Here is a 108,752-nt window from a genome sequence, read left to right as displayed (position 1 = left end):
CCATCGGCCCAATCCTCAACCGTTTGTTGAATCAGGCCGTTAGTACAGGCAAAAGGGTTCGCAGCGAAACCAACCTCGGTTCCGGTGCCGTTTCGATCAGTTCAGCTGCCGTTGAACTCGCTCAGCTCAAGGTGGGCCAGGAACAGGGCGTTGATGACTTGGTCTCCCTCTCCCAGGAGAAGGTGGCTGTGGTGGGGGCTGGTCGGATGGCTCGCTTGCTGTTGCAACACCTGCAATCAAAAGGGGCACGCAGCATCACGGTGGTCAACCGCACGGTGGCCAAAGCCGAAGTGCTCGCCAAAGATTTCCCTGATTTGGTGATCACCTGCTGCGGGCTGGACCAGCTCGATGCGCAGTTGGCCAGCAACACGCTGCTGTTCACCAGCACCGGCGCTGATGAGCCGATCATCGACCGCCAGCGCTTGGACGCGATTACCCGTCAGGCGCGTTTGATGCTTGTCGACATTGGTGTTCCCCGCAACATCAGCTCCGATGCAGCTGATGTCTCTGGGACCTTGAGTTACGACGTTGACGATCTGCAAGAGGTCGTGGAGCGCAATGTGGCCGCGCGGCAGCAATTGGCTCAACAGGCTGAGGTGCTGCTCGATGAAGACCGCCAAGCCTTCCTGGATTGGTGGGATGGCCTGGAAGCTGTGCCCACCATTAACCGCATGCGGCAGCAGTTTGAAGAGATCCGTAAGCAGGAGTTGCTCAAAGCGCTCAGCCGCATGGGATCCGATTTCTCACAGCGCGAGAAGCAGGTGGTGGAAGCGCTCACCAAGGGCTTGATCAACAAGATCTTGCACGTTCCGACAACGGCCTTGCGGGCGCCACAGCCACGCCAACAGCGGCTTGATTCGATGGCAGCCGCACAACGCCTCTTTGATCTGCCTGGCGACGACGCAGATCGAGATCGCAGCGACGCAAAATAACTCGGTGGATCTGGCGTCAACCCCTTGATCAATTGGGTCCCTGGGCCCAAAGTGGCCGCGCTGCCAGGGGTTGATGAAACGGGTTCTCGCAATCATTCTCGGTGGCGGTGCGGGTACGCGGCTCTATCCGCTGACCAAAATGCGGGCCAAACCAGCCGTGCCGCTGGCGGGTAAGTACCGCCTCATCGACATCCCCGTTAGCAACTGCATCAACAGCGGGATCAACAAGATCTATGTGCTGACGCAGTTCAACAGCGCATCACTGAATCGCCACATCGCTCAAACCTTCAACCTCTCCTCGGGGTTTGATCAAGGGTTTGTTGAAGTTCTGGCGGCCCAGCAGACCCCAGATAGCCCCAGTTGGTTTGAAGGAACAGCCGATGCTGTTCGTAAATACGAATGGCTGCTGCAGGAGTGGGACATCGACGAAGTGCTGATCCTTTCGGGTGACCAGCTCTACCGGATGGACTATGCCCATTTTGTGGCTCAGCACCGCGCCAGCGGCGCTGACCTCACCGTGGCCGCCCTCCCGGTTGATCGCGAGCAAGCCCAGAGCTTTGGCTTGATGCACACCGGTGCAGAAGCCTCCATCACCAAGTTCCGCGAAAAGCCCAAAGGCGAGGCACTTGATGAGATGTCCTGCGATACCGCCAGCATGGGCTTGAGCGCTGAGGAAGCCCAGCGCCGGCCATTCCTGGCCTCCATGGGCATCTACGTGTTCAAGCGGGACGTGCTCTTCCGCTTACTGGCTGAAAACCCCGGTGCCACTGACTTCGGTAAGGAGATCATCCCCAAGGCACTCGACGATGGCTTCAAACTCCGCTCCTATCTCTTCGACGATTACTGGGAAGACATCGGAACCATCCGTGCTTTCTATGAAGCGAATCTGGCGCTGACCACCCAGCCGCGTCCGCCCTTCTCTTTCTACGACAAGCGTTTCCCGATCTACACACGTCACCGCTACCTGCCCCCCTCCAAGCTTCAAGACGCGCAGGTCACCGACTCCATTGTTGGTGAGGGGTCCATCTTGAAGGCTTGCAGCATTCACCACTGCGTCTTGGGTGTGCGTAGCCGGATTGAAGACGAGGTTGCCCTGCAAGACACCCTGGTGATGGGCAACGACTTCTATGAGTCCGGCGAAGAGCGGGCCATCCTGCGGGAACGTGGTGGCATCCCCATGGGTGTGGGCCGCGGAACCACGGTGAAAAAGGCCATCCTCGATAAGAACGTCCGCATCGGCAGCAACGTCAGCATCATCAACAAAGACAACGTTGAGGAAGCCGACCGCGCTGAGCAGGGCTTCTACATCCGTGGCGGGATTGTGGTGATCACCAAAAACGCTTCGATTCCCGACGGGATGGTGATCTGAATCAGTGCCTTAGTAGGCCCTTAAGCCAGGCGTGGCCACACTTGCTGTGACTGGTTCCACGCGGGGCACTATGGGCAAGGGGCATTTCGGCCTGATCGGGCTTGGTGTGATGGGGGAAAACCTTGTGCTCAACGCTGAGCGCAATGGTTTTTCGAGCGTGGTTTACAACCGCACCCGGCAAAAGACCGATGAATTCATGGCTGGCCGTGGCGCCGGCAAACAGATTCAGCCGGCCTATTCCTTGCAGGAGTTTGTCGACAAGCTCGAAAGGCCCCGCCGCATCTTGATGATGGTGAAGGCCGGTGGTGCCGTGGATGCTGTCATCGATCAAATCTCGCCGTATCTGGAAGCCGGCGACCTGCTGATTGACGGCGGCAACTCGGAGTACAAAGACACCGAACGCCGCGTCGCCAAACTCGAAAGCCAGAGCTTCGGCTTCATTGGCATGGGCGTCTCAGGCGGCGCCAAGGGTGCTCTGGAAGGTCCCAGCATGATGCCGGGAGGGACCAAGGCGTCTTACGACGCCATTGAAAGCCTGGTGACCAAGATGGCCGCCCAGGTGGAAGACGGCCCCTGTGTCACCTACATCGGTCCTGGCGGTTCTGGCCATTTCGTCAAGACCGTCCACAACGGCATTGAGTACGGCATTGAGCAAATCCTGGCTGAGGCCTATGACCTGATGAAGCGGGTCAAGGGCATGAACGGCGATCAGATCGCTGACGTTTTTAAGGCCTGGAACGCGACCGAAGAGCTCAACTCCTACCTGGTGGAGATCACCGAGGTGTGCCTGCGCACCAAAGATCCCGATGACGGCACCGACCTGGTTGAAAAAATCATGGATCAGGCCGGCCAGAAGGGCACTGGTCTCTGGACCGTGGTGACAGCCCTAGAGATGGGGGCCTCGGTGCCCACCATTTATGCCGCTCTCAATGGGCGGGTGATGAGTTCGATGAAGCCCCAACGCCAGAAGGCCGAATCGATTTTGAAAGGTCCCGCCGTTGCCGATGCCGACCTGGGCACACCATCCGATGCCATGGGCCCGATCATGGATGCGGTGGTGCTCTCGTGTATCGCCAGCTATGCCCAAGGCATGGAGCTGCTGCGCATTGCTTCAGCCGACAACAACTACAACCTGCACATGCCCGCGATCGCTCAGATCTGGAAGGGCGGTTGCATCATTCGCGCCAAGCTGCTGAAGCGCATCCAAGATGCCTTCAACGCTGATCCTCAGCTGCCCAATTTGATGACCGATCCCTGGTTTGCTGATCAGGTGAACCGTCGTTTGCCTGGCCTCGCCAAAGTGGTGGCGGCTTCAGCGGCCAATGGCATTCCTGTGCCCACCTTCAGCAGCACCCTCGATTACATCAACAGCTACCGCACCGGCCGCTTGCCACAGAACTTGGTCCAGGCGATGCGTGACTGCTTCGGTTCGCACACCTACCAACGTGTCGATCGCGATGGCACCTTCCACACTGAGTGGCTGCAGTGAGCCAGTACGAGCTGATCCAGTTGGCGGATCGCGGCAGTTTGGCCAAGCGGGCTGCCGAGACGATCGCCCAGGTCATTGACCTCACCTTGGCGGAACGGGACCGTGTTCAAATCGCCCTCTCCGGTGGTTCCACACCGGAAGCCACCTATCACTTGCTGGGCCAAGAACATTTGGCCTGGGACCGGGTTGATCTGTTGATGGGCGATGAGCGCTATGTGCCCGCCGACGACGCGCTCAGCAACGCACGCATGGTGCGCGGCAGCTTGATGGCCGAAGGCCCTGGTCAACATGCTTGCTTTCACCCGGTGCCCACCGATGGAGCCGATGTGACCGCCGATGTGGCGCGTTTCAACAGTTCGTTAGAGCAGATCTGCGGCAGCAGTCCTCCGGAATTTGATTTAATCCTCTTGGGTCTTGGCGACGACGGCCATACGGCCTCCCTGTTCCCAGGCACAGCAGCCACGCAGGTTCGCGATCGCTGGGTCACGGTGGGGGAAGGCAAGGGCATTCCGCGCATCACCCTCACACCACCGGTTCTCTGCGCAGCGCGCCAGGTGGTGTTTTTGGTGGCTGGCGAGGGAAAGCAGCAAGCGTTGGGCCGGCTGCTTGACCCTGCCGAAGATCCAGGGCGAACACCAGCCAAACTGGTGCAGACCCAAGCGAAGATAACGGTTCTGGCTGATGCTGCGGCCTGTGGCGCTCTGGCCTGAACTGTTGACGATCTTGATTGCTGCTGGTGATGGCTTTAGTGGCTGGGCCAGCTTGAACGACACGATCATGGGCGGCCGCAGCAGCGGCGAGTGTGTCGTCAATTCCGATGGTTTGCTGATGCAGGCCGAGGTTGTGGCCGAAGGTGGCGGCTTTGTGAGTTGCCGTTCCCCGGTCTGGCAACCACCCCTCGATTTGTCATCGGCAACGGCTTTGCGTTTGCGGCTGCAAGGCGATGGACGGCGCTACAAACTCGCTGTTGCTGTTTCTGATTTGGCCGGACGCCTTGGAGATCTGGTCCCTGGCGGCCTGAGGTGGGTGGAAGATTTTGATACGCAGCCCAGTGGCATCAGCGAGGTGGTGATCCCCTTTTCTGATCTCAAACCCGTCGTCAGGGCCAAGCCCGTGGGTTTTCCCCTGCGATTTGAAGCTGCCAAGGTGTCGCGTTTGCAGATCCTCCACTCCCGCTTTGCCGACGATGGGGAGAGCAACCCTGGTTTCCGGGCCGGTCCATTGCGGCTTCAGGTGCTCTCGATCGAAGCGATCCAGTAATGGCCAAGGACTGGCTACCGGCCTGCATCAGCGATCCTGAAGGCTGCGAGCTCTTGACCCAAAGCATCTGCCGCGCAGCCGATCTCAGCAGGCCCCCTTATCGGCATGCTTTTTTGCCCTCTGAACAACTGGGTGACAGTTGGATTGGCCGTTTGGAAGTTAGAAGTCAAGATGGTCAACGCCAACCCGCTCTGGATCTCGAGCTGGAGATCTATGGCGCAGCGGCTGATCCGTCGCTGCAGTTGAGCTGGTGTGAGGACGAGGAGCGGCCCCTGCTGTGGCAGGGCCGCCATCCGGTGTGGATGGACGGCACCTCCGGACAAGCCTGCCCCAGGCCTGACGACGGCATTCCATTGGAAACCCTGGCGCGTCGCTTGCGCGCCGAACTGGTTCAGGGTTGATCAGTCACAGCGCCCTTGCTGCTGCTGCTCACCAAACGGGCGTATTTACCCAAAACACCGGTGCGGTAACGCGGTTCTGGTTTGACCCAAGCTTGCTTGCGCCGTTCCAATTCAGCGGCATCCACATTGAGCTGCAGCAATTGTTGTTGGGCATCCACGGTGATGGAATCGCCCTCTTGCACCAGGCCGATCATGCCGCCTACTGCTGCTTCTGGGGCCACATGCCCAACCACCAGGCCGTAGGTGCCGCCGCTGAAGCGACCGTCGGTGATCAACGCCACCTTGTCGCCGAGCCCTTCACCAACGATGGCGGCGGTGGGCGCCAACATCTCCCGCATTCCCGGGCCGCCAACGGGGCCTTCATTGCGCACCACCACCACATCGCCTGCATGGACCTGGTTCGCCAAGATCGCCTGCAGGCACTGCTCTTCGCTTTCAAACACCCTGGCTGGGCCTGTGAGCACTGGTGTTTTGACACCACTGATCTTGGCGACAGCCCCTTCACTGGCGAGGTTGCCTTTCAACACAGCCAGGTGCCCTTTGGCATAGAGGGGATTGCTCAGGGGCCGGATCACCTCCTGATCAGCCGGCGGTTCTGAGGGAACATCAGCCAGAACCTCTCGCAAGGTTTTGCCCTCCACGGTGCGGCAATCGCCATGGAGCAACCCACCATCGAGCAGAAGTTTCATGACTTGCGGAATGCCACCAGCGTTATGCAGGTCGACCGTGACAAAGCGTCCGCTTGGTTTGAGATCGCAGATCACAGGCACCCGTTGCCGAATCGTTTCGAAGTCGTCGATTGACAGTGGTACGCCGGCGGTGCGTGCAATCGCGAGCAAGTGCAACACCGCATTGGTGGAGCCACCCACGGCCATGATCACGCTGATGGCGTTTTCAAACGCTTCGCGGGTCAGCAGATCCAACGGACGAATGTTGGCAGCAATGGCCTCCACCAACACCTCAGCCGAGCGAGCAGCGCTCTCGGCTTTCTCGGGATCTTCCGCCGCCATGGTGGAGCTGAACGGCAAGCTCAACCCCATCGTTTCGATGGCCGCACTCATCGTGTTGGCCGTGAACATGCCACCACAGCTGCCAGCTCCTGGGCAAGCGTTCTTTTCAACAGCGGTGAGCTGGGCTTCATCGATCTTGCCGCTGCTCAACTGACCAACCGCTTCAAAGGCGCTGACCACGGTGAGGTCGCAGCCGCCCAATTTGCCGGGCTTGATGGTGCCGCCATAGACGAAGACACCTGGGATGTTCATCCGCGCCATCGCCAACATGGCGGCGGGCATGTTTTTGTCGCAGCCGCCGATGGCCAACACGCCATCCATGCTTTGACCGTTGCAGGCGGTCTCGATGGCATCGGCAATCACTTCGCGGCTCACCAGGGAGTACTTCATCCCCTCGGTGCCCATGGAGATGCCATCACTGACGGTGATGGTGCCGAAGAGTTGCGGCATCCCCCCGGCTGCTTGTGTGGCTGCTTCGGCGCGCAGGGCTAGGTCGTTGAGCCCCACATTGCAGGGCGTGATGGTGCTGTAACCGTTGGCAATCCCGATGATCGGTTTGCTGAAGTCACCATCTCCGAAACCAACAGCGCGCAACATGGCGCGGTTGGGACTGCGCTGAACACCTTTCGTGATGGCGCTGGATCGGAGGGGGGCCATGGGTCCGTGCGGTTTGCACGATCCTCTCAGTTGCTGCTCTCAGGAGCCATGCTCTCCAGCTGACGGCGCACATCCTCGATCGCCAGGTTGAGGCGGTTCACCTTTTGCTCGAGATTTTCTGGTGAGCCTTGAGCTGACGAGCCGTTGGTTGGAGCGCCGTTGAGGCCAAGACGCTTGAACTGATCTCCAAGGGCCTGGCGACGCTCAGCGCGGGACAACAGCCACCAGGTCAGACCTGCAGCGCCAACCGCCGCACCGGTGAGCGCGCTGAGAAGAAGCGATGCGGAGCTGCTGTTTTGTTCAGCCATGCTCAAAACGTTGTCCCTATCAGGCTAGGAAGTCCTCCGACTCTGTGCCGTAAAGACGATCGCCCGCATCGCCTAGTCCAGGCACGATGTAGTTCCGTTCATCGAGTTCGGCATCAATGCAACCGGTGTAGAGGGTGAGGTCCTGAAATTCCTCAGCCAGGCTTTTGAGCCCTGGTGAGGAGGCCAGAGCGGTGATCACCCGCAGACGCGATCCATGCACCCCAAGCTCCTTGAGTTGGCGGAGCACCATCGCCAAGCTGCCACCAGTGGCGACCATCGGATCGAACACCATCACGCCCACCCGCTCGCCAATGCGCTTGGGCATGCGGTCGAGATAGCTGCTGGCCTGCGCCGTTGCCTCATCACGCACCACACCCATATGGGCAACCCGCGCATGGGGCAGAACGTCTTGCCCGCCAGCCCAGAGTCCCAAACCAGCGCGCAGGATTGGGATGGCGAGCACCGGGGTTGTGGGGTCCATCACTTGGCCTTCACAACTGGCTAAAGGCGTTTCAACCGTGATGTTGCGCTGGGGCAACCAATCGCGGGCCGCCTCATAGGTGAGCCAGCGGCCCAGCTCTTTCATCGCTGTTGCGAACAACGGCGAGGGGGTTTGCTTGTCGCGCAGCACTGTGAGCCAGTGGGCCACCAAGGGATGGGGGGGCACCACCACACGAAAGGAGGATGGCATTTCACCTAGCTTGTGCGCCAAGCCTACGGGGATTCATGCGGCGCTTTTTGCTGTCGGCCACCGCGATGTTGTTGGTGTTGCTCTTGCAGTGGCCTGGAGCCGCTGCTGCCATCACAGCTCCAGAGCTGCGAGGGGCGAAGTCGATGCAAGACCTCTCCAGTGACATGCACGGCCGAAACCTTCAGCAGAAGGAGTTTCTGAAGATGGATTTGGAGGGAACGGATTTTTCCGATAGCGACCTACGCGGCACGGTGTTCAACACCACGCAATTGCAGGATTCCAATTTCTCCGGGGCCGATCTGCGTGATGTGGTGGCCTTCTCCAGCCGTTTTGACCGGGCTGACCTGAGCCAGGCCAGGCTCGATAACGGCATGTTGCTGCAAAGCAAATTCACCGACGCCACGATCGACGGTGCTGATTTCACCAATGCCGTGCTCGATCTACCGCAGATCAAGCAGCTCTGTGCCAGAGCCACTGGAGTCAACGAACGTTCCGGTCTCTCCACAGCTGACAGCTTGGGCTGTGGCTAGGGGACGGCGATGGTAATTTCAGGATCCGGTTTCCCTTGGGATCAGCTCGGGAAGGAAAGGGGGAAAGTCCGGTGTGAATCCGGCGCTGTCCCGCAGCTGTGAACCCCAAGGGGTGAGTCAGAACGCCCGCCGGAACCTCCCCACTTCCCCGGCGCGGACCGGATCTTCTGGATGATTGATTCCCTGCTTGGGTTCCTACCAACGGTGTTGGCGCACCATCCATTCGGAATGGAGGAGATCAGCCTCTCTCCTCTTCAAGGTTTCCTCAGTGGTGTGGGTCATCCCTTGTTGGGCCCCGACCATCTTTTGTTTTTGGCAGCTTTGATGCTGGTGGGTTGGGATCAACCCCGCCGCTGGATTCCAACCCTGCTCGCCGTTGGTTTGCTCGGCGCGGCCTTAGCTCAGGTTGTGGTGATCCCTGAGGCCTTGGTTCTGCCCACCGAAGCGCTGGTGTCACTGTCTCTGGTGGTGGAAGGCTTGGTCATCCTTGGCACCCTTTCCACCGGTTGGTTGTACCCCGCCTTTGCGCTGCATGGCGTGATGCTTGGGGGAACCATCGTTGGCGCCGAGCCCACGCCCCTGGTGGCTTATTTCATCGGTCTCTTTGTGGCTCAAGCTGTGATGCTTTTGTTGGTGCGCCGCTTCTCTGATCCGGTGGTTCGCCTGATCGGTGATCAGGGCCTGCGCTTGGCCGCTGGGATCTGGATTGGCATTGGCTGTGCCTTCAGCTGGTCGTTGCTGGTGGCCTGAGCGTGGCGTCCACAACCCGTTTACCGGTGACGGTGGTCACCGGGTTCCTTGGTGCTGGCAAAACCACGGTTTTGCGTGAACTCTTGCGGCAATCGCAGCAACGGCTGGCTGTGCTGGTTAATGAGTTTGGCGAGGTTGGCATTGATGGACAGCTGCTTAAAAGCTGTCAGGTGTGCGATGAGGACGAGTCGGTCTCTGCTCCAACCATCGTGGAATTGGCCAATGGCTGCCTCTGTTGCACCGTTCAAGACGACTTTCTTCCCACGATGGAAGCGGTGCTTGAGCAAGCCGATCAGCTCGATGGGATCGTGATTGAGACCAGTGGGTTGGCTTTGCCGGAGCCCCTGCTACAGGCCTTCCAATGGCCGGAAATTCGCCATCGCACCCGCGTCAGCGGGGTGGTGACGGTGGTGGATGGCGAAGCCTTGGCTCGCGGCGAGGTTGTGGCCGATGTGAATCTGCTGGAGCAGCAACGGGCTGATGACCCCAGCCTGGATCACGACGACAGCATTGATGAGCTGTTTGACGAGCAGCTGGAACAAGCTGATCTTGTGCTGATTAGCCGGGCCGATCGGCTCTCTGATGAGCAGCAGCGCTTGGCGGCCCAGCAGCTTGAGTCGCGTGCCCACTTCCCTGGCGTGATGAGCCTGCCGATCAGCCACGGCCGGGTGGATCCGGAGTTGTTACTTGGTTTGAGTCGTCATGAGGCGGCGGACCCTGAGCCCGAATCCCATGATGATCATCACCACCACCACGATCACCACCACCCAGAGCTGCTCTCCGCCAGCCTGCAGCTAAAGGGTCGTTGGCAGCAGGAGGGTCTTGAGAGCGTTTTGACAGGCGCCATTGAAACCATGGGTTTGTTGCGGCTTAAGGGACGGATTCCCATTGCCGGCAAAGTGTTGCCGCTGCAGGTGCAAGCCGTTGGCCGGCGACTGGATTGTTGGTTTGAAGCGGACCAAGCCAGCAGCGACCAGCTCAACCTGGTGTTGATTGGCCGTTCACCCGATCAGAGCCGCTTGGCGGCGCAACTCGCTTCCCTGCAGGCTTAATCGAGGGGCAAGGGCCCACGGGCACAGAGCTCTCCCCAGCACAACACCCCTGGCTCCTGCCAGCGCGCTTGCGCCGGAACCCACTGGCCCCCAGCTTCGCGAATTTGCATGGAACCACTGCCGTCGTGGCTGATTTGCCAGTGCTCATTAGGCAAGCGCAGATCCCAGCGGCGGCCTGGATCGATCCAGTCCAAGGAACACTGCTGCCAAGCTCCATCTTTGCCACGACATTCCTGGGCGAGGCCAGGCACGGCCATGCCAATGGTCAGTAGCAGCAGCAGGGCCTTGGCCAACGGGGCGTGGGGGCGTTTTTTTCACCATGCCCATCAAAAAAAGATTTGGCAGCAGCAACTGCGAAGATCGTTGCGATTGCTTGTTCGCTTTGCCCCGTTATCAAGCTCGTGTCGAAGTGCAGCTGCGTCCTTCGGTTCTCGATCCAGCTGGTGAAGCCACCCGATCGGCTGCGGCCCGTTTAGGCGTGGAAGGACTCCAAAGCTTGCGCATTGGTAAGGCCATCGTTCTCAGCCTCGAAGCGCCTGATGCCAAACAAGCGGAAGCGCAGGTGGGAGTTCTCTGTGATCGCTTGCTGGCCAACCCTGTGACGGAAAACTGGAGCATCAGCCTGGAGGAACTCCAAGCGTGACCGTCGGCATTGTTGTTTTCCCAGGGTCCAACTGTGATCGGGACATGGCCTGGGCCCTGAGCGGAATCCTCGATCTGCCCTGCCGGTTTCTTTGGCATGACACCACCAGCCTGGAAGACATCCAGGCGGTGGTGCTCCCCGGTGGTTTCAGCTACGGCGATTACCTGCGCTGTGGTGCTTTGGCGAGCCTGTCTCCACTCCTTCATGCCGTCCACGCTTTTGCCGCCGATGGCGGTCCTGTGTTGGGCATTTGCAATGGGTTTCAGGTGCTCACGGAGATGGGCCTGTTGCCGGGCGCCCTCACGCGCAACCAAAACCTCCATTTCATCTGTGAGCCCTGTGAGTTGGTCGTGAGCCCCGGCTCCTGCCATCTCCTGAAGGGCTATGGGGACCAGGAGCGTGTGCAATTTCCAATTGCCCACGGTGAAGGCCGCTACCAATGCCAGGCCGACACCTTGAGCGAGCTGGAGCAGCATGGTCAGCTGGTGCTGCGCTACGGGCACAACCCCAATGGCTCCATCCTTGATGTAGCCGGCGTTTGCAACCGCCGTGGCAATGTTCTTGGATTGATGCCCCACCCTGAGCGAGCGACCGATCCCCTGCTGGGGGGCATCGATGGTCAACGGTTGCTGCAGTCTCTGCTGGGATGAAGCTCAACCGTCGCCAGATTTTGGCCAGTCTCGGTTTTGGGGCTGCGCTCACCGCAACAGGCTTGCCGACACCTGTGCAATCGAGCCCGTCGGCTTGGCCTGCGCCATTGCGCTTGGGTGATCGCTTGATCGGCGTGGCTCCTGGCACCTGGGTTGATCCCGACACCTTGCAGGGGGATCGTGGATGGCAGCGGCTCTATCAAGACTGGGGGTTGGATCTCGTCATCCCTAAGCAGAGCTTGGGGCAATGGACCTATTTCTCAGCCAGCGACCCAGATCGCGCAGCCCTGTTGCAGCAAGCCTGGCGTGATCCTGGAGCTGACGGTGTTGTTTGCATTGCCGGGGGCTGGGGAGCGGCCCGCAGCCTCGAGGCTGGCTTTGACCCTGGTCCAACGCCACGTTGGTGCGTGGGGTTTTCCGATAACTGTGCCCTGCTTCTTGCCCAGTTAGCAGCAGGCGGACGGGGCGGAATTCATGGCTGGAAAGACGAACGGGTGCGCCAGCTGTTGATGGGAGAGGCCGTCGGGCCGCTCACCGGGCAACCGTTGCGTGATGGTGTTGCGGAGGGAGAGCTTGTGGTCACCAACCTCACCGTTGGTACCCACCTGATTGGAACCCCTTGGATGCCATCACTGGATGGCACGATCCTTGTGCTGGAGGACGTTGGAGAAGCGCCCTACCGAATCGACCGGATGCTCACCCAGTGGCGCACCGCCGGTTTATTGCAGAACCTCGCTGGCATCGGCTTGGGACACTTCCGTTGGATTCCTGAGGATGTGCTTCCCGGCGATTTGAGCTTGGCGGACGTCTTGGAAGACCGCTTGGGTGATCTTGGTATTCCGATTGTCCAGGGCCTGCCAGTGGGTCATGGACGACCAAATAAAGCCCTCCCGCTAGGCAGGAGGGCTCGTTTGGACGCTGAAGCTGGAACCCTGTCGCTGCTCAGTTGACAGCAGCGAAGAAGTCCTTGCTTCCGACCGGATCAGGGTTCATGGTGCGCTCACCAGGCGTCCAGTTGGCGGGGCAGACCTCGTCGGGGTTGGCCTCAACGTGCTGGAAGGCCTGAAGCACACGCAGGGTTTCCTCCACGTTGCGGCCCACCGGCAGGTTGTTGACGGTGGCGTGCTGGACCACACCCTCGGGATTGATGATGAACAAACCGCGTAGGGCAACGCCTTCGGCTTCATCGAGGACGTTGTAGGCGCTAGCAATCTCCTTTTTGAGGTCAGCAACCAGTGGGTAGGCAATGTCGCCAAGACCACCTTGCTTGCGCTCAGTTTGGATCCAGGCCAGGTGACTGAACTGGCTGTCGACGGAGACACCCAGCACTTCGGTGTTCAGTGCTTTGAAGGCGTCGTAGCGATCGGAGAACGCTGTGATCTCCGTTGGGCAGACAAAGGTGAAATCGAGGGGGTAAAAGAACAGCACCACGTACTTGCCGCGGTACTGGGATAGGGAGATGTCCTTGAACTCTTGGTCAACCACTGCGGTGGCGGTGAAATCGGGGGCCTGCAGGCCAACGCGGAAGACGCCGGTGGTCATGGAGAAAGGCAGAGAATTAACAGCTGCTTAAGCGGATTCATTCCGTTTAAGCATCCCTAAGCTATCACAATTGCCCCGCTCCTGCGGCTTAGTCTGGGTAGGAATTGCTGTGGGTTTTTGGCCTGGGATCAAGCGCTCATGCGCAAGTACAACAACACCGGTCACTTCCGGCTTCTGAATCAACTCCGCAATGAGCTGAAGAAGGATCCCATTGTTCGGTCCAAGCCAACCTCAAACCAAGAGCAGCAGGCGCGTAACTCCAAGACTGTGGAGGTTCGTCCGCAGAGCGTGGCTTATCAAAATCGCAACGCACCTGCACGTCGCAGTGAGCCCCGCGACAATGCGGTGGGAAGCAGCTTCCGTGATCGGCTCAACGCGATCGAAATGCGCTGAAACTGAGGTTGATTGAGAACAAGGCAATGGCTCGGGGGAGACTTGAACTCCCGACCCCAGCGTTATGAATGCTGTGCTCTAACCAGCTGAGCTACCGAGCCTTGAGCGAATGAGTGTACGGGATCGTCAGCCCCGACGGCTCAGGTGACTGACAGGGTTCACGGCTCCAAGGCCGGGCTTGATGATTTCAAAATGCAGGTGAGGACCAGTGCTTCTGCCGGTGCTTCCCATCCGTGCGATCGCGGTTCCCTGGCGAACGCTTTGGCCCTTCTTCACCAGCAAGGCGCTGTTGTGGGCATAGCGGGTTTTGCTGCCATCGGTGTGGGCCAACTCAACCAGGTAGCCGTAGCCGCCTGAACTCCAACCGGAGAACACAACCTTGCCATCGGCGGCCGCAATGATGGGGGTGCCGACGCTGTTGGCGACATCAATGCCGCGGTGCATGCGGCCCCAGCGCCAGCCATAGCCAGAGGTGAGCGTGCCTTTCGCAGGCCAAATGAAACCGGAGAGCTGTGGCCGGCGCAGCTGCCCGAAATCAGGGAGTTCAGGCCAACTCAAGCCGCCGCTCATGCCAGGCACGATGGCGAGGGTTTGGCGGGCGTGGACTGGGGGCAGGGTCGACTGGCTCACCAGCTTTCCAAGCCGCTTCATCTTGGCCGCCAGGTTGTCATCGGCGAAGGAATCGGGTTTGGCGTCTTGGGCCGAATTGGCGTCGAGAGAGGCCACTAAAAACAGTGATGACTCAAGTGACTCAGGCAGGGCGACCCACTGCTGAGCTTCAAAATTGTCGAGGGCGCTGAGACCATTGAGCTGGGCCAAACGAATTGGCTCCATCTCCACTTGCTCAGCGAGATCCATCACACTGACTTTCTCCAAGGTCTTCACCCAAAGGGTGGAGACAGAGGCCGGAGCTGCAGCCACCAGGGGGGGCAGCTCGGGAATCACCAGATCATCGCTTCGACTTGGAAAACCAGCAGCCATGGCCAACACCACGGGTGAGCTGCAGGTGCCCAGAACGAAAAGGGTGCTTGGCTTCACGCAAAAAATGACTGAGAACCAATCCCCTCAGGCGGGATCGGGCGTAAATTACCTGTCCGTAGGTAAATGATCAAGGGTGAGGTGGGATGAAATCCACCGATCATTAGATAAACAGATGCTTTAACCGTTTATTAATTGGCGACGAGATTCAAATAGCACAACCGCTGCAGCCACAGACAAATTCAGGCTTCTCACCGCTGAACACGTCATCGGAATCAGAAGGAGGTCATCGCAATTGGCTTGGACTTCAGGGGCTAATCCTTTGGTTTCACAACCGAAAATCAGCCAGTCGTCTGCTCGATAATCAATCTCCAGGTAGGAGCGGCTGGCATGGCGGCTGAAACCCAACAAGCGTCCTGAATGATGCTGATGGTGCTTCAAAAAAACTCCCCAGCTGGAGTGTTGCACCAAGGGAACGTGGGGCCAGTAATCCAAACCAGCACGCTTCAACTGGCGATCATTGATCTCAAAGCCCAAGGGTTCCACCAGGTGGAGGGGGGTCTCTGTGGACGCGCAGGTGCGGGCGATATTGCCGGTATTGGGCGGAATCTCAGGCTCCACCAAAACGATCTGAGGCATGACTCAGGGTGCGGGATTGAGGCGTTGTGCGAGCTGATGGAGAGGCAAGGCGCGTCCAGCTGCCACGAGCCAACTTTCCGAGCAGAGTTGCTCACACTGCCGGGTCAGGCTTCCATTGCGATCGCGAAAGCGTCCGCCGATGGCGGTTGTCGGAACCACGCCCCAGCCCACTTCCTCAGCCACCAACACCACAGGGGTTGATCGTTTTTCGAGAGCCATCAGAAAGGCAGCCTGCAACTCCAGCCAGCACTCCTCCTCGAGCTCAAGGGCTGAGGCCACAAGTCCACCGAGGGAGTCCAATAAAACGAAGTCCTCCTGGCAGTCGCTGCCCTGCTGGAACAGCTGGCTCACTGCTGAAATGGAAGAAGCTTCCTTCAAACGCCAATGCTCTGGGCGCCGCTGGCGGTGACGGCTCAGGCGCTGTTGCCAGGCAGCGTCATCGGGGAGTGTGGGTCCGGTGGCGAGATAGGTGATTGCGGCTGCACCAGCCATCTCGCGGATGCGCTGTTCCGCCCATTCACTTTTGCCGCCGCGCGATGGACCGGTGATCAACAGGTGATTAGCCACCACCATTCATGCCGCGCAGGGTTGTCACAGAGGACGGCGACACGCGGTTGAGGTAGCGGAAGATCCAGTACTTGAAGATCGTCGCCAGGATCACCGGGAAGGTGGCGATGAACAGATCAATGAATTGCTCTTCAGCTGGAATCCCCAGGTGAGAAGAGATTCCCTGCAGGAGCACAGTCCAACCCTCTGGGCTGTGGAAACCAACGAAAATGTCGGTGAACAGGATGATCACAAATGCCTTGGCGTTATCGCTGAGGCCGTAGACAACCTCGTCAAAAAAGCCGCGCAGCACACGGATTTCATCGCGGCCAAACAGGCAAACCAACACAAAGCCGATGGTGGCCACCACATCGGCGAGCACGTTTTTGATCGCTGTGGTGCTCTCGGAGTCCGCCTCATCTTTCAGCTCGGCTGCTTTGAGCGTGAGCTTTTGGCGCAGCTCTTCCACCGATGGGCTGTCTTCTCCCTCCAGTAGGGCTGCAAATTCGATCTCAGCTTTGTATTCCCGCAGGCTGGCCACCGCAGATTGCTGCAGCCGTGGCTTGGTGTAACTGAGGAAAGGAATATCAGGGGCAATGCGATCCACCAAGGGTGAGATCACATAGGTGCGCGAAATCTGCTGCAACAGCAGTGGCACCAAAATCATCAACAGCAGGATCCGCAGCGACACCAACGTGGAATCACGCCGGCGCCGGAAACCAGCCACCACATTGGCTTCGGCTTCTGGATCCAATTGATTGCGAACCCGATCAAACACCCCAAGCAGACTGCGGGGTAGAGGGTCCGGGCGTTGAAACAGGGTTTGACCGTCTTTGCTGCGATAGCGCCGCACCACCGACTCAATCAGCTGCAGCTGCCGCAGTTCCTGGCTGTCGAGCTGGGCGCGCTGGCGCTCAATCGATGAGAGCAGGGCACGGCAAATCTCCAGTGCCGAGCGAAAGCGGCGAAAGATCTGCGTTTGGGTTGCTTGCGGCAAACCCAAATTGACATCGGTGCGAACAGGGCGGTCGTTGAAATATTCGAGCTCTAAGCCTTGGATCATCAGAGCAGCCTCATAGGCCTGCTCCAAATCGCTACTCAAATCCAGTCCTTCGGCCTTGGCAAAGGTGCCAAGCCAGTCATTCAGTCCCATGCCGTCGAACTGGGCGTCAGCCCATGATGCCGAGGTTCAGCGAGAGAACACCCACCAAGTGGCCATCGGCACAAGCGTTCCCAAAACCAACAGCACGGCCACCCAAATCAAGGCATTGCTCTCTTCGGTCTCTTCCTTGGTTGGGACATTGCTCACAACGGCCACTTGCTCAATCAGTTCGGGAGGACCGGGATCTTCTTGACCAGCTAAGACCGTTTCCAGTCGGGAGAGGGCATCAATCGTGGCCTGGCGGTAACGGCCACCATCGCGCAGGGCTACCGACATCGTTTCATCGGCTGTGCTCTCAAGCAGCGCATTGGGCAAACGCTGCAACAGGGTGGGGTCGGCAGCAATACGAGCTGCGTTTGCGCCTGAATCAATCGCGATCAACAGATCACTGTCATCGTCGGAACCGTGCCAGCGGCTGAGCAGCTCAGAGGCAAACGAATCAAGGTCAACGTTGTAGTCGAGACGCTTAACCGTCACCAAATTCGCGTTGATGTGATCGCTCTCAAAGTTGGCTAAGCGTGCACCCAATTCACCAGTGGAGGCCCGGCTCAGCACATCAGCTGAATCCAACACGTGGCCCTCGGGTGCGGCGGCTGGAAAGTCTGCGGGAGCAACAGCCAAAGCCGGCAAGGCAGGCAGCGCCAAGCTGACGAGCATAAGCAATAGCGGCAAAAGACGAGCCATGACCCCCAGGCAATCGCTGCCCAGTCTGCCCTTCATTCGCCCGCCATGGCCAAAGCGTCACGGTGCAAGATGTCCATCACCGTGATGATCTGCTGGCTCATTGTCTCGGGTAGGGCCAAATGGCCGGCGAGCTGATCAATGAATTTGAGTTCTTCAGGCTCAATGATTCGATCGGCGCGGACCAATTGAATCGCCACCGCCAAAGCGGTTTCACGCTGCACCTGATTCAGGCAGGGGGCTGCTTTGGCGACCAAGGCTTCGGTGCCCTCGCTCCTCCAGAGCTCCAGCAGATCGTCAAACAACCCCGCCATGGTGGCTTCATCCATGCCCACATAGGGGGTTCGAAACTCCAACTCAATCCGCAGGCTTCGGGCCTCATCGCGACCCACCACCCCATCACTGGCCACAGCAGCCAGACAAATTGCAGCGAAAGCCTGTTCCGGGGTCATCGCATCAGCGGGAGTTGCCCCTATTTCAGCCAAAGCGCGGTGGAATGGCAGCCTTGCAGCAAAGCCATGAGGTCCATGCCATCACAAGCCCGCGTGGTTCTTGGCTGTGGTGTCGTTGGCTTGCTGCTCGTTGTTATCAACTCCCTGCTGATCCCCGTTGATTTGGGCAGCGCACTGCCGATCTTTCAACGCGCATCGGTGCTCGCTGGTGTGATGGCTGTTGGACTGATGTTGGTGGCGGTGTTGTGGACCCGGGCCAATCCCACCACCCGCGAACGCGTCAGCTTGGAAGGACCCCAGGGCTTTGAGCTCAATGAAGGGTTGCCTGAAGGCATTCGGCTGGAGCTGGCCTGGGCCAGCCATCAATTGCTCAAAGCAACTCCAGCAGCGAGTGTGTTGCTCGTTTGGGATCAGAACGAATTGATGCGGCGCGGTGTGTTGACCTCCAAGCCATTTGAGCCGGGGCCCATCGTCCAACGGGCCCGAGAGCAACAGCAAACCGTTGGCCTGGTCAATTTGACCTTGTATCCAGGCCGCAGCGAATTTGCTTACTTCCCTGAGAACACTCCAGCGGTTGTGGTCGAACCCCTAGGCGCCAGGGGATGGCTTTTGGTGGCGGGCTGGTCTGTGCGTTGTTTCAGCCGCAGCGATGAGATCTGGATCAAAGGCGTGGCTGAAAAGCTCAGAACTGCACTGGAGCAGCTTGATTGCGATCCGATGGCTCAGCTGAATCAGGCTGATCAAACTCGAGCCTCGTCTGCACCCGAGAACCAGGAGCTGTGAAGCGAATCTGCCCATCCTCACCCGTGAAGCCCTGCATGACTTCCGCTCGCGTGAGTTGATTGAGTTGTTCACGCCGCAGCTCAACGGAACCTCGGGCCATCAATTCACCGGTGTCCCAATTCCAACGGCACTGTTTGGCGTTTAACGATTGATCAGGCTGTTGCAGCTGGCAATCGCTCGTGAGCAAGAGTTCCTTGCGCTGATCCCACAGCTCAAATCCGCCACCACTGGCTGTGAGCTTTTTGAAGGTTCCCTGAGCCGGTGCGCTTGAGCTCAGGCGGTTGTCTTGGGTCCACCAACGGGTTTTACCGGCTCGCAATGTCAAGCCTTCGGCGGCTTCATCGACTGTGACGGGAGCCTCAAAGTCAATCCAGTTCTCGGTTGTATTGCCGGTCAATGCGGAGGCCGACAACAACCGTTGCCGGTTGGCCTCGGGCCGCTGCACTCCTTTGACAGGACCTGCCACGGTCAAAGCGCCAGATTTGAGATTCCAGTCAGCTTCTGGGCTACGCAACAGCAAAGTTGCTGGCTCACGGTGCGATTGACCTTTGTTCCAGCGTCTCAAGACCAAGTTGTCGCGCAACTGAAGTTGTTCGAGTTTGGAATCGAACTGAGCGTGCTTTGCGGTGAGCAGTTGCTGTGGATCCTCAGCCTTGGGAGAACCTTGCAAGACCAAAAGATCGTCATTGGGTGTCCATACAGCACGGTTGCCTGTGATCACCAACCCACTGCCATCCAAGGCCCGAAGGTGAACGCCATCAATCAGTTCGACTTGCTCGCCATCGCGGATTAATAACCCTTTGGGTGCACTCAGCCGATAGGCGGGCTCCCCTTTTCGATAAAGCACCCCCACTGGAGCGGTCACAACCGCTTGGCGGTTGTCGAGTTGATATCGGCTGCGGGGGCTGCGTAACTCCCAAAGGGGCTCACCAGCCTCATCGTTTTGCCGAAGTGTGAGGCTACGGAACTGAAACGGTTTCGCTGGCTCTGGACTTTGCGACACACCGACGCATCCATGCAACAGCAAACAGAGCAGCCCCGCTCCCGCGCCTAGAGCAAAGACCTTCAAATTGGCTCCTCCAGCTCCAAGCGTTGCAGCAGCGGGGATGGTGCATCCAATGGGCCTGGCGTGAGCTGCCCCCAATTCAAAAGCTCGTTCCAATCCCCTGAGGGTGCATTGAGCTGCTGCAAGAGCCGTTCACTGAACTCGGGCAAGAGCGGTTGCAGCACAACACCCACCACGCGGCTGGCTTCCAACACCGCATACAAGTCAGCGGCCACTTGATCGCGGTTGGCTGGATCTTTGATGGCCTTCCAAGGAGCTTGATCACTGAGGTAACCGTTGGCGGCAATGGCCAACTGCAGCGCCTGTTCGGCCACAGCATGGAACCTGAGCTCTTGGTAGTAGCTCGCCACATCAGCCACCGCGGCTTGTGCGGCTTGCTTGAGGGGATGGTTGCTGGGGAGCTCTTGAGGCAGTGATGGAACACCCTCAAACCATTTACGCGCCATCGAGATGGAGCGATTCACCAGATTGCCGATGGTGTTGGCCAGATCGTTGTTGACCAGATCCAAGAGGCGCTGCTGCTGGATATCGCCATCGTCGCCAAATTGGATGTCGCGCAGCAGGTACCAGCGCACAGCATCGCGGCCGCAGAGCTGAAGCAAACGGGTAGGGTCAATGGAATTCCCCATGGACTTGCCCATTTTTTGACCTTCCCGGGTGAGGAAGCCATGGCCAAAAACCCCTGTTGGCAAATCAATCCCAGCGGATAAACACATGGCGGGCCAATACACAGCGTGGAAGCGCAAGATGTCTTTGCCAATAACGTGCAATTGGGCTGGCCAGCCATTACTGAGGGCTTGATCCAGCGTGGCTGGCTGATCAGGCTCTAGAAGGGCTGTGATGTAGCCCAACAGGGCGTCAAACCAGACGTAGAAGGTGTGCCCGTCATGACCAGGGACAGGCAGACCCCAGCTCACGTTGCGCCGGGAAATGGAGAAATCTCGAAGGCCGTTGGCAACAAAATTTTCAACTTCTTTGCGCCGGCTGGCTGGGCGAATGAAGCCCTCGGTTGCAATGAGCTTTTCAATGGCGTTTTGGTAACGACTCAGCCGGAAGAACAGGTTGGCCTCATCACGCCATCCCAAGGGTTTCTGGTGAATCGGGCAGTGGGGTGATTGGGCCTCTTTCGGATCATCTTTGTATTCTTCACAGGCAACGCAATACCAGCCTTGTTGCCGGCCTTCAATAATGTCGCCGTTGGCTTCGACTCGGGCGAAGAACTGCTCAACAATCGATTGGTGGCGGGGATCTGTGGTGCGTATGAAACGATCATTGCTGATCTGCCACTGCGACCACACCGATGCAAAGGTGCTGCTGATTTGGTCGCAATGTTGCTGAGGATCAATCCCCGCTGATTCAGCGGTTCGTTGAATCTTTTGACCGTGTTCATCGCATCCCGTGATGAACACCACATTCTCGCCGCTAAGTCGCTTAAAACGGGCCAGAGTATCGACTGCCAACGTGGTGTAAACACTGCCGATGTGGGGCTTGTCGTTGACGTAATAAAGAGGAGTGGTGAGTGTGCTTGTCATCAACGCGATCTTACTGAGGCTGCGCCCGTCAGCATGATGATCTCAGTTCAGTGCAGCGATGGCTTTTCAGCAGGGCCACGTCCCCGTTCTGGTCATAGGTGGCGGCATTGGTGGCTGTGGCGCCGCGCTCCAATGCGCCCGCTCTGGCGTTGAAACACTTCTGGTGACACCCGGCCCCTGGACCGGCGGAATGATCACCAGTGGTGGTGTGTCGGCCCCCGATGGCAATGAGCTGAGTGCCTGGCAGAGCGGACTTTGGGGTGCCTTGCTGCGTCAGTTGCGTCTTGAACTACCCGACGGGCTCGATCACAACTGGGTCAGTTGCTTTGGGTTCCGCCCGCAACAAGCTGAATCGATCCTGCAGCGCTGGATCCGTGAAGCTCGCCGCCTGAGCTGGTGGTCGGGCGTTGAAGTGTTGAGCCTGGAGCGCAATGGTGATCAGCTGAGCAAGGCCGTTCTGCAGCGCAATGGGGAACCGATCACCATCAGTTTCGATGTGCTCGTTGATGGCAGCGAGCTCGGCGACAGCTTGGCGTTGGCAGACATTCCCCACCGTTTGGGTTGGGATTCCCAGCAGCAGTGGGGTGAGCCCAGCGCCCCCTCAGCTGAGGCACTGAAGGCTCCTTTTTTTGAGCGCGAACCGGTGCAATCACCCACCTGGGTGATCCATGGACAGTGGCAAGGGCCTTGGACTCCACCAGAGCAGCCGGTCGAGCCCTTCAGCGCACTCTTCAAAGGCTGCGCTGATCGTTTTTCACTGCCCCAACTGCTGAGTTATGGCCGACTCCCAGGCCAGCAATTGATGCTGAATTGGCCCTTGCACGGCAACGACTGGCCTGTTGATCCAGGGGCGGTGTTCAGCGGGGATGCCCAGCGCCAGCGAGAGCAGCTCACAGGCCTGCGTCAGCACAGCGAGGCTTTCCTGGCTCAACTGCAAGCCGCTTGTGGCCCGCAGCTGCAGCCTGCATCAGCCTTTGCTGGAGAGGCCTTGGCCTTTCAGCCCTACTGGCGTGAGGGGCGCCGCTTGATAGGGGCCACCACGGTGATTGAGCAGGACTTGCTGCCGCACTCCCCCAATGCTGAACACCAACAACAAGCGATCGCCATTGGGAACTACGCCAATGACCACCACTACGGCGAACGTGAGTGGCCCTTGGCGGATAAATCCATGGCCTGGGGTGGGCGCCGCAGCGGAACGCCATTTGTGATCCCCTTTGGTGCGCTGTACACCCCTGAGATCAGCAATTTGTTGATGGCTGATAAATCCATCAGCGTGAGCCACATGGCCAATGGGGCGACCCGGATGGGCCCATTGCTGCTCTTGGTTGGACAAGCCGCTGGTCAAGCGGCCGCGCTCTGCGTGCAGCAGCGCCTTGCTGTGGCTGAGCTGCCGGTGTCCGAGCTGCAGCGGCAGCTGCTGAATGATCCGGTGGCCCCCTCGGGTGTTGTTCCGTGCCCTGAGATGCCGTGGCATCAGCCCGACTGGGCTCAGCTGCAGCTGGATCGGCTCGATGGAGAGTCCACTCAGCATCAACCCGCCACGGCTCCACACGAACCAGCCAGCCAGCAGCAACGGTTGTTGATTCAGATTGACGGTGAGCGTTGGTGGGGCGATACCGAATCTGGGCAGCGCCTATCCCTGATCACCCTCGAGCCGCAGGTGCAGCAGGTCCTGCCTGATCAACACGGACGCTGGCTGGATCTGGAGGGTTCTGCCAATCCCTTTGGACCCTGGTGGCGGGTTAACCGGCTATGCCCTTAAGACGCAGCAGGTCGCTGGCGGGATCAACCCGCTCCAGCTGGATGAAGAGCTGATCGCCAAGCCCCAGTCCGGCTTCAATTTGGGCCGGCAACTCCATGGCCCAGGCCTCCAACCGCACCAGAGCGATGCCGTTGTCTTCCCGCAGCCAGCTCAGCAGGGTCGCTGGCTGCGGCCATTGCGGGATAGGTCCGGCCAGCCATTCCAACAGGGCCATGCGTTGGTCTTGCCGTGCAATCAAACTCGCCTCCCGTTGACCTTGATCCAAGCGCTGCAGTAGCGCGCCGATGGCTTCAGCGTCGAGCGGTTCGCCCTCAAGGTGTCCACTGAATTGCAACCACTGGCGGTGAGCCAATAAATCGCCGTAGCGGCGGATCGGGGACGTCCACTGCAGGTACATCGGCAGACCCAGTGAGCCATGGGGCTCAGCTTTGCTTTGCAAGCGGCTGCGGCTCAGCCCCCGTCGCTGCTGGGCCCAACGCACTGGGCCTTGGGGCCATTGGTTGGCCTCTGCATTGTCCTGACTGGATCCGGCTTGCACCCGAAAGGGCATCGCTAACTCGTGTTGGCTCGACCATTCGGCCATGGCTGCACCAGCGAGAATCATGGCTTCGCTGACGCAGGAGCGGGCTAGGCCGGGTTCGGTGATCTCGAGCGCGAGTTCAGCCGCGCCGTAGCGGAACAAACGACCTTCGGCCTGCTCCATCAGCAGCGCTCCCTGTTGTTCGCGCCAGGCTGTGCGGCGTTTGAGGAGCTCCGCCAATTCCGCCAGATCAGGATCCTCAGGCGGAGCCAGCTCGATTAAGTCATCGGCATCCTCATAGGTGAGCCCATAGGAGACCTTCACCCAACTGCGGCAAGGTTCGACCGCGGTGATGGCGCCGTCGGCATCGAGCAGGACGCCCACACTCAAGGCGCCGCAGCGGCGCATGGGCCGCAAGCTCATGCAGTCACGCGCCACGGCCATCGGGAACATCGGCATGGCCCCGCCACTGAGATAAAGCGTTGAGCCCCGGCGCTGGGCCTCAAGATCCAGACGATCTCCCGGCTCCAGCCATTGATGGGGATCAGCGATGTGGACCCAAATCCAGAGGTCTCCGTCGCGGCGCTCCAATCCAATGGCGTCATCCACCTCTTGGGTGGAGGCACTGTCGATGCTGAAACAGCTCAGATGGGTCAGATCTCTGCGCTGTGGATCGATCTGGGCTGTTGGCAACTCCACCTCGGAGTTGCTCTCCCATGCTGATCCCAGCAACCGCAAGGGCTGCCCTGGTTGCAGCAAACCCAGGTCCACCAACACCTGCTGCAACACCTGGGCTGAACCGTCGTATCCAGCCCGTTGCAAGGCTTGGTGGAGTTCAGGGGCCAGGCTCACCTCCTCTGGCTTCTCAGCGCCAGCGAGTTGCTTGAGCCCCCGCAAAAGCTCCTGGGCCGGCTTCGAACCCACGAGGGCCGTGATTGGTCTGCGGGCTGCTATCGCATCGAGCAGCCCTTGCCGGCCTGCTTGCTCGAGTTGTTGGGATCGGCGGCTGCGGCGCAGTTGCCGCAGCTCTGAGCTGCTGCGGGCTGTGGCCAACCCCGCTTTCCAACGCCACAAATCTTGCGGGCCCTGTAAGGACAGCCACAGAGCCGCCAGCTGTTGTGGTGTGGGGTCGTTGCGCAGCAGTTGACCCAAAGACGCCAGCGAGTAGCTCTGAGCCGGTGATTGCTGTTGCTGCGACTCCATCCAGGCCAGGGCCAGTTCAGTGGAGCTGCTGCTGGTGGCGGACAGGGCATGGGCCAGGTCGCTGCTGCTGCTGGCACTGAGGGGAACGATCAGTTCAACCTGCTTCAGCGGCACAGGGCGCTGCTGCTGGCCACTAGCGGCGGCATAACGCAACGAAGCCCTGCCGTTGGACAGGGCTTCGAGGAGAGCCAGGCGGGGTTGTTTGCGGTCGTCGCAAACACCCACCAGATCACCTGGCTGGATGGCGGGTTTCGAACTCAGCCTTCTGGATTCACGAAGGGCAGAAGCGCGACGATGCGGGCGCGCTTGACGGAGTTGGTCAGGTCACGCTGCTGTCTGGCGGTGAGGCCAGTCATGCGACGGGGCAGAAGCTTGCCGCGCTCAGTGATGAATTTCTTCAGCAGATCGGTGTCCTTGTAATCAATCGGATCACCGGGCTTGATCGGAGACAGCCGCTTTTTAAAGAAGGAGGGAGGCATGGGATTGGAGAGTCAGTGGAAGTGGGATAACGAGCGTGAGATCACTTGATCTCTTTGTGGACCGTCATCTTGTTGTCGTGGGGACAGAACTTCTTGATCTCCAGCCGTTCTGTGGTGTTGCGGCGGTTTTTCTCAGTGGTGTAGCGGGACACTCCCTGAGACCGCTTATCAGTGTTGGACCGGCATTCGGTGCACTCGAGAGTGACCACAATCCGGACGCCCTTGTTTTTGGCCATGGAAGGACGTGCGCTGCTTGAGCGGAGCGGTGTGACAATCCGCCACCATAACTGAGTGGCTCCCGCTCATCGGTAGGATCCGCCCGCTTCCAGCTGGATTTCATGCGCGTATCGCTGCAGTGGCTTCGGGACTTGGTTCCCTTCCGCAGTGACGTCGACAGCCTGGCTGAACAGCTTTCAATGGCTGGCTTTGAAGTGGAGGAGCAGGAGGACTTAGCAGCCCGTGCGGCTGGTGTGGTGGTGGGTCAAGTGCTCAGCAAAAACCCCCACCCCGATGCCAACAAGCTGAATGTCTGTTTGGTCTCGATTGGCGGCGGCAGCGAGCCCCTACAAATCGTTTGCGGTGCAGCCAATGTGCGTGAGGGCATGGCCGTTGCTGTCGCCACCGTTGGGAGCCATTTGCCGGCTGTGGACCTCACCATCAAACCCGCCAAACTCCGCGGCGTTGACAGCTGCGGGATGCTCTGCTCGCTCTCCGAGCTGGGCTTGGAAACCAATTCCGAGGGCTTGGTTGACCTCGAGGTTGTGGCTGGCGAGCAGGGTTCACCGCTACCACAACTTGGTGAACCAGTGGGCCCCTTGTTGGGCTTAACCGATCACATCCTCGAGTTGGCCATCACCGCCAATCGACCCGATGGCATGTCAATGCTGGGAATTGCCCGTGAGGTGGCGGCCCTGGAAGACCTCAGCGTTCAGGAGCCTCCATCTGCTGAGCTAGAGCCAGCGGTCCAGTTGGAAACAGCTCCTTTCGGTGATCACGCCCTGCTGTTCAGCCTCACAGCACTTGAGGGGATCAGCAATGGGCCATCCCCCAAGTGGCTTCGGCAGCGTTTGGAAGCTGCCGGCCAACGCAGCATCAACACCGTGGTGGACATCACCAATTTGGTGATGCTGGAAACCGGCCAACCCCTTCACGCCTACGACCGCGACCGGCTCGCAGACCTTGGCCCAGAGGGATTCGGCTTGCGAGCAGCCAGCAGCGATGAGTCCATCGAGCTGCTCGACGGACAAACCCTCAAGCTGCGCGCAGACAATCTCTTGGTCAGCCATGGCGGCCAAGCCGTTGCACTGGCTGGCGTGATGGGAGGCCAAAGCAGCGCTGTCACCGAGTCCACGCAGAGGATTTGGCTCGAGGCCGCCGTCTTCCCACAAAATCTCGTGCGCCGCAGCAGCCGCATCGCCGGGCTGCGCACCGAGTCCAGCGCCCGCTTTGAACGAGGTGTACCCCAAGCCTTGACGCTCGAAGCCAGCAACCGCGCTGTTGCCCTGCTTCAGGAGCTTTGTCAGGCCAAGGTCACCGGCCGTTGGCAGGCGAGCCCTGTGGCCAGCGCCACCGAACCGCTGGTTCTGCGGCGTGAAGCACTCGATCGGCTCTTAGGCCCCTTGGGCAGTGGTGAATGGATTGAGGATTCCAAGGTGGGCGCCCTGCTGGAGCGTTTGGGCTGTTCTTTGCAATCGCACCACGACGACGACGATCAGATCAGCCATTGGAGTGTTCAGATCCCACCGTCGCGGCAACTGGATTTGCAACGGGAAGTGGATCTGATCGAGGAGATCGCCCGTTTGGTGGGTTACGACAACTTCGGCTCCCACCTGCCTGATCCTGTGGAGCCTGGCGGTCTAACGGCTGAGCAGGAGTTGCTCAGGCGGTTGCGCTCCAACCTGCGCGCAGCAGGCCTGCAGGAGATCAGCCACCTGTCGCTGGTGGCCAGTGAAGAACCGAGCAATCCAGCGCAGGTGGCGATTAGCAATCCATTGCTGACCGATTACGGCTGCCTGAGGACCACTGTCGTTCCGGCTTTGCTTGAGGCTGCTGCGCGCAATCTTCAAGCCAGCCAGGCGGGCTTCTGGGGTTTTGAAATCGGCAAGGTGTTTGCCCGTGATGGCGACGTGTTCAGCGAAGAGGAGCGGCTCTGTGGTGTTCTGGCCGGTGAGCGACGTCAGGGCCTGTGGAGCACGAGCGGTCAGCCTTCCCCTTTGAGCTATCACCAGGGTCGCGGCCTCTTGGCACGCGCCATGGCCCAATTGGGCTTGAGCTTGCAAGACCGCCGCTTAGAGGATGACGAGCGGCTGCATCCAGGGCGCAGCGCCACCCTCGTGCTCGAAGGCAAGGTGATTGGCGTCTTTGGAGAGCTGCATCCGCGCCTGGCCGAGCAGCAGGATCTGCCCGCTGGAACATTGATCTTTGATCTAGCCCTGCAGCCAGTGCTCACCGCGGCCAGCCGCACGAACCGCTACTGCCCAGCGTTTAAGTCTTTTGCGACGGTGCCAGCGAGCGAACGCGATCTGGCCTTTGTTGTCGAGGACACGCAGGATGTGGCCAGCGTGCTGCAAACGATTCGCAAGGCTGGCGGCCAACTGCTCGAGCACGTGGATTTGCTCGATCGCTACAGCGGATCACCAATCCCAGAAGGCTCTTGCAGCCTGGCTGTGCGTCTGCGCTTCCGTGACCCCAAAGCAACCCTGCGCGATGAGCAGGTCGATCCACTGCTCAACAAGGTTCGTCAAAGCTTGGAAAAAAGTTTCAAAGCTGAGCTGCGCTGCTAGTCAGGATTGCCATCGCCTCGATGTGGGTGGTTTGCGGGAAGAAATCAAACGGCACCACCTTCGTCAGCTCAAAACGCTGGTCGGCGCAGAGGAGCGCTAGGTCGCGGGCCAAGGTGGCTGGATTGCAGCTGACATAGGCCATGCGTGCTGGTGGTTGCTCCCTGATCGCCTCACACACCCGGGCATCCAATCCCTTGCGCGGTGGATCGAGGAGAAGCACATCGGTAAAAGGCAGGAATTCCTGCAGCCGGCGCTCGACAGAACCGGCATGGAAGTCCGTGTCTTCCAGTCCATTGAGCAGGGCATTGCATTGAGCCCGCTCAATGCTTTCGCGGCTTTGCTCAATGCCAATCAGACGAACACCCTCTTGGATTAACGGGAGTCCAAGGGTGCCCACACCGCAATAGGCATCGACCAACACCTCCCCGGATTGGAGTTGCAGCTCGCTACGCAACGCATCCACCAGCGCTTCCGCTTGCTGGTGGTGCACTTGAAAAAAAGTGCCTAAACCGATTTGGAAGCGGCGTCCTGCAAAGCTTTCCATCAACCAGGGCCGACCAGCCAGAAGCCGTTCTTTTGGGCCGAGCAGGGTGTTGCCTGGTTTGGGTTGCACGTTCAGCACAACACCCACCAGTTCGGGCCAGCGCTGCATCCACTGCTCAGCCAACTCCTGTGCCCCTTGGAACTGATCGTCTCGAACGACCACCCCAAGCAACAGTTCACCGCTGGAGACTCCGGCTCGCAGAACCAACTGACGCAACAAGCCCTTTTGGGTGTCCTCGTTGTAGATCGGCCAGACGGCGGCTTGAAGATCTGCTTTGAGCGGCTCGATCAAGGCATCCAGCCTGGGGTCGAGAACGGGGCAGTGGTTCATGTTCACCACCTGGTGACTGCCGCGTTGAAAAAAACCAGCTTTTAAGGCGTTATCCCGCTCCTGCACCGGGATGATGGCGCGGTTGCGATAGCCCAACACCGCCTGGGTTGAGCGGATGGGCTCCACCAAACATTCCAAACGTCCCACACGGCGCAGGGTGTTTTGCAGCTGCTGCTGTTTCCACTGGCTCTGGGCCTGGTCATGCCAATGCAACAGGCTGCAGCCACCGCATTTGCCAGCAAGGATGCAGACGGGATCACGCCGATCAGGGCTCGAGCACGTGAGCTCGCTGATCTCGGCGTGAAGCTTGCCCCGACCTTGCCCTGTGATTCGAACCGTGGCGGTTTCTGCCGGCAGAGCACCTGAAACAAAGACCAACTTGCCGTCGTGTTGAGCAAGGCCGGTCCCGTCGAGGGCGAGATCTTTGATCTCCAGCGTCAGCTGGTTGGGATGGCTGGCATCAACAGGCATCCCTTGACGCTACCGCTGGGCATTACAGCTCGCGTGGTTTCTGCTGTTCGGCAGCCAGAGGCGAGTTGAGCTCAGTAAAGTGGCGGCGGCCAAGGTGTTGCGATGAGCGTTGTAAAGGATCTAATCCTTCAAGCTGACGACGAGCTCCGTTATCCAACGAGCGGTGAGCTTCGCTCGATGGCGGCCTTCTTGAACGACGGCGATCGCCGTGTTCGGGTGGCCCGTGTGCTGACTGAGAACGAGCGCAAGATCGTTGATGAATCAGCCAAGCAACTCTTCACCCGCAAGCCCGACTATGTGGCGCCCGGCGGCAATGCCTATGGCCAAAAGCAACGGGCCCAATGCCTGCGGGATTTCAGCTGGTATTTGCGGCTGGTGACCTACGGCGGTTTGGCCGGCAGCACCAGCTTTATCGAAAGCACAGGTCTGATCGGCGCCCGCGAGATGTACAACAGCCTTGGCGTGCCGATGCCGGGAATGGTGGAAGCGATGCGCTGCCTCAAGCAGGCTTCCATTGCTTTGCTCTCCCCTGATGACGCCCAATTCATTTCGCCGTTCTTTGATTATTTGATTCAAGGGATGCAGACCAGCACCTGATCAGGCGTCTCACCTCGGACTTGTCTCAAGTCCTGCGTAGAGACTCGAATGAACCAGTCAATACATTTAATTCATGCGGTGTTGCTTCGCCTCGTCATCACTTGTCGGTTGCCTCGCCTCGGAGCACTTTTATTCGTCTTGCTAATCCTGTTTGATTCTCAAGCCTGGTCTCAATCTTTGAACAGATTGCGTTGAACGAGATTAGTTACTTTTGGTCGGCGATCCCCATCTTCCTGGCGGATTTTTTGGTGGGCGATTTAGCCGCTGAGCTGGGCTAATTTCGCTGTGCTGGCTGTATCAAATGAGAACCACTTCAGGCCTCACTTCAAGTCTTGACTCAGACTCATAATTCACGTCACTCAGGCCTCCATCCCGCTTGCGTCACTGTGTCAAACACAGATACGCTCCAAATCATCAGGGATGGCAAAATCACTGGCAGGACTGGATTTCGGCTTTCTTCGTTCTGGCCTGTCCAATGGCATTGGACAGGCGATTTGGCCATCGCGTGACCGGGCCCGATCAAGTGGCTGATTCTGAGCATTTTTGTTTGAGGCTTGCATCCATTGCCTCACGGGCAACGCAGCCGAAAACTCCGAAAAAACAGGTTTTTTAGCTTTCCCAAATATTCTGTTTGTTTGTATCAGTTGTGGCTTGTCCTGAGACCCATTAGTGGTCTTGCTTGAGACTTTTGAGTTACTCATTGAGTCGCACGCGCGAGGGTTGGCGGGCGGCAATCCTCAGGGGGGAATTTTTCAGCTCGATGTTCTAAGGCAAGACAAGACCTAAGACTCACTAAGAGTCTTAGTTGGTACGCACGTAACGCTGTTTGAGCAGTTGATAAGCCTCATTTAACCGGCGCATGTCCTCTGCTGATCCACCGGCATCGGGATGGCAAGCCAGAGCCTTTTGGCGGTAGGCCTCACGGATGTCCGACAAGCTGAGCTTGAAGCCAGGCGCAGTGGACAACCCCAACAACTTCAATGAGCCCTGGGTGCTCATCGTGCTCTGTAGATCCAAAAATGGTGAGCCACGACGCCGGCGCCGCAACCGTTGGGTCATCCGACCCACCAGCGATGGCACGCGCATTGGAAGCGATGCTGCGCCAAAGGGATCTTCCAGCACTCCAGCAGCCACAACGACCCGATCAACGCTGGCTTCTCGGATCTCCCAACTGGGACAGAAACCGAGCATCACCTGTTGAACGGCGTTCCAAGTGAAGCTTTGGCCTTCTGAGGCATCTGCACTGGGCCAGATGTCTTGACCGAGCCAGTTCATGGCTGCTTCGAGAACAGCGGCCGATGGCTCACTGCCATACAGCGACATCCATTGGTTTTGAACAGCTGAAATGGATGCGCTGAGCTGCTGGTCGTCCATCACTTCAAAACGCTCGCCACTGGCTTGTGCCTCGCTCACAACCGGTTCTTTGAGGCTCCGCTTGAGCTTGGTTGTGCGCCGCGAGACGAACCCGGGCAAATTGATCCCTGTGCTGCGTTCCTCTGGTTCCGGTTCTGGGGTCTCATTGGTGGAGGACACCAACACGATGGCCCCCTGCAGATGATCCTCTGGTTGGGGGTCTTGCTCTGATTCAACATCGTGCTCCGCTGGCAGATCTTGCAGCAGATCGTCCAACAAACGCTGAATGGCCGCGCCGCGGCTGCGGAGCGACCATTGCTTGCGCAAAGCGTCGAGGCGTTCAATCGTGTCCTCGCGCAATTCAAGGCTGACCCTGCGGCCCTTGTCGTTTAACGGTTCAGCCAATGGCGCATCAACTGATAGGGACGAGCTGGATCAAGCATCGCCGGAGCAGGGTTTGGCCAGCCGCCATAGGGGAGCAGACGTGGAGCTGTCTTTTGCAGAACGGCTCCAGCACCCAAGCGCTGTTGTTGTGGGATGGGCGGTGGCGGTGCCACCGGCATCAGCGCTGGCTGAGCTGGCTGCTGAGCCACTTGCATCATGGTCTGCTTTTGTCGCAGGGCCAGCAACTGTTGCTCAGGCACAACACTGAGCAGGTGGCCTGGGGTGGCATCAGCGGGATACACCATGCTGATGCGCAGATTGTGTGGCTGGCCTTCCCGTAATTGCAGCGCCTTCAGTTCCAGGCTTTGGCCAGAGCGCATCCCGACATGCAGCTCTTCTGTTTCTTGGCCGTCGGTGATGGCAATCGTGCCGCGGAAGGCCGTGAATTGACGCCCCGCGATGCTGGGGTGGCTGAGCATCAGGCGATGGTTGCCACTGCCGATCAGGTTGAGATCGACGTCATAGCGAACGCCGTAGGTCCCCACGTTGTCGAGCGATGAATCGCGCATGCGTGTGGCCAGACGGTTCACCTGGTTCTCGCCAGTGCCGAAGTGGTGCCGCGAGGTGGTTGTGAACGGCACATGCAGGGGGCTGGTCCTGAGGTCATGGCTGATGGCAGCGCTGTAGGCATCACCAATGGCAACGCCACCAACCCGTGAAAACACTTCGCCGTTGTTGATCTTGGCGACTTTGTCGAGGTAGATGCGACCACCAGCGAGCTGTTGGCCATCCAAGACCGCAAAGAGATCAGCATCGGATTTGGGATCTTCCGCTGCCACCACAGCCATTTGGAACGGTCCTGAGCTGGTTCCTTTGAGTAGCGCGTTGGCAATGCCTCGTGCCGGCAGGTTGGTGCTGAACAAGATGATCCGGCTTCTGGCGGGAATGGTGATCTGCTCGGGCAGCTTGCGATCCAACTTGCCGCGCAACATTTGCACCGATGTGGCGTCGCCAGGACCCGCATTCCAGGGCCGATAACCCTGCACCTTGACGCCCATCAGGCCGTCGACTTTGTAAGGCGCTTCAAAGCTGTTTTTGACTGAGCCTTGGCTCATCTGCAGGGTGACGGGTGCATCACCGTTGTTGATGGCGATGGTGGCGATGGTCAGCGTGCCCCGTTGGCGAGCACCACCAAGGCGACTGGCATCGGAGGGGTAGTACTTGTGATGGGCGTGAATACCGAAGTCGCCGTTGAAGGTGTAGGTGGCATGCCTCAGCATCTGCCCGTTTTCAGCCCTGGCTTGACCTCCTGTGGTGGAAACCAGGATGCCTGGACCGGTGACCTGCTCCGGCTGGTTGGAATGCAACACCGGCACGCTGTTGAACTCCCCGCGAAGCGGAGTGGCCCGCTGCCCTGCCATCAACGCCACATCGGCCCACGCCGCTGGGGCGGCACCCAGAACAGCCAGAACAGCAGCAAAAGCAACAGGACGCATGGGACGCATGGGGCTTACTGCTCTCACAGTGCGTCTCAGTTGCGACCAGGATGAAAGGTCAACAGATTTTCTTTTGATCAGCGAGTAATCAATAGCAGTGGCGGCCTTGTGTTGTGGGTGGCGCACAGCAACAAGGCGACATCAACGACAGCGACTCTGCCTTCGCTACAACAGGCAGGACGGCACGAGTTCCCCATGTTTCCGCTTCCTGGTTGCTGCTGGTCTGAACCTGGTGACAGCTCCTATGCCAAGTACCAACAGCGCAAGCTCCACATGCTCAGGGGTTGGCGTGATGCTGTTGAACGCCAACTAGCCGCCGCTAACGCTGCGATCGCGACGCTGGAACAGCAGATTGAGCGGGATGCGGCCAGCTAAACGCTGACCTGATCCAACAACGCATCTCCGCCACAGTTGGCCAACCAACTCATGTCCGACGCATCGGTGGCGAGCATGTAGCCGGCAAAGCCGAGGGCATTCACGCTGAATCCTGCGTGGCTCTCTTTTCGGCGGCGCACCATCACCATCCACTTGTCGCAAAGCAGCAGGTTGTAGGGGTGCTTGGGGCGTTGATCGCTCGTGGCTGTTCCGATCCCAAGCGCAGCCGCTAGCTCTTGATAACAAGCCAATAGATCTTCGGCGTTGCAGGCTGGCTTGAGTTGTCGTGCCGCGACGGCGTGTTGCCAAGCCCATCGAGGGGATCCCCCTTGGGCCAAAGCCTCAAATTCCGCATCCAATGGACACGGCGGCTGGCCGACGTCTCGGGGTAGCAATTGCAAGTGTCGGTGCGGCTGACTGGCTCCAGCAGCCGCTGAACTGTTGAAAAACCAAAAGCCAGCCTGCTGCTTCCACACTGCCGAAAGCGCTTGCCAGTCCTTGGCTTGCAACCAATCAACCTGCGCCTGCCATTGCTTGGTGATCAACAACAGATGCCCGGCTTGGACCGGATATTTATTCAGCAACACCACATGCTCTGGCTGGCAAGCCACCTCCAAACGCGGATCCCACGGTCGAAAAGGGTTCGGTTTCGGGCCGGCCTTGGTGAGGTGTTTAGGCGTGGCACTGATCAGGCGCCTCAGTTGGAAGCGCTCATCGGCTCCAGAGATCAATTCCGTCTTTAACGGGATCAACGCCCCGGATTGCAACGCAGAGCGTTGAACCGCCAAAGACCGATTGGGCAGGTCGTGCATGGCAGCTCTCACGAGCGTTGCAACCTCGCCAGGCTCGCACCGGGGTAGTACTTAGAGAGAATTTGCGTGAATTGGTAACCCTTGTCCGCCAAGCTTCGGGCTCCCTGTTGGCTCATGCTGGCCCCCAGATGGCCATGGGCTTCCACGGTGAGTTGCCGGTCAGCGGCATAGAGGCTTTCCACAATGCCGCCCTCAAAACTCAGAATCAGCCCTTGCGTGTCAGCCGCCGCCGCGCGGCTGCTCTTGCTTTCTGTGCCCAGTCCCCCATAGGCCTGCCAGCGCGTGGTGGCCCCAAGATTCCAGGCCTGGCTGGCTGGTCTGGCCAGGTGAGCCATGGCGTAAGAACGGGCTGCAACCGCCTGCGCCCTTAAGGCTTCAGCTGGCCAGTGGCTGGGCATCTCAGCGCCCACCACCGAGCTGATGTAATCCTCTAAGGGCACATGGTTTACCACCAAGAGCTTGTTGCCCTGGCAGAGCACCTGCACACCGCCGCGGTAACGCTGTTGATTCAGGCCAACAGGCTCGCCAGCAACCGCCTGGAACCAACGCCCAGATCCCAAGGGCTGTGGAGCCCCGGTGAGTTGACCGCCTCGGCAGTTCAGCGTCTCGGAGCGCTCTCCATGGTGAATCGACACCGGACCTGGATCGTGATGGAGCATCACACGAATGGCTAACGCAGGCTGGGCTCCCAAGGGGGGAACGGCCAACTCCTGAGCAGCGGCCGAGGCTCCCGCCGCTGCTGACTGATGGCTGCTCTGCTGATCGAGGAGTTCATCCACCAACGACTTCGACAAAGCCTGTGAATTGGGCTGCTGGTCCTGAACGATCCAAGCCAAGATCGCCCCACCCATCAGCAGTGGAAGCCCCAACAGCAACACCACAGGCCCCGACGCACTCAGTTGGGATGCAAAGCGAGCCATGGCTCCGCAGATGGATGGGCTGGTTCGCTGCGCAAGTCGCCGTCCCAAAGGATGACCCCATCGCCGGTTAGGCGGATCATGCCGCTGCTGAGTGGTTCACAACAGAGTCCACCGGGACGGTGTGATGGCTGCCATCCACGCACCGAGCTTTGACGGAGCTGTTCACACCACCAGGGGGCCACCAAGGCATGGGCCGATCCCGTCACAGGGTCTTCCCGCAGTCCAAGACCTGGAGCAAAGAAACGCAGCTGGTAATCGCTAGGCCCGCTACATCGCTGCATCAGCACCCAAGCTTTTTCAAGGGAACTGGCCCAGCAGGGATCATCGGGATTGAGCTGCTTGAGATCTGCTGTGGGCTCCAGCAACAGCACCCCGTAGCCAAGATCAGAGGTCCACTGCTGCAGCGGCTGGAATGGCGCCATCCATGGGTCCTTCCCGCGTGGCTTCAAACCATCGCTGGGCAAATCAATCGCTGCCGAGATTGGACTCTGCAGTTCAATTCGCAGCGGGCCACTTCGGGTCTGTAGCTGTTGGGGTGAATGGATCGGCAGCTGCTTCCAGTGATGCAACGCCAAGGTGGCCGCCAAGGTGGCATGGCCGCATAGATCCACTTCACAGCTCGGCGTGAACCAGCGCAGATACCACTGACCCCCATGCCGCCACAGAAAGGCGGTCTCGGATTGATTGAACGCGGCAGCCATTTGCTGCATCCAATGCCGATCGGCTGGTTGCTCAAGCCACACCACCGTCGCGCCATTTCCGCCTAGGGGCTCGGCGCTGAACGCATCAACAGCAACCACGGGCAATGTCATTCGCAGCGCAGCTCGCGCTGCATCAGTTGCTGAAGAGCTTGAGCGGGAGAGAGCGCGCCCTGAAGCAGCAATGCCACGCTCTCGGTGATTGGCAGGGACCATTGCTTTTGCCGCCCCAGCGAAGCAATGGCTTCACAGGTGGGAACCCCCTCAACGGTGGCTCCGACCCTTTCAAGGGCCTGCTGCCGGTCCAAGCCATCGGCCATACAGAGTCCGAACCGGTAATTGCGGCTCAGCGGGCTCGTCGCGGTCGCCAGGAGATCACCAATGCCAGCTAGGCCGTACAAGGTGTCCTGACGGCCTCCCAGGCCGTGGAGCACCGTGGCCATTTCGGCCAAGGCACGGGTCAACAAGGATGCGCGGGCATTGGCGCCCAGCTGGAGGCCATCACAGATGCCAGCAGCCACCGCCATCACATTTTTCAGAGCACCGGCCAATTCAGTCCCAAGTGGGTCGTTGTTGCGATACAGGCGAAATTGCTCTGTGCTGAGCTGCTGCTGCAGTGTCCTGAGCAACCCCTCGTCATGGCCAGCCAGCACGCTGGCCGCTGGCAGTCCCTGTTGCAGCTCACTGGCCAAATTGGGGCCACTAAGGACCACAACAGGCCACAGGGGGCAAGCCGCCTTCCACAGGGCACTCGCTGTTTGACCGCTGCTTGGGTCCAGGCCCTTGGAGCAACTCACGATCGGTCTGGCTGACCAGCCCTTGATCTGTTGCGCCATGCCACTGACACCGACCAGGGCGGTGGCTCCCACCAAAACCTCAGAGGCTGCAAGAGCTTGCAGAGCTTGTGGGCCGTGCTCACGCCGCCAAATCTGAACGCGATGGCCGCCATGGCTCAGCAGTCCGGCCAAGGTGCTTCCCCAAGCACCTCCTCCAAGCACACCAATCGTCAGGGCCACGCACTCAGGACGATGTGATGGCCATCATGCGACAGCGCATCGGAGTTCCCATGCCCGTTCCAGCCCGCCTGCAGGAGCTTGATGGTTCGGCTTTGGTTGTTGGACAGGGGGGCATTGGCTCAGCCATCAGCGAGCTACTGAACCAGGAGTGCCCACGACTCACGGTGTTGCCCCTCGGCCGACGCAGTCAGCCGCGCCTGGATCTCTGCCGCGACGAGGATCTTGAAGAGCTCAGTGGTTGGCTGCAGCAGCAACCGCCGCTGCGGATAGTCATCAACACCGCTGGTTGGTTGCATGAGGGCGGCCGTGGCCCTGAAAAACGGTTGCAAGCCATCCAGCGCAGTGGTTTGGAACAAGCGTTCAACATCAATGCCTTTGCTCCGATCCTGCTGGCTAAGGCCGTCGCCCCAGCCCTGGGCCATGGCCAGCCGTGTTGGTTTGCCTCCCTCTCAGCCCGCGTCGGCAGCATCGGCGATAACCACCTCGGCGGTTGGTATGGCTACAGAGCGGCCAAAGCCGCCCAAAATCAATTGCTGCGCACGTTGGCCTTGGAGTGGAAGCGGCGTTTGCCGCTGGCTTGCGTGAGCCTTTTGCACCCAGGGACCACGGCAACCGAGCTCTCAGCACCGTTTCGCTCGGCGGTGCCGGCTGAAAAGTTGTTCAGTCCCCAACGGGCAGCGGGACATCTGTTGGATGTGTTGGCGCAGCAAACACCAGAGGATTCAGGGCGCTTCCTGGCTTGGGATGGAAGCGTCATCCCCTGGTAAGGCGAGCTCCTTGAGCAACTCCAGCGGGATCACCTCCAGGGCCGATTGCTCGCATCGCTCGAGGATCACAGGCGGAGCCATGCCGTCGGCGTAGGCCTGCAACCAGCGAGCCGCACAAATACACCAATGGTCCCCAGGCTTCAGCCCCGGGAAATCAAATTGGGGCATCGGCGTGCTGAGGTCGTTGCCTTGGGCCTTGCTGTAGCTCAAGAACGAGTCGTTCACCTGGCAACACACCGTGTGTTGGCCCACATCAGCCGCGTCAGTTCGGCAAAAGCCATCGCGGTACCAACCGGTCATGGGTTGGCAGCCACATCGCTGCAAAGGCCCTCCCAGAACGTGTTTTGGAGCATTTGGGTTGGAGTTCACAGGCCACAAACTGCTATCAAAAGCTTGACGGATTCGGGGGGGTAGGCGCTATGGGTCATGGGGGCCACGTTGTGGCTGTCTGTTTCGACCATCGACACCTGCTGAACTGATGAGCTGGGATTTCACCGAAGATGCGGCCTTCCACGCTCTAGTTGATGCCTTTGCAGAGAGTGGCGAGAGCTCCGCGATGGAGTTTCTGGCGAACGGAGAAGGCGCCTTCCACTTCCAGGATTTGACCCAGAACGCCGCCGGAGAGGGGGAAGATCTCAGCGACTCCTCCGCCCTCGATGCGTTTCAACAAAGCGTGATCGACGCCCTGGAAGGGCGCGTCAGCGAATAAATCAGCTCAGCTGTAGAAGAACGCGATCTCCTTGGCCTTCAGACCATCCCAGCCAGCGTCAATGAGGCGTTGGTTCAAGGTCTCTTGATCAAAGTGCTTGGCCCCGGTTTTGACGATCCGGTTGCGCATTGATTTTTTGACGCCGCTGCGGGCTCGCTTGCTCTCAAGCTCCATCACCTCGCGGTAGAGGTCCAACATCGGCCCGGGAATCGGTGTTCCATCGAGGTCCAGGCCAGCGGCAATGGCGTCATCAACGCCGCCAGGTCCAGCAATCGCCATTGTTTCAGCGCAGCAAGCGCTCAGGCTCTCACAATCAAGCGCTGAAATAGCGCGCCTGGCTGTGCAGGGCCACCAGGGCGGTTGTGCTCTGTTCTGGCTCCAATTGATCGCTGTCATCCATGGACAGGCCAATGCGATCAGCCTCAAGCCAATCCAGCTGAGGCCTTGAATCGGCGACGTTGGGACAGGCGGGGTAGCCAAAGGAATACCGGCTGCCTCGGTAGCGCTGGGCCAACACATCCCGCAGGGCTTCAGGCTCATCGGCAGCGAAGCCAAGCTCAGCGCGAATGCGCGCGTGGGTCCACTCAGCAAGGGCTTCAGCCATCTGCACACCCAAGCCGTGGAAATAGAGGTAATCGCTGTAGCGATCTGATTGGAAGAGCTCCTTGGCAAAAGCACTGGCCTTCTCACCCATGGTCACCGCTTGCATGGGCAACACATCGGTGGGTTCGCCATTGCTGCTGAGATCCCGATAAAAATCAGCGATGCAGTAGGTGTTGCCAGAGCGTTGGCGTGGCAACTCAAAGCGTCCCAGCTCACGCATGGTGTCGTTGGGATCGAACACCACAACGGCGTTGCCATCGCGTCCGCAGGGGAAATACCCATAGGCCACACGCGGCGTCAGAAGCTTTTCGCTGCGGGCCCGTTGCAACCACTCCTGCAACACCGGCTCAGCCTTATCGCGGAGTTGTTGCTCATACTCCTCGCGGCTTTGGTCCTTGCTTTTGCGCATTTGCCACTGGCCTGCAAACAGCGCGTTGCGATCGAGGTAGCCAAACACTTCCTCCAGATCGATGTCCTGCTCGCTGAGCACCTTGGTCCCCCAGAAGGGAGGCTCTAGTGCCGGTTCTTCTGGCACAGCAGCGGATCGCTCAAGGCTCACAGGCAGTGATGGCTTCTCCTTGGTGGGCTCGCTGGCTGCGCCATCCGAGCTTGCTGAATCGCTATGGGCATCGCCGTTGAGCCCCAGACCCTCGGGAACGGCTCCAAGGAAGCCCTCGGTGTCACTCCACTCACCACCTTTTTTCGCATCCACCAGCGCGTCCATAAAGCGCAGATCAGCGAACGCATCACGGCCATAGATGACTTGGCCGTTGTAAACCTCACGGCAGTCCTTCTGCACAAAGCGTGGCGTTAAGGCTGCTCCGCCAAGGATCACAGGGACCGAGATGCCGGCGTCGTTGAAGGCCTGCAGGTTGTCCTTCATGAAGGCCGTCGATTTCACCAGCAGACCGCTCATGGCAATGCAATCAGCCTGATGGGTTTGCTGGGCCTCGATGATGGCATCAACAGACTGTTTGATGCCGAGGTTGACCACCTCATAGCCGTTATTGGTGAGGATGATGTCAACCAGATTTTTGCCAATGTCATGCACGTCGCCTTTCACCGTGGCGATCAAGAATTTGGCCTTGCCTGAACTTTCCCCTTCTGTTTTCTCCATATGGGGCTCGAGATAAGCCACAGCGCTTTTCATGGTTTCGGCGCTTTGCAGCACAAACGGAAGTTGCATTTGGCCCGAACCAAACAACTCCCCCACCACCTTCATGCCATCGAGCAAAAAGGTGTTGACGATCTGAAGGGGTTTGTAGTTCTGCAGGCCTTCATCCAAGGCCGGCTCTAAGCCAATTCGTTCACCATCAATGATGTGTTGTTTGAGCCGTTCCTCGACCGGCAAGTCAGCCAATGAGGGGCCGGAGGATCGTGCCTCTTTGGTGCTCACCCCTTCGAACATCGTGGTGAGTTCGGTGAGGGGGTCGTAAATGCAAACCGAGCCCTCAAAACGACGGTTGTCGTTGATCAGATCCCGGCAAACCTGTTGATGCTCATCGCTGATCTTCATCAGCGGCAGGATTTTGGCTGGGCTCACGATGGCGGCGTCCATCCCGGCTTCACAGCAGTCATGCAGGAACACGGAGTTCAAGGTGATCCGTGCAGCCGGTGAGAGACCAAAGCTGATATTGCTCACGCCGAGGACAACGTGAACTCCAGGCAAGTCGGTGATGATGCGCCGAATCGCTTCAATGGTTTCGCAGCCATTGCGCCGGTCTTCTTCGATGCCGGTTGAAATCGGTAACGCCAGGGGGTCGTAAAAGATTTCATGGGCCGGGATTCCGAACTCCACGGCATCTCGATAAGCGCGTTGGGCAATGGCGAACTTGCGATCGGCGGTTCGTGCCATTCCCTCTTCATCGATGGTGCCCACCACCACACCAGCGCCATAGGTCCGAGCCAGCTCCAGCACTTTGAAGAAGCGCTCGTCGCCGTCTTCGTAGTTGGTGGAATTCAGCAGGCACTTACCACCAGCCACCTTCAGCCCGGCCTCCATCTTTTGCCATTCGGTGGAGTCGAGCATCAACGGCAGGTTGACGTTGGTGACTAAACGGCTCACCAAGTCGTGCATATCTTTCTCGCCATCACGGCCGACATAGTCGACGTTGACATCGAGCACGTGGGCATTCTCTTTGACCTGGCCCCTGGCAACAGCCACCAGGCCATCCCAGTCTTCGCTGTTCAGCAGCTCGCGCACCTTCTTGGAGCCACTGGCGTTGAGCCGCTCACCAATGATCAAAAAGGAGTTGTCCTGGTGATAAGGCGTCGTGCCATAAATCGAGGCCGCCGATGCCTCAGCACCCATTAAGGGGCGTTGGTGTTGGGCCTGGGGCGTGCGCACCGGCCGTTCTGCTGGGGTCATCTCCTGGGCCAACTCAGCCAGGGCAGCGATGTGGGCTGGCGTGGTGCCGCAACAGCCACCAATGACCTGAACCCCGAGGTCTTCGATGAAGTGGTGCATCGCCATCTTCATTTCCACCGGGGTTAGCCGGTAGTGGGCCACACCCCCAACGTTTTCCGGCAAACCGGCATTGGGGATGCAACTCACCACAAAGGGAGCATGCGCGCTGAGGTAGCGCACGTGCTCTTTCATTTGCTCCGGGCCCGTGGCGCAATTGAGACCCAACACATCAATCGGGAAGGGTTCGAGGATCGCCACCACAGCCGCGATGTCGGAGCCCACCAACATCGTGCCGGTGGTTTCCATCGTGACGCTGACCATCACCGGCCGCCGCTCGCCAGCGGCAGCAAACGCCTGCTCAAGGCCAGCTAAGGCTGCCTTGATTTGCAGGGGGTCTTGGCAGGTTTCGATGATGAACAGGTCAACATTGCCGGCCAGCAAGCCGCGGGCCTGTTCGGCAAAGGAATCGCGCATCGCATCGAATCCCACATGCCCCAGCGTTGGCAGCTTCGTGGTGGGGCCCATGGAACCGGCCACAAAGCGCGGCTTCTCTGGGGTGCTGTAGCGATCGGCCATCTCACGGGCCAGTTGAGCCGCTTTGACATTGAGCTCGTAGGTCTGGTCCTGCAGGTCGTATTCGGCTAACACCAACGAGGTGGCCCCGAAGGTGTCGGTTTCAATCACATCGCAACCGGCCTCAAGGAACTGCCGGTGCACCTCTTGCACGGCATCCGGCCTGGTCACCACCAGGTTTTCGTTGCAGCCCTCCAGGGCAGCGCCACCGAAATCATCGGGGCCAAGATCCATCTGTTGGAGCGAGGTTCCCGTGGCCCCATCGAAGACGAGAACTGGCCGCTCCGGAGCGTGCAGTCTCTCCAGAAAGCGGTGCATCACTTGATCCGAATCCGCGTCACCCAGTGCTCAAAGTTAGGGTCTCGCCCCTCGGTAATGGCGGTGATGCGCTCGCGCAAGGCATCCATGACAGGCCGATCAGAGGACAGGTCGGTGCATTCCACGCGCCGCACCGGGGTGACCTTGGCGGCGGTGCCGGTCAGGAAAACCTCCTCGGCAACAAATAATTCGCTCTTGTCGATCGGCCGTTCCACCACGGTGTAGCCCATGTGGCGAGCCAGCTCGATCACGCTGCCACGGGTGATTCCCTCCAAGATGTCCTGGTCGACGCCAGGGGTGTAGAGCACCCCATCGCGAACGATGAACAGGTTCATGCCGCTGGCTTCGCTCACCTTGCCGCGGCTGTTCAGAAGCAGCGCCTCATCAAATCCACTCTTGACTGCCTCTGTCTTGGCCAGGGAGCTGGTGATGTAAGCCCCACTGATCTTGCCCCTCAGGGGGAGAGAGCGGTCCTCCTGGCGTGTCCAGGAGCTGATCCGGCAGCTGACGCCCTCCGGAGAGAGGTAGTCCCCCAGTTCCAGGCCATAGATCAGAAAATCGGTCTCGATGTCGTGCAGCCGCGGGGCGATACCGAGATCGGAGGTGTAAACGAATGGGCGCAGGTAGATCGGACAGCTGGGCTGGTTGGCCTTCAGGAAAGCCTCCACCGCCTCCAAAACAGTGGACGCGGGCAAATCAGTGAGCAGCAAGCGTGCGCTCTGGCTCAGGCGCTTGGCATGGCGATCAGCCCGGAACAGCAGGATCTCGCCGGGATCTTGAGGATTTGGCAGGGCCCGCATGCCGCCAAAGGCACCGGTGCCGTAGTGCAAGGCATGGGTCGCCACCGACAGCGTGGCTTCAGCAAATGGCACGCAGCGTCCGCCGAACCAGGCGTAGGGCAGGAAGCGATGCATGGAGCGACACAGACCTGGGCAGATCTTCTCACCTCCTCTGCTGAGCGAGAATCAAGCCATGCACAGATTGGCAGCACTGCCAGGGGATCCCGGCGAGGGGGATGCGGTCCTGGTTGAGCAGGAATCCCTGCCGGCTCTGGTGCTAAGTCACGCCGATAGCGATCTCAGCCTGATTGCTCAGCGGCTCTCAGCCGCTGGTGATCCCGCCTGGATGCGGGGCTTGAACCTGGCGGCGTTGAGCCATCCAGCCGCCATCGATCACTACATCCGCAGTTCGCTGGCATCCACCCGCTTGGTGGTTGTGCGGTTGCTTGGTGGCCGGGGTCATTGGAGCTACGGCCTGGAGCAACTGCGTGAATGGGCCGCCCAATCACCGCAGCGCGCTCTGTTGGTGCTCGGCGGCACCGCCGATGGTGCCGAGGAATTGGCTGACCTCAGCAGTGAACCTGCCACCACCGCCCTGGCGTTAGCCAGCTGCTTGCGCCATGGAGGTCCAGACAACATTGATGCGGTGCTCCTTTGGTGTCAGCGCTGGTTGGCCGGGGCTGCACCCAGTGCCCCTGAGCCGCAGCCGCAACCCGACCCGCTCTGTTTCGACTGGCAAACCGATGACGGTCCAACGGTGGGGGTGGTGGCCTACAGGGCCCTGTGGAGCAGTGGCGACACGGCGATGCTCCAGGAAATCGCCGCCTGTCTACGTCGAGCTGGTCTTTGCCCGCGAATCCTGTTGGTGAGTGGTTTACGGGACCCGGCTCTGCAGCAGGCCGTCCGTGATCACTTCTGCCAGGCCGCTGTAGAGGCGGTGATCTGTTGCACGGGGTTTGCCTCGGTGCAAGCGGACCGGGCCGGTGATGGGGCCCCCCTGTGGCAACAGCTCGGCGTTACCGTGATTCAGTTGTTGATCAGCTCCGGCAGTCAGCAGCGCTGGCAAAGCAGCTCCGTGGGCCTGAGCCCATTGGATTTGGCGATGCAGGTGGCGTTGCCCGAGCTCGATGGCCGTTTAATGGCCCGCATTGGTGGCTTCAAGGAGCTGGCAAAGAGAGACGACGCCCTGCAATGCGCCATCCAGCGCTATCAACCCGACCCTGCCGGTGTGGCCTGGAGTGTTGAGCTCATCAAGCGTTGGATCGCCTTGCGGCATACGCCCGAGCCCAACAAGCGCATTGCCCTGGTGTTGGCCAACTACCCCACGCGTAATGCCCGCTTAGCCAATGGCGTGGGGCTCGATACACCGGCCAGTGCCGTAGCGATCTTGCTGTGGTTGCAGCAGGAGGGTTACTGGCTCGGGGAGGACCCAATCCCTGCCACAAGTGCGGAGTTGATCGCTGAGCTCAGCTCTGGCCGAACCCCTGATCCTGAAACGTGGCACCACCCCGCTAGCGAGCACCTGATGCTGGCGGACTACGACGCGATCTGGAGCCGCTTTGCGCCAGAAGCGCGGCAAGCCGTGCTGGAGCGTTGGGGCGATCCCACCACCGACCCAACATTGGATGGCGACCGCTTTCCGCTTTCGGCGAAGCGCTACGGCAACGTCACCGTGATCCTGCAGCCCTCGCGGGGCTATGACCGCGACCCGAGCCTGAATTATCACGCCCCTGATCTTGCGCCGACGCACGCCTACCTGGCCCACTACATCTGGATTCAACGGCACTTCGACGCCCATGCCGTGATCCATTTGGGTAAACACGGCAACCTTGAGTGGTTACCTGGCAAGGGGATGGGCCAAAGCCCGGCCTGTTTCCCCCAGTTGTGCCTGGGGCCGATGCCCCATCTCTACCCCTTCATCGTCAACGACCCTGGTGAAGGTTCCCAAGCCAAACGGCGGAGTCAGGCCTTAATCCTCGATCACCTCACTCCACCGCTGGGACGTGCTGGGCTGCATGGGCCCTTGGCCGAACTGGAAGGGCTCGTTGATGAGTATTGGGAGGCCATCCAGCTGGGCAGTGAACGCCGCAAATTGCTGCGGCAACGCCTTGAGCAGAGCCTTCGCGAGCTCAACCTCAACCCATCGGAGGCCAGCTTTGAAGAACGCCTCGATAGCGTTGATGGCTATCTCTGCGAACTCAAAGAAGCGCAGATTCGCACTGGTCTGCACATCTATGGCAGTCAGCCCGAACAACCCCAGCTCGATGAATTGGTCGTGGCCATTGCCCGTTGTCCTGGGCCCGGGCGGCTGGGCCTAACGCGAGCCCTCGCTGAGGACCTGGCCTTGGAGTGTGATCCCTGGACGGATCAGGAATCGATTGCTCTCTCTGCGGCAGATCAGGAGCGCTTGGTTGCCCTGCAACCCAACCGCGCCACGCCGAGGCAAGTTGGTGATGCGGTGGAGGTGCTGGAGCAGCTAGCGCTGCAGTGTTTGCAGGGCAGTGCGGCATATCCAGGTGAGCAAACGCGGCAGGCGTTTCACCACATCCAGCGGGTGATTCAACCGGCGCTGATGGCCTGCAGCAGCAGCGAACGGCGCAACTTGTTGGCCGGATTGCGGGGCGAACGGGTGGAGGCCGGGCCCTCAGGGGCCCCGACACGCGGCCGCGCTGACGTGTTGCCCACGGGCCGCAATTTCTATGCGGTTGACCTACGTGGTGTGCCCACCGAAACAGCCTGGGATCTGGGCTACCGCAGTGCCGATGCGCTGTTGCAACAGCACCTGCAACAGGAGGGTGAGCATCTCAAGCATTTGGCCATCTCCATTTGGGGGACCAGCACCATGCGAACCGGTGGTGACGATGTGGCTCAAGTGCTCGCCTTGATGGGTGTGCGACCCCGCTGGGATGGCCCCAGCCGGCGCATGGTCGGGCTGGAGTTGATTCCCGAATCCGCCCTCTGTCGCCCAAGGGTGGAGGTGACGGTGAGGATCTCGGGCTTCTTCCGTGATGCCTTTCCGCAGCTGATTGGCTGGCTCAATCAGGCCGATCAGTTGGTACGCGCTCAGCAAGGCGATCCCAGTCAGCGGATGTGTGCCATCTATGGCTCAGCGCCTGGCGCCTATGGCGCTGGACTGCAAGGCCTCATCGATTCCGGCCAATGGGATGAGCGATCGGATCTGGCCGAGGCCTTTTTGAACTGGAGTCAATGGGATTACGGCAAAGCCGGTGAACCCCTCAAAGACCGCAGAGGGCTGGAAGATCGCCTGCGCCAGGTTGAGCTGATCCTGCACAACCAGGACAACCGCGAGCATGACCTGCTCGATTCCGATGACTACTACCAGTTTCAAGGGGGCCTGGCCGCCGCTGTTGGGACCCTGAAAGGCGAAACCCCTGCCCTCTGGTTTGGTGACCACAGCCGCCCAGAACGACCCAAGCCCAAGCCCTTACAGCAGGAACTCGACAAGGTGATCCGCAGCCGATTGCTGAATCCGCGCTGGATTCAAGGGATGGCCAAACACGGCTACAAAGGCGGTTTTGAACTGGCCGCCAGCCTTGATTACCTCTTCGCCTATGACGCCTGCACCAATGTGGTACCCGATTGGGCCTATAGCGAAGTCTGCAAGCAGTGGTTGCAGTCGGAGGCCGTGCTGAACCACCTCAGAACGCACAACCCCTGGGCCCTGCGGGATATGGCTGAACGACTGCTCGAGGCCAATAACCGCGGTCTCTGGGAATCAGCCGATCCCCAACAACTCGATGAATTGCGAGCTTTGGTGCTCAGTAGTGAGCAGCAAATTGAAACAGGCAATCAGCGCTGAACTCAGCGCATGTCCTTGAGCATGTCTTTGAAAGGATCAATCGAGCCAGGCTTGGCGGAGCCAGGAGCGCTGCTGGGAGCAGACTTGGGCGCCGGAGCGTTGCCACTGCCAACGGCCGGCATTGGCGGAACAGGGGCCATCTGGGGGGCAGCCGCGGGCTCACTGGGTTGGGCTGCAGGAGCCGGCGCGGATTTGGAACTGGTGCCCGGCACGTTGGTGCCCAGGGCTGATCCCTTCATGCGCTCCTTCAGCTCTTGCTGGGACATCGGCTGGGCGAAGGTCTTTTTCACCGGTTTGGGGACACCGGGATCGACGCGTGCAACGGACTGATTACCACCAGCTTCAGGTAAGCCCTCGGAGACCTTGGCCATCTGAGCTTCCATCGAGGCCACATCCTCGATGCGCTCTTTCATCCCAGGGTTTTCAGCCGTGCCAGGGAAGGTGCGGCGGATGGTGTTGGAGCGCCGCATGAAATCCACATCACCCAGGCTGCTGGATTTATCAGCATCTAGGAAAAAGCTCTTATCTCCTTCGTCAGACTCACCAGGCTTTTTGCGGAAGCGATCAAACAGACCCATAACCGTCCATAAGAATCCGCCGAATTTAGCGGCCCTTGAGGCTTAACCCGTGGCTATCGGTGCCACAGGACTGCAAAAGGTTGAGATCGCCAGCCAGTGATGCCTTGTGTTCGCAGATCAATGGGCTGGGTCGCCACTGGGGTTGCATTTCGTAGTCGTACCAGCATTCCGCCCCGTCGAAACCCAAGGCTGCGGCAGCGCGCATCAGGGGCTTAAAGCCCAGCCGGTACCTTGCTGGATGGGCCAATAAAGCCAGGCCAGAACTGGCATGAATCGCCTCAACCACGGCGGCAGCCTCCAGCTGCTCACCGATCACGGCATCACCCTGCAGATAGGGGGCCATCGCGCTGTGGTTGCGCTCGTAGCCCAGGGCGAGGACGTGCACCAAGCAGGTCTCTAGAACGCAGCTGATCTCACAGCCGCTCCAGAGAGTTGGCACCGAATGGCCTGCTTCGCTCCATTCGCTCAGGCGTTGTTGCATGGGATCCCAAGCATCAGCGCTGTGGTGGTCGGTCACCGCCATGTGCTCAAGACCGATTTCAACGGCCTGGTCAGCAATTTGAGCGGGCGAGAGGCTGCCGTCGCTGCAGAGGCTGTGGCAATGAAAATTCAGCCGCGTCGGGCAACTGTTGGGATCAACAGACTCCAGGACCGATCGCAGTGGGTGTTGATCAACCGGCATGGGCAGCCTCCCGCTCAGCACGAAGCCGGCGCCAGCGGGCATAAAACTGAATCGAGGCGGCCATGAACACCACCAAACCAACGGTGAGCCAGGTGGCAGCACCGGTGGGGAACTGCTGCTTGAAGACCACCAACAGCACCACAATCACCAGCAGCAAGGTGGGCAACTCGTTGAGTGCCCTCAGCTGCCGTCCACTCCAGTTGCATTCGCCCCGCTGCAGCTGACCCATCAGGCGATAACAAAGCCAGTGGTAGCCGAGCAAAAAGGCCACAAACAGCAGCTTCGCGTGCATCCAACTCTGCTGCAGCCAGCTGGGGTTCACCACCAACAAGCCCACCGCACAACTGACAGCCACCGCCATCCCCGGGGTGGTGATGATGTTGGCCAGCCTGCGCTCCATCAAGCCGTATTGCTGCTCAAAGGCCGCGCGGATCGGCTGTTCCTGCTCAGCGGCTTCCACGTGATAAATGAACAGCCGCACGAGATAGAACAGCCCGGCAAACCAAACCACCACACCAATGATGTGGAAGGTTTTGAACCACAGGTAACTCTCGGGCGGAAGGCTCAGGGCCATCAGGCAGCAGGGGGTTGAGCCCATTCAAGCCCGCTTGCCGTTGATCGGATGGCTTCAAGCTCCGCTGGGTCGATGCGATCGAGCTGGCGAATCATCAGGGCCATGCGCGGATGGTTGCGGAAACGCTCTTGGTGGCGCGCCATGAAATCCCAATAGAGAACGTTGAAGGGACAAGCCTCAGGGCCACTGCGCTTGGTTTGATCAAAGCGGCAGCCCTTGCAATAGGTGCTCATCTTGTTGATGTAGCGGCCGCTGGCGGCATAGGGCTTGCTGCCCAGCCGGCCGCCATCAGCCCAGAGCCCCATCCCTAAAACATTGGTTTGCATCACCCAGTGGTGGGCATCGACAAATTGAGCTTGAAACCAGCTGGTGAGGTCTTGGGGATTCCAACCCGCCATCAAGCCCAAGTTGGTGAGCACCATCAAGCGCTGAATGTGGTGGGCATAGCCCCGCTCGTTGAGTTCCCCCAGCACGGTGTCAACGCAGCCCATGCCACTGCCCCCCAGCTGATGCAAAAACTCCGGTAGAGGCTCCAGAGCCTCTAAGGCATTGCTGTGGCTGTAGTCCTCGCCGAAATGGTGATAGAGACCATGGGTGAATTCACGCCAACCCAGGAGCTGCCTGATCACACCTTCCAGGCTTGCCAAAGGAATCTCGCGTTCAAGCCCGGCGTGCTCAAGCTGGCGAATCACGGCCAAGGGCTGGAGCAAACCGAGATTGATGTAGGGGCTGATCAGCGAATGCCACAGGGTGGGCTGGCCGCTGACCATGGCGTCTTGGTAGGGACCAAAACCCTCGAGGCGAGTGGCGATGAAGTGCTCCAGCACCTCCTGCGCTTGCTGCTGGCTCACGCCCCAGCGGAAGGGGTCGCTTGTGCCAGGCAGCTCGTAGCGCTCAGCCAAGCGGTTGAGCTTGGAGATCACAGCGCTGGTGATCGCGTCGGGCTCAAACCACAGGGGCTCAGGCCCCTCAAGGCCTTTCGGTGGGGGCTTGCGGTTGTCTTGGTCAAAGTTCCACTGACCGCCTTGGGGCTGGTCCCCATCCATCAGCACGTCGAAGCGACGTCGCCCCTCCCGATAAAAGAACTCCATGCGGAGCTGCTTTTTGCTGCCGGCCCAACGACTGAATTCCTCTGCTGTCCAAAGGAATTGGTTGTTGTCAATCCACTCCAGCTCGCAGGGCCACTCCGGTTGTTGGGATAAGCGTTCAATGGCTTGGCGAATCGGCCGATCCGGTGGTGCCATCACCACCAAACGGCTGATGCCCTGTTGCTTCAACCAAGGAATCAGAGCTTCAGCGTGGGACACCGCCTCTAGCTGATGCACGTCCCAACCAGCTGTCTGCAATTCGGCCGCGAAATGTCGTTGCGCGCTCCAGAACAGGATTTGTTTTTGCAGGTGAGGCCGCACCCGCAGCAGAGCTTCAGCCTCCACAAACACCACCGAGGCCTCGCCGGGTTCATAGCTGGCTAGGGCTGCCTGGGCCTGATGCAGCTGGTCATTGAGAACCCAGATGGCGATGGCCATCAGATCACGCGCAAGATGGGGGTCATCCTGTCGCGCACTGCATGGACTTTGACTTGCTCGTCATCGGCGCTGGCTCTGGCGGTCTGGCCAGTGCCAAACGTGCAGCACGTCATGGTGCCAAGGTCGGAATCATTGAGGGTGACCGCGTTGGAGGCACCTGCGTCATCCGCGGCTGCGTGCCCAAAAAGCTGCTGGTCTACGGATCGGAATACCGCGAGATTCTCAGCAATGCCGCCAGCTATGGCTGGGCTGTTGACAACACTGACTGCAACAGCTCAGTGCTGCTGGAGAACGTTCGCCAGGAGGTGGACCGGCTCAACGGCATCCACATCAAGGCCCTGGCAAACGCTGGGGTGGAACTGATCACGGGCTGGGGCGAATTCGTGGATGCCCACACCGTTCAAGTCGGTGATCAGCAGTTCACAGCTCGTCAGATCATGGTGGCTGTGGGCGGCAGGCCACAACGGCTGGCGATTCCTGGAGGTGAGCTTGGCTGGATCAGTGATGACCTCTTTGTTCAAAAAAAGCTGCCCAGCTCAATTTTGATCATTGGAGCTGGCTACATCGCCTGTGAATTCGCCTGCATCCTCCAAGGCTTGGGGGTGGCCGTCACCCAGGTGATCCGCGGTGATCGCATCCTTAAAGGCTTTGACCAAGAACTCTCTGATGCGGTGCGCGAGGGCATGGAAGAACTTGGCATCACACTGCGTTTTGGATTGCAGCCCACCGCAATCGAGCAGCCCCAGAGAGGCATGGTGTTGCGCTGTGGCGACACCGCTCTTGAGGCTGATGTGGTGTTGCAGGCCGCAGGCCGGAAAGCCTTCCTTAAGCCGCTGGCCCTGGAGAAGGCGGGCATTGACCATGACGGGCATCGCATCGCTGTTGACGCACATCAACGCACCAACGTTCCCCACATTTATGCCGTTGGTGATGTCACCGATCGCATCAACTTGACCCCTGTGGCGATCGATGAGGGTCGCGCCGTTGCCGATGCTTTGTTCGCCGCTGGCACACGCACGGTGAACCATGACTTGGTGGCCACAGCGGTGTTTACGCAACCGGAACTGGCCAGTGTTGGTTTGAGCGAAGAGGACGCAAAAGAACGCTACGGCGCTGATGCCATCACCATCCACAAAGCCCGATTCCGTGACATGCACCAAGCCCTGCCGAAGCGTGGTCCCCGTTGTTTGCTCAAGCTTGTGGTGGAAAGCAGCAGCGATCGGGTGTTGGGATGCCACATGGTTGGCAGCCATGCCGCTGAAATCATTCAGATGGGCGCCATCGCCTTGGGCATGGGGGCCACCAAGGCCGATTTCGATCGCACCATGGCCCTTCACCCGAGCATTTCAGAAGAGTTCGTGACCATGGGGTGACGAGGTGCTCAGATTTTGACCATCCCACATCGCATTCCTTTCAAAACCGCCTGAACCCTGTTGTTGACTTCGAGGGTTCTCAACAACCGCTTGGTGTAAGTCCTGGCGGTTTCTTCACTCACAATCAGCTTTTCAGCGATTTCACGATCACTCAAGCCACTGGCCAGCAAATCAAGCACCTCATATTCACGGGGTGTGAGCCGCGGACAGCTGAGATACGGCAATTGGCCTGAGCGCAGGGAAACGCTGCGGTAGCCGTGATTTCCCATGACAGCAATAATTGCCGCTTCAAGTGGTTTTTGATCATCAATAAAATCAGCTTCAGCAACAACGGCCTGAAGCCAGTCAGCGTCACTAAATTCAACCGGAATCACATCGCCGAGCGCTAAAACAACCGTTTTAAGGCTGGGCTGCAGTTTGCGAGCTTCGTGGACCAACTCAAAGCCGTTGCCATTTTCTAAAAAATCGGTGCAGATCAGAAGCTGAAAATCCTGCTCTTTTAGATAATGCAAGCAGCTTTTGGCATCAGTTACAGCGCAACCAATCAAGTTTTGATGTTCAAAACTTTCACAAAAACACCGCAGAAAGAAGCGGCCCTTCATGGCCAAGGCAATCTTTCCATCGACCGAGACTGAGAGCAGGGCTTCCCCCAAGCTGGAGGACTGAAAGGTGTCCAGATAAGGGGTGAAATCCATAGCCTTGCTTGATTTATCAACCCATCTGCTCTGCCATCATCTCGCCCCTCAAAGGCAACTGTGGCCAGGTTTACACTTCTTTGAGAATTAAGGCGTCATTGCCATTGTTATGGCGAATTTGCAAGTCTTCGAGTGCACGGCCACTCATCACCACAAAAGGTTCCAAATGGATACCAAGATGCTGATAAAAACTCTCGCGTAGCTTGCACAGGCTATAAAGACCGCATTCTGCAGCTACCTCCTCAACCTGGCGATGGGGGGTCTGCTTGAGCAGCCTGCAAAACCAGCTAATGCGATGGTGTTCAATATATTCTTCACAAGAACGCCTTGAGCTTTTAAACAAGGCAGTGTCAAGTACCGACAGATCGGTATCCAAGCGACTTGCAATCCAATAGGCATTGAGTGCTGGATCAGAGCGATTCGACGCCACAAGATCAGCCGTTCTTTTAAGGAGTTCGGTGTAGTCATCCATAACTTGGCCCTGAACCTTTCGCATCAGTCTTCAAAAACACGACATTTGGGGTCATCAGGGTTCATGTCGCAGAAGACCTCTAACGAGTTCGGGTCATGGTTTTCATCAGGATGATTTTTTTTGTAGGTGAGCAGATCATTCAACTCGCTGGCGTAATGCCGAGCACTGGGTTGATCACCACGCTGCTGCGCAGCAGAGAGTTCCCGTTTGGCTTGACTGATGTGTTCGTCGAGCTGATTCATTGCCGCAGGTGAGCCTGGGCACGATCTTCTTTCTATCGATTTATCTCCGGATACCCCCAAATGGGGGCAGCGCTAGGGCGAAACCTGTTTCAGGCTTGCGCGCGGATGAGACAATTGAGCCATGGCTAAAGCTCCCAAGATCACGATCGACGAACTGGAAGCGAAATATCCGCTCTATTGCAAGGCGCTCAAGCTGCTGGTGAAAGAGGCTCGCGCCATTGAAGAGATCAAGCGCTCCCTCTGCTGGGATCGGTTGGCCCTGCTGCATCGCTCACTGCCAGGCCGCTACAAATCACCGGAGCACTTGATGGACCTGCTGCAACGGCCTCAACCGGTCTCCTGAGCGTCGGCTTCGGCTTGCGGATGAAAGAACTGGTGGATTTGTAACGCCAAGGCAGGCCCCACCCCTGGACATTCCGCGATCGTCTCTGCACTGGCCAGCTGGATCGCATCGATCGAGCGGAAATGGGCGAGCAAATCTTTGACTCGCTTCGGACCAAGTCCTGGGATGTCGCTCAGGCGTGAGCGTTTCATCCGTTCACCCCGTTGCTGCCTGTGGAAGCTCACGGCAAAACGGTGCGCTTCATCCCGCAGGCGCCTCAGCAGCTGCACACCGAGCTGATCGGCCTCGCTCTCCAGCGGCTGGCTGGCTCCTGGCCGAAACACTTCCTCCCGTTGTTTGGCCAAGGAACACACCACCAGTTCGTCAGCCAGATCCAGCTCCCGCAGCGCCTCCATCACCGCAGACAGCTGGCCTTTGCCGCCATCGATCATCACCACATCGGGCCAATCGGTGAATCCATCGGTTTGCAGGGCTGAGCCGCGTCGTTGGCGCAGCTCAGAGAGGTTGGCGCCAGTGGCCTTGGCTTGGCTCCAACGCCGAAATCGGCGCCGCATAATTTCCGCCATGGCCATGAAGTCATCGCTATGGCCAGAGCGGATGCTGCTGCTGCGGATCTTGTATTTGCGGTAGTGCTGCTTCGCCGGAAGGCCATCGATGAACACCACTTGGGAGGCCACCGCATCACTGCCTTGGATGTGGCTGATGTCGTAGCCCTCAATGCGCCGCGGTGGATGCTCGAGCTCGAGCAACTGGGCCAGATCTTCTGTGGAGAGCTGCTGCTGCTCGGCGCCGCGCTGAGCGCGGGCCAACTCAAAGCCCGCATTGCGCTCCACCATCTCAATGAGATCGGCCTTTTGCTGCCGTTGCGGCACCTGCAAGATCACCTTGCGGCCCCGGCGATCACGCAGCCATGCCTCCAGAAGTTCTTGCTCTGGCAGTGGATGTTGCAGCAACACTTCAGCTGGCAATTCCACGGGATCCAGCTGGCTGTAGTGCTCCTCCAAAACCCTCTGCAAGATGGCGCCTGGCTCAGCGGCCTCTGCATCGGCGGTGAAGCCCAAACGACCCACCAACTTGCCCGCCCTGACCTGGAACAGTTGAACTGCAGCGACGCGGTCGTCGGCGGCTAGGGCAATCACATCGCGGCTGACACTGGCATCGGGGAGCGCCACCTTCTGATCAGCCGTGAGCAACTCCAAGCCCTGAAGCTGGTCGCGAACCCGAGCAGCGGCTTCAAAATCGAGTCGCTCGGAATAGCGCACCATCTGTTGCTGAAGAAGGTCCTGCAATTCCTCATTGCGACCCTGAAACACCATCGACACCTTGCGCAGGATTTGCTGGTAATCGGCAGGGCTGATTTTTTCCTGACACACCCCAGGGCAGCGACCAATGTCGTAGTTCAGGCAGGTGCGGTCTTTATGCAGTGGCTGGGGCCGTTGGCGCAAGGGAAACACCCGCTTGACCACAGACAGCGTGCGCCTCAACAGGCCCACATCGACATAGGGCCCATAAAAGCGATCCAAAGGGCTGCGAAAACGCCGCCGTCTGGTGATAAAGATCCTTGGGTAATCTTCACTCCAGGTGATGCAGAGGTAGGGGTATTTCTTGTCGTCTTTCAACAGCACGTTGAAGTGCGGCTGGTGGTTTTTAATCAGATTGGATTCCAGCGCTAGGGCTTCAGCCTCGCTGTCGGTGACGATGAACTCGATGTCCACCACTTGACGCACCATCAAGCGGATCCGTGGGCTGATGGGATTGCCACCACGGAAATAGCTGCGGACACGGCTACGCAGCTTCTTGGATTTACCGATGTAAAGGATGCGATCGTCGCGATCGCGCATCAGGTAACAGCCAGGTTCAACAGGGAGATTGCGCAGCAGCGTTTCCAACCGCTGGCTGTCTTCAATGAGCGGTTCTTTTCCGGCCGGCAGCCCCAACTGGCGAACAGCCTCGACGTGCTGCGGCACTCTAGGGAGAGCTCGCCTGAATCCATGCGTGCGCTGTATCCCGGCAGCTTTGATCCGGTGACCTTTGGTCACTTGGACCTGATCCAACGTGCATCACAGCTTTTTGATGAGGTGATCGTTGCGGTGTTGCGCAACCCCAACAAGCAGCCGAGCTTCAGCCTCGAGGAACGCCTTGAGCAGCTCAGCAGCGTGACCAGCCATCTGCCGCAGGTGCGGGTCACCAGCTTTGAAGGTCTAACCGTGCATTTCGCCTTGGAGCAGGACGCCCGTGTGATTTTGCGGGGGTTGCGGGCCTTGAGTGATTTTGAGTTTGAACTTCAGCTGGCCCACACCAATGCCAGCCTCTCGGGCCAGGTGGACACGTTATTCATGGCCACGGCCGTGCCCCACAGCTTTTTGAGCAGCAGCGTGGTGAAAGAGGTGGCGCGCTTTGGTGGGGATGTTCAACACCTGGTCCCTGAGACGGTGGCGATTGATCTCCGCAGGTTGTTTAATCAGCGGGTTGATGTCGGCGGTGATCGATGAGCCAGGCGCGTTTCGAGGTTCTAGAGCAGCTTGATCAGCTCGAAGAAATCGTGCTCGAGGGGGCCCGGGTGCCCTTCTCCGGGGGACGCTTGGTGAATGAAAGCGATGCCGTCGATATCCTCGATGCGGTCCGTCAGTCTCTTCCCAGCGAACTGGAGCGCGCCGCTGAGCTGCTGCGTCAGCGCGAAGCCTTTTTGAACCAGGCCCGCCAACAGGCTGAAGAACTCATGAATCAGGCCCGCCGAGAGCGGGAATCACTCATCGGCAGTTCCAGCATTCGCCAGGAAGCCGAACGTCAAGGCGCTGAGTTGCGCGAGCAAGGCCGCCAGCAGGGCGAGCAAATGCTGCAGCAGGCTCGCCGACAGGTGGCCAGCCTCGAGCAGGAACACCAGGCCAAAGCCTCCCAGCTGGAGCAACAGCAAGCCACCCGCCGGCAACAGCTGGAACAGGAAGCCGCCAGCCGTTTTCAGCAACTCGAGCAGGAGCATCAACAGCTCAAGCGCTCCCATGCGGAAACCCATGAGCGCAATCGCCAGCAGTCGCTTCAGGAACTCGAGCAAATCCGTCAGGAGTGCACTCGCCTGCAACAGGAAACGCAAAAAGACGCCGAGCGTGTTCGCCAAGAGGCCCTGAGCTTCCGTCAGAGCACTCAGCAGCAAGCTGAAGCGCTTCTGCTACGGAGCCGTCAGGAAGCCGCCAGCGTTCAGCAGGGCGCCAACCGCTACGCCGAGCAGGTTCTCGGTGAGCTCGATACCCGCTTGCAGGACATGGCGAAGGTGGTCATCGGTGGTCGTCGGGAATTGGTGCGCCTTCAAAACACCGATGTGGAACTCACCCAGCCCGAAAGCAACGAGAACAAAACCGTGCCGATCAACCGGGTGCGTCGTTCCGCGCGGCGGGTTAAAGAGACACGGGACGGCAGCCGCTCTGCTTGAGGCTGGCCATCAGCACCCGCTGCATCACCCCAACCGGTCCCCAGGATCCGTTGGAAATCATGCTCACGTAAAGCGGACCGATGTTGGTGTCGAGCTTGCCGCTCACCGCTTTCACGCCGCTAATCGTGCCGGTTTTGCCGCGGAAACGTCCCTTCAGTGGTGAGCCCTGGAAGTAGTAGCGGAGGGTTCCCCGCTCACCGGCGACGGCCATGCTCGCGTAATAGTTTTTGGCGTAGGGGTGCTGCTCCATACGCAACATCAAAGCTGTTAACAGTCGGCTGGTGACGCGGTTGGCACGGTCAAGCCCGGAACCATCGGCGACGCGTACCCCTGCGATGGGGAGCCCCTGTTGGCGCATCCATGACATGGCTCGCCGTTGGGCTTCCGGTAGGGACCAAGAACCCGTGCCTTCACGCAACAACACCTCGGCCGTGAAGTTATGGCTTTCCCCATTGGCCAGGCTCATGAGGTGATGCATCGACTTCGATGACTCGCTGTGCAGCAAAACGCTGCCGGCGGGTTCGGGAGTGCCCGCAGGGATCGTGCTGATCTCAGCGTTGGCGCCGTTGCGATAAATCTCACTATTGAGCAAGCGCTTGAGACGCTGAGGCGGGTTGCGAACCGAGAGATCCACAGCATTTGAGGTCACCGCCAGACGGGTGATCGGTGCGCCATAGGCATAGCTGCGATCAGGTTGCGACCAGCCCTGGGGCCACCAGCGGGAAGCATGTTCTTCCTCCAGCTGCAATTTCACGGTGCCTGAGCTGGTGGAGCTGCCGCCTCCAGAACCAGCAGCCAACTTGGCAAAGCGGCGCAATCCACTAAAGCCAAAGGTGGGATCACCACCGCCTTGGATGCGGAAGGTGCCATTGGGCAAGCGCCAGAGCTCCGTGCTGATGCGGTGGTTGGGGCCGAGGCGATCCATGGCGATCGCGGTGCTGATCAGCTTTTGGTTCGAGGCGGGAATGCGCGACTTGTTGCCATGCAAATCGGCCAAGACCATGCCGTTGCGATCGGCGACGGTGATGCTCCAGACACCCGACTCCGCTCCGGTGGCGGCCACAACGGCTTTCTGAAGCGCAGGGCAAATGGTGCTGGCCTGCTGCAGCGGTAGCCCCACTGGTGCCAAGAACGGGGGCGGGGTGAGGGGCGGATGCTCCGCCACAGGATTGAGCTTGTCTTCGTTGTCCTCTTCGATGCTGCTGAGCAGCGATTCGAGACCTTGGGCTTGCACCGCAGCAGGAATCAACAACGCCAAGGCGGCGAAGCAAAGACGCTTGCCCATCACAAGCCCTCCAGCTGGATGCCGCTCACCATGCCTTTGATGCGGTAGGTGGGGCCTTCCAGCTCAACGTGGGAACCGATTTTGAGCGCCTGGTTACCCACCACCACACCGCCTGATGACGTGCGCTGGCCTTCTCCTTCGAGCACGAGCCTGGCATCGAAGTTGGTGAAGATGTCGTCATTTGGGTCAGGCACCGACTGCACTTGGCCATCGGGAAACACAACGGCCACTTGGCGCTTCAAGCGAGCCACGCTTTTGACGGCAACAGTGCCGTGGGGCTGGTTGCGAATCACCAAACTGGTGCTCCCCCGCTGCTCGATCCGTTCCAGCAAGGCTTCAGGATCAGCAGCGGGGGTGTGCTTGATATCAACGCTGAACTCAACAGGCTGTAGGGCTCCAGTGGCCTTGGCCACTGCACCAGTGAGCTTTGGACTCCACAGCACCCCTGCGGCTGCACCCAAAACAGCCACAGCAGCGCCGAGATCAACCCAACTGATGCGGGGTAAGCCCATGTAGAGCAATTAAAAAGTGCTCGAATTTTAGTGGCGTCTCCAAGGACTGCCAGGCTCAGCCACTCAGTTCGCGCATGAAGCGATCCACCGAACGCAGGCCTGCCGTTGCAGCGCCACTGAGCAGTTCATCCAATTCTTCCGGTGCTGGTTTGGCCTCTTGGGTTCCGGCCAATCGGTATCCATCAGGGTCGAGCCGGTAGATCTGCCAATCGCTGGGGTGGGCATGGCGCAGCGCCGCTGCATTGAGTGGCTGCAGGGTGTAGGCGCTTTGCCATTGGGCCATGAAGCCGCGCCGACGCTCACGGGCAACGCTGCCGATGCCAACGGCCGCATCTTCGAGCCGGCCATTGAGCAACACCACAGGGCCAGCAAACTTGTCGCAGAGAATTTCCACCTCGTCGTAGTCCGGTGGGCCTGGGGTCACGCACACCAGCACAGTGCTTTCCGCTGGAAGCTCGCCGCGATAGCAATCCGAGACGCTGGTGATCGCATCGGCCTGATCTGGGGCATCGCGCTTGGCCAAGGCTGTGGCGCCAGCATCGGCAAAGAGAAGCCGGCAACGGCGTTCCGGTTGGTCCAACTTCCGTTGCAGTCGCAGGGCAACCGGGGCCAAGCGCAGCCCTTCAAAGCGCAGATCCAAGGTCCAGCGACCTTTTGCATTGCTGGCCAGGGCCGACTCCAGCGCTGTCAGCATCTCGGCCTCAGCGGCAACGAGATCAGCAGGAAGGCTCATGGCAACTCAACGGTGGGCAATTGGCGCAGCACCGATTCCAGCAGAGGCGGTAAGCCAATGAAGTCCTGTGGCTGCAGCCAGGGCCCCACACTGAAGCGCAATCCACTACGGGCTTGCCTGGGGTTGTAACCCAATGCCAACAGCGCCGGGTTGGCTTGATCAGTGCCGCTGCTGCAAGCCGAACCACTGCTCACCGCCACACCGGCTTGGGCCAGTTGACGCACGGCGGCGCGTGCTGAGAGCGGCTCTCCCTCCACTGACGACAGCAGCACAGCCAAATGGTGTGGCAAACACTCCGAGCCCCTCCAGCGGCCAACCCGCTCAAGGCCAGCAACGGCGGCTAGTCGCTGCCAAAGCTCATCCCGCAGGTCAGCCATCGCTTCAGCCAGCTGGGGTTGCAGGTTGAAGCGACATTCCAGGGCATCCACCATGGCTGCCACCAACCAAGGTGATTCGGTTCCTGATCGCAGACCTGATTCCTGCCCGCCGCCAAGCAACTGAGGTTGCAGAGCCTGCGGCTTGGGCATCACCAGGGCGCCCACTCCCCTGGGGCCCTGAAATTTGTGGGCGCTGATGCTCAGCAGATCCACCGGCAACGGAAGCAACTTCGAAACGGGGAGTTGACCGACCACCTGCACCGCATCGCTGTGCAATGGCACACCAGCTCGATGGCACAGGCGGCTGATCGCTTCCATGGGCTGCAGAACACCGAGCTCTGAGCTGGCCCACGCCACGCTGACAAGGCGAGTCGGTGGAACTAGCAATCCTTCGAGTGCCTGAAGGTCGATCCGCCCGTGGTGATCCAGGGGCAGGATCTCCACTTGCCAGCCCTCGGCGCGCAACTGATCGGCGCTGCGGCCAATGGCCGCATGCTCAAAGGCTGAAATCAACAGACGGCCCGGTGTTTGCCTGCGGCATACCCCGAACAGGGCCAAGTTGTCCGCTTCCGTGCCGCCTGATGTGAAGACGACCTGGCCATTGGGGCAGTCCAATAGCTCCAACAGCCGCTGACGGCTGCGTTCCAGTAACTCGGCAGCAGCAAGCCCTGCCGGATGAAGGCTTGAGGGATTAGCCCAAGCCTGCTGTTGGTAATCCAGAAGCCGTTGCCCAAGCCCCTCAGCAAGGGGCGTTGCAGCGCAGGCATCCAGATAGATCAGAGGCCTAGAAGCCGGCACGACGGCGGGTGCGCTCTTCAAGCGATGAATTCGCCAAACCCACCATGTCATCAAGCGACAGACGATCAAGGAATGTCATCGCTTGTTCCCGTGCCGCAGCACTGGGGCAGGCCTCAGGCCGGATGCAGCCGTCGCTGCAGAGGCTGGCGCAGTCAATGGCCTCAACGGCATCACTGCCGCCGGCTGCGGGCAGAACCCCTTCAAACACAAAGACGGCTGGACCGGCCATCTGAATGTGATTGGAGCTGTCCCAATCGATCTGAAGCGGCCCTCCAGGGAGCTGCACCGTCGCCTGGCGAGCACAGGCGCCACGCAGATGGGTTGCCACCACGGTGGCGCAGGCACCGGTGCCGCAGGCCAGCGTGGGGCCAGCACCCCGTTCCCAAACGCGCACTTGCAGCTGATCAGGGGCATGCACCTGCACGAAATGAACATTGGTGCGGGCCGGGAAGGCTGGGTGTTGTTCGAGAGCAGGGCCGAGACGCTCGAAGTCCAGCGACTCCAGGTCATCAACTTGCACCACCGCATGGGGATTGCCCATGCCAACGGCGGCAACCTGCAGCGAGATCCCAGCCACCTGCAATTCGCCATCCGGCAGCGGAGTTCCCGCCGCAAGGTTGGTGGGGATGGAGGCCGGCTCCAGGAACGGCTCGCCCATGTCAACCGTGACCTGATCAACCTCCAGCAAGCGCGGAATCATCAGCCCGGCCGGTGTTTCCACGCGCCACTGGGTGCCGCTGGCTGAGCCATCAAGATCCGCCAGAAAACGGGCAAAACAGCGGATGCCATTGCCGCACATCTCAGCCTCGCTGCCATCGGCATTGAGGATTTGCATGCGCACATCACCGCCCTGCTGCGGCGGGAGCGCCAAGATCAGGCCATCACCGCCAATGCCAAAGCGGCGATCACACAGTTCTTTGGCCGGATCACCGCCCATCTCTGGCAACGGTGTTGTGCGGCCATCCATGAGGATGAAGTCATTCCCCAGGCCTTGATATTTCCGAAACGAACGTGTCAAAACGCTTTGGCCACCTGATCTGATCGTATGGCCCCCGACCACGAACTCGACACGTCACTACCCGGGGTGCGGCTGCTGCAGCAGTGGATCCGCCAGCGGCGCACGATCAGCATCCAGCTCGCCAGCGGCCTGGAACTGCAAGGGCGGCTGTTGTGGCAAGACAGTGAATTTCTGGCGCTATTGCTGGCGGGTGCGGAACGGCCTGAGCTCATAGCCCGCGGGCGGATTGAACGGATCCGCTCGTTGGATGGGGACCCATCAACGGCCACAATGCCGTCTCCGCGGCTGCCGTTGCCGCCCATCTGACCCTGCCGATGGCCAGTTCCGAGTCCCGTTACAGCCCGACGTCTCTGGAGCCGAAATGGCAACAGCGTTGGCAGGAGATGGGACTGGACCGAACGCCAGAGCCCAGTGCAGAGCGTGCCGAGAATTTTTATGCCCTGTCGATGTTCCCCTATCCCTCGGGGAACCTGCACATGGGGCACGTGCGGAACTACGTCATTACTGATGTCATCGCCCGCTTGATGCGCCTCAAGGGCAAGCGGGTCTTGCATCCCATGGGCTGGGATGCCTTTGGGCTCCCGGCAGAAAATGCCGCCATTGAACGAGGTGTGGATCCGGCCGACTGGACCGACCGCAACATTGCCCAGATGCGCGAGCAACTGCAGCGTCTTGGCTTATCGATCGACTGGTCGCGCGAAGTGGCGACCTGCCACAGCGACTACTACCGCTGGACCCAGTGGCTGTTTTTGCAATTTCTCAACGCTGATTTGGCGTACCGCAAAGAAGCCACCGTCAATTGGGACCCCATTGACCAAACGGTGCTTGCGAACGAACAGGTGGACGCCGATGGTCGCTCTTGGCGATCGGGAGCTTTGGTTGAGAAAAGAAAGTTGCGCCAGTGGTTTTTGAAAATCACGGCGGTTGCCGATGAGCTGCTCGACGACCTCGAGCAACTCAAGGGATGGCCGGAGCGCGTGCGCACCATGCAGGCCAATTGGATTGGTCGCTCGAGCGGGGCCACCTTGCGCTTTGACATCGAGGCGGATGGCAAGCAGGCCATCGAGGTGTTCACCACCCGACCCGACACCGTGTTTGGCGTCAGCTATGTGGTGCTCGCCCCAGAGCATGACCTGGTGGATCAACTCACCAGTCCGGATCAGCGCCAAGCCGTTGAGGCTTTCCGGCAGAGCTTGCAATCCATCAGCGAACAAGACCGCGTGGCCGACGACCGGCCCAAACGCGGTGTCGCCACCGGCGGCACGGTGCAGCACCCCTTCACTGGACAAGCAGTGCCCGTTTGGATCGCCGATTACGTGCTGCCGGATTACGGCACCGGCGCCGTGATGGGTGTTCCGGCCCATGACTCCCGCGACTTTGCCTTTGCCAAGCAATACGACCTACCCATCACCACGGTGGTGGTGGAGCCAGGGCAAGCTCCTGACTCCGGCGAACCCAGCGAAGCCTTCACAGGCCTGGGGGAGTTGGTGGGCTCCGCTGAATTTGATGGGCTCCAGGGTGAGGAGGCCAAAACCGCGATCATCCAGGCCGCCGAACAGCGCGGTGTTGGTGCAGCCAAGATCACGTTCCGTTTGCGGGATTGGTTGATCTCAAGGCAGCGCTACTGGGGTTGCCCGATCCCGGTGATTCATTGCGATGACTGTGGCGTCGTGCCAGTGCCGGAATCCGACTTGCCGGTGGAACTACCCCGTGATGTGGACCTCAGCGGCAGCGGCGGCAGCCCCCTCGAGCGCGCCACCGAGTGGAAACAGGTGCGTTGTCCCAAGTGCGGCAAACCAGCCACGCGCGAGACCGACACGATGGACACCTTCATGTGTTCGAGCTGGTATTACCTGCGATACACCGACGCAAACAACGATTCAGCTGCCTTCACCAACGCCAGCATTGACGCCTGGATGCCCGTGGATCAATACGTCGGCGGCGTTGAGCACGCGATCTTGCACCTGCTGTATTCCCGGTTTTTCACCAAGGTGTTGCAGCAACGCAACTTGGTGAGTTGCTCCGAGCCATTCCAAAAGCTATTGACGCAAGGGATGGTGCAGGGGGTGACCTACCGCAACCCCAAAACGCGCAAGTACATCGCCCCCAGTGCTGTGAGCGATCCCAACCAACCAACCGATCCAGACGACGGCGAGGCCTTGGAGGTGTTCTTTGAGAAGATGTCGAAGTCGAAGTACAACGGCGTCGATCCAGGAGCCGTTGTGGATCGCTATGGCGCTGACACCGCCCGCATGTTCATCCTGTTCAAGGCTCCCCCGGAAAAGGATCTGGAATGGGATGACGCCGATGTGGAAGGGCAATTCCGTTTCCTGCAGCGCATTTGGCGCTTGTGTGATGGAGCCAAAGCCTCTGGATTGCAATTGCAGTCACCACTGCCGTTGCCCGCTGAGCTCACACCCGCCGAAACCGATCTGCGCCGAGCGGTGCACACCGCCATTGAGGCCGTCAGCGACGATCTCCAAGGCGATGAATTGCAGTTCAACACCGCCGTCTCTGAGCTGATGAAGCTCAGCAACGCCATGGCTGGACAACTGGAGGCTGTCAGCACGGCCGTGGCCCAAGAGGCTGTGCGCAGCTTGTTGCTGCTACTGGCTCCATTTGCACCTCACCTCGCTGATGAGCTCTGGGAGCAGCTGCAAGGCAGCGGCAGCATTCATCAACAGCGCTGGCCCGAAGTGGATGCCTCCGCGTTGGTGCGCGACACGATCACGGTGGTGCTGCAGGTGAAAGGCAAGGTGCGCGGCAATTTGGAAGTGCCAGCGGCCATCAGCAAAGACGAGTTGGAGCAGGTGGCTCTCGCCAGTGATGTGGCCCAAAAATGGCTGGAAGGCAATGCCCCCAAGCGGGTGATTGTGGTGCCGGGCAAGCTCGTCAACCTGGTGCCCTGAGTGAGCTCAGTGTTGATGGTGTCCGCTGGAGTGGACCTCTAAAAACTGCTGCATGGTGCTGCAGGGCATCCACAGCTGACCACCGGGTCCATGGGGATGGGCACCCACACATCCCATCTCGCGGGCCCGGGCTTCGGCTTCTTGCTGGGTTGCAAACATCAGTGGCGCTTCGGCCTGGTGACTCTGGCCACCCACCTGAATCGGGCCCATGCCAGCCATGCCGCCCCAGATCAATCCCATGGTGGTGAAACCAGCGGTGATCACCCCCATGCTCACCACTCCCAGGGAGATCACACCCATCGGCACCACGCCGATCGCAATGATTCCCATCGGCACCACACCGACTGACACGATCCCCAACGGAGAGATGCCAGTGGCCACCAGTTTGGGTTGATGGGAACTGCAATCCATGGATCCAGGCTAGGTAGGTTTTGAGGTTTCACAGGCAGCAGGGCCATGGCTGAGCGCGTTGCGGACTACCCACGGCCGCCGGCCTTGGTGAGTTCGGCTGCCGTGATCGAAGTGGTGGCTTTGGGGGTGGTGATCTGCAGCACCAGCCGCAGCCTGCGGGTGTTGGAAACGTTCCATCCGCCGACCTACTACCTCCCCCCTGAAAGCATTCGCCGCGATCTGCTGGTTCCTGGCAGGGGCCGCAGCTTTTGCGAGTGGAAAGGGATCGCCACTTACTGGGATTTGCAGGTGGGAGACCAACGTCTGGAGGGGGCCATCTGGAGTTATGAGGGACCAACCGATCGTTTTGCCGAGCTGGCCGGTTGGTATGCCCTCTATCCAGGTCGCATGGACCGCTGCCAAGTCAACGGTGAAGACGTGCAACCCCAACAGGGGGGCTTCTATGGCGGCTGGATCACATCGGATCTGATCGGCCCTTTCAAGGGTGATCCAGCCCACCCCGAACTGATCTGAGCACCACCGCGCTTAACCCAACTCCAAGCTGAGCTGGCCGTTATCCGCAGGCGGCCGCGCCCGGCGGCGACGGCGTGAACCATGGCGGCGTTGAATCGCCTCGGCTTCGCAGCGATACCCCTGTCCCTTTCGCAGGCCCCAGACCTGATCACGGGCTTGGCGCGCGGCCGCTTCGTAATCGACCACGGGATGCGGATAGGTCTCAGGTGGTTGAGCTAACAACCATGGGGTGTGAATCCCAGAAACGGGAACACCCTGCAATTCCGGTAGCCATTGACGGATAAACGCTCCTTCGGGGTCGTGATCAAGGCCTTGCTTGATCGGGTTGTAGATACGAACGGTGTTGATGCCCGAGGTGCCCGATTGCATCTGGCATTGGTTCCAATGGATACCGGGCTCGTAATCGACAAACAAACGGGCAAGGGCTTCACCGCTCTGCCGCCATGGCAGCCAAAGCTGATAGCTCGCCACCGACATCAACATCGCTCGCATGCGGAAATTGATCCAGCCGTGGTGCCGTAGAGCACGCATGCAGGCATCCACAAACGGCCAGCCAGTGCGGCCTTCAATCCACAGCGCCAGCCTCTGGGGATCATCAGCGCGCAAACCGTCGTAGGCGCGATGGGCATTTTGATATTCCAACGACGGCTGGCTCTCCAGTTTCTGGATGAAGTGGCAATGCCAATGGAGGCGTTCGACGAAGGCTTTTGGTCCGTTGTTCAGGCGCGCGGTCTGCACGATTTCACGCATCGACAACGTGCCAAAGGTGAGGTGAGCCGACAGGCGAGAACAGGACTCAAACGCTGTCAGAGGACTGGAGAGTTCCTTGGCATAGCGGCGGCCGCGATGGTGCAAAAAACTCTCCAGCAGCGCCACACCCTGGGACCGCCCGCCCCGTTGGCGACCTGGGCAAGGATCACTTGGAAGCTTGAGATCGCAAGCGCTGGGAATCCCACCGGGATCAATCCCTCCAAGCCTGGTCAGGGGCGCTGGATCAGCGCAAACGGGTTGGCGCATCAACAACTCCCAAGCCGGGGCCCAACCATCTCGGTTGCCCATGGCACGGATCACACCAAAGCTGCGGGGCTGATGCCACCGAATCGATTGCTCACGGCACCAGCTCGCCACCAAGCGGTCGCGGCGATAGGTGAAGTCATTGCCGGTTTCCTGATGGCTCCAAAGTTGGGCGATACCCCGTTGGCGGTGCAGCGCTTTCAGCACCGCCAAGGCTTCACCGGTTCGGATCACCAACGGCTGACCGAGAGCAGCCAATGCTTCGCGCAGCTCCGCCAGGGATTCAGCGCAGAACTCCCATTGACGAGCTGAGGCATCGGGCTGAGCCCAGAACATCGGCTCAACGATGAACAACGGCAGCACGGGGCCCGAGCGGCTCGCCTGCGACAGCGCCCCGTGATCACTCGTGCGCAGATCACGCTTGAACCACACCACTTGCAGTGATTGCCTTGGCTCTGAAACAGATTCGGAGGTTGTACTCCTGCTGGACACGTTGTCCCTGCTGCACAACTCGGCAAAGGTTCTAGCGATTCGCCAAACCACTCTGCGCCTCTTGACCATCCAGCCCTAGACCACCAATGCGTCACGGCTGTCTCGGTCGACAAGACGACCAAGAAAGCCCTCGGGTGGCAGATGAAATCAACGAGCTATCAGCGTCTGAGAGAGAAGTTTTTTTAACGGGAATCGGTTTTAGTCCCTACTGAGCGTGCTTCTGAGCGCCTCTCTTCGCGAGAGGACCAAAGCCCCCCTGAAGAGAGATTGTGAACAGGAAATAAAAGCTCATCAGAGAATAATCAGAGTAGTGGACTTCCATAACGCACTCCCTACATTCCCTTTGAAATCGCAGGCAGCCGATGCAAGACGGTCTCGATAACTACTCAAAAGAGGATCTGTTGATGCTGAGAGCTCAATGGGTCTTGCGGAAACACGAGAAAGACTTCAAAGCCCTAATGGAGTGCTCAGAGTTCAAGAGCTGTTGGCCCACTAACTCTGGAGCCAGACAGTTATTACTCCAGATGAGAGAACAGAACAGACGTGTTTGGAGGCAAGTTGGCAGGGAGCTTTATCCATGCCATGAGGCTGCCTAACTAGCTTTATCAACTTGGTATTTGAATCAATCAGTGTCAGTGATTTGAGCCGGTTCAAAAAGACAATGGAGGATTGATTGGATCAATCCATTGGCAGCGCACTCACCGCAGCAGCTCAGGTGGGGATGGACGGCGCTGCACGGCTACGGCGGCGATCAAGCCACCGACAAAACCAGAGATATGGCCGATCCAGCTCACACCCGGCGGATTGAGAAAGGGCAACAAGGCGGGAAGCAAACCGCCATAGGCGAGCAAGCACCCCAACGACAAGATCACGCTCAACGGTCGCTTCTCCAACCAACCAATCAGCAGCAGATAGGCCAGCAGGCCATACACCACACCAGAAAGCCCATGGCTTGCCACAGGCAGCCACAACCACACCATGGCTGCTGTGGCATACACACCAATCCAAACGGCCACATAGGCCCGGACGCCATTGAGTAGGACGAGATAGGACAGCGGAAGGAACCAGAGACTGTTGGACACCAGGTGTGACCAATCGCTATGGCTAAACGGGGCTGTCAACACACCCCAAAACGGCCCGCCATGGACCATCGGCAGGGCCCAACGGCCTCCAAACAGCAGCTGGTCGAGACTTTCCTGAAACCAGGCAATCCCCAGCAGCACAAGCGGCAGCAGCAGCATGCCGGCGCATCAAGGACCCGTATTCAAACGAACCCAAAGCTCATGCGGTTGATCGGCACTTACTCAAACGCTGGCTTGCAAGCCACAGCAGATGCCGCCTTGGCGTTTTACGAGCGCCGCCCTGATCTACACACCAGCGGACTCAGCTTTGGCGACGACCCCAGCAACCCCCGCAAGGTGTCAACCGACATCTCGCTGGTGTGGGTGGACCGGAGTGATCCCGAGGCCTTTGGCATTAGCGACCTGTTAATGCGAGCTGTTTCCGCTGGATTGAATCAATACCTCAAAGAACGGGAGCTCTTCAGCCAAGTGACCCCTGAGGGATCGCTGTTTGTGGTGCCTTTATTCAACTTGCAGCGTTATGCGCCAGGTGAAGGTTTCAAGGCATGGCATGCCGACTGGAGCACAGCTGATGACATCACCCAACCGATTCGCCGGGTCTTGGCTTGGATCCTTTATCTCAATGACGTCGACAACGGCGGCACGGAGTTTCACTGGCAGGATCACCACGTCGAAGCACGCCGCGGCACCTTGGCGATTTTTCCAGCCGGCTTGAGCCACGTGCATCGCGGCCGTGTGAGCCAAGAGCAGCCCAAAACCATTGCCACGGGCTGGATCAACGCCGGGAGCTTGGATGGGTTTGTGCAGCACCTCCAACAGGCCTAGTCGCGCCGTCACTCAACATTTCGTAACATTGGTGAAACAGCTCGGGGTCTACCCATGCTTCCGCTGAATCGCGAATTCTCCGTTGCCCTGCACGAGCGTTCGATTGATGCCTGCCAAGACATCGAAGAACTGCGTGATGTCGCCAAATCACTGCTGAGGATTTGGCAACTGCAGGCCTCAGTGACCGAGACCTACGGTGCCGAGCTCCTCGGATTTAAGCGCAAGCAAATCTGAAATGGCTGAGCTGACACTTCTATTTGATGGCGGTTGCCCCCTCTGTCTGCGGGAGGTCAACACCCTCAAGCGTCTCGATGGGGGACGTCAGCGGCTGGCATTTGTTGATATCGATGATCCCCATTACTCCCCAGATCTCCACCAGGGCATTAGTTACCGCCAGGCCATGGGACGCATTCACGCCATTGCAGGCGATGGTGAGATCGTTACCGACGTGGCTGTGTTCCGGCGGGCCTACGGATTGGTGGGTTGGGGCTGGCTATACGCGCCGACGAACTGGCCGGTGGTGGGCCCTGTTGTGAATGCGCTGTACGGCTGGTGGGCAGCCAAACGCTTGCAACTCACGCGCCGGCCCAACCTCGATCAGCTCTGTGACAGCCGCTGCGACATCACACGATCATCAGCACCGATCAGCTAAGGCATCAAAATTGAGTCAACGAGGTTGTTTGGGCTGACCATGCGTCTGGCCAGTGCCCGCTCCTACGCGCTGCTTTCCGTTGCGGCGGCACTGCTGACCATTGCCCTCAAGACGCTGGCCTGGTCAATCACCGGCTCTGTGGGCTTGCTCTCCGACGCCCTTGAATCCTGCGTCAATTTGGTGGCAGCGCTCACAGCGTTTTGGGCCTTAGGCCAAGCCTCCAAGCCCGCTGATCGCAACCACAGCTTCGGCCATTCCAAAGCGGAGTACTTCTCCAGCGGCCTTGAAAGTGCCCTGATCGTTGTTGCAGCGATCGGAATCATCTGGACTGCTGCCGGACGGCTACTCAACCCCGTGCCGATCAGTTCGGTGGATCTGGGCCTAACGCTCTCATTGATCGCCACGGCGCTCAACGGCGCTGTTGCCTGGCTGCTCCTGCGGGCAGCGCGCCGGTTCCGTTCGATCACGCTGCGGGCCGATGCTCAACACCTGCTGAGCGATGTGTGGACATCGGTGGGAATCGTGGTGGGGATCGTGCTGGTGAAGCTCACAGGTTGGCTGGTGCTGGATCCATTGATCGCCATTGCCGTGGCCATCAACATCACGCTCACCGGAGTGCATCTGTTTCGAGAGACCGCCTCTGGATTAATGGATCATTCCCTCCCTGAGGCGGAACTGCAGAGCCTCGAGGCTTTCCTCACCCAGCGCAGTGGCAATGGGATTGACTTCCACGCCCTGCGCACCCGCGTGGCTGGCTCAAGGCGATTCATCTCTCTGCATGTGCTGGTGCCCGGTGGCTGGAGCGTCAAAGAGGGCCATGACTATTGCGAAACCATCGAACGTGAAATCGCTGCGCTGGTGCCTGAGTCCCACGTGTTCACCCATCTCGAGCCGATCGAAGATCCGCTCAGCTGGCAAGACCGCAACTTCCGCTGGGATAACGAGACCGAGCCGCTGTAAGTAACCAACAAAGGATCTGGCACTGATCTGGTCTGATTTTGGTCTCACCAGTGCCAATTTGAGCCTTTATGCTCCATTGGCGTGCAGGAGTCACAGCCCCAACACGAGCTCACCAGCATTGCCCGCTGGTTCACTGGTCATGGCGAGATCGCCTCGATTCAGCCCTTGGGCAACGGCAATGTCAACGACACCTTCTTGGTCGAACACGGCGATGGTGTTCCCCAGCGGTTTGTGATGCAGCGCATCAACACCACCGTGTTCGAACGTCCGGAAGAGGTGATGCACAACCTCGTGCAAGTCAGCCAGCACGTGGAGCGCAAACTCAGCCAAGAGCCCACTCAGCCAGGAGAGCGCCTGTGGGAGATGCCGCGGGTGATTCCCCTGCATTTCAGCGAAGGGCACTGGGTGGAAGCGGAAGGGTCGTTTTGGCGCGGCATCAGCTACATCGGTGCAACGATCAGTGTTGATGTGGTTAGCAGCCTCAAGCAGGCCTACGAGGTGGGCTATGGCCTCGGCATGTTCCATCAGCTCATTGCCGATCTCCCCAGTGAGCAGTTGCGTGACACCTTGGAGGGTTTCCACATCACCCCCTCTTACCTGGCTGATTACGACGCGGTTGCGGCCCAGGCTTCCGTTCCGCTCACCACCCAGGAAAGCCACTGCCATCAGTTCATTGCTGATCGCGCCCGGTGGGCATCGGTTTTGGAAGATGCCAAGCAGGCCGGCTATTTAAGCCTGCGGCCCATCCATGGAGACCCCAAGGTCAACAATTTGATGATGGATGCCGAGTCAGGCAAAGCCATTGCCTTGGTTGATCTCGACACGGTGAAGCCTGGCCTGGTGCATTACGACATCGGCGATTGCTTGCGTTCCGGGTGTAACCCCTTGGGAGAAGAAACGCGCGAACTTGAAGCCGTGGTGTTTGACCTCGAGCGCTGCGAAGCGATTTTGAGCGGTTATCTGGAAACAGCAGGACAAACCCTGAGCGAAGCCGATCACCGCTACCTCTTTGATGCGATTCGCTTGATCCCCTTTGAATTGGGACTGCGATTTTTTACCGATCACCTCAAGGGCAACAGCTACTTCAAGGCGGATCGAGCGGGACACAACCTCGATCGTGCCCTGGTGCAATTTGCCCTGACCGCCAGCATCGAAGCGCAAGAAAACGAGATTCGGGAGCTGCTCGATCAGCTGCGCTGAATGACCTGGCATCAGCTCACCTGCTTCGGCGACACGGTCGCACCCGATTGGCTCTTGAAGGCACGCCTTAAGCGTGTCAGCCATCGATGTCTTGCTCTGGACTATGAACTGCTCGCCCCAGCGGCTGAAGTGATCTGGCCGACCGCCTCGATCAGCCCTCAACGCCGTGATGAGCTGTGGCTGAGCACCTGCCTGGAGCTGTTCATCGCCACCCCCGCTGGTCAGCCGTATTGGGAGATCAACCTCTCACCCACTGGCGATTGGAACCTCTACCACTTGGACGACTACCGCCAAGGACTGAAACCTGATCCAGACATCGAGCCCATCAACATTCGCTCGAACTCAGCCGCTGATCACCATCAGCTCCACGCGATGCTCCAGGTTCCTCCAGCACTGCTCGAAGCGCCCAAGCTGCAAGCCAACCTTTGCGCGGTGCTGCAACACGTGAACAACACCAACAGCTACTGGGCTGTGTGCCATCCCGGCCACGAGGCTGACTTTCATGCCAGGGCTGGCTTTGTGTTGGAGGTGTGATGCTTTTGCTGGCCCAAGCCGCTGCGGCAGCGGTGATCTATATCGGCGGTTCAGGCCAGCAAGCTGAGCAGGCGGTTCGCAGCAACCACGGCGATGTGGGAAGCACCATGGTGCAGCTCAGCCGCCGCTGGCTTGGTGCTCCTTACCGGGCCTTCAGCTTGGATCAATCGCCTCAGGAGCGCTTGCAGGTTGATTTGCAGGGTTTTGATTGCTTTTTGCTGGTGGAGCAAGCGCTGGCCTTGGCCCGCAGCCAAACCAAAACCGGATTTGAACAGTCATTGCAGCAGCTGCGCTACGGCGGCCAATCAACCGACTACTGCCACCGGCAGCACTACTTCACCCGCTGGGCCCAAACCGCCATCGACCAAGGGGCGATTAGAGATCTCAATCCAGCTCTACCGGGTGTGACGAGCCGCCAACGACGCCTCAATTTCATGAGCCGTCACCCCGACAGCTACCAACCCATGCAACAGCGACGAAACCGCGACTGCATTGGCAAGCTTGAGCGCGACTTGCTCGTGAGCCAAAGCTTTGTCCCTCTCAAGACTTTGCCCGCGGCGTTGGCAAAGCTCCGCAATGGCGACATCTTTGCCCTGGTGACGGATATCAACGGCTTGGATGTCACCCATGTGGGCCTGGTGGAGCGCAACGGCAACCAAGTGAACGGGCTGCATGCGGCCCCAGGCCATGGGGTGATCCGCAGCCCTGATCTGGTCCGTTATGGAGGATCGATCGACAATGTGATCGGGATGAGTTTTTTCCGCCCCCTGCCGCGATGAGCGTTCAAGACCGCCGAGATCTTGCCTTTTTGATCCTGGCTGGTTTGTTTCTCGGAACGATGGGGATGTTGAACATCCTCGGGCTCACGCGCTTTTTGACGCTGGGCACGATTGGTCAGTGGCCGATTGTGGTGGCCATTGGCGCCCTTCCCTATCCGATCACCTTTCTCTGCACTGACTTAATCAGTGAGCTGTGGGGTGAACAGAAAGCCTCACAGCTGGTTTGGGTGGGCCTGCTGCTCAATGGCTGGGTGGTGTTCATCCTCTGGTTGGGCGGGTTGCTGCCCGGCACCGATGGCGATGTTTTCTTTGCTGTGCAACGGCTCGCCTTTGGAGCCGTTGGCGCCTCAATGGTCGCCTACATGGTTGCCCAGTTCACCGATGTGCGTTTATTCCATTTCTGGAAACGCCTCACCAAGGGCCGTGCCCTATGGCTACGCAACAACGGCTCGACGTTGGTGAGCCAACTGGTGGACACCACTGCTGTGGTGCTCATCAGCCACTACGCCGGCCATGTGTTGCCTGTGAATGTCGAGGAGCGGCTGATGCCGCAACTGATTGGGTTCATTGCCAGTGGCTACCTGTTCAAGGTGCTCGCCGCCTTGCTCGACACTGGGCCCTTGTATGTGCTGGTGCATTGGCTGCGCCAGTGGTTGGAGATCCCGGGGGAAGGGAGTGAGATCAGCGATGTCAAGCCAGTTGCCCCCACACCGTGAGGTAGCGATCCTCCCGTTCGATCACTTTGAGTTGCGGCAACTGGGCCTGCTGCAGCTGCTGGTGCACCTCTTCGGCGCTGAAGGCGGCCCGCAAGGAGGCTTCATAGTCGCGCTTGAGAACGGCAGGCGCCGTTGCGGCATGGCGCTCGACCAGCTGCTGCAGACCCTCTTCGTTGTGGGGCCGGCGCAGGTCATGAATCACCACAACACAACCCGGAGCAGCGACGTGTTTGATGGAATTCCACAGCACGGCAGGCTCGTGCAAGTGATGCAGCAGGCTGTTGCTCACCACAGCGCTCGCCCCACCCGGGAGTGTGGGGTCAGGCAAACAGGCCTGTTGCCATTCCAATCGCCTGGCTTGATCGGACGGAAGAAATTGGGCGCGCTCTTTTGCCACCGCCAGCATCTTTGGCGCGCCATCGACGCCCAACACCTCAAGCTGCGGCCAGCGCTGGACCAAAAGCAGGGCAATGTTGCCTGGCCCGCACCCCAAATCGATCACCCTCTCGCCCAAACCGGCGGGGAAGCGCTGCGCGATCCACTCCACCAAGGCTTGATCGCTGTGGGAAAAGTCCGCAGCGGCATAGGCCTCCACCTGGTCGGTGGCATTCATCAATTCCGGTTCAACTTGGCGCTTCAGCATCGTCAATTCACGTAGAGCGTTCGGGCTTGATCGAGAACGGCCAAAAGGTCGTGATCGTTGAGCCGTAACGCCTCAGGCCAAAGGCCGCCAAGCCATTGACGAAAGCGCTCGGCATCGCTCCCATCCCCCCGTTGCCAAGGCTCAAAAAATGCCTCTTGGGAGGCCAAGACCCGAAATTTGAGAAATTCCAGCAGCCTGGCTCGCAAGCGCAGTTGTTCTGAGGGATCCAGCATCAGGCTGGCTTGGTGGCGATGACCGCGAAAAAGGGATCGCCTTTGCCACCAATCCAGCCCATCACACCGCTGGCCTGCGTGTCTTCAGCAATCAACTCCGGTTGCGGCCAGCCTTGGGCCATCAACACCTCAGCCACGTAGCTGAGGTGATCACGATCGGAACCATCGGCCCATATCTGGGGCGCCTTGGTGAAAAACATGCGATTGCTGAAGGCCACGATCAATTGCGAATCGGGCCGAAGCACACGCCATAGCTCACGGGCCACCGCCTCGGGCTGTTGCAGGTACTGCCAACCCGCCACGATCAAGCAGGCATCAACACTGGCATCCTTCAAAGGCAGCTGTTGATCACGGTTGAGGTTTTGGCGCCAATGGCGATCGAGCCGCGGGTTGGCCTCCAATTCAGCGGTGTTCAGTCCATGGCCGATCACCGTCTGATAGCTGATTTCATCGGGCAGATGACTGACCCAACTGCTCATTAAATCCAGCACCACCGCACAGGGGGGGATCCTCTGCCGGTAGAGCTGCGTTAAGCGGCGACGAAACGCCTCATCGAGATGCTGAACAAAGCGCGGCTCGGCATAAAACAGATCGTCGTTGCTTTCGTCCCACTTGCGGCGTTGGTCTTCAGTCAGTACGGCCATCGCCAGCGATCAACTCGAAGTCATCAAAACAAAATCCTGGCGACACCGTGCAATGCACCAGGCTCCAGTCGCCCAGGCTGCGGGCGCTTTGCCACTGATCAGCCTTGATCAATTGCCAGGTGGGCTGCGGGAATGGTCCGAGCTCGAGGGTTTCCACGCGACCTCCGGGCTGCTGACGCAGTAACTCCACGGGGGCGCCGGCGCTGTAGTGCCATATCTCATCGGCACCCAAGACCCGATGCCAGGCGCTCACCACACCAGCTGGAAGCAAGAAATCGATCACCGTGCAGGCCTGACGCGGCTGCCCGTCGCTGCGTTGAACCACCACCTCAGAGCGATGGCACTCGCGGTAAAAACCACCCTCTGGATGGGGCTGAAGTTTCAGATCAGAGATCAGCTGCTGGCTGAGATTGTTGAGAGACACAAAAAAAGCCCCGTCTGCACGGAGCCTCTGGGGGTGTGTGAGGAGTAGCTGATGGGCTACACCTTTAATTTCGTCTCAAAATTCTCGAACTGGACTTGCGCCGGGACGCTTGGCACAGTGGCCTATGCCTCGTACCGCAGAGATGCTGCCCAGCCGCGAACGACTTGAGCAACTGTTCGACAAACCGTATGGGGAGACCGCTCCAACGGAAGACCAGTGGCGAGCGTTCTACGCCGAAGGGGTGCATTTCATTGATCCAACCCAAGAGAAGCAAGGTCTCAAGGCCTACCTCGAAGCGCAAGAAGGGTTGGTCAAACGCTGTGACGACGTGATGCTCAAACCAGCCGCCGTTGCCATCGAGGGGGATGTGGCCTTTGTGGAGTGGACCCTGGGCCTGAAGATTCGCGGCATCGAATTTGTGTACCCCGGGGTGAGTCGCCTGCATTTTGATGGGCAAGGGTTGATCGACGATCACCGCGACTACTTCGATTTCGTTGGTCCAACCTTTGGCCCGGTTCCCCTACTCGGCCCCTTCGTGCGCTGGATGTACAAGCGCTTTGTCTCATGAGCGAGCTGGCGGTGGTGGGGCACACCGAGTGGGTGGAATTCCTGCGGGTGCCGCACCTGCCGAAGCCTGGGCAAATCCTCCATGCAGAGGGCCTGTTGGCTCAGCCCGCTGGTGGCGGGGCGGTGGCGGCAGTGCAGCTGGCCCGCTTGGTGGGTAGCGCCCACTTCATCACGGCTCTTGGCCGTGATTCGCTTGGTGAACAGGCTCTCCAGCAGCTCCAGGCGCTGGGGCTCAGGGTTTCGGTGGTGTGGCGTGATCAGCCCACACGGCGGGCCATCACCTACATCGATGCTGATGGTGAGCGAAGCATCACCGTGGTGGGGCAACGGTTAAGCCCCCAGGCGGGTGATGCGCTGCCATGGGATGAGTTAACCCACTGCGATGGGGTGTACGTCACTGCCAGCGATGCAGCAGGACTGCGGTTAGCGCGCAAGGCCGCGGTGCTGACCGCCACTCCGCGAACAGGTTTAGGGATCCTGGAGGCGTCGGGCGTTCAGCTCGATGCCTTGATCGGCAGCGGGCGCGATCCGAGCGAGCAGGTGCCAGACGGATCCTTAAGCCATCCCCCCACACTGCGGATTGCCACCGAAGGAGACCAGGGAGGCTGGAGTGAACCTGGGGGACGCTTTGCCGCCATAGACCGGGGGGAGCCCCAAGGCGACACCTACGGAGCCGGGGATTGTTTTGCCGCTGGTGTCACCGCGGGTTTGGCCATGGGCATGGGCTCGCAGCAGGCCATCGCCCTGGGATGCCGCTGCGGTTCCCACTGCATCGATGGGGTTGGCGCTTACGCAGCGATGATGGTGGGACTCTGAGGCATCCATGGCTGGGATCCGCGATCGTGACTTTCTGACGGCTTGCGCTCGCTTGGCCAGCTGCCTCAACCTCAGCGCTGCTGCTGCGCGCCAGCGGGTGGACGTGCAGGCACGCAAAGAGGGGTTGCGCGATACCCAAGAGAAACTCGCGTTGGTGGAGCGCCTGCTGGAAGAAGCCAAGCAGGACCAACAACAGCAGGAAGCCCGCTTGGACGATCAATTGGAGGCCCTGGAATCCGAGGCCTATTTCCTCACCGAGGATTGAGCATGGAAAGCGAGTTGCTGGCTCTCTTGCAAGACGCCAAGCCCGACCGCGACAACGTTGAAAGCCTGATCAAGGCACTTGAGGCTGCCGCCACGATTGATCTGGCGCAGGTGGCTCAACAGCAACAGCTCGAGGGAGTTTGGGAGTTGCGCTGGAGCAGCTCCAGCCAGCCCTATCTGCAGGTGCAGCCCTGGCTTGAAAATTTGCAGGTGTTGATGCCTAGCCAAGGACGTGGCATGAATCTGCTGCGGCTGCCGCCTCCACTTGCCGCAGCCGGGGTGGCTGTGGAAGCGGAATTGACCCTAGAACCGCCCAAACGGGTTCTGGTGCGGTTTCGACGCGGCGGCTTAGTCGGACCACAACTCGCGGGTTGGCGGGCCAATCTGATGGCGGGGATCCAACAACGCTTTCCGGCTTGGCTGGATATCACCGCCCTCAGCGATGAGCTTCGACTGTGCCGCGGGCAGAACGGCACGCTGTTTGCCCTGCGCAAGCGCCATGATCTCGAGGCCTCTGTCTTGCTGCCTTGAGTCGTCGCGCCCTGCTCGAGCACAACAGCGGCGAGTGGCATGGACTCTTCATCCGGTTGGATCATGCCGGCGTTGAGCAAACACGCTTCAACACAGTGCTGCAGGTGCATGACGAAGCTGATCAGGTCGTCGCAGCGTTGACCGACTGCAGCACCGGACAAACCCGCACGATGCGCTTTGGCGAGCTGCCGGCTGCGATGCAAGTGGATCCAGCGGGCCATTGGAGCCTGGGGCCTGATCCGTTCACCCCCTGGAATTGGAACTATGAGCTGTGTTTGGCCGTTGGACAACAGCGCCGGCGTTTGATCGTCCGAGGCAACAGCGGTGGTCTGCACTCACTCGTGATGGTGCAAGAAGCCCGCGCCGGCATTCCACTCGAGGAGCCAGAAACGCCATTGCGCTGCTCGATCGAAAGCCATGGCGATCGCCACTGCTGGAGCTTGCAACCGGATCTACAGATGCTGCTGGATGGCCGCAACTGTTCACTGCAATGGCAACAAACCAATGGAACCTGGCTGGCTATTAAGCGGCACTACGGCGCCGATGGAGCGCTGTTGGCGTTGACGTCCGCAGCGGCAGCTGGTGCAGCACATCCGGCTGAATGGCAGCACTGAAATTCGGATCACAGCTGAGCAGCAACACCTGAACGCCTCGCTCCCGAGCGCGCTGGAACATGGCGTTGAGGGCAGACCAGCGGCTGGGGTCGACATTGGTGAAGGCATCGTCGAAAAGCACCGGCAAGACGCCGTCGTAGGCAGCTGCCAACACCTCTGCCATCGCCAAGCGCACAGCAGCAGCCAAGAGCTCCCGAGTTCCGCCGCTGAGATCGTCAAATCCCCAAGCAACGCCTGAATCCCGCTGCCAATCGAGATCAACAAAACCTTGGCGCGGATCAAACCGCAGGCCAAGCCGTGATGGGGCCTTGGTGAAACAACGCAGGTAGGCCTCAAGGGAGTCGGCCAAAGGAGCGCTGTAGCTCTCAGAAAGCTGGGCCTGCTCCTGCTCGAAAGTTTGGAGCAGCAGATTCAGCATCCGAGCTTCATCCTGCAGGGTTTGGCGCTGTGAGGCGCAATCCTCGAGATCAGCCCGGGCCATCTCGAGTTGTTCCTGTAAGCCCCGCTCCCCTTGGCTTTCCAAGAGGGCCCGGCTAGCGGCCCGTTGCTGCAGCCATTGATCACGCTGGTGTTGAACCGCAACAGGGCTCACGCCATCAAGACGGTGCACACCCTGACGTTGCAATTGCTCATCGAGCCGTTGCAGCTGCTGCTGACCCTGCTTGAGCTCCTGCTGCAGACGAGACACCTGCTGCCGAAAGCTCTCTAATCCACCATGGCTTTGTTGCACTTCCTCCAGCACGGTTTGCGCCCGGGTCTGATGTTGCAAGTCGCTCTGGCAGGAGGCCTGCAATTGCTCCAACTGCTGGCGCTGCTGGCTGAGATCGGCCTCGGCTTGATTGCGCTGTAGCCGCAACGCTTTGCCTTGGGGCACCAGGGCATCCAGCTGCTCCCGCAATTGGCTCAGATCGGCATCCTTTGGCGGTTCGGGCAAGGCAGCGATCTGTTGGCGTAGTTGATCCACGGCAATCGCTCCTTGTTGGGAGCGGAGTTGGCGCCATTCAGCGATCAACTCGCGGCGTTCGCGCTCGGAAGCTTTGGCGGCCTTAACATCCGACAGGTTCCAGCGCTGCAGCGCTGCTGAAAGCTGCTGGTCCAACTGGGCCTTGGTTTGGCGCAGCTGGTCCAAGCGACCGGCACCGCCAGGACGAATCTGCAACACAAAGCCACCTGAAGCCGAGCGCAATTCAGCGTCTTGATCCAGATCGAGCGCATCCCCTGCCCGAAGCGGTTGGTCGTTGAGCAACAGGGCTTGATCGGTGGCTGTGAGCTCGAGGCCCGTGCTGAGGCTCGCCAAGGCAACGGCCGCATCCTGATGCGAACGCTCGAGCTGTTGCAGAGACTCAAGATCCGCCGGCTCCAGGGCTGGTAGCTGCTCGGCCCTCTGCTTGAGCTCAGCGCTGCGGATGGCTAGCGCTTGCAGCTGATCAGCCTGCTGTTGCAACTGCAAAACGCGCATCCACTGCTGCAAGGTTTCCGCCTGAGCGATGGCTTGATCCAATGCTTCGCTGGCGGCTTTAAAGCTGAGCTCGGTCTCTGGCAGGCGTTGTTGCAGCGCCTCGAGCTGCGCTTGCGACGGAGCAAGTGAGTGCCGCAGCTGCTGAAGGTGTTCGGCTGCTTGCTCGCCGCGCTGCAACACGGGTTGCCATTGCGACAACTGCTCTTGAACGCGCTGCTGTTGGTCCTGGAGCTGTTGACGTTGCTTGAGCAATGGCAACTGGACATCGAGGGCCTGCAATGCACTCGCAGCTTCAGCAAAATCCCGCTGGGCCTGCTGCTGAGCATGCTCGTCCTGCTCCAATTGGCTGAGGTTTTCGGCGGCCTTGGCTTCCGCTTTCAGCGCACGATCAAGTTCAGAGCCCGCACGCCCTTCGCGTCCACCATCGGTGTGGCTGAGGGACCAACGCTGGCGAATCGCCTGTTGAATCTGCTGATCAAAGCCTGATTGGATGGTTTGGGCTTGATGCTGGAGCTGTTGGAGCAAGCGCTCTTGATCAATCGTGGCCGGAGCCAGGCTCAAGGGATCAACACCTGCCTGCCCTTGCCACACCCAAAGGTGAGCCCAACGCTCGCGCAAACGTCCGAGATTGCCGCCACGAACGGCTGAAGCGCCGACCAACTGGGCCAGGCGCTCTTCAGCCCGTTCCCCTTCCAGAACGCTGCCGGCGGCGTCGCTGAGGCTGACGCTGCCGCGGCTTCCCGCGAAGGTTTTGCGCAGCTGGTAGGTGTTGCCATCTGCACTGAACTGCAGGCTGATGGTGGGATCGGCCTCAAAGGGGCGTGTGCGGAGTTGGTTCAAAGCAGCCCCGGCAGTGCGCGCTGGCAAAAACAGCGCCCGATGTATGGCCTCAGCCAAGGTGCTCTTGCCCGATTCGTTGGCCCCCTCAAGGACCGTGATGCCACTGGCCAGCGGCAGGTTCAACTGCCGGTGCAGGCGCACATGCTCAAGGGTGATCTGAAGCAACTGCATGGTCAGATCTCCTGGGATGCCAGCAGTTGCAACTCCCGCAAGGCCAGAACGGCCAAGCGCGATTCTTCGGCATTGTCCTGTTGGAGGCTCTGCTCTTTCAAAGAGCTCACCACCCGAGCAAATAACGGATCACCAGGCCGGTCCAACAAAGGTGCCAGTTCGGCGTCACTCGGGAGAGTTCGCACCCGCTGGCGATGTTTTAAACGCAACAGACGGCTTGACAGCGACGTCAGCCAAGCTTCCAGCCGTGCGGCACCGGTCAAGGACAGCTGGCCGTCGAGCTCCAGCAGCAACAGGTCTTCACCACTGCGCTGACCCAGATGCTGTTGAACCTGGCGCTCGAGCAACTCGAGATCAGCATCCCCCTGCAGCCGCATGGTGATGTGATGCCACTGCAGGGCGCCTGTGGGCTCGATGCTGACGGCAGGAGAGCAGCCACGCTCCAGCTCCACCAGCAACACCTGGGAACTGGCGTAATCGGCAGTGCGAGGGAAGCGATCCTGTTCAGGACAGCCGCAATACCAGGCGTTGGCGCTGACCTGCTTGAGGCCGTGCCAATCACCCAAGGCGATGTAATCGCAGAGGCCCTGCGGAAGCTGCTCAAGAGACAGCTGGTTGGAGCTGGCCTCCTGGGAATCAAGGGCCGCAAAGCTTTGAACAGATCCGTGGGCCAAAACAATCCGGGGACCGTCGGGCAATTCACTGGTGTCGAGCTGCGTCAGCCAGCTGAGCGGATCCTCGACAGCGGTTTGGCGCATCAGGGGACACGGCAACACCACAGCCCCGCATAACGACACCGGCTGCCGCTCGAGCAAGATCTGAAGATTGGGGGCGACATCGGCGCTGAGCTCCTGAAACCAGCCCTGATGCCAAAGGCTGCCAGGACCGCCATGGTCGTGGTTCCCGGGAATGACCAGCACAGGAGCAGGGATTTGGCCGATGGCACTCAAAGCTTGAGCAACCTCTGAGCGGGCTGGTGCTGGCGAGTCAAATAGATCCCCCGCCACCAGAACGAAATCCAGCTGCTGCCGTTGCACCAACAGCGCCATGCGTTGGATCACAGCAATCCGAACCTGCTTGAGGCGAGCGCGGTGGTCTGGATCAACCACCCGGGCATAGGGCTTGCCGATCTGCCAGTCCGCCGTGTGCAGAAAGCGAACCAAGCGCAGCCCTCAAACAACGCTAGTTCTAGCGTACTACTGGCGATTCGTCCCCATGCCCTGTGCCAGAGGCAAAACCCCTTCGCTCAGTCATGAACAGACACAAAACAGGGGAATAAATCCATGCGAACTGTTGCGGCGGTTACAAGGCAGTAACACCAGCGGCTTAAGGTACTCTTAATAGTTCGGAGGTCGATTATTGATTCATTTCCCACTACTTCTGGCTGCAGCGGTTCTCGGCGGGATCCCCCTCAATAGCCATGCCTCTTTTTGTCAAGACAATCGCCATTCCATGGGCGGATTTGACCCTGCCGTGGGCAGCGTGACCCTCTGCAGAAAGAATCTCAATAGAGAAAAAAACTCCTATCTCAATGTCATCAAGCACGAACTGGCCCATGTGGTTCAACACCGCATGGGACGCAACGGCGATGCCTTGATGCCGAGTTCGCTGCTTTCGCCGCTGGTGCGCGAACTACTGCCTCAAAAAGAGGTGATGGCTGTCCTGATGCAATACCCCAACCACGAGATCAACGGCGAACTGGAAGCCCGACTGGCCAGTCGCTACATCCCTTCTGAGCTCATTGCCGTGGCTGTTGTTGCGACCCGGAACTGGAGCCAAGGCCAGGGCCACCACGGCGGACCGCTTCTCAGTAGATAAACCTAGGAAGAGAAAAGTTGTTGAATCGCAAAGATTCATCGTGTTGGCACAAAGAACTTATAAAAGCCCGTCAAAGTTTCAACACATCAGGCATAGTGATAAGAGTTGGTTAGGAGCGACGTTGGCTGGCCTGTTGAACCTGCATAGCCAGCGGATGTATCGCTTAACAAGCCTGAACGGGGACCCCCATCCCGTTCTGGATGATGTTTACGAAAGCTTTGATTCCGCCTGGACTGATGCATCATCCTGGTGGCAAAATCATGGCCATACCGAACAAGAACCAATCCCTATTGGTGTCGAAGTCAGTACACGCAGCGGCAGCTGGCGAACCCTGCAATACCCCTGTCAGCAAGAAGGTCGGGCAGTGCTATTTCCTCAGCGTCCGATTCCAACCAAGCGCCACAAAGCCTGATTCTTAGGCCAGACAACCAATCCGCTGTTCGAGCAAGCTGACCACCTGCAGCCAGGACAAGTGCAGTGGACGTGATGCACTGTGTCGCTGCAGCTCCTGTTGACAATGCACCAAGATTTGGTGGTGAAGTCGGCTGATTTCCTCTGGATTGATCTGCGGTGGCAGCTCACAAATCAGGCATGGGTGACCCCATTGATCCGTCAAGGTGATGCAAGAGGGGGCAAGCGTCGGCACGACCGGGATCCACCTGGTGACTTAGCACTCCTAATCCTGGTCGGCCCACAATTGGATGCTTCATCACCATAAATTCCACTTCCTGGCCAGAGAATTTCTGATACCTTCCCAGCACCTTTGGGACAGGCTGGTTGGATTTCAGCGGCTACACGGCAGCACAAAAAATCAGTGCCCTGGTGCGTGGCATTGAAGGAGACAAACGCTGGAACACAGCTCTTGCCAAAGCTCCAACGGCAGACGCGATGCTTGATTTGCTGGAGTCAGCTAGCAACAAACTGAAGTTGGGACTCAGCCGCCAAGAGCTGGCCACAACGCCTCCTTTACGGGATTGGCTGTGGTTCAAAAAGAACAAACCTCTGTTCACCATTGGCGATGAGTTGCCCCGCTATCGCCAGCAATAGAGCGGCTTAGTACAGCCGGCTCAGCACAAAGTCCGGGAGCTCCATCAAGGCATCACGCGAGGCGCTGGCCGGCAGGAACTTGAGATTGGTGGTGGATTCACGGGCCATGGATTCAGCTAGGGCCCTCGCCCGCTGGATGCCCTGGCTCTGACGCACAAGGCCCAAAGCTTGATCGAGGTCGTCGGGTTCGCTGAACTCCCGCTCAATCAACACCGCCAAGGAGGGGTGCTCCTCCATGGCATAGATCACTGGGGCTGTGAGGGTTCCAGACGCCAAATCGGAAGCAGCTGGCTTACCAAGCTGATCGTCACTGCCCGTGAAGTCGAGGATGTCGTCCACGATCTGAAAAGCCAGACCAAGTTGACGACCAAAGCTGTGCAGCTGGTTGAGCTGATCGCGCTCGAGCTCTGAGAGCACACCAGCGGCTTTAGCGCTGTTGGCGATCAAAGACGCTGTTTTCCAATAGCTCTTTTCGAGATAGGTCTCGAGGCTTTGACCGGTGTCGTAGCGGAATAGACCCTGACGGATTTCACCTTCCGCCAGATCCATGATCACGCGGCTGAGAAGCTTGACCACTTCAAGGTCATCCAAATTGGCCAGATGCCAACTGGACTGGGCAAACAGAAAATCACCAGCTAATACCGCCACACGACTGTTGAAACGGCTGTGAACCGTGGGCACACCGCGGCGGGTATTGGCCTCATCGACAACATCGTCATGAACCAGCGAGGCCGTGTGGATCATCTCGGTGATCTGGGCCAGGCGCCGGTGGCGCAGGCTGAGCTCACCAGCGGGATCCAGGGCCCGGCTCAGCAACAAGACAATTCCGGGCCGTAAGCGCTTACCGCCGGCACTGAAGAGATGCTCAGCTGCCGCCTGAAGAATGGGGTGACCGGCGCCAATTAAGGCGCGCAAATCGCTGAGAAGCTGCTCGAGGTCGGACTCGACGGGCTGAAGAAGCTGGGCAACCGTCGACATGGCTCCGCCTGAGTGAGCCGATCCTAGTGGCCGTGACCCTCTGGCTGGAGAGAAATCTGCTCAACCGGGGGCCGTTGACCCAACCAACGGGCCGATCCTGCAGCAAATTCAGCGGGATCGCCCGTGGCCACAACCCGGCAGCCACTGAGATCTGGCTCAATGGCGGGCCGCCGTTGATCAGGAAAAAGCGACAGGGTGAGATCGACCAGAGCATGGGCTGGATCAATTAGCTCAACGCCCGCTGGCAGCAGATCGCGCAGCATCGGCTCGAGCAGCGGGTAGTGGCTGCAGCCCAAAACGATGGCTTCGACGCGAGCATCCAGCAGGGGTTCGAGATAGCGCTGCGCTGCTCGCCGCAAGGCCGGTGTGTCGAGCTGATGGGCCTCGACAGCTGGAACAAAGGCGGGACAACCCATCTCAACGATGGTTAAACCCTGGCGCTGAGCCTGCAATGCGCGGCCGTAGGCGCCACTGGAGGCTGTGGCTTCCGTGGCAAGGACGCCAATGCGCTGTTGCTGCACCTGACGGGCCACCGCATCAATCAGACCCAACACCGGCACCCCGGCTTCGGACTGGGCCACATCAAGGGCCAAAGCATTGGTGGTGTTGCAGGCCATCACCACGGCTTCCGCTCCTTGCTCACGCAGCCAGCCCACCACCTCAGCGGCAATGCAGCGGATTTCAGCGCGGTCGCGGCTGCCGTAGGGAACGCGGGCCGTATCCCCCACGTACACGCACCGCTGGCCTGGCCGCTGGCTCAGCAAGCGGCGCAACACGGTTAGGCCACCCAAACCGCTATCGAACAATCCCAACAGGGCCTGAGGCCGCAACCCGGTGAACTCCGATGTGGCCACGCGCTGCAACGAGAGGCTCAGGGCATCAGCAGAAGAGCTCAGGGTCATCCGGCCACTCTCAGATAGTTGAGGATTCCCACGGCGATCGCCAGTGCCAGCTGACGACGGTGGGCAGGGTCAGCCAGATCGGCAGCATCGGCGGTTCCGGTAAGGAAACCGAGCTCCACAAGGCTCGCGGGGCTGTTGGTGCGGCGGATCACGTAGAACCGCGCCTCCTTGACCCCTCGGTCTTTGCGCCTGACTGTCCTCAGGATTGAGTCATGAATCAAGGAGGAGAGTTTTTTTCCCTGAAAGCTTTGGAAATAGAACGTCTCGAGTCCGTTGACCTCCGGTCTACGCATGCTGATCGCATTGGCATGGATGCTCACAAAGGCATCAGGGCGCCATTGGTTCGATAGACGGGCGCGGGGAGGCAAATCGACCGTGGCGTCTGAGCTGCGCGTCATCTTCACGACCACACCTTTGCTGCGCAGGTGTGAGGCCACCTGCCGCGAGACATCCAGCACCACATCTTTTTCGCGGGTGCCACCAATGCCGATAGCGCCCGGGTCTTTGCCCCCATGGCCAGGATCAAGCATCACCCGATAGGCCCCGCGCCGAACCCACGGCAGACTCGCCACCGTGAGGGTTCGCAGTGGGGCCCTCGAGCGTCCGGGCCTGGTTGGCGCGCTGGTGAAGGCCACCTCCCGCTGGAGGATGCCTTCACCCATGGCCACAAAGCGGGCGTCCTGGAGCGGGAAGCGCATTCGCCAGCTGTCCCAGTCGAGGCCCACCAAACGCAGCTTCGATGGGTCGAGTTCAACGCCACGCTTGAACTCGATCACCAGGCGCGTCACACCGCGCTCGGGCATACCCACACGAATTTCGCGAACGGCGCCTTTGCCTGGGATCTTTCGCGGCCGCTGGGGGCTGCCAGGGAAATCAATCCAAATGCGATCGCCATAGCGGCCATCGCCGTCTTTGAAAAACGCGTCAAGATCAAGGTTTGGAGAGGTGCGCAGCAGCAGTTCACCCTTGGCCGTGATGGCCCAAGCCGCAAGACGGCTGAAGGCACGGGCCGGCAGCACGGGGATGAGCTGAGCAGCCAGAACTCCCGCCATCAGGCTGGAAGCCCAACGGCGAGCCTCAAACATGGGCGGGCTCAGAACAGGGCTGGGCGACGATGACGCAGGCTCGGCATCTGCGCGCGAATGCGCTGCAGATGGTCGGTGTCGATCGGGGCGATGGCCACACCAGGGCCCACGCCTGCATCGGCGAGAACGGTGCCCCAGGGATCAATGACCAGCGCATGGCCGTGACTCTGTCGGCGCCCATAGTGCAGCCCGGTTTGCGCCGGCGCCAGCACATAGCTGGTGTTTTCGATGGCACGGGCTTGCAGCAGCACCTGCCAGTGGTCTTTGCCGGTGTAGGCCGTAAAGGCGGCTGGCACCATCAACAACTCAGCGCCGGCTCCTGCCAAATGGCGGTAGAGCTCGGGGAAGCGAACGTCGTAGCAAATGGAGAGACCAACGCGGCAGAGCCCTGGAAGGTCTGCCACCGGTGGCAAGGAACTCCCAGCTGTGATCGTGTCTGATTCGGTGTAAGTATTGCCGTCAGGCAGATCGACATCGAAGAGGTGGATCTTGTCGTAGGTGGCCAGCACCTGACCATCGCGGCTCACCAGCTCGGAGCGATTGAACGTGGCGGCTTCACCGGCTGGAACCGGGAAACCACCCCCAAGGATCGCCACTTGGTAGCGACGCGCCATGGTCACCAGAAAGCGGCTGCAGCGCTCAGCCAGGGTTGGTGCCAGCTCGAGACGTTTGTTCTCAGCACCTAAGAAGGCGAAATTTTCGGGCAGGCCAACCAACTCAGCCCCGCGACGGGCCGCCAGATCAATGAGCTCCTCAATCTGGGCAAAATTCGAATCTGGATCAGGGGTGCTCGTGCACTGCAACGCCGCAGCCAGAAAGCTCTTCACCACAGATCACCCAATCGCTAATGACTGTAATCAGCTCAACCGCAAAACACCCGGTTCGTCCTGGCTCGGAACCACCGTGAGGCTGTCAACCGCCGCGCAGCAAGCCAGATCAGCATCGTGGTCGCCCAAGCGCTGCAAGCGCTGGCCGTGGCTGGCCAACCTGAGCAGGGCTTCGGGTTGATCTTTCCATTGCTGCCAGAGGGCATGGGCGGCGCAGGTTTCATCGTTGCCGGCCAAGTCCAGCAGGCTCGCCCCACTGCCCTCGAGCAGGGCATCCGCCAGGGCACCGGCCGCCAGGCTGTCCTCCAGGGAGTACGCCCCTTCCCAGCCGCTACCCACCATCCAAATCTGATCAGGGCGGTGCTGCAGCAGCCGCTGCGCCACAGCGCTGCGGTTCACAAGGGCAGCCGTGAGCAGCATCGGAGCAGAGCGCACACGATCCAGGGCTCGGGTGCCATTGGTGGTGCTCATGAAAATGCGCCGGCCGCCGATCCGCTCAGGCGTGACCGCCAAGGGGGAATTCCCCAGATCAAAGCCTTCCAGCTTTTGGCCGCCGCGCTCACCAGCGCGGAGTGATTGGTCATCCGGCCAGGCCGATGCGGCTGCATCCAGTTGAGCCAAATCGGCAAAGGCCTGAATCGCTTCAGCTCCGTTGTGCAGGGCCCAAGCCATGGTTGTGGTGGCCCGCAGCACATCGATCGCAACAGCGGCATCGGCCATCCCTTCGGCAGGGACGCGATCGGGGCTGTGGAAGTAGCTCAGGCGCATGGGGCAACAGCTGGCTTTTGCGTGCGCGACAGTAGGGCCCTTTGCCGCGGGGCCATGGGCCAAAAGGATCTACAGGATTTCCTGCGGCTCGTTGAGCAGCGAGGCCAACTGCGTCGTATCACCGCTCCTGTCGATGGCGACCTCGAAGCCGCTGCCATCGCCGATCGGGTTTTGGCCATGGGCGGGCCGGCGCTGCTGTTTGAAAACGTGAAGGGCAGCTCGATGCCCTTGGTGCTCAATCTCTTGGGCACCGTTGAGCGGGTCGCCTGGAGCATGGGTCTCGAGCGGGTCGAAGAGCTCGAAGACCTGGGCAGCCGCCTAGCCCTGCTGCAACAGCCCAAACCACCCAAGGGCCTCAAGGAGCTGACCAGCTTTTCACGAGTGCTCTGGGATCTGGTCAAGGCCAGACCCGATCGTGACCTCACACCCCGCTGCCACCAAAAGGTTGTGCCTGAGGCTGAGCTGGATCTCAACCAGCTGCCGCTGATCCGCCCCTGGCCAGGCGATGCAGGACGGGTGATCACCCTGGGCTTGGTGATCACCAAAGACCCGGAAACCAAGGTTCCCAATGTGGGGGTCTACCGGCTGCAACAACAGGATGCCCGCAGCATGACCGTGCACTGGTTGAGCGTGCGCGGCGGCGCGCGTCACCTGCGTAAGGCTGCAGAACGAGGCGAAAAACTCGAGGTAGCCGTTGCCCTAGGGGTGCACCCGCTGCTGGTAATGGCTGCCGCCACGCCGATTCCTGTGCAACTCAGCGAATGGCTCTTTGCCGGGTTGTATGCCGGCCAAGGTGTGCATTTGGCACGCTGCAAAACCGTTGATCTGGAGGTGCCCAGCCACAGCGAAATTGTGCTGGAAGGAACCATCACCCCGGGCGAAACCCTCGGGGATGGCCCCTTTGGCGACCACATGGGCTTCTACGGCTTGGAGGAACCCTCGCCGTTGGTGCGCTTCCACTGCATGACCCAGAAGCGCGAACCGGTGATGCTCACCACTTTTAGTGGCCGGCCTCCCAAAGAGGAAGCGATGCTGGCGATTGCGCTGAATCGCATCTACACGCCGATCCTGCGTCAGCAAGTCAGCGAGATCGTCGACTTCTTTTTGCCGATGGAAGCCTTGAGCTACAAGCTCGCGGTGATTTCCATCGATAAGGCCTACCCCGGGCAGGCCCGGCGAGCCGCCATGGCCTTCTGGAGTGCCCTGCCCCAGTTCACCTACACCAAGTTTGTGGTGGTGGTTGATAAGAGCATCAACGTGCGCGATCCCCGTCAAGTGGTGTGGGCCATTGCCGCTCAAGTGGATCCGCAGCGGGATCTTTTTGTTCTCGACGACACGCCGTTTGATTCATTGGATTTCGCCAGTGAACGGCTCGGGCTAGGGGGTCGCTTGGCAATCGATGCCACCACCAAAGTGGGCCCTGAAAAACGACACGACTGGGGCGAGCCCCTGAGCCGTGATGCCGAGAGCGAAGCCAAACTCGATTCCCGCTGGCAGGAGCTGGGATTGGGTGATCTGGTGGGCCATGAACCCGATCCCAGCCTGTTTGGATTGCAGCTGGAACACGTGCTGAAACGGCTGAGCTGATGCTGACGCGCGCCGGAACCATTGCCCTGCGCGCCTTGGTGGAGCTGGCCCGGTCTCCGCACAGCGTGATCTCGGGGCCTGAACTGGCCAAACGCCAGGAGCTTCCGGAGGCTCGCCTCGAGCAAATCCTGCTGCAATTGCGGCAGGCCCAGTTGGTCGAGGCCCGTCGTGGTCGCAGTGGGGGCTATCGATTGAGCCGACGCGCCGACGATCTCAGTGTTCAAGATGTGCTCGACGCCGTTGGTGGCCGCAGGCAGCTCAACCTTGAGATTGAGTCAGCAGAAGGCGCGATTGGCCAAGCCGGACAACGGCTGGAACAGCAACTGCAACAGCGGTTGCAACGGGCTGTGGAGCGGGAGCTCTCCCAACTGAGCGTGGCGGAATTGCTCTATGACCAGCGCAGCTGGGAAGCCAGCCTGGACCCCGATCAGGGCTTGATGTTGGGTTGAGTTGCGCTGCGGCAGTACTGACGCAACGCGGACGGAGCCGTCCAACGCTGAACACTGGCCAATGAACGAGCCCGGGTGATGCGCACCACCTTGGGTTGGGGCGTGCAGCGATAGAGAAATTCGAAAGCCTCAGCCGACTGAGACCGGCCGCTGGAGACCTGCTTGTACATCAGCGGAAAGCCGCTGGTGTCGCTGTCTTGCCAGCGGTAATCACAAATGAGTTGCTGACCATCCACGCAGCCTTGGCGAAGCCAAAGGCCCGGTGGCGGTTGGGGCTCAGAGCGAACGGCCTGGGGAATGGCCAAGGAACTGAGCACCAACAGCAACAAGCCGGAGCGCATGGGAGTTGATCAGCACTGGGCGCAAGGTATGGCGTCAGCGCTGCGATGCAAGCCCCTGAACCTCAAGAGCAGGTGTAGTTCTGCCCGCGATACGAGCACTGGCTGGGCTGCTCGATGGGGGTGTCGTGATGGACGTCGACATAGGCGACGCCGCGATAGGCCTTGGCCATCATCAACTCAGCTTCAAAGCGGCGCTGAGCCTTGATTTGCCGGTCTTTGATCATCGAGAGGACGTTCATGGGGACCTCCACGTATTGCCCGCGTCCCCGTTGCCTGGCGCGGGTCTGACTGCACCCCTTGCCGGGGCCAACGTGAACACAATGTAAGTCCTTTGGTAGCAATCGCTACCGTTTTGAACTTTTGTGTTCTGGGTCGTCCTGCAGCATGGGGGCAACTTCCGAGCGGCTATGGGCAGCGTCTGCCTCAGCGGTGGCGGCAGCCTTCACGGCTCAGTGCGCGTCCCCGGTGATAAATCGATTTCCCATCGCGCTCTGTTGTTTGGAGCCATCGCGACAGGCACCACCACCATCGAAGGGCTGCTGCCTGCAGAAGACCCCTTGAGCACCGCCGCTTGCCTCAGGGCCATGGGCGTCACGGTCTCAGCGATCGACAGCAGCGGTGTGGTGCGCGTGGAAGGCGTGGGCCTCGATGGGTTGCAAGAACCAGCCCAGGTGCTCGATTGCGGCAATTCCGGCACAACGATGCGGTTGATGCTGGGCCTTTTGGCTGGCCGTCATGGCCGCCATTTTGTGCTCGATGGGGATGGCTCCTTGCGGCGCCGGCCCATGGCCCGAGTGGCCCAACCGCTCGCTCAGATGGGAGCCGAAATCGGTGGCCGCGAGGGAGGCAACAAAGCACCACTGGCCATTGCGGGCCAAACCCTGAGCGGCGGCACGATTCGCACGCCCGTTGCCAGCGCTCAAGTGAAAAGTGCGCTGCTACTGGCGGGATTAACAGCCAAGGGCAGCACCACCGTGATCGAGCCAGCACTATCGAGAGATCACAGCGAGCGCATGCTGCGCGCCTTTGGAGCTGAACTGATCAGTGAGCCACACGCGGCGGAAGGCCCCACCGCGATCGTGCGGTCCGGCGCTGAACTCCATGGACAACATGTGGTGGTGCCAGGTGACATCAGTTCCGCTGCGTTTTGGCTGATCGCCGCCTTGGTGGTGCCCGGCACCGAGCTCACGATTGAAAACGTGGGCATCAATCCCACCCGCACCGGAATCCTGGATGTGTTGGAGCAGATGGGTGCACCACTTGAAGTCCTCAACCAACGGGATGTGGCCGGCGAACCGGTCGCGGATCTGCGTGTTCGCTACAGCCCGCTGAAAGCCTTTGAGATTGGTGGTGAGCTCATCCCCAGGCTGGTGGATGAAATTCCGATCCTCTCGGTGGCGGCCCTCTGCGCCGAAGGCACCAGCGTGATCCGCGATGCCGCTGAGCTGCGGGTCAAAGAAACCGACCGCTTAGCCGTGATGGCAAGACAGCTGCGGGCCATGGGGGCCGAGCTGGAGGAAACCACAGACGGCATGGTGATCCCAGGTGGCCAGCGCCTCACTGGTGCTCAGGTTGATAGCGAGACCGATCACCGCGTGGCCATGAGCTTGGCGGTGGCAGCACTGATCGCCAGCGGCGACACCTCCATTGACCAAAGCGAGGCTGCAGCGGTCTCCTACCCAAGTTTCTGGGATGAATTGGCCCGATTGCAGCGGGGCTGAAGGGCTGCTGAAGCCGTGCCGCTGCAAGGACGGCAGCTTCAGCCTCTGGAGTGAGGATTACGGGCAGGCGTTTCATAGCGAGCGAGGGGCCATCCAAGAGGCCCAAGACACCTTCCTGGCACCGGCAGGCCTTGAGCGATTTGCGCCTGGCAGCACGCTGCGGGTTTTGGAACTGTGCGTTGGCACCGGCACCAACACCGCTGTGTTGCTCGAGGCCTGTCAGCAGCGCCAACTGCAGCTGCAGTGGTGGGGGCTTGAGCTCGACCCCCAGCCACTACAGCTGGCCTTGGCTGACCAGCGCTTTCAACAGCAGTGGCCCCACCAGATCGTCGAAGCGCTGAAAAAGCGAACAGCCTCGATTCATTGGGGGGATGCGCGTCAAAGCCTGCGTGGGCTGCAAAGCCAATTGGTTGGGCGCTGCGATCTGGTGATCCATGACGCCTTCTCACCAGGGGTGTGCCCGCAGCTTTGGAGCCTGGAGTTCCTCGCGCTGGTGAGCCAATGCCTGGCGCCCCAAGGTCGGTTGACCACCTACTGCTCAGCCGCATCCGTGCGCCAAAGCCTGCTGACCCATGGGTTGCAGCTGGCTGGATTGAAGCCGCACGCCGGCAGCGCTCGCCACCAGTGGAGCGGCGGCACCGTGGCCAGTCCATCTGAGTTGCCACTGGCTGAACCGCTGGTGGCGTTTTCGCTGATGGAGCAAGAGCATCTGCGAACCCAGGCCGCTGTGCCCTACCTCGATCCCACTGGCCAAGGCACGGCTGCTGAAATCCAAGAGCAACGCCGCCAACAGCAGCAGAGCAGCGGACAGTTGAGCACCAGCGCTTGGCGCCGCCGCTGGCAGCAGGGGGAGGGCCTGCGGAATGCCGGTAGATTCCCGCCCAGTTGACACGTCGTGATGCTGGCGGTTGCCGTTCTGGCCGCGGGGAAGGGAACCCGCATGAAGAGCAATCTGCCCAAGGTGTTGCAACCCCTCGCTGGAGCCACCCTGGTGGAACGGGTGCTGGCCAGTGCCCGAAATCTCAGCCCCGAGCGGCGGCTGTTGATCGTTGGCCATCAAGCCGAGCGGGTGGAGCAGCAGCTCAGCGCTGTGGGCGGACTGGAATTTGTGCTGCAGCAACCCCAAAACGGCACAGGCCACGCCGTGCAACAGCTGCTGGACCCTCTGGCCAACTTCGAGGGTGAATTGCTGGTGCTCAATGGTGATGTGCCGCTCCTGCGCGCTGAAACCATTGACCAACTCGTGAGTACCCATCGCAGCAGTGGTGCCCAGGTGACCCTGCTCACAGCTCGCCTGAACGATCCAACCGGCTATGGGCGCGTCTTTGCCGACGAGGAAGGCGCTGTGAGCAGCATCATTGAGCATCGCGACTGCAGCGCGGAGCAGCGCCGCAACAACCTCACCAACGCAGGGATTTATTGCTTCAACTGGACGGCGTTGGCAGAGGTGCTGCCCAAGCTGAGCACCGACAACGACCAGGGCGAGCTCTACCTCACCGACACGGTGGCGATGTTGACCAAAGCCATGCACGTGGAGGTGGCTGACCCTGATGAGGTCAATGGCATCAACAACCGACAGCAGCTGGCACAGTGCGAAACGATGCTGCAAGAACGCCTGCGACATCACTGGATGGCGGAAGGGGTCACCTTTGTGGATCCGGCGAGCTGCACCTTGAGTGAGGGCTGCCAATTCGGACGTGATGTGGTGATCGAACCGCAAACCCACGTACGTGGTCGCTGTCAGATCGGCGATGAGAGCAGGCTCGGGCCTGGCTCGTTGATCGAAGACGCCGAGTTGGGCCGAGGCGTCACGGTGGTCATGTCAGTGGTTCGCGAGGCCACCGTTGGTGATGGGGTGTGCATTGGCCCCTTTGCCCACCTGCGTCCTGCTGCGGTGATCGGCAACAACTGCCGCATTGGCAACTTTGTGGAGGTGAAAAAGAGCACCGTTGGCGAGGCCAGCAAGGTGAACCACCTGAGCTACATCGGCGATGCCGAGTTGGGAGCCAGCGTGAATGTGGGAGCCGGAACCATCACGGCCAACTACGACGGCGTCAACAAACACCGCACCGTGATTGGTGATGGCAGCAAAACCGGTGCCAACTCGGTGTTGGTGGCGCCGATCCAACTGGGCAAGAAGGTGACAGTGGCCGCTGGATCAACGCTCACCAAAAACGTTCCTGATGGGGCCTTGGCCCTGGGCCGCGCCAAGCAGCTGATCAAAGAGAACTGGGCTGGCCCGGCTTGATCAGCTGAGTAGCGGAATCAACCGGTCCAAGGCAATCCCTCGGCTGGCTTTCAGCAGCACGTGATCACCTGGGCGCAACCACTGCTTCAAGGGTTCAGCGGCCGCTTCCGGACTTGCGACGCAGACCAACTTGCTGAGCCCAGCAGCACCCTGCATCACAGCACTGGCCTCAGGTTCCTCAGCCACGACCACCAGCCCATCGAGGCCCAGGGCCGTCGCTTTTTCCCCCACTTGGCGATGCAGGGACAAACTTTGATCGCCCAGCTCCAGCATCGTGCCCACCACGGCATAACGATGGCCGCCGGGCTGCTGCTTCAGAAGCTCCAGGCTGGCCAACATCGCTTCCGGTGAAGCGTTGTAGGTCTCATCGAGGACGCTGACCCCATTGATGCTCAAGCGCCGCGCGCGTCCACCAGGCAGCGACACCGACAGATCACGCAGCTGTTCTGCCGTGACGCCCAACTCCTGAGCAGCAGCGAGAGCCAGCAGGAAATTGCGGGCGTTGTGGCGCCCCTCCAATGGGTTGGTGAGCTTCAACCCTTGGCTGGCCAATTCGATGCTCTGCCCCTGGAGTTGAGCGACCCAATCGGGGGCTGGTGTGCCTGGCTGCAGGGGGTCATCACTGAGCGCCACCCGTTGCACCCGCCCGCTCCAGACGCGGCTGACCTCGGCTTCCAGCAGTGGATCACCAGCTGGAATCACGAGCAAACCCGAGGGCTTAAGGCGATCGGTGATCTCACATTTGGCCTGGGCAATGGCAGCCCGACTCCCCAGGCGCCCGATGTGGGCGGTGCCGATGTTGGTGATCACCGCCACATCGGGTTCCGCGCAAACGCTGAGGCGATGAATTTCGCCCAGGCCGCGCATCCCCATCTCCAGCACCAATCCGGCATGGCTGCTATTACTGCGCAACATCGTGCGGGGAACACCGATGTCGTTGTTTTCGTTGCCAACACTGCTCTCAATGGCTCCTAATGGAGACAAGCAAGCCTTGATTAGCTCACGGGTTGTGGTTTTACCGGCTGAACCGGTCACGGCCACCACGGGGCAATGGAGCTGTCGGCGCCAGGCCAAGGCGATCTGCTGGTAAGCGCTGAGGGTGTCATCGACCACCACAGTGGCCAGCTGCTCAGGCACGTAACCAGCCCAATCGCGGGCGATCAGGGCACCGGCAACGCCAACACTGACGGCCGCATCAAGAAAATCGTGGCCATCAAAACGTTCGCCCCGCAACGGGATAAACAAATCACCCGGCTGCAGCGCGCGGCTATCGGTGCTGATGTGTTCAAACGTCCAAGCCAAGGTCGTTGGATCAGCAGGGGCGCTGCGCCGCTGCACCGGAGCATCCAACAAGCGGGCCAGATCCTGCAGGCAAAGCGAGGGGCTCATGGGTTGGCCAGGTTCCAAAGAATCATGCCCTCGCCAACCTGGGCTGAACGCCCCACAAGCTTGCCAGTGGCATCAACGAGCTGCAGGTTGTCGTAACCGATCGAACGACTCAGATCCAACCAGTGATCGGCTTGTTGCTGACGGGCAGATGTTGAGAGCGCGGCAAACCCATCGCTTGGGGTGAGCTCCAGCACCCCTTGATCCGGCAGCGGATGAATCGAAGCGATCAGATCAGCCGTTGAGCCCTCGTCCAACAAGGCCAGCAAGGGATCCAGACTCACCAGCGGTTCAGCTGGCAAGGGCAGAGGATTCACCTCCGGCTCAGCGGCCGGCAGGGGTTGAGGAGCCGGGGGCGTTGGCTCAAAAGCTTGCTGCAACTGCTGCTCTACAGGCAGCGGTTGTTCCAGCACCACAGCCGGTGCTGGTGTGGTTCCGCGCCCCAGCAGCAACGGCAGGCTCAGGGCTACGGCCAGCAGCAGCGGCCAGAACCAGGCGCTCAGCGCTTGGGGCCAAAAGCCTGGAACCGACAAATCACCTTCGCGATTGCGGCGCCATAGCTCACGCAGGCGCAGCACGCTCGCGGATCCAACAGCCGGTAAGTCGCGCGCCAGATCCTGCCGAAGTTGCTTCCAGGGGCTGCTCCAGGGAACGGGCAGCAGCGATGGCTTCTCCGGTGTGGTCTGGGGGCCGTCCATCAACCGCCGTTTCGGCGCAGCAATCCAAGGGGATTAAAGCGCCGCTGGGGGTTGGGGTCAGCGGCTTCAGCGGCAGCACGAGCGGCCTGCTGTTCAGGCGGCTGGGGAATGGAGAAGGCCGCCACCGCATCGGCTTCCGGCGTGGGCTCCTTCATTCCGCAAACATCGCGGTACATGCGGTCGTATTCCAAGGCGGAACGAGCCCAGCTGAAATCAACCTGCATCACCCGCTTCATCAGTTGCTGCCAGCTGTCTTGATGGCGGTAGGCCTCCCAGGCGCGCACCAAGGCGGTGTAGAGGTCGATCGCTTCATAGCGGTCGAAGCAGAAGCCATTGCCCTCTTGGGTGGCGGGAACATAGGGAGGCACGGTGTCGACCAGTCCACCGACGCGGCGCACCACCGGGATGGTGCCGTAGCGCATCGAGAGCAACTGGCTGATGCCGCAGGGCTCAAAGCGCGAAGGCATCAAGAAGGCATCACTGCCGGCGTAGATCAGCCGGGAGAGATCATCGTCGTAGGTGAGGAAGGAAGCGAAGCGGCCGCCGTGCTGACTCGCCATTTGCCACAGGCCCGATTCCAAATGGCGATCCCCGGTTCCCAACACAACGATCTGCGTATCGGTGTAGGCAAGGAAGCGTTCGGCAACCTGCAGCAGCAGGTCGACGCCTTTTTGATCCACCAAACGGCTCACCAAACCGATCACAAAGGTGTCGGGGTTCACCTGAAGCCCCATGCGCTCTTGCAGAGCCCGCTTGCAGACGGCTTTGCCACTGAGGTCAGCAGCGCTGTAGGTGGCCGGAATCCGCGAATCAGTGGCGGGATTCCAAGCCTCCACATCGATGCCATTGAGGATGCCGCGCAGCTTGCCGCTGATGTAGTTCAGCAACCCCTCCAGTTGTTCGCCATATTCCGGCGTGCGGATCTCTTGGGCGTAGGTGGGTGAAACCGCATTGACGCGGTCGGCATACAGCAAGGCTGCCGCCATGGTGTGGTCGCCCTGCATATACCAGGGGCACCAGGTCATGCGCTCGAGCTTCCAGCGCCAGGGACCTTGGTACTTGAGGTTGTGGATGGTGAAGACCGTGCTGATCTCGGGGTCTTGGTGCATCCACACCGGAATCATGCCGGTGTGCCAGTCATGGCAATGCAGCACCTGGGGCTTCCAAGCGTTCCAGGCAAATTCGGAGGTGGCGCTGGCGAAGAAGGTGAAGCGCCAGTCCTCGTCTTCACCTCCATAGATGCGCTCACCATCAAAAACCGGATGGCCCACCAAATAGATCGTGAGCCCGGTCTTGGGGTGACGGGTCTCATAAACAGCAAAATCGGTGCCCATGGTTTGGGCACGCCAGATCGGCTCGCTGGGCACATCAAGCTGGGACCAGAGCTTGCCGTAGCCGGGCATGATCACGCGCACGTCGTGACCCAACTCAGCGAGGGCTGGAGGCAGAGATCCCACCACATCTCCCATGCCGCCGACTTTCACCATCGGTGCGCATTCGGCCGCAGCAAAGAGGATGCGCATCAAAGTCCCGCCATGTGCGGGGGACTTTACGAAGGAATCAAGGCAGAACCGTTACGGGAGTGCCGGTGCGCACACGGTCAAACAAATCGCGGATGTCCTCATCAAAGAGCCTCACGCAGCCATGGGAGACCGCATGGCCGATGGTCCAGCGGTGGGGTGTTCCGTGGAAGCCAGCGGTGGTGCAGCCTTTGATGTCGAGCATTTGCTCGCCGTCGAAGCCTTTGCGGCCAACACAGTCTTTGTAAAAGCCGATCCAGCGGCTGCCCAGCGGATTCTTGGGATCTTCGCCAGTGACCACCTCACCGGTTTGGGGATGGGCCCAGGAAGGATCGCTGACCTTGTTGAGCACCCGGAAGGTGCCGGCTGGGGTTTCCCAGCCGGCCATTCCCACTGCAACCGGATAGCGGCTCACTAACTGCCCCTGCTCGATCAACAGCAGCTGACGGCGGCTGCGATGCAGCACCAGATGCCGTCCTGCGCGACCGACCACATTGGAGGGCAGCTCGGCAAGCTGCAGCTCCAAAGGACGCAGGGGATGATCGGGATCACTGAGGGGGCCGGCCTGCAGCGGGGTGGCTGCAGCGATCAGCGCTGAGAGGAGCAGAGGTTGAAAGAGCCGCATGACTTCAGTCGATAACGCGGACGCGAGTGCCTTCCTTCACCAGGTCATAGAGAGCCACGGCATCGCGGTCAAACATTCGAACGCAACCGTTGCTTGCCGCCGTGCCGATCGACTTCACGCTGCCGGTGCCATGGAAACCAATTTCATTGCAGGCGCCGGGACGAAATACCGGAGGGTTGGCGTCGAGCGAGGAGCGATTACCGCAGGTGTACCAAAAGCCAATCCAACGGGTGCCGATGGGGCCAAGGGCATGGGGCTTGACCTGGCGGCCGGTCCAAGGGCTCGACCAAACCGGGTTTTTCATCATGCGGTGGACGGTGTGCTCACCCAGTGGGGTTGGCGCGTCGGAGCGACCCACAGCCACGGGGAAGGTGGCCACCACCTGACCGTTGTGGAACACCTTCACCTTCTTGGTGCTGCGGCTGAGCTCCAGGAGAGTGGTGGGGGATTTTTTGAGGGCCAGGTCGGGCTCTTCCCAAGGAAGGGCTCCGGCACTCGCCGCCGAGGGCAGACCGAGAAGTAAGGCCAGGGGCACCAGCAGACTTTTCATTGGCGAGGGGGAATTCCCCCTTCTGCTAGCCAGTGCGTCTCACTGGACTCATCAGTCTTTATTTATTTCTCAGGGTTTAAGGCAGCCAAGGCTGATCGGAGAAATCTGGAGCGCGTTTTTCGAGGAAGGCATTGCGTCCTTCTTGGCCCTCTTCTGTTCGGTAGAAGAGATGGGTGGCCTGCCCGGCCAATTCCTGCAATCCGGCCATGCCATCGGTGTCGGCGTTGAAAGCGGCTTTGAGGCAGCGGATCGCTGTGGGGCTGTGCTGCAGCACCTCCCGCGCCCAGCGCAGGCCCTCACTCTCGAGCTCAGCGAGGGGGACCACCGTGTTCACCAGTCCCATCGCCAAGGCTTGCTCAGCGTTGTAACGGCGGCAGAGGAACCAGATTTCGCGTGCCTTGCGCTGGCCCACCAGCCGTGCGAGGTGGGCGCAGCCATAGCCGCCATCAAAGCTGCCAACCCGCGGACCGGTTTGACCAAATTGAGCGTTGTCGGCCGCAATGCTCAGATCACAAAGGAGATGCAACACCTGGCCGCCACCAATGGCATAGCCAGCCACCAAGGCAATCACCACCTTCGGCAGGCTGCGGATCAAGCGCTGCAGGTCGAGCACATTCAGCCGCGGGGTGCCCTCCTCATCGAGGTAGCCGCCATCGCCGCGCACCGACTGATCACCACCGGCGCAAAAGGCATAGGCACCATCGGCAGCTGGACCGGCACCGGTGAACAGCACCACGCCAATGCGGGGGTTATCGCGCACCCTGGCAAAGGCGTCATACAGCTCGCTGACGGTGCGAGGCCGAAAAGCATTGCGTTTCTCAGGTCGATTGATGCTGATGCGCGCAATCCCCTCATCAGCCGACAGCTCGAAGAGCACGTCGTCGTAGTTGCCCTGACGGATCCATGGGTAGGCGGGCACAGCCATCAAGGAGCTGGTGTCTGCTCCCACCATGGCTTGTCACGCAACTGCTGGCGCAGCTGGGCATCACGGGACCGGTCGGTGGAGCATCGCAGCAGGCGCATCGCATCACCAGGTTCCAGCAACCACTGCAGATCGGCGGCCAAGGTCTCCATGGCACTGCAGTCACGGGCCGCCACACCGTGTGCTGCCGCGAGGGCCATGGCATCACAGCTCTGGGGCATGGCGAAGAGACGATCAAAATCCATCGACTGCCTAGGGATTGGCAACTGCTCAAAGACGCCACCGCCGCCGTTGTCGATCACAACAAGGCGCAACTCTCCAGAAAGCTGACGGCGCCAGAGCCAACCGTTGGCGTCATGCAGCAGGGCCAAATCACCGGTGACCAGCACCAGTCGCTGCCACTGCTGCGCGATCCCAGCGGCCAGTGAGAGAGTGCCATCAATGCCCGAGGCGCCCCGAAAGCTCACGATCGTGCGGTGGCCGCTCTGGCGCCCGGCAAAGCTTTCCCAATCCCTCACCGGTGAGCTGCTGGCCAACATCACCGGCCACTCCGAAGGAATCAGGTTCTGCAGGGCCCGGGCCAAGGCCGGTTCGCTGCAGGGGCCCTGCAGGGGGAGGTCGTGATCGAGTTGCTGTTGCAGCAAGGTTTCCGCTTGTTGCCAGCGAGCGGCATCGGCGCGGCTGGTCGCCGACGGCTCGTCTGAAGGCAGCAGTTCCACCCAAGCAGCCAACCCATGGGGATGCTGGGCGCAACCACTGGCCAAGGGGTCCTGCCGCCTCGGTTCGGCTTCGGTGATCACGAGCTGGGGCCCTTCAAAGGTCTGCAGCCATTGCTGCAGGCGGCGGCTGGCAGGCATCGAGCCCAAGCGCAACACCTGATGGGCTGGCGGCAACCGCTGCGGCTCAGCCAGCAGCAGGTCGTAACCGCTGACGAGCGGCAAAGGCAGGCCCCGAAGCCCGGAGGAGGCATCCGCCAGGATCGGCCAGCCCGTGCGCCGGTTGAGCTGCTGCAACGCGGCCACAAAGCGGCCGCCATGGCCGCGCCGCCAAGGGCCCACCACAATCACCCCGGGCTGATCGGGATCCAAAGGCTCCAAGCTCCCCAGCCCTGGCGGCTCAAACAAGGGGGGCAGCTCCTGCGCTGCCGGCGGAGCAGCAGCTGGCAGCCCGCTGAGATCGGCATGCAGCGGCTCATCAAAGGCCAGGTTGAGGTGCACCGGCCCTGCAGGCGCACCGAGGGCGTGGCGCATGGCCGACTGAGCTAGGCGCAGCAAACGCTCATCACTAGCGTCATGCAACCCCGCAGCGGGCCCTTGAAGCAGGGCACGGCAGGCCGGCTGCAAATAGGCCTCCTGGTTCACCGTTTGATTGGCGCCGCAGGCCTTCAGTCGCTCGGGGCGATCAGCCGTGAGCAAGAGCAGCGGCAAGGCGCTGAAATCAGCCTCCACCGCTGCCGGCAACAGATTGGCCACCGCCGTTCCAGAGGTGGTGATCACAGCGGTGGGTTGGCCATCGGCGCGGGTTTGGCCCAAGGCAAAAAAGCCAGCTGAGCGCTCATCAATGCCTGTTGTCAGCGCCAGGCCATGGGATTCCAAGCGCGAGGCGGCCAGGGCCAATGGACCGCTGCGGCTTCCTGGGCACAGCACCACCCGTTGGAGCCCCAACCCCATCAAGGCCGACAGCAGGGCTTCAGCGGCGCGGAGATTCTCAGCAGCCTCGATGCTCAACGGGGGCCTGGTGGCGCGTCACGATTGTGCTCGCCGATCGCCCAGTGATGGAACAACGCAACACATGGCGCCAGCAGCTGCAGGGTCTCTTGCTGGTGGTGGTGGTGGCCATCGCCCTGCGCTGGGGCGTGGTGGAACCGCGCTGGATCCCCTCGGAATCGATGCAACCAGGCCTGAAACCGCAAGATCGAATTTTGGTTTGGAAGCTCGGGCATCGTTTGGGGCTCAGCCCCGGCCGCAATGCGGTGGTGGTGTTCCGCACCCCAGAGGTGTTGGCTGCCGCCGGGTATGACCCCAACGCAGCACTGATCAAACGGGTGGTGGGGGTTCCCGGTGATGCCATTGCCGTTGAAAGCGGCACGTTGCAACGCAATGGCCTGCCGGTCAGTGAGCCCTGGATCGCCGAAGCAATGGACTACCAACTCGAGCCACTGACGGTGGAGGAAGGGACATTGCTGGTTTTGGGGGATAACCGCAATGCCAGCCTTGATTCCCACCTCTGGGGCCTGCTCAAGGAGGCCGATGTTGTCGGCACAGCCCGTTGGCGCTATTGGCCTCTAGCGGGTTTTGGCCCGATCAGCGCGCCGGCGATGGGCTGAGGGTCAAATCTGCTGATGCTGTTAAGTTGTTTCCTGGACAACAGCCAAGGGCGGAATGTTCAATCCGGAATTTCTGACCTCGGAGTCCGACGCGATCAGTGGAAATGACCTGATCAAGTACCTCCAGGAACAGAGCCCGGATGTGCTGCAGCGAGTCGCCCGCTCGGCCAGCCCTGAAATCCAGGAGATCATTCGCCACAACGTGCAGGGCCTGCTGGGCCTGCTTCCCGGCGAACAGTTCGAAGTCAAGATTCAAACCAGTCGCGACAACCTCGCTGGCTTGTTGGCCTCCGCGATGATGACGGGCTACTTCCTGCGCCAGATGGAGCAGCGCATGGAACTCGAAGGCGCTGTGTTTGGCCCAGACGGCGACGAGCCCATCGATCTTTAAGGCTTCGGCACCAAGCCAAAGCGTTCCACTTGTCGGTTGAAAGCCCGCAGGAAAGCTCTGTCTTGCAACTCAGCGGCAGGTTGATCCTGCTGCTCCCAGCCGTCGGCTAAGGCGTTGAGTTGCTCTGTCGTGCAGGCAATGGGTGCATCGAAATGGGCGGGCACAAGCCGCCTCACCGGCAATTGAGCGCAGCGCCGCAGCCACTGGGCCATCAAGGGGCGCTGCCGCGGAAACACCAGATCCTCGAGGATCGGCGCCACGCGCAGCTGCCCACCACGGCTGATCGCTGCAAAATCCTGCTCCCAGCCGCTGCGCCAACGAAAAGGGAAGCGCCTCCACACCTGCTCAACAGCCTGCGGCTTGAGGCAGGTGGCAAACAGCACCAGACGTTTCCACCCCCGTAAGCGACGTTGCGGGCAGTCGTCCATGGGTTCTGTGCCGTCGTTGCGGCCGTGATACAGCAGCGGCTTGGGGTCGAGATCCAAGAGCTCGGGCCAGCGCTCGGACACGGCGATCAAGCCATCGGTGCACAGCAAGCTGCCACTGGCCTGATGCAACACGGTGGCCTCACAGAAAGGACCAGGCCCCAGGGGCAAGGGACCAAGCTGCTCCCAGTGCAATTCGTCGCCATGGGGCACCCCATCGTCGAACAGCACCTTGGTGCGGCGTGCAGGGAAGCCGAGCCAGCTGAGCGGTAGCGGCAGCGGAAAGCTCCACTGCCCCGGCGTGACCCACACATCGGCGCTTGGAAACGCCCGCGCCATCGCTGGCACGCCCACTTTGTGCTCAAGGCCGGAACTGGTGGGATGCACGATGCTCACCACAGGCCCATGCTCAGCTTCCAGCTCGCGCACCAGAGCAATGCACTCGGCTGTGGCAGCCACAGGGGCATACAGCAACAAGCCAGCCTTGAGCTTCACCGCAGTCATGCGGATGGGCACAGCCACGAAAAACACCCCTTGGAGCTGCTCAAAGCTCCAGATCTGACCAGGCACCAGCTCACGGCGCAACGTGCGCCTGCGGCCAAAGGGGTACAGGGGCAGCAGCGGCCACCAAGCCCACTTCTGATCAGCCGGTTGGGCTCCGCTTACCGCCACGCCATCTGTCAGTGGTGCCTCAATTCTGCAGAGCAGCTGGCTGCCGCTGATAGCGGCCATGGCCATTTGCCTTGGTGACTTGCTAGCGAGAAGGCAGCGGGTTTAGCAGCATTGCCGGGAGATACGGCCTACAGCGATCCACCGGCTTGGGTGGCCGAGGCTGTGATCTATCAGATCTTTCCCGACCGCTTCCGCCGCAGCGGACGTGTTAACGAGCAGCGCTTGTTGGCCTTGAAACCCTGGGGAAGCGATCCCACCGAACAGGGCTTTCAAGGCGGCGATCTCTATGGCGTGATCGATGCCCTTGATCACATCCAGGCGATGGGGGTGAACTGCCTCTACCTCACGCCGATCTTCAGCTCAGCCGCCAATCACCGATACCACACCTACGACTATCTCCAGGTCGATCCCCTTTTGGGGGGCGATGCGGCACTCGATGCGCTGATCAGCGCTGTGCATAGCCGGGGCATGCGCCTGGTGCTCGATGGTGTGTTCAACCACTGCGGCCGCGGGTTCTGGGCCTTCCATCACGTGGTGGAGAACGGAGCGGCCTCCCCCTACCGAGATTGGTTCCACGTCCAGCAATGGCCGCTCAAGCCCTATCCGGGCGACGGGGAAAGCTGCGGCTACGACTGCTGGTGGGCAATCCCCGACCTGCCGAAGTTGAACCACGCCAACCCCGCCGTTCAGGACTACCTGCTGAGGGTGGCCCGCCATTGGCTGGAGCGGGGAATTGATGGCTGGCGCCTCGATGTTCCCGATGAGGTGCCGCAGGAGTTTTGGATTGACTTCCGGAAGACGGTGCGAGCCGTGAAAGGCGATGCCTGGATCGTTGGAGAGATCTGGGGCGATGCACGCTCCTGGCTGCAAGGCGATCAGTTCGATGGGGTGATGAACTACCGCATCGGCTGGAGCACGCTCGGCTGGGCCGGAGGCAAAGGTTTGCGCCAGGGCTACCAAAACCCGGACTACCCCCTGCAACCACGAAGCACCGAGGAGTTACTCAACATCTGGAGGGCCACCACCAGTTGGTATCGCCCCGATGTGAACCGGGCTCAGATGAATTTGCTCGACAGCCACGATGTACCCCGGGCTCTGCACAGCCTCAATGGCGATCTCAAGGCGTTGAAGCTGGCCTTGTTGCTGCTGTTTCTGCAGCCTGGTGCGCCGTGCATCTACTACGGCACTGAGGCAGGCCTGGCGGGAGGGCCGAATTCAGACAGGTCCAGCGGGCCCGAGCCAGCCTGCCGTGAAGCATTTCCCTGGGATGAAGACTGGCCTGCCGATCTGGGCGCTTACATCCAGCAACTCGCTGAACTCAGGCGCCACCATGCGGTGATCCAGCAAGGGGAGCTGAGCTGGCGCAGCGTTGGCAGCGATGGCCTGGTGGCACAGGCCGATGGATGGGAAATCTGGATCAACCGAAGCCGCAACAACGCCCTGGCTTTGCCCGATCCCCAAGCCAGCGCCGAAGTGCTGTGGAGCACAGAAGCGGCCACACCTGCAGGCGCGATTGCAGCGCAATCGGCCGCGTTACTGCTCACAGCTCCCAGATGAGAGCCTTCTGGCTCACAACCTCGAGAATGTTGCGCCGTGCCACCGGATTCAGTTCAGCCGGGAACCACACGCCGGCTGGGATACTGGATGCACCTATTGATCCACTGCTACGGCCGCGCAGCATTTCCAACGCAAAAGCAGCTGTGGCCTGACCAACACAGTCCTCCAGGCTGTGGTGCACGCAACGCAAAGAGAGGCTCCCGGCAGCGCCATGGGCATCGATGCGCATGGCATTGGTGCTGCCAATGACTGCATCAACCGCACGAATCACCGGCATCGAAACCAGCGAGAAGGCATGCATGGCCTGGCGATTCAGTAGCAGCGGCCTAGGCAGCTTTTGCATCGCGGCAAACAACCGGTTCCACAGCGCGGGTGCCGTGCCAAAGCGTGATGCGCAATTGGCGATTTGCAGCGCCCCGGCAGTGCTGGGCACATCAGGGTTGTCGAGCAGGAAGCAGGCGCGACGGCCAACACCATGGCCAAAGTCGACGATGCGGCGCCCACTCCAAGCTGGTTGGCCGCTGAGCTGACCAGCGCTCAAGGTGAGCGCATCACTGGCCAGCAATAAAAACGTGGCGCTGACGATGGTGGGCCCAGCCCCTCCAGTGCCTGCTGTGAAAAAGCTCAGCTCCAGCTCATCACAGGCGCCAGGGCCGCCCAAGCGATCCACGGCTTCAGCAGCCATCAAGGCACTGGCCCCAGGCCAAATGCCACTGGAGACCACAGCCGGAATGCCAGCAGCGACCGCATCAACACTGAGCAGCTTGGCCTGCTGGCTTAAGGGCCACTCATCACAAACGTCGCAGTAGGCAACGCCGGCCGCAATGCAGGCCTGAAGCAACTTGGGCTGGCTGCACCCTTGAAAGGGCCCGGCGGTGTGCACCACCAACTGGACCCCACGCACGGCTGCGGTGAGCTGCTCCACCGAACCGCCTAGATCAATCTCAACAAAGGCCAAATCCGGCTGCTTGAGGCGCCATTGACTGGCCTGAAATCGGGAGACGCTGCGACCGCCGCTGGCGAGCTTCAGTGGCGCCAAGCCAGCATCAGCTCGGCGACTGAGCCGATGCAACCAGCGCAAGGTGGAGCCGCCCACCCGGCCGCTGCCGCCAACCACCAGAACATCAATGGCAGAGAAGCAAGGCTTCGGCATCACTTAAGCCGGCAACAGCACGGCGCCAACAAGAGCGCAAGCCATCACCACCCGCCATGCCGGCTGTTTCCAGCCGACTAACAGCAGAAAGGCCACCAAGGCCAAGCAAAAGTCAGCGACGCCACGAATTGCGACTTGCCAGAGCGGTTGAAACAGGGCCGCCAAAAGGATGCCAACCACCGCCGCGTTGATGCCTTGAAGAGCACGCCGCATGGAACCCAAGCGACCCAGGTCGCCCCAAAACGGCAAGACACCGCCAATCAACAGGAACGCCGGGGTGAACAGGGCGATTAACGCCAACAACGCACCGATCACCCCATGCAGTCCGCCCTGCAGATCAAAACCCAGGAACGCCGAGAAGCTGAACATGGGACCAGGTACCGACTGCGCCAATCCGTAACCCGCCAAAAACTGATCAAGGCCAAGCCATCCCGGCGGCACGAGCGATTGCTCAAGCAGCGGCAACACCACATGGCCGCCCCCAAACACCAGAGCACCAGCGCGAAGGAAGCTGCTCAACTGCTGGATCACAACCGGCCTGGCGGACGCCCCCAGCCAGGGCAAGGCGAGCACCACGAGCGCGAACAAAGCAAGCAACAGGACGGCAATCGATCGCCGCACAGGCACCTGCAACATCGCCTGAGGTGCGGCTCCCGCTTGAGGAGACGCCAGCCAACTCAGCCCAGCCAGAGCACCGGCAACCAAAGCCAAAACCTGAACCCAACTGGTCTGCACCAGCAGCACAAGCACAGCCGAGCCCACCATGACGCTGGCCCGCTGCGGATCTGGCGCTAGACGACGCTGCATGCCGACGACAGCCTGCGCCACCACCGCAACAGCAGCCACCATCAGACCTTGCAGCCATGGAGCAGACATCCAATCCGGATGGCTGGTCAGCAGCGCTGCCGCCAGGATCATCAGCACAGCCGATGGCAAGGTGAATCCCACCCAAGCCGCCACCGCACCAAACCATCCGGCGCGCAACAGGCCAATGCCCATGCCGACCTGGGAGCTCGATGGTCCAGGCAACAGGCTCGCCAGGGCCATCAAATCGGCATAAGCCGCATCGGTGAGCCACCGCTCGCGTTCCACAAATCGCTCACGGAAATAGCCCAGATGGGCTGTGGGTCCGCCAAAGGAGCTGCAGCCCAGCAGCAAGAACTGGCGGAAGACCTCAAAGGCAGGAGCCATCATTGGCCTCCATGACATGGAAACCGTAGGGGCGGCGGTTTAAAGGCGACACATGGTTGCAACGGCACGGGAGACTATGGGGGCTTGAAGGCAGACGTTATGGCTGACCACAGCGACCAACAGCTCTCAGCTCGCGAGATGGTGCGGGCCCACACCTACCCACTCCTGGCCGCCATCAGCACAATCAGCTTGCTGGCGATCACGGTGCTGTTGATCCCCCAAGCGGTGAAAACCCATCGCTACAACCGCTGCATTGATGCTCAAGTTCAGATGCGGGTTGCCGTGAACCCGCAAGGCGCCACCTCACCAGGGAAATTGAATTACCTCAAAGCGGTGGAGCACTGCGAAGGGCGCTAGCTGCTGCTGGCGCCGAGTGGACGCTGGACACAGCCAACCCCGCTT

Annotated in this window: 118 protein-coding genes, 1 tRNA gene and 1 riboswitch (1 of these 120 only partly in view); of the genes, 52 read left to right on the top strand and 67 right to left on the bottom strand. The window is 60.1% G+C overall.

Features of this window, described 5'->3' with window-relative positions; all coding sequences use genetic code 11:
• The 6 genes from SynMINOS11_RS06360 to SynMINOS11_RS06335 all read left to right on the top strand — a co-directional run.
• Positions 1-932: the 3' portion of a glutamyl-tRNA reductase gene (locus SynMINOS11_RS06360; protein ID WP_186550591.1), read on the top strand. It extends 397 nt beyond the left edge of the window; the window shows 932 of its 1,329 coding nt (coding positions 398-1,329); the start codon falls outside the window, past its left edge; it ends in the stop codon at positions 930-932.
• Between the two features lie 73 nt (positions 933-1,005).
• Positions 1,006-2,301, top strand: a complete 1,296-nt coding sequence (locus tag SynMINOS11_RS06355) for a glucose-1-phosphate adenylyltransferase (protein ID WP_186550589.1) — start codon at positions 1,006-1,008, stop codon at positions 2,299-2,301.
• Positions 2,302-2,371: 70 nt separating this feature from the next.
• On the top strand, positions 2,372-3,790 hold the full coding sequence (gndA, locus tag SynMINOS11_RS06350) for an NADP-dependent phosphogluconate dehydrogenase (protein ID WP_186550745.1): 1,419 nt from the start codon (positions 2,372-2,374) through the stop codon (positions 3,788-3,790).
• Positions 3,787-4,500, top strand: coding sequence for a 6-phosphogluconolactonase (gene pgl / locus SynMINOS11_RS06345; RefSeq protein WP_186550587.1), 714 nt, complete (start codon positions 3,787-3,789; stop codon positions 4,498-4,500). Before gndA ends, pgl begins: the two co-directional genes overlap by 4 nt.
• Positions 4,472-5,050: a CIA30 family protein gene (locus SynMINOS11_RS06340; protein ID WP_186550585.1), complete on the top strand. Its 579-nt coding sequence runs from the start codon at positions 4,472-4,474 to the stop codon at positions 5,048-5,050. Before pgl ends, SynMINOS11_RS06340 begins: the two co-directional genes overlap by 29 nt.
• Positions 5,050-5,451, top strand: coding sequence for a hypothetical protein (locus tag SynMINOS11_RS06335; protein ID WP_255445525.1), 402 nt, complete (start codon positions 5,050-5,052; stop codon positions 5,449-5,451). The genes SynMINOS11_RS06340 and SynMINOS11_RS06335 overlap by 1 nt, the downstream gene beginning before the upstream one ends.
• Here SynMINOS11_RS06335 and ilvD read toward each other — a convergent pair.
• From ilvD to upp, 3 genes are read right to left on the bottom strand one after another with little or no spacing between them, the layout of a single operon-like run.
• Positions 5,442-7,118 carry a dihydroxy-acid dehydratase gene (gene ilvD, locus SynMINOS11_RS06330; RefSeq protein ID WP_186550583.1) on the bottom strand — a complete coding sequence of 559 codons (1,677 nt, stop codon included), beginning with the start codon at positions 7,116-7,118 and terminating at the stop codon, positions 5,442-5,444. The two genes, SynMINOS11_RS06335 and ilvD, sit on opposite strands and share 10 nt — an antisense overlap.
• 26 nt (positions 7,119-7,144) lie before the next feature.
• Positions 7,145-7,426, bottom strand: coding sequence for a hypothetical protein (locus tag SynMINOS11_RS06325; protein WP_043736883.1), 282 nt, complete (start codon positions 7,424-7,426; stop codon positions 7,145-7,147).
• 19 nt (positions 7,427-7,445) lie between these two features.
• Positions 7,446-8,117, bottom strand: a complete 672-nt coding sequence (gene upp, locus SynMINOS11_RS06320) for a uracil phosphoribosyltransferase (RefSeq protein ID WP_011935663.1) — start codon at positions 8,115-8,117, stop codon at positions 7,446-7,448.
• Positions 8,118-8,152: 35 nt separating this feature from the next.
• On the opposite strand from upp, the gene SynMINOS11_RS06315 reads away from it, so the two are divergent.
• The 3 genes from SynMINOS11_RS06315 to cobW all read left to right on the top strand — a co-directional run bounded on the left by SynMINOS11_RS06315 (position 8,153) and on the right by cobW (position 10,449).
• The gene (locus SynMINOS11_RS06315; protein ID WP_011935662.1) at positions 8,153-8,647 is read left to right on the top strand and encodes a pentapeptide repeat-containing protein; all 495 of its coding nucleotides are present in this window, start codon (positions 8,153-8,155) and stop codon (positions 8,645-8,647) included.
• 9 nt (positions 8,648-8,656) lie between these two features.
• Positions 8,657-8,795, top strand: a riboswitch (cobalamin riboswitch).
• 23 nt (positions 8,796-8,818) lie between these two features.
• The gene (locus tag SynMINOS11_RS06310; RefSeq protein ID WP_011935661.1) at positions 8,819-9,397 is read left to right on the top strand and encodes a HupE/UreJ family protein; all 579 of its coding nucleotides are present in this window, start codon (positions 8,819-8,821) and stop codon (positions 9,395-9,397) included.
• Positions 9,398-9,399: 2 nt separating this feature from the next.
• A complete protein-coding gene (gene cobW / locus SynMINOS11_RS06305) occupies positions 9,400-10,449 on the top strand; it encodes a cobalamin biosynthesis protein CobW (protein ID WP_186550581.1) in 1,050 nt (349 codons plus the stop codon).
• Here the strand turns inward: cobW and SynMINOS11_RS06300 are convergent.
• The gene (locus SynMINOS11_RS06300) at positions 10,446-10,742 is read right to left on the bottom strand and encodes a hypothetical protein (RefSeq protein WP_011935659.1); all 297 of its coding nucleotides are present in this window, start codon (positions 10,740-10,742) and stop codon (positions 10,446-10,448) included. The two genes, cobW and SynMINOS11_RS06300, sit on opposite strands and share 4 nt — an antisense overlap.
• An 89-nt stretch (positions 10,743-10,831) precedes the next feature.
• Here SynMINOS11_RS06300 and purS point away from each other — a divergent pair, with 89 nt between their 5' ends.
• The 3 genes from purS to SynMINOS11_RS06285 are packed head-to-tail and all read left to right on the top strand — an operon-like array spanning position 10,832 to position 12,692.
• Complete coding sequence (gene purS, locus SynMINOS11_RS06295; RefSeq protein ID WP_043738043.1) at positions 10,832-11,092, top strand: phosphoribosylformylglycinamidine synthase subunit PurS; 261 nt, start codon at positions 10,832-10,834, stop codon at positions 11,090-11,092.
• Positions 11,089-11,742, top strand: a complete 654-nt coding sequence (gene purQ, locus SynMINOS11_RS06290) for a phosphoribosylformylglycinamidine synthase subunit PurQ (protein WP_011935657.1) — start codon at positions 11,089-11,091, stop codon at positions 11,740-11,742. The genes purS and purQ overlap by 4 nt, the downstream gene beginning before the upstream one ends.
• Positions 11,739-12,692, top strand: a complete 954-nt coding sequence (locus SynMINOS11_RS06285; RefSeq protein WP_186550579.1) for a S66 peptidase family protein — start codon at positions 11,739-11,741, stop codon at positions 12,690-12,692. The genes purQ and SynMINOS11_RS06285 overlap by 4 nt, the downstream gene beginning before the upstream one ends.
• Here the strand turns inward: SynMINOS11_RS06285 and SynMINOS11_RS06280 are convergent.
• Complete coding sequence (locus SynMINOS11_RS06280; protein WP_011935655.1) at positions 12,685-13,284, bottom strand: peroxiredoxin; 600 nt, start codon at positions 13,282-13,284, stop codon at positions 12,685-12,687. The two genes, SynMINOS11_RS06285 and SynMINOS11_RS06280, sit on opposite strands and share 8 nt — an antisense overlap.
• Positions 13,285-13,422: 138 nt before the next feature.
• Between SynMINOS11_RS06280 and SynMINOS11_RS06275 the strand changes: the two genes are divergently transcribed.
• Positions 13,423-13,677, top strand: a complete 255-nt coding sequence (locus tag SynMINOS11_RS06275; protein WP_083831745.1) for a hypothetical protein — start codon at positions 13,423-13,425, stop codon at positions 13,675-13,677.
• Positions 13,678-13,704: 27 nt separating this feature from the next.
• Here SynMINOS11_RS06275 and SynMINOS11_RS06270 read toward each other — a convergent pair.
• The 7 genes from SynMINOS11_RS06270 to SynMINOS11_RS06240 all read right to left on the bottom strand — a co-directional run bounded on the left by SynMINOS11_RS06270 (position 13,705) and on the right by SynMINOS11_RS06240 (position 18,135).
• A tRNA-Met gene (locus SynMINOS11_RS06270) sits at positions 13,705-13,778 on the bottom strand.
• A 25-nt stretch (positions 13,779-13,803) separates the two neighbouring features.
• Positions 13,804-14,715 (bottom strand): M23 family metallopeptidase, encoded by a 912-nt coding sequence (locus tag SynMINOS11_RS06265; RefSeq protein WP_255445524.1) that lies wholly within the window; start codon positions 14,713-14,715, stop codon positions 13,804-13,806.
• Positions 14,716-14,835: 120 nt separating this feature from the next.
• On the bottom strand, positions 14,836-15,294 hold the full coding sequence (locus SynMINOS11_RS06260; protein ID WP_186550577.1) for a tRNA (cytidine(34)-2'-O)-methyltransferase: 459 nt from the start codon (positions 15,292-15,294) through the stop codon (positions 14,836-14,838).
• Between the two features lie 3 nt (positions 15,295-15,297).
• The gene (locus SynMINOS11_RS06255) at positions 15,298-15,861 is read right to left on the bottom strand and encodes a bifunctional adenosylcobinamide kinase/adenosylcobinamide-phosphate guanylyltransferase (RefSeq protein ID WP_255445523.1); all 564 of its coding nucleotides are present in this window, start codon (positions 15,859-15,861) and stop codon (positions 15,298-15,300) included.
• Positions 15,854-16,993 (bottom strand): proton extrusion protein PcxA, encoded by a 1,140-nt coding sequence (pxcA, locus tag SynMINOS11_RS06250; RefSeq protein ID WP_011935650.1) that lies wholly within the window; start codon positions 16,991-16,993, stop codon positions 15,854-15,856. Before pxcA ends, SynMINOS11_RS06255 begins: the two co-directional genes overlap by 8 nt.
• 36 nt (positions 16,994-17,029) lie before the next feature.
• Entirely contained in the window at positions 17,030-17,686 is a 657-nt protein-coding gene (psb32, locus tag SynMINOS11_RS06245) for a photosystem II repair protein Psb32 (RefSeq protein ID WP_255445522.1), read from the bottom strand.
• 32 nt (positions 17,687-17,718) lie between these two features.
• Positions 17,719-18,135, bottom strand: a complete 417-nt coding sequence (locus SynMINOS11_RS06240) for a tellurite resistance TerB family protein (RefSeq protein ID WP_043736879.1) — start codon at positions 18,133-18,135, stop codon at positions 17,719-17,721.
• 75 nt (positions 18,136-18,210) lie between these two features.
• On the opposite strand from SynMINOS11_RS06240, the gene SynMINOS11_RS06235 reads away from it, so the two are divergent.
• Positions 18,211-18,918, top strand: a complete 708-nt coding sequence (locus SynMINOS11_RS06235; RefSeq protein WP_083831715.1) for a cofactor assembly of complex C subunit B — start codon at positions 18,211-18,213, stop codon at positions 18,916-18,918.
• On the opposite strand, the gene lptC is transcribed toward SynMINOS11_RS06235, so the two are convergent.
• Both lptC and metG read right to left on the bottom strand, forming a co-directional pair.
• Positions 18,818-19,987: an LPS export ABC transporter periplasmic protein LptC gene (gene lptC, locus SynMINOS11_RS06230; RefSeq protein ID WP_186550571.1), complete on the bottom strand. Its 1,170-nt coding sequence runs from the start codon at positions 19,985-19,987 to the stop codon at positions 18,818-18,820. The genes SynMINOS11_RS06235 and lptC overlap by 101 nt on opposite strands.
• A complete protein-coding gene (metG, locus tag SynMINOS11_RS06225) occupies positions 19,984-21,516 on the bottom strand; it encodes a methionine--tRNA ligase (RefSeq protein ID WP_186550569.1) in 1,533 nt (510 codons plus the stop codon). The genes lptC and metG overlap by 4 nt, the downstream gene beginning before the upstream one ends.
• A 58-nt stretch (positions 21,517-21,574) precedes the next feature.
• On the opposite strand from metG, the gene SynMINOS11_RS06220 reads away from it, so the two are divergent.
• Entirely contained in the window at positions 21,575-23,278 is a 1,704-nt protein-coding gene (locus tag SynMINOS11_RS06220; protein WP_186550567.1) for an FAD-dependent oxidoreductase, read from the top strand.
• Here the strand turns inward: SynMINOS11_RS06220 and SynMINOS11_RS06215 are convergent.
• Genes SynMINOS11_RS06215 through rpmG form a run of 3 tightly spaced genes read right to left on the bottom strand, consistent with a single transcriptional unit; the run spans position 23,259 to position 25,716 of the window.
• Complete coding sequence (locus SynMINOS11_RS06215; RefSeq protein ID WP_186550565.1) at positions 23,259-25,226, bottom strand: ribonuclease catalytic domain-containing protein; 1,968 nt, start codon at positions 25,224-25,226, stop codon at positions 23,259-23,261. The two genes, SynMINOS11_RS06220 and SynMINOS11_RS06215, sit on opposite strands and share 20 nt — an antisense overlap.
• A gap of 32 nt (positions 25,227-25,258) precedes the next feature.
• Positions 25,259-25,480: a 30S ribosomal protein S18 gene (gene rpsR, locus SynMINOS11_RS06210; protein ID WP_011935642.1), complete on the bottom strand. Its 222-nt coding sequence runs from the start codon at positions 25,478-25,480 to the stop codon at positions 25,259-25,261.
• A gap of 41 nt (positions 25,481-25,521) precedes the next feature.
• On the bottom strand, positions 25,522-25,716 hold the full coding sequence (rpmG, locus tag SynMINOS11_RS06205; RefSeq protein ID WP_011935641.1) for a 50S ribosomal protein L33: 195 nt from the start codon (positions 25,714-25,716) through the stop codon (positions 25,522-25,524).
• Positions 25,717-25,818: 102 nt separating this feature from the next.
• Here rpmG and pheT point away from each other — a divergent pair, with 102 nt between their 5' ends.
• Positions 25,819-28,263 carry a phenylalanine--tRNA ligase subunit beta gene (pheT, locus tag SynMINOS11_RS06200; protein WP_186550563.1) on the top strand — a complete coding sequence of 815 codons (2,445 nt, stop codon included), beginning with the start codon at positions 25,819-25,821 and terminating at the stop codon, positions 28,261-28,263.
• Here the strand turns inward: pheT and rlmD are convergent.
• Positions 28,241-29,608: a 23S rRNA (uracil(1939)-C(5))-methyltransferase RlmD gene (gene rlmD / locus SynMINOS11_RS06195; protein WP_186550561.1), complete on the bottom strand. Its 1,368-nt coding sequence runs from the start codon at positions 29,606-29,608 to the stop codon at positions 28,241-28,243. The genes pheT and rlmD overlap by 23 nt on opposite strands.
• 102 nt (positions 29,609-29,710) lie before the next feature.
• On the opposite strand from rlmD, the gene apcD reads away from it, so the two are divergent.
• Positions 29,711-30,205 carry an allophycocyanin subunit alpha-B gene (apcD, locus tag SynMINOS11_RS06190; protein ID WP_011935638.1) on the top strand — a complete coding sequence of 165 codons (495 nt, stop codon included), beginning with the start codon at positions 29,711-29,713 and terminating at the stop codon, positions 30,203-30,205.
• Positions 30,206-31,006: 801 nt separating this feature from the next.
• Here apcD and SynMINOS11_RS06185 read toward each other — a convergent pair.
• Both SynMINOS11_RS06185 and SynMINOS11_RS06180 read right to left on the bottom strand, forming a co-directional pair.
• Positions 31,007-31,963: a DnaJ domain-containing protein gene (locus SynMINOS11_RS06185; RefSeq protein ID WP_186550559.1), complete on the bottom strand. Its 957-nt coding sequence runs from the start codon at positions 31,961-31,963 to the stop codon at positions 31,007-31,009.
• Positions 31,948-33,438: a DUF3370 domain-containing protein gene (locus SynMINOS11_RS06180; protein WP_255445521.1), complete on the bottom strand. Its 1,491-nt coding sequence runs from the start codon at positions 33,436-33,438 to the stop codon at positions 31,948-31,950. The genes SynMINOS11_RS06185 and SynMINOS11_RS06180 overlap by 16 nt, the downstream gene beginning before the upstream one ends.
• Positions 33,439-33,633: 195 nt before the next feature.
• Between SynMINOS11_RS06180 and SynMINOS11_RS06175 the strand changes: the two genes are divergently transcribed.
• Positions 33,634-33,813, top strand: a complete 180-nt coding sequence (locus SynMINOS11_RS06175; protein WP_186550555.1) for a sigma factor SigF — start codon at positions 33,634-33,636, stop codon at positions 33,811-33,813.
• Here the strand turns inward: SynMINOS11_RS06175 and SynMINOS11_RS06170 are convergent.
• Genes SynMINOS11_RS06170 through SynMINOS11_RS06155 form a run of 4 tightly spaced genes read right to left on the bottom strand, consistent with a single transcriptional unit; the run spans position 33,810 to position 37,259 of the window.
• On the bottom strand, positions 33,810-34,625 hold the full coding sequence (locus SynMINOS11_RS06170) for an ATP adenylyltransferase (protein WP_186550553.1): 816 nt from the start codon (positions 34,623-34,625) through the stop codon (positions 33,810-33,812). The two genes, SynMINOS11_RS06175 and SynMINOS11_RS06170, sit on opposite strands and share 4 nt — an antisense overlap.
• Before the next feature lie 8 nt (positions 34,626-34,633).
• Complete coding sequence (locus SynMINOS11_RS06165) at positions 34,634-35,545, bottom strand: SpoIID/LytB domain-containing protein (protein ID WP_186550551.1); 912 nt, start codon at positions 35,543-35,545, stop codon at positions 34,634-34,636.
• Positions 35,521-36,357 (bottom strand): PhzF family phenazine biosynthesis protein, encoded by an 837-nt coding sequence (locus SynMINOS11_RS06160; RefSeq protein WP_186550549.1) that lies wholly within the window; start codon positions 36,355-36,357, stop codon positions 35,521-35,523. The genes SynMINOS11_RS06165 and SynMINOS11_RS06160 overlap by 25 nt, the downstream gene beginning before the upstream one ends.
• Positions 36,354-37,259 (bottom strand): NAD(P)H-dependent glycerol-3-phosphate dehydrogenase, encoded by a 906-nt coding sequence (locus tag SynMINOS11_RS06155; protein WP_186550547.1) that lies wholly within the window; start codon positions 37,257-37,259, stop codon positions 36,354-36,356. The genes SynMINOS11_RS06160 and SynMINOS11_RS06155 overlap by 4 nt, the downstream gene beginning before the upstream one ends.
• Positions 37,260-37,285: 26 nt before the next feature.
• Here SynMINOS11_RS06155 and SynMINOS11_RS06150 point away from each other — a divergent pair, with 26 nt between their 5' ends.
• The gene (locus tag SynMINOS11_RS06150; RefSeq protein ID WP_255445542.1) at positions 37,286-38,026 is read left to right on the top strand and encodes an SDR family NAD(P)-dependent oxidoreductase; all 741 of its coding nucleotides are present in this window, start codon (positions 37,286-37,288) and stop codon (positions 38,024-38,026) included.
• Here the strand turns inward: SynMINOS11_RS06150 and SynMINOS11_RS06145 are convergent.
• A complete protein-coding gene (locus SynMINOS11_RS06145) occupies positions 37,982-38,404 on the bottom strand; it encodes a DUF2237 family protein (RefSeq protein ID WP_011935629.1) in 423 nt (140 codons plus the stop codon). The genes SynMINOS11_RS06150 and SynMINOS11_RS06145 overlap by 45 nt on opposite strands.
• A 100-nt stretch (positions 38,405-38,504) precedes the next feature.
• Between SynMINOS11_RS06145 and SynMINOS11_RS06140 the strand changes: the two genes are divergently transcribed.
• A complete protein-coding gene (locus SynMINOS11_RS06140; RefSeq protein WP_011935628.1) occupies positions 38,505-38,735 on the top strand; it encodes a hypothetical protein in 231 nt (76 codons plus the stop codon).
• Between the two features lie 6 nt (positions 38,736-38,741).
• Here SynMINOS11_RS06140 and SynMINOS11_RS06135 read toward each other — a convergent pair whose 3' ends face one another.
• The 3 genes from SynMINOS11_RS06135 to SynMINOS11_RS06125 are packed head-to-tail and all read right to left on the bottom strand — an operon-like array spanning position 38,742 to position 43,550.
• A complete protein-coding gene (locus SynMINOS11_RS06135) occupies positions 38,742-39,014 on the bottom strand; it encodes a small RNA NsiR4-regulated ssr1528 family protein (protein ID WP_186550543.1) in 273 nt (90 codons plus the stop codon).
• 34 nt (positions 39,015-39,048) lie between these two features.
• A complete protein-coding gene (gene metH, locus SynMINOS11_RS06130) occupies positions 39,049-42,636 on the bottom strand; it encodes a methionine synthase (RefSeq protein ID WP_186550541.1) in 3,588 nt (1,195 codons plus the stop codon).
• Complete coding sequence (locus SynMINOS11_RS06125; RefSeq protein WP_011935625.1) at positions 42,636-43,550, bottom strand: branched-chain amino acid transaminase; 915 nt, start codon at positions 43,548-43,550, stop codon at positions 42,636-42,638. Before SynMINOS11_RS06125 ends, metH begins: the two co-directional genes overlap by 1 nt.
• A 58-nt stretch (positions 43,551-43,608) precedes the next feature.
• Here SynMINOS11_RS06125 and cobN point away from each other — a divergent pair, with 58 nt between their 5' ends.
• A complete protein-coding gene (gene cobN, locus SynMINOS11_RS06120) occupies positions 43,609-47,235 on the top strand; it encodes a cobaltochelatase subunit CobN (RefSeq protein WP_186550539.1) in 3,627 nt (1,208 codons plus the stop codon).
• A gap of 2 nt (positions 47,236-47,237) precedes the next feature.
• On the opposite strand, the gene SynMINOS11_RS06115 is transcribed toward cobN, so the two are convergent.
• Genes SynMINOS11_RS06115 through SynMINOS11_RS06100 form a run of 4 tightly spaced genes read right to left on the bottom strand, consistent with a single transcriptional unit; the run spans position 47,238 to position 50,595 of the window.
• The gene (locus SynMINOS11_RS06115) at positions 47,238-47,813 is read right to left on the bottom strand and encodes a hypothetical protein (RefSeq protein ID WP_186550537.1); all 576 of its coding nucleotides are present in this window, start codon (positions 47,811-47,813) and stop codon (positions 47,238-47,240) included.
• Between the two features lie 25 nt (positions 47,814-47,838).
• Positions 47,839-48,495, bottom strand: a complete 657-nt coding sequence (locus tag SynMINOS11_RS06110; protein WP_186550535.1) for a PHP domain-containing protein — start codon at positions 48,493-48,495, stop codon at positions 47,839-47,841.
• Positions 48,485-49,069, bottom strand: coding sequence for a protoporphyrinogen oxidase HemJ (gene hemJ, locus SynMINOS11_RS06105; RefSeq protein WP_186550533.1), 585 nt, complete (start codon positions 49,067-49,069; stop codon positions 48,485-48,487). Before hemJ ends, SynMINOS11_RS06110 begins: the two co-directional genes overlap by 11 nt.
• The gene (locus tag SynMINOS11_RS06100; protein WP_186550531.1) at positions 49,069-50,595 is read right to left on the bottom strand and encodes a cryptochrome/photolyase family protein; all 1,527 of its coding nucleotides are present in this window, start codon (positions 50,593-50,595) and stop codon (positions 49,069-49,071) included. The genes hemJ and SynMINOS11_RS06100 overlap by 1 nt, the downstream gene beginning before the upstream one ends.
• A gap of 41 nt (positions 50,596-50,636) precedes the next feature.
• Between SynMINOS11_RS06100 and gorA the strand changes: the two genes are divergently transcribed.
• Positions 50,637-51,968 carry a glutathione-disulfide reductase gene (gene gorA, locus SynMINOS11_RS06095; RefSeq protein ID WP_186550529.1) on the top strand — a complete coding sequence of 444 codons (1,332 nt, stop codon included), beginning with the start codon at positions 50,637-50,639 and terminating at the stop codon, positions 51,966-51,968.
• Between the two features lie 8 nt (positions 51,969-51,976).
• Here the strand turns inward: gorA and SynMINOS11_RS06090 are convergent, their stop codons facing one another.
• The 3 genes from SynMINOS11_RS06090 to SynMINOS11_RS06080 form a co-directional block, all read right to left on the bottom strand.
• Positions 51,977-52,663: a helix-turn-helix transcriptional regulator gene (locus tag SynMINOS11_RS06090; protein ID WP_186550527.1), complete on the bottom strand. Its 687-nt coding sequence runs from the start codon at positions 52,661-52,663 to the stop codon at positions 51,977-51,979.
• Between the two features lie 70 nt (positions 52,664-52,733).
• Entirely contained in the window at positions 52,734-53,135 is a 402-nt protein-coding gene (locus SynMINOS11_RS06085) for a hypothetical protein (protein ID WP_186550525.1), read from the bottom strand.
• A 23-nt stretch (positions 53,136-53,158) separates the two neighbouring features.
• Positions 53,159-53,377 carry a CP12 domain-containing protein gene (locus SynMINOS11_RS06080; protein ID WP_255445520.1) on the bottom strand — a complete coding sequence of 73 codons (219 nt, stop codon included), beginning with the start codon at positions 53,375-53,377 and terminating at the stop codon, positions 53,159-53,161.
• 121 nt (positions 53,378-53,498) lie between these two features.
• Here SynMINOS11_RS06080 and SynMINOS11_RS06075 point away from each other — a divergent pair, with 121 nt between their 5' ends.
• The gene (locus SynMINOS11_RS06075) at positions 53,499-53,720 is read left to right on the top strand and encodes a DUF3136 domain-containing protein (protein WP_011935615.1); all 222 of its coding nucleotides are present in this window, start codon (positions 53,499-53,501) and stop codon (positions 53,718-53,720) included.
• Here the strand turns inward: SynMINOS11_RS06075 and uvrC are convergent.
• A complete protein-coding gene (uvrC, locus tag SynMINOS11_RS06070; protein WP_186550737.1) occupies positions 53,705-55,657 on the bottom strand; it encodes an excinuclease ABC subunit UvrC in 1,953 nt (650 codons plus the stop codon). The genes SynMINOS11_RS06075 and uvrC overlap by 16 nt on opposite strands.
• Positions 55,658-55,711: 54 nt before the next feature.
• Here uvrC and coaD point away from each other — a divergent pair, with 54 nt between their 5' ends.
• Both coaD and SynMINOS11_RS06060 read left to right on the top strand, forming a co-directional pair.
• Positions 55,712-56,212, top strand: a complete 501-nt coding sequence (gene coaD / locus SynMINOS11_RS06065) for a pantetheine-phosphate adenylyltransferase (protein ID WP_011935613.1) — start codon at positions 55,712-55,714, stop codon at positions 56,210-56,212.
• Positions 56,209-57,147, top strand: a complete 939-nt coding sequence (locus SynMINOS11_RS06060) for a hypothetical protein (protein WP_186550521.1) — start codon at positions 56,209-56,211, stop codon at positions 57,145-57,147. Before coaD ends, SynMINOS11_RS06060 begins: the two co-directional genes overlap by 4 nt.
• On the opposite strand, the gene SynMINOS11_RS06055 is transcribed toward SynMINOS11_RS06060, so the two are convergent.
• The 5 genes from SynMINOS11_RS06055 to dapF are packed head-to-tail and all read right to left on the bottom strand — an operon-like array spanning position 57,113 to position 61,870.
• Positions 57,113-58,432 (bottom strand): D-alanyl-D-alanine carboxypeptidase/D-alanyl-D-alanine-endopeptidase, encoded by a 1,320-nt coding sequence (locus SynMINOS11_RS06055; protein ID WP_186550519.1) that lies wholly within the window; start codon positions 58,430-58,432, stop codon positions 57,113-57,115. The two genes, SynMINOS11_RS06060 and SynMINOS11_RS06055, sit on opposite strands and share 35 nt — an antisense overlap.
• On the bottom strand, positions 58,432-58,944 hold the full coding sequence (locus SynMINOS11_RS06050; protein WP_011935610.1) for a DUF4330 domain-containing protein: 513 nt from the start codon (positions 58,942-58,944) through the stop codon (positions 58,432-58,434). The genes SynMINOS11_RS06055 and SynMINOS11_RS06050 overlap by 1 nt, the downstream gene beginning before the upstream one ends.
• A 55-nt stretch (positions 58,945-58,999) precedes the next feature.
• Positions 59,000-59,677, bottom strand: coding sequence for a DUF1995 family protein (locus tag SynMINOS11_RS06045; RefSeq protein WP_186550517.1), 678 nt, complete (start codon positions 59,675-59,677; stop codon positions 59,000-59,002).
• Positions 59,674-60,873 carry a cysteine desulfurase family protein gene (locus SynMINOS11_RS06040; protein WP_255445518.1) on the bottom strand — a complete coding sequence of 400 codons (1,200 nt, stop codon included), beginning with the start codon at positions 60,871-60,873 and terminating at the stop codon, positions 59,674-59,676. The genes SynMINOS11_RS06045 and SynMINOS11_RS06040 overlap by 4 nt, the downstream gene beginning before the upstream one ends.
• Entirely contained in the window at positions 60,839-61,870 is a 1,032-nt protein-coding gene (dapF, locus tag SynMINOS11_RS06035; RefSeq protein WP_255445517.1) for a diaminopimelate epimerase, read from the bottom strand. The genes SynMINOS11_RS06040 and dapF overlap by 35 nt, the downstream gene beginning before the upstream one ends.
• A 27-nt stretch (positions 61,871-61,897) precedes the next feature.
• Here dapF and SynMINOS11_RS06030 point away from each other — a divergent pair, with 27 nt between their 5' ends.
• Positions 61,898-62,176, top strand: coding sequence for an Hfq-related RNA-binding protein (locus SynMINOS11_RS06030; protein WP_186550511.1), 279 nt, complete (start codon positions 61,898-61,900; stop codon positions 62,174-62,176).
• A gap of 8 nt (positions 62,177-62,184) precedes the next feature.
• Positions 62,185-64,779, top strand: coding sequence for a leucine--tRNA ligase (gene leuS, locus SynMINOS11_RS06025; RefSeq protein ID WP_186550509.1), 2,595 nt, complete (start codon positions 62,185-62,187; stop codon positions 64,777-64,779).
• A 6-nt stretch (positions 64,780-64,785) separates the two neighbouring features.
• Here the strand turns inward: leuS and SynMINOS11_RS06020 are convergent, their stop codons facing one another.
• Positions 64,786-65,190, bottom strand: a complete 405-nt coding sequence (locus SynMINOS11_RS06020; RefSeq protein WP_011935604.1) for a hypothetical protein — start codon at positions 65,188-65,190, stop codon at positions 64,786-64,788.
• A gap of 45 nt (positions 65,191-65,235) precedes the next feature.
• Here SynMINOS11_RS06020 and SynMINOS11_RS06015 point away from each other — a divergent pair, with 45 nt between their 5' ends.
• Positions 65,236-65,703, top strand: a complete 468-nt coding sequence (locus SynMINOS11_RS06015; RefSeq protein WP_011935603.1) for a DUF427 domain-containing protein — start codon at positions 65,236-65,238, stop codon at positions 65,701-65,703.
• A 12-nt stretch (positions 65,704-65,715) separates the two neighbouring features.
• On the opposite strand, the gene SynMINOS11_RS06010 is transcribed toward SynMINOS11_RS06015, so the two are convergent.
• Together SynMINOS11_RS06010 and SynMINOS11_RS06005 are read right to left on the bottom strand one after the other, a co-directional pair.
• Positions 65,716-67,278 carry an FAD-binding domain-containing protein gene (locus tag SynMINOS11_RS06010; RefSeq protein WP_255445515.1) on the bottom strand — a complete coding sequence of 521 codons (1,563 nt, stop codon included), beginning with the start codon at positions 67,276-67,278 and terminating at the stop codon, positions 65,716-65,718.
• Between the two features lie 629 nt (positions 67,279-67,907).
• On the bottom strand, positions 67,908-68,450 hold the full coding sequence (locus SynMINOS11_RS06005) for a rhomboid family intramembrane serine protease (protein WP_186550505.1): 543 nt from the start codon (positions 68,448-68,450) through the stop codon (positions 67,908-67,910).
• A 42-nt stretch (positions 68,451-68,492) separates the two neighbouring features.
• Between SynMINOS11_RS06005 and SynMINOS11_RS06000 the strand changes: the two genes are divergently transcribed.
• The 8 genes from SynMINOS11_RS06000 (at position 68,493) to SynMINOS11_RS05965 (ending at position 73,957) form a co-directional block, all read left to right on the top strand.
• Positions 68,493-69,116, top strand: a complete 624-nt coding sequence (locus tag SynMINOS11_RS06000) for a 2OG-Fe(II) oxygenase (protein ID WP_186550504.1) — start codon at positions 68,493-68,495, stop codon at positions 69,114-69,116.
• 54 nt (positions 69,117-69,170) lie between these two features.
• The gene (locus SynMINOS11_RS05995; RefSeq protein ID WP_011935598.1) at positions 69,171-69,350 is read left to right on the top strand and encodes a hypothetical protein; all 180 of its coding nucleotides are present in this window, start codon (positions 69,171-69,173) and stop codon (positions 69,348-69,350) included.
• A gap of 1 nt (position 69,351) precedes the next feature.
• The gene (locus SynMINOS11_RS05990; RefSeq protein WP_186550502.1) at positions 69,352-69,768 is read left to right on the top strand and encodes a thiol-disulfide oxidoreductase DCC family protein; all 417 of its coding nucleotides are present in this window, start codon (positions 69,352-69,354) and stop codon (positions 69,766-69,768) included.
• Between the two features lie 33 nt (positions 69,769-69,801).
• Positions 69,802-70,728, top strand: a complete 927-nt coding sequence (locus tag SynMINOS11_RS05985; RefSeq protein WP_222929720.1) for a cation diffusion facilitator family transporter — start codon at positions 69,802-69,804, stop codon at positions 70,726-70,728.
• A gap of 81 nt (positions 70,729-70,809) precedes the next feature.
• Entirely contained in the window at positions 70,810-71,928 is a 1,119-nt protein-coding gene (locus SynMINOS11_RS05980; protein ID WP_186550500.1) for a phosphotransferase enzyme family protein, read from the top strand.
• Entirely contained in the window at positions 71,929-72,462 is a 534-nt protein-coding gene (locus tag SynMINOS11_RS05975; RefSeq protein WP_186550498.1) for a DOMON-like domain-containing protein, read from the top strand.
• Positions 72,462-73,241, top strand: a complete 780-nt coding sequence (locus tag SynMINOS11_RS05970) for an N-acetylmuramoyl-L-alanine amidase-like domain-containing protein (protein ID WP_186550496.1) — start codon at positions 72,462-72,464, stop codon at positions 73,239-73,241. The genes SynMINOS11_RS05975 and SynMINOS11_RS05970 overlap by 1 nt, the downstream gene beginning before the upstream one ends.
• Positions 73,238-73,957, top strand: coding sequence for a queuosine precursor transporter (locus SynMINOS11_RS05965; protein WP_011935592.1), 720 nt, complete (start codon positions 73,238-73,240; stop codon positions 73,955-73,957). Before SynMINOS11_RS05970 ends, SynMINOS11_RS05965 begins: the two co-directional genes overlap by 4 nt.
• On the opposite strand, the gene SynMINOS11_RS05960 is transcribed toward SynMINOS11_RS05965, so the two are convergent.
• Genes SynMINOS11_RS05960 through SynMINOS11_RS05945 form a run of 4 tightly spaced genes read right to left on the bottom strand, consistent with a single transcriptional unit; the run spans position 73,932 to position 75,901 of the window.
• Positions 73,932-74,600, bottom strand: a complete 669-nt coding sequence (locus SynMINOS11_RS05960) for a class I SAM-dependent methyltransferase (RefSeq protein ID WP_186550494.1) — start codon at positions 74,598-74,600, stop codon at positions 73,932-73,934. The two genes, SynMINOS11_RS05965 and SynMINOS11_RS05960, sit on opposite strands and share 26 nt — an antisense overlap.
• Positions 74,601-74,602: 2 nt before the next feature.
• Positions 74,603-74,833, bottom strand: coding sequence for a hypothetical protein (locus SynMINOS11_RS05955; RefSeq protein ID WP_011935590.1), 231 nt, complete (start codon positions 74,831-74,833; stop codon positions 74,603-74,605).
• Complete coding sequence (locus tag SynMINOS11_RS05950) at positions 74,833-75,477, bottom strand: class I SAM-dependent methyltransferase (protein WP_186550492.1); 645 nt, start codon at positions 75,475-75,477, stop codon at positions 74,833-74,835. The genes SynMINOS11_RS05955 and SynMINOS11_RS05950 overlap by 1 nt, the downstream gene beginning before the upstream one ends.
• Positions 75,461-75,901 carry a cupin domain-containing protein gene (locus SynMINOS11_RS05945; RefSeq protein ID WP_186550491.1) on the bottom strand — a complete coding sequence of 147 codons (441 nt, stop codon included), beginning with the start codon at positions 75,899-75,901 and terminating at the stop codon, positions 75,461-75,463. Before SynMINOS11_RS05945 ends, SynMINOS11_RS05950 begins: the two co-directional genes overlap by 17 nt.
• A gap of 142 nt (positions 75,902-76,043) precedes the next feature.
• Between SynMINOS11_RS05945 and SynMINOS11_RS05940 the strand changes: the two genes are divergently transcribed.
• The 5 genes from SynMINOS11_RS05940 to SynMINOS11_RS05920 are packed head-to-tail and all read left to right on the top strand — an operon-like array spanning position 76,044 to position 78,693.
• Entirely contained in the window at positions 76,044-76,469 is a 426-nt protein-coding gene (locus tag SynMINOS11_RS05940) for a nuclear transport factor 2 family protein (protein WP_043736842.1), read from the top strand.
• Positions 76,466-77,284, top strand: coding sequence for a PfkB family carbohydrate kinase (locus tag SynMINOS11_RS05935; RefSeq protein ID WP_186550489.1), 819 nt, complete (start codon positions 76,466-76,468; stop codon positions 77,282-77,284). Before SynMINOS11_RS05940 ends, SynMINOS11_RS05935 begins: the two co-directional genes overlap by 4 nt.
• A 7-nt stretch (positions 77,285-77,291) precedes the next feature.
• Positions 77,292-77,549: a hypothetical protein gene (locus tag SynMINOS11_RS05930; RefSeq protein ID WP_011935585.1), complete on the top strand. Its 258-nt coding sequence runs from the start codon at positions 77,292-77,294 to the stop codon at positions 77,547-77,549.
• A gap of 2 nt (positions 77,550-77,551) precedes the next feature.
• A complete protein-coding gene (locus SynMINOS11_RS05925; protein ID WP_186550487.1) occupies positions 77,552-78,079 on the top strand; it encodes a PAP/fibrillin family protein in 528 nt (175 codons plus the stop codon).
• Positions 78,076-78,693 (top strand): hypothetical protein, encoded by a 618-nt coding sequence (locus SynMINOS11_RS05920; protein WP_186550485.1) that lies wholly within the window; start codon positions 78,076-78,078, stop codon positions 78,691-78,693. The genes SynMINOS11_RS05925 and SynMINOS11_RS05920 overlap by 4 nt, the downstream gene beginning before the upstream one ends.
• On the opposite strand, the gene SynMINOS11_RS05915 is transcribed toward SynMINOS11_RS05920, so the two are convergent.
• Together SynMINOS11_RS05915 and SynMINOS11_RS05910 are read right to left on the bottom strand one after the other, a co-directional pair.
• A complete protein-coding gene (locus SynMINOS11_RS05915; protein WP_186550483.1) occupies positions 78,602-81,163 on the bottom strand; it encodes an AAA family ATPase in 2,562 nt (853 codons plus the stop codon). The two genes, SynMINOS11_RS05920 and SynMINOS11_RS05915, sit on opposite strands and share 92 nt — an antisense overlap.
• 2 nt (positions 81,164-81,165) lie before the next feature.
• Complete coding sequence (locus SynMINOS11_RS05910; RefSeq protein ID WP_186550481.1) at positions 81,166-82,326, bottom strand: metallophosphoesterase family protein; 1,161 nt, start codon at positions 82,324-82,326, stop codon at positions 81,166-81,168.
• 289 nt (positions 82,327-82,615) lie between these two features.
• Here SynMINOS11_RS05910 and SynMINOS11_RS05905 point away from each other — a divergent pair, with 289 nt between their 5' ends.
• Together SynMINOS11_RS05905 and SynMINOS11_RS05900 are read left to right on the top strand one after the other, a co-directional pair.
• Positions 82,616-82,981, top strand: coding sequence for a hypothetical protein (locus SynMINOS11_RS05905; protein ID WP_186550479.1), 366 nt, complete (start codon positions 82,616-82,618; stop codon positions 82,979-82,981).
• Between the two features lie 777 nt (positions 82,982-83,758).
• The gene (locus SynMINOS11_RS05900) at positions 83,759-84,028 is read left to right on the top strand and encodes a hypothetical protein (protein ID WP_011935577.1); all 270 of its coding nucleotides are present in this window, start codon (positions 83,759-83,761) and stop codon (positions 84,026-84,028) included.
• Between the two features lie 6 nt (positions 84,029-84,034).
• On the opposite strand, the gene sds is transcribed toward SynMINOS11_RS05900, so the two are convergent.
• From sds to SynMINOS11_RS05875, 5 genes are read right to left on the bottom strand one after another with little or no spacing between them, the layout of a single operon-like run.
• Positions 84,035-85,006 (bottom strand): solanesyl diphosphate synthase, encoded by a 972-nt coding sequence (gene sds, locus SynMINOS11_RS05895; protein ID WP_011935576.1) that lies wholly within the window; start codon positions 85,004-85,006, stop codon positions 84,035-84,037.
• Positions 85,007-85,029: 23 nt separating this feature from the next.
• Positions 85,030-85,908: a glutamate racemase gene (murI, locus tag SynMINOS11_RS05890; protein ID WP_011935575.1), complete on the bottom strand. Its 879-nt coding sequence runs from the start codon at positions 85,906-85,908 to the stop codon at positions 85,030-85,032.
• Positions 85,905-86,993, bottom strand: coding sequence for an N-acetylmuramoyl-L-alanine amidase (locus SynMINOS11_RS05885; RefSeq protein ID WP_186550477.1), 1,089 nt, complete (start codon positions 86,991-86,993; stop codon positions 85,905-85,907). The genes murI and SynMINOS11_RS05885 overlap by 4 nt, the downstream gene beginning before the upstream one ends.
• Positions 86,994-87,001: 8 nt before the next feature.
• Positions 87,002-87,820 (bottom strand): carbon-nitrogen hydrolase family protein, encoded by an 819-nt coding sequence (locus tag SynMINOS11_RS05880; RefSeq protein ID WP_011935573.1) that lies wholly within the window; start codon positions 87,818-87,820, stop codon positions 87,002-87,004.
• A gap of 30 nt (positions 87,821-87,850) precedes the next feature.
• A complete protein-coding gene (locus tag SynMINOS11_RS05875) occupies positions 87,851-88,588 on the bottom strand; it encodes a 2-phosphosulfolactate phosphatase family protein (RefSeq protein ID WP_186550475.1) in 738 nt (245 codons plus the stop codon).
• A 54-nt stretch (positions 88,589-88,642) separates the two neighbouring features.
• On the opposite strand from SynMINOS11_RS05875, the gene SynMINOS11_RS05870 reads away from it, so the two are divergent.
• Both SynMINOS11_RS05870 and SynMINOS11_RS05865 read left to right on the top strand, forming a co-directional pair.
• Positions 88,643-90,175: a UbiD family decarboxylase gene (locus SynMINOS11_RS05870; RefSeq protein ID WP_011935571.1), complete on the top strand. Its 1,533-nt coding sequence runs from the start codon at positions 88,643-88,645 to the stop codon at positions 90,173-90,175.
• Positions 90,175-90,624, top strand: coding sequence for an RrF2 family transcriptional regulator (locus tag SynMINOS11_RS05865; RefSeq protein WP_186550473.1), 450 nt, complete (start codon positions 90,175-90,177; stop codon positions 90,622-90,624). The genes SynMINOS11_RS05870 and SynMINOS11_RS05865 overlap by 1 nt, the downstream gene beginning before the upstream one ends.
• Here the strand turns inward: SynMINOS11_RS05865 and SynMINOS11_RS05860 are convergent.
• On the bottom strand, positions 90,603-90,965 hold the full coding sequence (locus SynMINOS11_RS05860; RefSeq protein ID WP_011935569.1) for a hypothetical protein: 363 nt from the start codon (positions 90,963-90,965) through the stop codon (positions 90,603-90,605). The genes SynMINOS11_RS05865 and SynMINOS11_RS05860 overlap by 22 nt on opposite strands.
• A gap of 62 nt (positions 90,966-91,027) precedes the next feature.
• Positions 91,028-91,204: a hypothetical protein gene (locus SynMINOS11_RS05855; RefSeq protein WP_186550471.1), complete on the bottom strand. Its 177-nt coding sequence runs from the start codon at positions 91,202-91,204 to the stop codon at positions 91,028-91,030.
• A gap of 168 nt (positions 91,205-91,372) precedes the next feature.
• Between SynMINOS11_RS05855 and aroA the strand changes: the two genes are divergently transcribed.
• The 3 genes from aroA to glmU are packed head-to-tail and all read left to right on the top strand — an operon-like array spanning position 91,373 to position 94,934.
• Positions 91,373-92,686 (top strand): 3-phosphoshikimate 1-carboxyvinyltransferase, encoded by a 1,314-nt coding sequence (aroA, locus tag SynMINOS11_RS05850; RefSeq protein ID WP_186550469.1) that lies wholly within the window; start codon positions 91,373-91,375, stop codon positions 92,684-92,686.
• The gene (locus SynMINOS11_RS05845; RefSeq protein WP_186550467.1) at positions 92,658-93,575 is read left to right on the top strand and encodes an MnmC family methyltransferase; all 918 of its coding nucleotides are present in this window, start codon (positions 92,658-92,660) and stop codon (positions 93,573-93,575) included. Before aroA ends, SynMINOS11_RS05845 begins: the two co-directional genes overlap by 29 nt.
• A gap of 9 nt (positions 93,576-93,584) precedes the next feature.
• Positions 93,585-94,934 (top strand): bifunctional UDP-N-acetylglucosamine diphosphorylase/glucosamine-1-phosphate N-acetyltransferase GlmU, encoded by a 1,350-nt coding sequence (gene glmU / locus SynMINOS11_RS05840; RefSeq protein WP_186550465.1) that lies wholly within the window; start codon positions 93,585-93,587, stop codon positions 94,932-94,934.
• Here glmU and SynMINOS11_RS05835 read toward each other — a convergent pair whose 3' ends face one another.
• The 7 genes from SynMINOS11_RS05835 to menD all read right to left on the bottom strand — a co-directional run bounded on the left by SynMINOS11_RS05835 (position 94,935) and on the right by menD (position 102,362).
• The gene (locus tag SynMINOS11_RS05835; protein WP_186550463.1) at positions 94,935-96,323 is read right to left on the bottom strand and encodes a UDP-N-acetylmuramoyl-tripeptide--D-alanyl-D-alanine ligase; all 1,389 of its coding nucleotides are present in this window, start codon (positions 96,321-96,323) and stop codon (positions 94,935-94,937) included. It lies immediately after the preceding gene.
• Positions 96,320-97,018, bottom strand: coding sequence for a hypothetical protein (locus SynMINOS11_RS05830; RefSeq protein ID WP_186550461.1), 699 nt, complete (start codon positions 97,016-97,018; stop codon positions 96,320-96,322). The genes SynMINOS11_RS05835 and SynMINOS11_RS05830 overlap by 4 nt, the downstream gene beginning before the upstream one ends.
• A complete protein-coding gene (glgA, locus tag SynMINOS11_RS05825) occupies positions 97,018-98,541 on the bottom strand; it encodes a glycogen synthase GlgA (protein WP_186550459.1) in 1,524 nt (507 codons plus the stop codon). Before glgA ends, SynMINOS11_RS05830 begins: the two co-directional genes overlap by 1 nt.
• A gap of 37 nt (positions 98,542-98,578) precedes the next feature.
• Complete coding sequence (locus tag SynMINOS11_RS05820; protein ID WP_186550457.1) at positions 98,579-99,163, bottom strand: L,D-transpeptidase; 585 nt, start codon at positions 99,161-99,163, stop codon at positions 98,579-98,581.
• Positions 99,164-99,167: 4 nt separating this feature from the next.
• Positions 99,168-99,713 (bottom strand): L,D-transpeptidase, encoded by a 546-nt coding sequence (locus SynMINOS11_RS05815; RefSeq protein WP_186550455.1) that lies wholly within the window; start codon positions 99,711-99,713, stop codon positions 99,168-99,170.
• A gap of 76 nt (positions 99,714-99,789) precedes the next feature.
• Positions 99,790-100,665 carry a 1,4-dihydroxy-2-naphthoyl-CoA synthase gene (gene menB, locus SynMINOS11_RS05810; RefSeq protein WP_186550453.1) on the bottom strand — a complete coding sequence of 292 codons (876 nt, stop codon included), beginning with the start codon at positions 100,663-100,665 and terminating at the stop codon, positions 99,790-99,792.
• Complete coding sequence (menD, locus tag SynMINOS11_RS05805; RefSeq protein WP_186550451.1) at positions 100,638-102,362, bottom strand: 2-succinyl-5-enolpyruvyl-6-hydroxy-3-cyclohexene-1-carboxylic-acid synthase; 1,725 nt, start codon at positions 102,360-102,362, stop codon at positions 100,638-100,640. Before menD ends, menB begins: the two co-directional genes overlap by 28 nt.
• A gap of 47 nt (positions 102,363-102,409) precedes the next feature.
• On the opposite strand from menD, the gene lepB reads away from it, so the two are divergent.
• Both lepB and SynMINOS11_RS05795 read left to right on the top strand, forming a co-directional pair.
• The gene (gene lepB / locus SynMINOS11_RS05800; RefSeq protein ID WP_186550449.1) at positions 102,410-102,961 is read left to right on the top strand and encodes a signal peptidase I; all 552 of its coding nucleotides are present in this window, start codon (positions 102,410-102,412) and stop codon (positions 102,959-102,961) included.
• Positions 102,962-103,016: 55 nt separating this feature from the next.
• Positions 103,017-103,352, top strand: a complete 336-nt coding sequence (locus SynMINOS11_RS05795) for a DUF760 domain-containing protein (RefSeq protein ID WP_011935555.1) — start codon at positions 103,017-103,019, stop codon at positions 103,350-103,352.
• Here SynMINOS11_RS05795 and SynMINOS11_RS05790 read toward each other — a convergent pair.
• Positions 103,349-104,515, bottom strand: coding sequence for a DUF4336 domain-containing protein (locus SynMINOS11_RS05790; protein WP_186550448.1), 1,167 nt, complete (start codon positions 104,513-104,515; stop codon positions 103,349-103,351). The genes SynMINOS11_RS05795 and SynMINOS11_RS05790 overlap by 4 nt on opposite strands.
• Positions 104,516-104,560: 45 nt before the next feature.
• Between SynMINOS11_RS05790 and SynMINOS11_RS05785 the strand changes: the two genes are divergently transcribed.
• On the top strand, positions 104,561-106,006 hold the full coding sequence (locus tag SynMINOS11_RS05785; RefSeq protein ID WP_186550446.1) for a glycoside hydrolase family 13 protein: 1,446 nt from the start codon (positions 104,561-104,563) through the stop codon (positions 106,004-106,006).
• Here the strand turns inward: SynMINOS11_RS05785 and SynMINOS11_RS05780 are convergent.
• Positions 105,990-107,159 (bottom strand): saccharopine dehydrogenase NADP-binding domain-containing protein, encoded by a 1,170-nt coding sequence (locus tag SynMINOS11_RS05780; RefSeq protein ID WP_186550444.1) that lies wholly within the window; start codon positions 107,157-107,159, stop codon positions 105,990-105,992. The genes SynMINOS11_RS05785 and SynMINOS11_RS05780 overlap by 17 nt on opposite strands.
• Positions 107,160-107,162: 3 nt before the next feature.
• Entirely contained in the window at positions 107,163-108,350 is a 1,188-nt protein-coding gene (gene chrA / locus SynMINOS11_RS05775; protein ID WP_186550443.1) for a chromate efflux transporter, read from the bottom strand.
• Positions 108,351-108,449: 99 nt separating this feature from the next.
• Here chrA and SynMINOS11_RS05770 point away from each other — a divergent pair, with 99 nt between their 5' ends.
• The gene (locus tag SynMINOS11_RS05770) at positions 108,450-108,707 is read left to right on the top strand and encodes a hypothetical protein (protein WP_043736833.1); all 258 of its coding nucleotides are present in this window, start codon (positions 108,450-108,452) and stop codon (positions 108,705-108,707) included.
• The last annotated feature ends 45 nt before the right edge of the window (positions 108,708-108,752 follow it).

The sequence above is a fragment of the Synechococcus sp. Minos11 genome (assembly GCF_014279855.1).
Classification (GTDB): domain Bacteria; phylum Cyanobacteriota; class Cyanobacteriia; order PCC-6307; family Cyanobiaceae; genus RCC307.
Note: the sequence above shows the minus strand (reverse complement) of the source record. Positions and strands in the feature narration are given on the sequence as shown.

Excerpts from the sequence above, each read along its gene's own strand:
- SynMINOS11_RS05860 (WP_011935569.1), bottom strand. The coding sequence starts at position 90,965 with ATGCGCTCCGGCTTGTTGCTGTTGGTGCTCAGTTCCTTGGCCATTCCC.
- SynMINOS11_RS06020 (WP_011935604.1), bottom strand. The coding sequence starts at position 65,190 with ATGGATTGCAGTTCCCATCAACCCAAACTGGTGGCCACTGGCATCTCT.
- SynMINOS11_RS05960 (WP_186550494.1), bottom strand. The coding sequence starts at position 74,600 with ATGCTGAAGCGCCAAGTTGAACCGGAATTGATGAATGCCACCGACCAG.
- apcD (WP_011935638.1), top strand. The coding sequence starts at position 29,711 with ATGAGCGTTGTAAAGGATCTAATCCTTCAAGCTGACGACGAGCTCCGT.
- SynMINOS11_RS06165 (WP_186550551.1), bottom strand. The coding sequence starts at position 35,545 with ATGGCTCGCTTTGCATCCCAACTGAGTGCGTCGGGGCCTGTGGTGTTG.
- pxcA (WP_011935650.1), bottom strand. The coding sequence starts at position 16,993 with ATGGGACTGAATGACTGGCTTGGCACCTTTGCCAAGGCCGAAGGACTG.
- SynMINOS11_RS06010 (WP_255445515.1), bottom strand. The coding sequence starts at position 67,278 with ATGGTCAAGAGGCGCAGAGTGGTTTGGCGAATCGCTAGAACCTTTGCC.
- SynMINOS11_RS05795 (WP_011935555.1), top strand. The coding sequence starts at position 103,017 with ATGTTCAATCCGGAATTTCTGACCTCGGAGTCCGACGCGATCAGTGGA.
- psb32 (WP_255445522.1), bottom strand. The coding sequence starts at position 17,686 with ATGGCTCGTCTTTTGCCGCTATTGCTTATGCTCGTCAGCTTGGCGCTG.
- SynMINOS11_RS05965 (WP_011935592.1), top strand. The coding sequence starts at position 73,238 with ATGAGCGTTCAAGACCGCCGAGATCTTGCCTTTTTGATCCTGGCTGGT.
- menB (WP_186550453.1), bottom strand. The coding sequence starts at position 100,665 with ATGGTGGGAGCAGACACCAGCTCCTTGATGGCTGTGCCCGCCTACCCA.
- SynMINOS11_RS06005 (WP_186550505.1), bottom strand. The coding sequence starts at position 68,450 with ATGCTGCTGCTGCCGCTTGTGCTGCTGGGGATTGCCTGGTTTCAGGAA.
- glgA (WP_186550459.1), bottom strand. The coding sequence starts at position 98,541 with ATGCGCATCCTCTTTGCTGCGGCCGAATGCGCACCGATGGTGAAAGTC.
- ilvD (WP_186550583.1), bottom strand. The coding sequence starts at position 7,118 with ATGGCCCCCCTCCGATCCAGCGCCATCACGAAAGGTGTTCAGCGCAGT.
- SynMINOS11_RS06175 (WP_186550555.1), top strand. The coding sequence starts at position 33,634 with ATGTTTCCGCTTCCTGGTTGCTGCTGGTCTGAACCTGGTGACAGCTCC.
- SynMINOS11_RS05855 (WP_186550471.1), bottom strand. The coding sequence starts at position 91,204 with ATGAACGTCCTCTCGATGATCAAAGACCGGCAAATCAAGGCTCAGCGC.
- SynMINOS11_RS06125 (WP_011935625.1), bottom strand. The coding sequence starts at position 43,550 with ATGCATCGCTTCCTGCCCTACGCCTGGTTCGGCGGACGCTGCGTGCCA.
- SynMINOS11_RS06355 (WP_186550589.1), top strand. The coding sequence starts at position 1,006 with ATGAAACGGGTTCTCGCAATCATTCTCGGTGGCGGTGCGGGTACGCGG.
- glmU (WP_186550465.1), top strand. The coding sequence starts at position 93,585 with ATGCTGGCGGTTGCCGTTCTGGCCGCGGGGAAGGGAACCCGCATGAAG.
- leuS (WP_186550509.1), top strand. The coding sequence starts at position 62,185 with ATGGCCAGTTCCGAGTCCCGTTACAGCCCGACGTCTCTGGAGCCGAAA.
- metH (WP_186550541.1), bottom strand. The coding sequence starts at position 42,636 with ATGCACCGCTTTCTGGAGAGACTGCACGCTCCGGAGCGGCCAGTTCTC.
- pheT (WP_186550563.1), top strand. The coding sequence starts at position 25,819 with ATGCGCGTATCGCTGCAGTGGCTTCGGGACTTGGTTCCCTTCCGCAGT.
- SynMINOS11_RS05915 (WP_186550483.1), bottom strand. The coding sequence starts at position 81,163 with ATGCAGTTGCTTCAGATCACCCTTGAGCATGTGCGCCTGCACCGGCAG.
- rlmD (WP_186550561.1), bottom strand. The coding sequence starts at position 29,608 with ATGCCTGTTGATGCCAGCCATCCCAACCAGCTGACGCTGGAGATCAAA.
- SynMINOS11_RS05925 (WP_186550487.1), top strand. The coding sequence starts at position 77,552 with ATGGAAAGCGAGTTGCTGGCTCTCTTGCAAGACGCCAAGCCCGACCGC.
- SynMINOS11_RS06180 (WP_255445521.1), bottom strand. The coding sequence starts at position 33,438 with ATGCGTCCTGTTGCTTTTGCTGCTGTTCTGGCTGTTCTGGGTGCCGCC.
- SynMINOS11_RS06280 (WP_011935655.1), bottom strand. The coding sequence starts at position 13,284 with ATGACCACCGGCGTCTTCCGCGTTGGCCTGCAGGCCCCCGATTTCACC.
- chrA (WP_186550443.1), bottom strand. The coding sequence starts at position 108,350 with ATGGCTCCTGCCTTTGAGGTCTTCCGCCAGTTCTTGCTGCTGGGCTGC.
- SynMINOS11_RS06170 (WP_186550553.1), bottom strand. The coding sequence starts at position 34,625 with ATGCACGACCTGCCCAATCGGTCTTTGGCGGTTCAACGCTCTGCGTTG.
- SynMINOS11_RS05905 (WP_186550479.1), top strand. The coding sequence starts at position 82,616 with ATGGGCGGATTTGACCCTGCCGTGGGCAGCGTGACCCTCTGCAGAAAG.
- SynMINOS11_RS05995 (WP_011935598.1), top strand. The coding sequence starts at position 69,171 with ATGCTTCCGCTGAATCGCGAATTCTCCGTTGCCCTGCACGAGCGTTCG.
- rpsR (WP_011935642.1), bottom strand. The coding sequence starts at position 25,480 with ATGCCTCCCTCCTTCTTTAAAAAGCGGCTGTCTCCGATCAAGCCCGGT.
- upp (WP_011935663.1), bottom strand. The coding sequence starts at position 8,117 with ATGCCATCCTCCTTTCGTGTGGTGGTGCCCCCCCATCCCTTGGTGGCC.
- SynMINOS11_RS05885 (WP_186550477.1), bottom strand. The coding sequence starts at position 86,993 with ATGTTTGAGGCTCGCCGTTGGGCTTCCAGCCTGATGGCGGGAGTTCTG.
- SynMINOS11_RS06335 (WP_255445525.1), top strand. The coding sequence starts at position 5,050 with ATGGCCAAGGACTGGCTACCGGCCTGCATCAGCGATCCTGAAGGCTGC.
- SynMINOS11_RS06090 (WP_186550527.1), bottom strand. The coding sequence starts at position 52,663 with ATGGATTTCACCCCTTATCTGGACACCTTTCAGTCCTCCAGCTTGGGG.
- SynMINOS11_RS06140 (WP_011935628.1), top strand. The coding sequence starts at position 38,505 with ATGAGCTGGGATTTCACCGAAGATGCGGCCTTCCACGCTCTAGTTGAT.
- SynMINOS11_RS06325 (WP_043736883.1), bottom strand. The coding sequence starts at position 7,426 with ATGGCTGAACAAAACAGCAGCTCCGCATCGCTTCTTCTCAGCGCGCTC.
- SynMINOS11_RS05865 (WP_186550473.1), top strand. The coding sequence starts at position 90,175 with ATGCTGACGCGCGCCGGAACCATTGCCCTGCGCGCCTTGGTGGAGCTG.
- rpmG (WP_011935641.1), bottom strand. The coding sequence starts at position 25,716 with ATGGCCAAAAACAAGGGCGTCCGGATTGTGGTCACTCTCGAGTGCACC.
- SynMINOS11_RS05870 (WP_011935571.1), top strand. The coding sequence starts at position 88,643 with ATGGGCCAAAAGGATCTACAGGATTTCCTGCGGCTCGTTGAGCAGCGA.
- hemJ (WP_186550533.1), bottom strand. The coding sequence starts at position 49,069 with ATGGCCCTGAGCCTTCCGCCCGAGAGTTACCTGTGGTTCAAAACCTTC.
- SynMINOS11_RS05955 (WP_011935590.1), bottom strand. The coding sequence starts at position 74,833 with ATGCTGGATCCCTCAGAACAACTGCGCTTGCGAGCCAGGCTGCTGGAA.
- metG (WP_186550569.1), bottom strand. The coding sequence starts at position 21,516 with ATGACAAGCACACTCACCACTCCTCTTTATTACGTCAACGACAAGCCC.
- SynMINOS11_RS06235 (WP_083831715.1), top strand. The coding sequence starts at position 18,211 with ATGCCATCACAAGCCCGCGTGGTTCTTGGCTGTGGTGTCGTTGGCTTG.
- SynMINOS11_RS05830 (WP_186550461.1), bottom strand. The coding sequence starts at position 97,018 with ATGGACGGCCCCCAGACCACACCGGAGAAGCCATCGCTGCTGCCCGTT.
- SynMINOS11_RS05815 (WP_186550455.1), bottom strand. The coding sequence starts at position 99,713 with ATGAAAAGTCTGCTGGTGCCCCTGGCCTTACTTCTCGGTCTGCCCTCG.
- SynMINOS11_RS05975 (WP_186550498.1), top strand. The coding sequence starts at position 71,929 with ATGACCTGGCATCAGCTCACCTGCTTCGGCGACACGGTCGCACCCGAT.
- SynMINOS11_RS06115 (WP_186550537.1), bottom strand. The coding sequence starts at position 47,813 with ATGGGTCTGTTTGATCGCTTCCGCAAAAAGCCTGGTGAGTCTGACGAA.
- murI (WP_011935575.1), bottom strand. The coding sequence starts at position 85,908 with ATGACCCTGAGCTCTTCTGCTGATGCCCTGAGCCTCTCGTTGCAGCGC.
- SynMINOS11_RS06135 (WP_186550543.1), bottom strand. The coding sequence starts at position 39,014 with ATGGCGATTGCTGGACCTGGCGGCGTTGATGACGCCATTGCCGCTGGC.
- gorA (WP_186550529.1), top strand. The coding sequence starts at position 50,637 with ATGGACTTTGACTTGCTCGTCATCGGCGCTGGCTCTGGCGGTCTGGCC.
- SynMINOS11_RS05770 (WP_043736833.1), top strand. The coding sequence starts at position 108,450 with ATGGCTGACCACAGCGACCAACAGCTCTCAGCTCGCGAGATGGTGCGG.
- SynMINOS11_RS06015 (WP_011935603.1), top strand. The coding sequence starts at position 65,236 with ATGGCTGAGCGCGTTGCGGACTACCCACGGCCGCCGGCCTTGGTGAGT.
- SynMINOS11_RS05990 (WP_186550502.1), top strand. The coding sequence starts at position 69,352 with ATGGCTGAGCTGACACTTCTATTTGATGGCGGTTGCCCCCTCTGTCTG.
- SynMINOS11_RS06340 (WP_186550585.1), top strand. The coding sequence starts at position 4,472 with ATGCTGCGGCCTGTGGCGCTCTGGCCTGAACTGTTGACGATCTTGATT.
- SynMINOS11_RS06275 (WP_083831745.1), top strand. The coding sequence starts at position 13,423 with ATGCGCAAGTACAACAACACCGGTCACTTCCGGCTTCTGAATCAACTC.
- SynMINOS11_RS06045 (WP_186550517.1), bottom strand. The coding sequence starts at position 59,677 with ATGAGCCTTCCTGCTGATCTCGTTGCCGCTGAGGCCGAGATGCTGACA.
- SynMINOS11_RS05930 (WP_011935585.1), top strand. The coding sequence starts at position 77,292 with ATGGCTGGGATCCGCGATCGTGACTTTCTGACGGCTTGCGCTCGCTTG.
- SynMINOS11_RS06075 (WP_011935615.1), top strand. The coding sequence starts at position 53,499 with ATGGCTAAAGCTCCCAAGATCACGATCGACGAACTGGAAGCGAAATAT.
- SynMINOS11_RS06160 (WP_186550549.1), bottom strand. The coding sequence starts at position 36,357 with ATGACATTGCCCGTGGTTGCTGTTGATGCGTTCAGCGCCGAGCCCCTA.
- SynMINOS11_RS05940 (WP_043736842.1), top strand. The coding sequence starts at position 76,044 with ATGCTGCCCAGCCGCGAACGACTTGAGCAACTGTTCGACAAACCGTAT.
- SynMINOS11_RS06055 (WP_186550519.1), bottom strand. The coding sequence starts at position 58,432 with ATGGGCAAGCGTCTTTGCTTCGCCGCCTTGGCGTTGTTGATTCCTGCT.
- SynMINOS11_RS06260 (WP_186550577.1), bottom strand. The coding sequence starts at position 15,294 with ATGCCTCAGATCGTTTTGGTGGAGCCTGAGATTCCGCCCAATACCGGC.
- SynMINOS11_RS05780 (WP_186550444.1), bottom strand. The coding sequence starts at position 107,159 with ATGCCGAAGCCTTGCTTCTCTGCCATTGATGTTCTGGTGGTTGGCGGC.
- SynMINOS11_RS06240 (WP_043736879.1), bottom strand. The coding sequence starts at position 18,135 with ATGACCCCGGAACAGGCTTTCGCTGCAATTTGTCTGGCTGCTGTGGCC.
- SynMINOS11_RS05935 (WP_186550489.1), top strand. The coding sequence starts at position 76,466 with ATGAGCGAGCTGGCGGTGGTGGGGCACACCGAGTGGGTGGAATTCCTG.
- SynMINOS11_RS06080 (WP_255445520.1), bottom strand. The coding sequence starts at position 53,377 with ATGAATCAGCTCGACGAACACATCAGTCAAGCCAAACGGGAACTCTCT.
- SynMINOS11_RS05820 (WP_186550457.1), bottom strand. The coding sequence starts at position 99,163 with ATGCGGCTCTTTCAACCTCTGCTCCTCTCAGCGCTGATCGCTGCAGCC.
- SynMINOS11_RS05970 (WP_186550496.1), top strand. The coding sequence starts at position 72,462 with ATGCTTTTGCTGGCCCAAGCCGCTGCGGCAGCGGTGATCTATATCGGC.
- coaD (WP_011935613.1), top strand. The coding sequence starts at position 55,712 with ATGCGTGCGCTGTATCCCGGCAGCTTTGATCCGGTGACCTTTGGTCAC.
- aroA (WP_186550469.1), top strand. The coding sequence starts at position 91,373 with ATGGGCAGCGTCTGCCTCAGCGGTGGCGGCAGCCTTCACGGCTCAGTG.
- SynMINOS11_RS05950 (WP_186550492.1), bottom strand. The coding sequence starts at position 75,477 with ATGGCCGTACTGACTGAAGACCAACGCCGCAAGTGGGACGAAAGCAAC.
- SynMINOS11_RS05835 (WP_186550463.1), bottom strand. The coding sequence starts at position 96,323 with ATGAGCCCCTCGCTTTGCCTGCAGGATCTGGCCCGCTTGTTGGATGCT.
- SynMINOS11_RS06285 (WP_186550579.1), top strand. The coding sequence starts at position 11,739 with ATGAAGCTCAACCGTCGCCAGATTTTGGCCAGTCTCGGTTTTGGGGCT.
- SynMINOS11_RS05845 (WP_186550467.1), top strand. The coding sequence starts at position 92,658 with ATGAATTGGCCCGATTGCAGCGGGGCTGAAGGGCTGCTGAAGCCGTGC.
- SynMINOS11_RS06100 (WP_186550531.1), bottom strand. The coding sequence starts at position 50,595 with ATGGCCATCGCCATCTGGGTTCTCAATGACCAGCTGCATCAGGCCCAG.
- SynMINOS11_RS06050 (WP_011935610.1), bottom strand. The coding sequence starts at position 58,944 with ATGGGCTTACCCCGCATCAGTTGGGTTGATCTCGGCGCTGCTGTGGCT.
- SynMINOS11_RS06110 (WP_186550535.1), bottom strand. The coding sequence starts at position 48,495 with ATGCCGGTTGATCAACACCCACTGCGATCGGTCCTGGAGTCTGTTGAT.
- lepB (WP_186550449.1), top strand. The coding sequence starts at position 102,410 with ATGGAACAACGCAACACATGGCGCCAGCAGCTGCAGGGTCTCTTGCTG.
- SynMINOS11_RS06060 (WP_186550521.1), top strand. The coding sequence starts at position 56,209 with ATGAGCCAGGCGCGTTTCGAGGTTCTAGAGCAGCTTGATCAGCTCGAA.
- SynMINOS11_RS05875 (WP_186550475.1), bottom strand. The coding sequence starts at position 88,588 with ATGCGCCTGAGCTACTTCCACAGCCCCGATCGCGTCCCTGCCGAAGGG.
- SynMINOS11_RS05790 (WP_186550448.1), bottom strand. The coding sequence starts at position 104,515 with ATGGCCATGGCCGCTATCAGCGGCAGCCAGCTGCTCTGCAGAATTGAG.
- SynMINOS11_RS06085 (WP_186550525.1), bottom strand. The coding sequence starts at position 53,135 with ATGGATGACTACACCGAACTCCTTAAAAGAACGGCTGATCTTGTGGCG.
- SynMINOS11_RS06150 (WP_255445542.1), top strand. The coding sequence starts at position 37,286 with ATGCGACAGCGCATCGGAGTTCCCATGCCCGTTCCAGCCCGCCTGCAG.
- SynMINOS11_RS06000 (WP_186550504.1), top strand. The coding sequence starts at position 68,493 with ATGCGGTTGATCGGCACTTACTCAAACGCTGGCTTGCAAGCCACAGCA.
- SynMINOS11_RS06030 (WP_186550511.1), top strand. The coding sequence starts at position 61,898 with ATGGCCCCCGACCACGAACTCGACACGTCACTACCCGGGGTGCGGCTG.
- SynMINOS11_RS06315 (WP_011935662.1), top strand. The coding sequence starts at position 8,153 with ATGCGGCGCTTTTTGCTGTCGGCCACCGCGATGTTGTTGGTGTTGCTC.
- sds (WP_011935576.1), bottom strand. The coding sequence starts at position 85,006 with ATGTCGACGGTTGCCCAGCTTCTTCAGCCCGTCGAGTCCGACCTCGAG.
- gndA (WP_186550745.1), top strand. The coding sequence starts at position 2,372 with ATGGGCAAGGGGCATTTCGGCCTGATCGGGCTTGGTGTGATGGGGGAA.
- SynMINOS11_RS06310 (WP_011935661.1), top strand. The coding sequence starts at position 8,819 with ATGATTGATTCCCTGCTTGGGTTCCTACCAACGGTGTTGGCGCACCAT.
- cobN (WP_186550539.1), top strand. The coding sequence starts at position 43,609 with ATGCACAGATTGGCAGCACTGCCAGGGGATCCCGGCGAGGGGGATGCG.
- SynMINOS11_RS06220 (WP_186550567.1), top strand. The coding sequence starts at position 21,575 with ATGGCTTTTCAGCAGGGCCACGTCCCCGTTCTGGTCATAGGTGGCGGC.